Source organism: Mesorhizobium sp. B3-1-9 (assembly GCF_006439595.1).
In the GTDB taxonomy this organism is placed as follows: Bacteria; Pseudomonadota; Alphaproteobacteria; order Rhizobiales; family Rhizobiaceae; genus Mesorhizobium.
In genome coordinates, this window is the sequence record NZ_VFTJ01000004.1 from 56,253 (window position 1) to 171,595 (window position 115,343).

Annotated in this window: 96 protein-coding genes (1 of these 96 only partly in view); 39 read left to right on the forward strand and 57 right to left on the reverse strand. The window is 64.5% G+C overall.

Annotated features, from left to right (window positions below; all coding sequences use genetic code 11):
* Window positions 1-95: 95 nt before the first annotated feature.
* Both FJW07_RS08855 and FJW07_RS08860 read right to left on the reverse strand, forming a co-directional pair.
* Window positions 96-1,085 (reverse strand): substrate-binding domain-containing protein, encoded by a 990-nt coding sequence (locus FJW07_RS08855; protein ID WP_140855844.1) that lies wholly within the window; start codon window positions 1,083-1,085, stop codon window positions 96-98.
* Between the two features lie 60 nt (window positions 1,086-1,145).
* Window positions 1,146-2,222, reverse strand: a complete 1,077-nt coding sequence (locus FJW07_RS08860; protein ID WP_140855845.1) for a LacI family DNA-binding transcriptional regulator — start codon at window positions 2,220-2,222, stop codon at window positions 1,146-1,148.
* Window positions 2,223-2,367: 145 nt separating this feature from the next.
* Between FJW07_RS08860 and FJW07_RS08865 the strand changes: the two genes are divergently transcribed.
* The 10 genes from FJW07_RS08865 (at window position 2,368) to FJW07_RS08915 (ending at window position 16,088) form a co-directional block, all read left to right on the forward strand.
* On the forward strand, window positions 2,368-3,399 hold the full coding sequence (locus FJW07_RS08865) for a hydroxyacid dehydrogenase (protein ID WP_140855847.1): 1,032 nt from the start codon (window positions 2,368-2,370) through the stop codon (window positions 3,397-3,399).
* Between the two features lie 520 nt (window positions 3,400-3,919).
* On the forward strand, window positions 3,920-5,080 hold the full coding sequence (locus FJW07_RS08875) for an efflux RND transporter periplasmic adaptor subunit (protein WP_246680711.1): 1,161 nt from the start codon (window positions 3,920-3,922) through the stop codon (window positions 5,078-5,080).
* Complete coding sequence (locus tag FJW07_RS08880; protein ID WP_140855851.1) at window positions 5,080-8,238, forward strand: efflux RND transporter permease subunit; 3,159 nt, start codon at window positions 5,080-5,082, stop codon at window positions 8,236-8,238. The genes FJW07_RS08875 and FJW07_RS08880 overlap by 1 nt, the downstream gene beginning before the upstream one ends.
* 187 nt (window positions 8,239-8,425) lie before the next feature.
* Complete coding sequence (locus FJW07_RS08885; protein ID WP_140855853.1) at window positions 8,426-9,640, forward strand: ROK family transcriptional regulator; 1,215 nt, start codon at window positions 8,426-8,428, stop codon at window positions 9,638-9,640.
* Window positions 9,637-10,890, forward strand: coding sequence for a M20/M25/M40 family metallo-hydrolase (locus tag FJW07_RS08890; protein WP_140855855.1), 1,254 nt, complete (start codon window positions 9,637-9,639; stop codon window positions 10,888-10,890). Before FJW07_RS08885 ends, FJW07_RS08890 begins: the two co-directional genes overlap by 4 nt.
* Window positions 10,891-10,925: 35 nt before the next feature.
* Entirely contained in the window at window positions 10,926-11,987 is a 1,062-nt protein-coding gene (locus FJW07_RS08895; protein ID WP_140640126.1) for a substrate-binding domain-containing protein, read from the forward strand.
* Window positions 11,988-12,072: 85 nt separating this feature from the next.
* Window positions 12,073-13,113: a substrate-binding domain-containing protein gene (locus FJW07_RS08900; protein ID WP_246680712.1), complete on the forward strand. Its 1,041-nt coding sequence runs from the start codon at window positions 12,073-12,075 to the stop codon at window positions 13,111-13,113.
* Window positions 13,114-13,156: 43 nt separating this feature from the next.
* Window positions 13,157-14,128, forward strand: a complete 972-nt coding sequence (locus FJW07_RS08905; protein ID WP_140656577.1) for an ABC transporter permease — start codon at window positions 13,157-13,159, stop codon at window positions 14,126-14,128.
* Window positions 14,129-14,141: 13 nt separating this feature from the next.
* The gene (locus FJW07_RS08910; protein ID WP_140855858.1) at window positions 14,142-15,341 is read left to right on the forward strand and encodes an alanine racemase; all 1,200 of its coding nucleotides are present in this window, start codon (window positions 14,142-14,144) and stop codon (window positions 15,339-15,341) included.
* Window positions 15,342-15,350: 9 nt separating this feature from the next.
* Entirely contained in the window at window positions 15,351-16,088 is a 738-nt protein-coding gene (locus tag FJW07_RS08915) for an ATP-binding cassette domain-containing protein (RefSeq protein WP_181182599.1), read from the forward strand.
* 12 nt (window positions 16,089-16,100) lie between these two features.
* Here FJW07_RS08915 and otsB read toward each other — a convergent pair whose 3' ends face one another.
* The 4 genes from otsB to FJW07_RS08935 all read right to left on the reverse strand — a co-directional run bounded on the left by otsB (window position 16,101) and on the right by FJW07_RS08935 (window position 22,182).
* Window positions 16,101-16,883, reverse strand: a complete 783-nt coding sequence (gene otsB / locus FJW07_RS08920; RefSeq protein WP_140855862.1) for a trehalose-phosphatase — start codon at window positions 16,881-16,883, stop codon at window positions 16,101-16,103.
* Entirely contained in the window at window positions 16,880-18,670 is a 1,791-nt protein-coding gene (locus FJW07_RS08925) for a trehalose-6-phosphate synthase (RefSeq protein WP_140656565.1), read from the reverse strand. The genes otsB and FJW07_RS08925 overlap by 4 nt, the downstream gene beginning before the upstream one ends.
* 150 nt (window positions 18,671-18,820) lie before the next feature.
* On the reverse strand, window positions 18,821-20,983 hold the full coding sequence (locus FJW07_RS08930; RefSeq protein WP_140855864.1) for an amylo-alpha-1,6-glucosidase: 2,163 nt from the start codon (window positions 20,981-20,983) through the stop codon (window positions 18,821-18,823).
* 140 nt (window positions 20,984-21,123) lie between these two features.
* Entirely contained in the window at window positions 21,124-22,182 is a 1,059-nt protein-coding gene (locus tag FJW07_RS08935; RefSeq protein WP_140855865.1) for a glycosyltransferase family 4 protein, read from the reverse strand.
* Between the two features lie 312 nt (window positions 22,183-22,494).
* On the opposite strand from FJW07_RS08935, the gene FJW07_RS08940 reads away from it, so the two are divergent.
* The gene (locus FJW07_RS08940; RefSeq protein ID WP_140706630.1) at window positions 22,495-23,700 is read left to right on the forward strand and encodes an ROK family transcriptional regulator; all 1,206 of its coding nucleotides are present in this window, start codon (window positions 22,495-22,497) and stop codon (window positions 23,698-23,700) included.
* A gap of 84 nt (window positions 23,701-23,784) precedes the next feature.
* Here the strand turns inward: FJW07_RS08940 and FJW07_RS08945 are convergent, their stop codons facing one another.
* The 10 genes from FJW07_RS08945 to FJW07_RS08990 form a co-directional block, all read right to left on the reverse strand.
* The gene (locus FJW07_RS08945; RefSeq protein ID WP_140783614.1) at window positions 23,785-24,579 is read right to left on the reverse strand and encodes an ABC transporter permease subunit; all 795 of its coding nucleotides are present in this window, start codon (window positions 24,577-24,579) and stop codon (window positions 23,785-23,787) included.
* Window positions 24,580-24,581: 2 nt separating this feature from the next.
* A complete protein-coding gene (locus FJW07_RS08950) occupies window positions 24,582-25,439 on the reverse strand; it encodes a 2-aminoethylphosphonate ABC transporter permease subunit (protein WP_140855867.1) in 858 nt (285 codons plus the stop codon).
* Window positions 25,432-26,577: an ATP-binding cassette domain-containing protein gene (locus tag FJW07_RS08955; protein ID WP_140855869.1), complete on the reverse strand. Its 1,146-nt coding sequence runs from the start codon at window positions 26,575-26,577 to the stop codon at window positions 25,432-25,434. Before FJW07_RS08955 ends, FJW07_RS08950 begins: the two co-directional genes overlap by 8 nt.
* Before the next feature lie 31 nt (window positions 26,578-26,608).
* The gene (locus FJW07_RS08960; RefSeq protein ID WP_140855871.1) at window positions 26,609-27,640 is read right to left on the reverse strand and encodes a 2-aminoethylphosphonate ABC transporter substrate-binding protein; all 1,032 of its coding nucleotides are present in this window, start codon (window positions 27,638-27,640) and stop codon (window positions 26,609-26,611) included.
* A 256-nt stretch (window positions 27,641-27,896) separates the two neighbouring features.
* On the reverse strand, window positions 27,897-28,907 hold the full coding sequence (locus FJW07_RS08965) for an NAD(P)-dependent oxidoreductase (RefSeq protein WP_140855873.1): 1,011 nt from the start codon (window positions 28,905-28,907) through the stop codon (window positions 27,897-27,899).
* Between the two features lie 5 nt (window positions 28,908-28,912).
* Complete coding sequence (locus FJW07_RS08970; RefSeq protein ID WP_140855875.1) at window positions 28,913-30,259, reverse strand: aspartate aminotransferase family protein; 1,347 nt, start codon at window positions 30,257-30,259, stop codon at window positions 28,913-28,915.
* Complete coding sequence (locus FJW07_RS08975) at window positions 30,256-31,374, reverse strand: TIGR03364 family FAD-dependent oxidoreductase (RefSeq protein ID WP_140855876.1); 1,119 nt, start codon at window positions 31,372-31,374, stop codon at window positions 30,256-30,258. Before FJW07_RS08975 ends, FJW07_RS08970 begins: the two co-directional genes overlap by 4 nt.
* A 5-nt stretch (window positions 31,375-31,379) precedes the next feature.
* The gene (gene phnY, locus FJW07_RS08980) at window positions 31,380-32,834 is read right to left on the reverse strand and encodes a phosphonoacetaldehyde dehydrogenase (RefSeq protein WP_140855878.1); all 1,455 of its coding nucleotides are present in this window, start codon (window positions 32,832-32,834) and stop codon (window positions 31,380-31,382) included.
* A 218-nt stretch (window positions 32,835-33,052) separates the two neighbouring features.
* The gene (gene phnA / locus FJW07_RS08985) at window positions 33,053-34,309 is read right to left on the reverse strand and encodes a phosphonoacetate hydrolase (protein ID WP_140855880.1); all 1,257 of its coding nucleotides are present in this window, start codon (window positions 34,307-34,309) and stop codon (window positions 33,053-33,055) included.
* A 20-nt stretch (window positions 34,310-34,329) separates the two neighbouring features.
* Window positions 34,330-35,532, reverse strand: a complete 1,203-nt coding sequence (locus FJW07_RS08990; protein ID WP_140855882.1) for a 2-aminoethylphosphonate--pyruvate transaminase — start codon at window positions 35,530-35,532, stop codon at window positions 34,330-34,332.
* A gap of 150 nt (window positions 35,533-35,682) precedes the next feature.
* Here FJW07_RS08990 and FJW07_RS08995 point away from each other — a divergent pair, with 150 nt between their 5' ends.
* A complete protein-coding gene (locus tag FJW07_RS08995; RefSeq protein WP_140651273.1) occupies window positions 35,683-36,552 on the forward strand; it encodes a LysR substrate-binding domain-containing protein in 870 nt (289 codons plus the stop codon).
* Between the two features lie 9 nt (window positions 36,553-36,561).
* Here the strand turns inward: FJW07_RS08995 and FJW07_RS09000 are convergent, their stop codons facing one another.
* From FJW07_RS09000 to fghA, 3 genes are all read right to left on the reverse strand, one after another.
* Window positions 36,562-37,854 carry a sorbosone dehydrogenase family protein gene (locus tag FJW07_RS09000; RefSeq protein WP_246680729.1) on the reverse strand — a complete coding sequence of 431 codons (1,293 nt, stop codon included), beginning with the start codon at window positions 37,852-37,854 and terminating at the stop codon, window positions 36,562-36,564.
* A 40-nt stretch (window positions 37,855-37,894) separates the two neighbouring features.
* Complete coding sequence (locus FJW07_RS09005) at window positions 37,895-38,347, reverse strand: DUF2231 domain-containing protein (protein ID WP_140640197.1); 453 nt, start codon at window positions 38,345-38,347, stop codon at window positions 37,895-37,897.
* A gap of 167 nt (window positions 38,348-38,514) precedes the next feature.
* Window positions 38,515-39,348, reverse strand: coding sequence for an S-formylglutathione hydrolase (gene fghA, locus FJW07_RS09010; protein ID WP_140855885.1), 834 nt, complete (start codon window positions 39,346-39,348; stop codon window positions 38,515-38,517).
* Window positions 39,349-39,671: 323 nt separating this feature from the next.
* On the opposite strand from fghA, the gene FJW07_RS09015 reads away from it, so the two are divergent.
* From FJW07_RS09015 to FJW07_RS09050, 8 genes are all read left to right on the forward strand, one after another.
* Window positions 39,672-41,168: an aldehyde dehydrogenase family protein gene (locus tag FJW07_RS09015; protein WP_140855887.1), complete on the forward strand. Its 1,497-nt coding sequence runs from the start codon at window positions 39,672-39,674 to the stop codon at window positions 41,166-41,168.
* Window positions 41,169-41,389: 221 nt separating this feature from the next.
* Complete coding sequence (locus tag FJW07_RS09020) at window positions 41,390-42,892, forward strand: sugar ABC transporter ATP-binding protein (RefSeq protein ID WP_140855889.1); 1,503 nt, start codon at window positions 41,390-41,392, stop codon at window positions 42,890-42,892.
* A 35-nt stretch (window positions 42,893-42,927) separates the two neighbouring features.
* Window positions 42,928-43,893, forward strand: a complete 966-nt coding sequence (locus tag FJW07_RS09025) for an ABC transporter permease (protein ID WP_246680713.1) — start codon at window positions 42,928-42,930, stop codon at window positions 43,891-43,893.
* A gap of 4 nt (window positions 43,894-43,897) precedes the next feature.
* On the forward strand, window positions 43,898-44,881 hold the full coding sequence (locus FJW07_RS09030; RefSeq protein WP_140651263.1) for an ABC transporter permease: 984 nt from the start codon (window positions 43,898-43,900) through the stop codon (window positions 44,879-44,881).
* Between the two features lie 89 nt (window positions 44,882-44,970).
* Window positions 44,971-45,948, forward strand: coding sequence for a sugar ABC transporter substrate-binding protein (locus tag FJW07_RS09035; RefSeq protein WP_140651261.1), 978 nt, complete (start codon window positions 44,971-44,973; stop codon window positions 45,946-45,948).
* A 73-nt stretch (window positions 45,949-46,021) separates the two neighbouring features.
* A complete protein-coding gene (locus tag FJW07_RS09040) occupies window positions 46,022-46,819 on the forward strand; it encodes an SDR family oxidoreductase (RefSeq protein WP_181182600.1) in 798 nt (265 codons plus the stop codon).
* A gap of 10 nt (window positions 46,820-46,829) precedes the next feature.
* Window positions 46,830-47,687 carry a sugar phosphate isomerase/epimerase family protein gene (locus FJW07_RS09045; RefSeq protein ID WP_210239863.1) on the forward strand — a complete coding sequence of 286 codons (858 nt, stop codon included), beginning with the start codon at window positions 46,830-46,832 and terminating at the stop codon, window positions 47,685-47,687.
* Between the two features lie 11 nt (window positions 47,688-47,698).
* Entirely contained in the window at window positions 47,699-48,505 is an 807-nt protein-coding gene (locus FJW07_RS09050; protein WP_140855892.1) for an SDR family oxidoreductase, read from the forward strand.
* A 171-nt stretch (window positions 48,506-48,676) separates the two neighbouring features.
* Here FJW07_RS09050 and FJW07_RS09055 read toward each other — a convergent pair whose 3' ends face one another.
* From FJW07_RS09055 to FJW07_RS09135, 17 genes are all read right to left on the reverse strand, one after another.
* Window positions 48,677-50,368: an extracellular solute-binding protein gene (locus FJW07_RS09055; RefSeq protein ID WP_140855893.1), complete on the reverse strand. Its 1,692-nt coding sequence runs from the start codon at window positions 50,366-50,368 to the stop codon at window positions 48,677-48,679.
* Between the two features lie 88 nt (window positions 50,369-50,456).
* A complete protein-coding gene (locus FJW07_RS09060) occupies window positions 50,457-51,365 on the reverse strand; it encodes an intradiol ring-cleavage dioxygenase (protein ID WP_140855894.1) in 909 nt (302 codons plus the stop codon).
* 31 nt (window positions 51,366-51,396) lie between these two features.
* The gene (locus tag FJW07_RS09065; RefSeq protein WP_140855896.1) at window positions 51,397-52,458 is read right to left on the reverse strand and encodes a maleylacetate reductase; all 1,062 of its coding nucleotides are present in this window, start codon (window positions 52,456-52,458) and stop codon (window positions 51,397-51,399) included.
* 14 nt (window positions 52,459-52,472) lie between these two features.
* Window positions 52,473-52,760 (reverse strand): YciI family protein, encoded by a 288-nt coding sequence (locus FJW07_RS09070; protein ID WP_140651249.1) that lies wholly within the window; start codon window positions 52,758-52,760, stop codon window positions 52,473-52,475.
* A gap of 219 nt (window positions 52,761-52,979) precedes the next feature.
* The gene (gene ftsZ / locus FJW07_RS09075) at window positions 52,980-53,972 is read right to left on the reverse strand and encodes a cell division protein FtsZ (protein ID WP_140855898.1); all 993 of its coding nucleotides are present in this window, start codon (window positions 53,970-53,972) and stop codon (window positions 52,980-52,982) included.
* Between the two features lie 217 nt (window positions 53,973-54,189).
* Window positions 54,190-55,230 (reverse strand): proline racemase family protein, encoded by a 1,041-nt coding sequence (locus FJW07_RS09080; protein WP_140855900.1) that lies wholly within the window; start codon window positions 55,228-55,230, stop codon window positions 54,190-54,192.
* A gap of 265 nt (window positions 55,231-55,495) precedes the next feature.
* Window positions 55,496-56,377, reverse strand: coding sequence for an SMP-30/gluconolactonase/LRE family protein (locus FJW07_RS09085; protein ID WP_140855902.1), 882 nt, complete (start codon window positions 56,375-56,377; stop codon window positions 55,496-55,498).
* 2 nt (window positions 56,378-56,379) lie between these two features.
* Window positions 56,380-57,348, reverse strand: coding sequence for an ABC transporter permease (locus FJW07_RS09090; protein WP_140855904.1), 969 nt, complete (start codon window positions 57,346-57,348; stop codon window positions 56,380-56,382).
* A complete protein-coding gene (locus tag FJW07_RS09095; protein ID WP_246680714.1) occupies window positions 57,345-58,334 on the reverse strand; it encodes an ABC transporter permease in 990 nt (329 codons plus the stop codon). The genes FJW07_RS09090 and FJW07_RS09095 overlap by 4 nt, the downstream gene beginning before the upstream one ends.
* Before the next feature lie 42 nt (window positions 58,335-58,376).
* Window positions 58,377-59,879, reverse strand: a complete 1,503-nt coding sequence (locus tag FJW07_RS09100; protein ID WP_140855908.1) for a sugar ABC transporter ATP-binding protein — start codon at window positions 59,877-59,879, stop codon at window positions 58,377-58,379.
* Window positions 59,880-60,046: 167 nt separating this feature from the next.
* A complete protein-coding gene (locus tag FJW07_RS09105) occupies window positions 60,047-61,114 on the reverse strand; it encodes a substrate-binding domain-containing protein (protein ID WP_140783588.1) in 1,068 nt (355 codons plus the stop codon).
* Window positions 61,115-61,182: 68 nt separating this feature from the next.
* Window positions 61,183-62,247 (reverse strand): substrate-binding domain-containing protein, encoded by a 1,065-nt coding sequence (locus tag FJW07_RS09110; RefSeq protein WP_246680715.1) that lies wholly within the window; start codon window positions 62,245-62,247, stop codon window positions 61,183-61,185.
* Window positions 62,248-62,447: 200 nt separating this feature from the next.
* Entirely contained in the window at window positions 62,448-63,218 is a 771-nt protein-coding gene (locus FJW07_RS09115) for a GntR family transcriptional regulator (protein WP_140640235.1), read from the reverse strand.
* A 93-nt stretch (window positions 63,219-63,311) separates the two neighbouring features.
* Window positions 63,312-64,025: an E3 binding domain-containing protein gene (locus FJW07_RS09120; RefSeq protein WP_140855910.1), complete on the reverse strand. Its 714-nt coding sequence runs from the start codon at window positions 64,023-64,025 to the stop codon at window positions 63,312-63,314.
* Window positions 64,022-65,032: a C-terminal binding protein gene (locus tag FJW07_RS09125; protein ID WP_140855912.1), complete on the reverse strand. Its 1,011-nt coding sequence runs from the start codon at window positions 65,030-65,032 to the stop codon at window positions 64,022-64,024. The genes FJW07_RS09120 and FJW07_RS09125 overlap by 4 nt, the downstream gene beginning before the upstream one ends.
* Before the next feature lie 23 nt (window positions 65,033-65,055).
* Window positions 65,056-67,452 carry a thiamine pyrophosphate-dependent enzyme gene (locus FJW07_RS09130; RefSeq protein ID WP_140855914.1) on the reverse strand — a complete coding sequence of 799 codons (2,397 nt, stop codon included), beginning with the start codon at window positions 67,450-67,452 and terminating at the stop codon, window positions 65,056-65,058.
* A 215-nt stretch (window positions 67,453-67,667) separates the two neighbouring features.
* Window positions 67,668-68,888 (reverse strand): mandelate racemase/muconate lactonizing enzyme family protein, encoded by a 1,221-nt coding sequence (locus FJW07_RS09135; RefSeq protein WP_140855916.1) that lies wholly within the window; start codon window positions 68,886-68,888, stop codon window positions 67,668-67,670.
* Window positions 68,889-68,997: 109 nt separating this feature from the next.
* Between FJW07_RS09135 and FJW07_RS09140 the strand changes: the two genes are divergently transcribed.
* Genes FJW07_RS09140 through FJW07_RS09155 form a run of 4 tightly spaced genes read left to right on the forward strand, consistent with a single transcriptional unit; the run spans window position 68,998 to window position 72,823 of the window.
* Window positions 68,998-69,792, forward strand: a complete 795-nt coding sequence (locus FJW07_RS09140) for an SDR family oxidoreductase (RefSeq protein WP_140855918.1) — start codon at window positions 68,998-69,000, stop codon at window positions 69,790-69,792.
* A 7-nt stretch (window positions 69,793-69,799) separates the two neighbouring features.
* Complete coding sequence (locus FJW07_RS09145; protein ID WP_140855920.1) at window positions 69,800-70,648, forward strand: transketolase; 849 nt, start codon at window positions 69,800-69,802, stop codon at window positions 70,646-70,648.
* The gene (locus tag FJW07_RS09150; RefSeq protein WP_140855922.1) at window positions 70,645-71,634 is read left to right on the forward strand and encodes a transketolase C-terminal domain-containing protein; all 990 of its coding nucleotides are present in this window, start codon (window positions 70,645-70,647) and stop codon (window positions 71,632-71,634) included. Before FJW07_RS09145 ends, FJW07_RS09150 begins: the two co-directional genes overlap by 4 nt.
* 7 nt (window positions 71,635-71,641) lie before the next feature.
* On the forward strand, window positions 71,642-72,823 hold the full coding sequence (locus FJW07_RS09155) for a mandelate racemase/muconate lactonizing enzyme family protein (RefSeq protein WP_140855924.1): 1,182 nt from the start codon (window positions 71,642-71,644) through the stop codon (window positions 72,821-72,823).
* A 62-nt stretch (window positions 72,824-72,885) separates the two neighbouring features.
* On the opposite strand, the gene FJW07_RS09160 is transcribed toward FJW07_RS09155, so the two are convergent.
* Entirely contained in the window at window positions 72,886-73,926 is a 1,041-nt protein-coding gene (locus tag FJW07_RS09160; protein WP_140855926.1) for a LacI family DNA-binding transcriptional regulator, read from the reverse strand.
* Between the two features lie 380 nt (window positions 73,927-74,306).
* On the opposite strand from FJW07_RS09160, the gene FJW07_RS09165 reads away from it, so the two are divergent.
* The 4 genes from FJW07_RS09165 (at window position 74,307) to FJW07_RS09180 (ending at window position 78,764) form a co-directional block, all read left to right on the forward strand.
* Window positions 74,307-75,299: an ABC transporter permease gene (locus FJW07_RS09165; RefSeq protein ID WP_246680716.1), complete on the forward strand. Its 993-nt coding sequence runs from the start codon at window positions 74,307-74,309 to the stop codon at window positions 75,297-75,299.
* Between the two features lie 113 nt (window positions 75,300-75,412).
* Window positions 75,413-76,387: a substrate-binding domain-containing protein gene (locus tag FJW07_RS09170; protein ID WP_140855930.1), complete on the forward strand. Its 975-nt coding sequence runs from the start codon at window positions 75,413-75,415 to the stop codon at window positions 76,385-76,387.
* Window positions 76,388-76,470: 83 nt separating this feature from the next.
* The gene (locus tag FJW07_RS09175; protein WP_246680717.1) at window positions 76,471-78,006 is read left to right on the forward strand and encodes a sugar ABC transporter ATP-binding protein; all 1,536 of its coding nucleotides are present in this window, start codon (window positions 76,471-76,473) and stop codon (window positions 78,004-78,006) included.
* Entirely contained in the window at window positions 78,003-78,764 is a 762-nt protein-coding gene (locus FJW07_RS09180) for an SDR family NAD(P)-dependent oxidoreductase (RefSeq protein WP_140855934.1), read from the forward strand. The genes FJW07_RS09175 and FJW07_RS09180 overlap by 4 nt, the downstream gene beginning before the upstream one ends.
* Here FJW07_RS09180 and FJW07_RS09185 read toward each other — a convergent pair.
* The 4 genes from FJW07_RS09185 to FJW07_RS09200 all read right to left on the reverse strand — a co-directional run bounded on the left by FJW07_RS09185 (window position 78,761) and on the right by FJW07_RS09200 (window position 83,304).
* Window positions 78,761-79,669 carry an aldose 1-epimerase gene (locus tag FJW07_RS09185; RefSeq protein WP_140855936.1) on the reverse strand — a complete coding sequence of 303 codons (909 nt, stop codon included), beginning with the start codon at window positions 79,667-79,669 and terminating at the stop codon, window positions 78,761-78,763. The two genes, FJW07_RS09180 and FJW07_RS09185, sit on opposite strands and share 4 nt — an antisense overlap.
* Window positions 79,653-80,249: an SDR family oxidoreductase gene (locus FJW07_RS09190; RefSeq protein ID WP_246680718.1), complete on the reverse strand. Its 597-nt coding sequence runs from the start codon at window positions 80,247-80,249 to the stop codon at window positions 79,653-79,655. Before FJW07_RS09190 ends, FJW07_RS09185 begins: the two co-directional genes overlap by 17 nt.
* Window positions 80,246-81,025 (reverse strand): SDR family NAD(P)-dependent oxidoreductase, encoded by a 780-nt coding sequence (locus FJW07_RS09195; protein ID WP_140855938.1) that lies wholly within the window; start codon window positions 81,023-81,025, stop codon window positions 80,246-80,248. Before FJW07_RS09195 ends, FJW07_RS09190 begins: the two co-directional genes overlap by 4 nt.
* 209 nt (window positions 81,026-81,234) lie before the next feature.
* Window positions 81,235-83,304, reverse strand: coding sequence for an NAD(P)-binding protein (locus FJW07_RS09200; protein ID WP_140855940.1), 2,070 nt, complete (start codon window positions 83,302-83,304; stop codon window positions 81,235-81,237).
* A gap of 220 nt (window positions 83,305-83,524) precedes the next feature.
* On the opposite strand from FJW07_RS09200, the gene argE reads away from it, so the two are divergent.
* Window positions 83,525-84,682, forward strand: coding sequence for an acetylornithine deacetylase (argE, locus tag FJW07_RS09205; RefSeq protein ID WP_140855942.1), 1,158 nt, complete (start codon window positions 83,525-83,527; stop codon window positions 84,680-84,682).
* Window positions 84,683-84,688: 6 nt separating this feature from the next.
* Here the strand turns inward: argE and FJW07_RS09210 are convergent, their stop codons facing one another.
* From FJW07_RS09210 to FJW07_RS09230, 5 genes are read right to left on the reverse strand one after another with little or no spacing between them, the layout of a single operon-like run.
* Window positions 84,689-85,618: a LysR family transcriptional regulator gene (locus tag FJW07_RS09210; RefSeq protein WP_140677000.1), complete on the reverse strand. Its 930-nt coding sequence runs from the start codon at window positions 85,616-85,618 to the stop codon at window positions 84,689-84,691.
* Window positions 85,619-85,663: 45 nt separating this feature from the next.
* Window positions 85,664-87,154, reverse strand: a complete 1,491-nt coding sequence (locus FJW07_RS09215) for an aldehyde dehydrogenase (protein WP_140855943.1) — start codon at window positions 87,152-87,154, stop codon at window positions 85,664-85,666.
* Window positions 87,155-87,176: 22 nt separating this feature from the next.
* On the reverse strand, window positions 87,177-87,851 hold the full coding sequence (locus FJW07_RS09220; protein ID WP_140855945.1) for a DUF1028 domain-containing protein: 675 nt from the start codon (window positions 87,849-87,851) through the stop codon (window positions 87,177-87,179).
* A gap of 5 nt (window positions 87,852-87,856) precedes the next feature.
* Window positions 87,857-88,273 (reverse strand): RidA family protein, encoded by a 417-nt coding sequence (locus FJW07_RS09225; protein WP_140640275.1) that lies wholly within the window; start codon window positions 88,271-88,273, stop codon window positions 87,857-87,859.
* A 35-nt stretch (window positions 88,274-88,308) separates the two neighbouring features.
* Window positions 88,309-89,583, reverse strand: coding sequence for an NAD(P)/FAD-dependent oxidoreductase (locus FJW07_RS09230; protein WP_140651205.1), 1,275 nt, complete (start codon window positions 89,581-89,583; stop codon window positions 88,309-88,311).
* A 281-nt stretch (window positions 89,584-89,864) separates the two neighbouring features.
* On the opposite strand from FJW07_RS09230, the gene FJW07_RS09235 reads away from it, so the two are divergent.
* Together FJW07_RS09235 and FJW07_RS09240 are read left to right on the forward strand one after the other, a co-directional pair.
* On the forward strand, window positions 89,865-91,496 hold the full coding sequence (locus tag FJW07_RS09235; RefSeq protein ID WP_140855947.1) for an amidohydrolase: 1,632 nt from the start codon (window positions 89,865-89,867) through the stop codon (window positions 91,494-91,496).
* Between the two features lie 20 nt (window positions 91,497-91,516).
* Window positions 91,517-93,136 (forward strand): GMC family oxidoreductase N-terminal domain-containing protein, encoded by a 1,620-nt coding sequence (locus FJW07_RS09240; protein WP_140855949.1) that lies wholly within the window; start codon window positions 91,517-91,519, stop codon window positions 93,134-93,136.
* A 169-nt stretch (window positions 93,137-93,305) separates the two neighbouring features.
* Here FJW07_RS09240 and FJW07_RS09245 read toward each other — a convergent pair whose 3' ends face one another.
* The 3 genes from FJW07_RS09245 to FJW07_RS09255 form a co-directional block, all read right to left on the reverse strand.
* Complete coding sequence (locus FJW07_RS09245; protein ID WP_206519473.1) at window positions 93,306-94,064, reverse strand: ABC transporter ATP-binding protein; 759 nt, start codon at window positions 94,062-94,064, stop codon at window positions 93,306-93,308.
* A gap of 122 nt (window positions 94,065-94,186) precedes the next feature.
* A complete protein-coding gene (locus tag FJW07_RS09250; protein ID WP_140640285.1) occupies window positions 94,187-94,990 on the reverse strand; it encodes an ABC transporter permease in 804 nt (267 codons plus the stop codon).
* A 190-nt stretch (window positions 94,991-95,180) separates the two neighbouring features.
* Entirely contained in the window at window positions 95,181-96,164 is a 984-nt protein-coding gene (locus FJW07_RS09255; protein WP_140640287.1) for an ABC transporter substrate-binding protein, read from the reverse strand.
* A gap of 208 nt (window positions 96,165-96,372) precedes the next feature.
* Here FJW07_RS09255 and FJW07_RS31685 point away from each other — a divergent pair, with 208 nt between their 5' ends.
* Entirely contained in the window at window positions 96,373-96,543 is a 171-nt protein-coding gene (locus FJW07_RS31685) for a hypothetical protein (RefSeq protein ID WP_181182601.1), read from the forward strand.
* A gap of 107 nt (window positions 96,544-96,650) precedes the next feature.
* Here FJW07_RS31685 and gfa read toward each other — a convergent pair whose 3' ends face one another.
* The 6 genes from gfa to FJW07_RS09285 all read right to left on the reverse strand — a co-directional run bounded on the left by gfa (window position 96,651) and on the right by FJW07_RS09285 (window position 102,701).
* Window positions 96,651-97,220 carry an S-(hydroxymethyl)glutathione synthase gene (gfa, locus tag FJW07_RS09260; RefSeq protein WP_140855953.1) on the reverse strand — a complete coding sequence of 190 codons (570 nt, stop codon included), beginning with the start codon at window positions 97,218-97,220 and terminating at the stop codon, window positions 96,651-96,653.
* A 66-nt stretch (window positions 97,221-97,286) separates the two neighbouring features.
* Entirely contained in the window at window positions 97,287-98,414 is a 1,128-nt protein-coding gene (locus tag FJW07_RS09265; protein WP_140855955.1) for an S-(hydroxymethyl)glutathione dehydrogenase/class III alcohol dehydrogenase, read from the reverse strand.
* A 54-nt stretch (window positions 98,415-98,468) separates the two neighbouring features.
* A complete protein-coding gene (locus FJW07_RS09270; RefSeq protein ID WP_140855957.1) occupies window positions 98,469-99,119 on the reverse strand; it encodes a glutathione S-transferase in 651 nt (216 codons plus the stop codon).
* 9 nt (window positions 99,120-99,128) lie between these two features.
* A complete protein-coding gene (locus FJW07_RS09275; RefSeq protein ID WP_140855959.1) occupies window positions 99,129-100,895 on the reverse strand; it encodes a Rieske 2Fe-2S domain-containing protein in 1,767 nt (588 codons plus the stop codon).
* Between the two features lie 23 nt (window positions 100,896-100,918).
* Window positions 100,919-101,809, reverse strand: coding sequence for an aromatic ring-hydroxylating dioxygenase subunit alpha (locus FJW07_RS09280; protein ID WP_226891953.1), 891 nt, complete (start codon window positions 101,807-101,809; stop codon window positions 100,919-100,921).
* 34 nt (window positions 101,810-101,843) lie between these two features.
* The gene (locus FJW07_RS09285) at window positions 101,844-102,701 is read right to left on the reverse strand and encodes an aromatic ring-hydroxylating dioxygenase subunit alpha (protein WP_140855961.1); all 858 of its coding nucleotides are present in this window, start codon (window positions 102,699-102,701) and stop codon (window positions 101,844-101,846) included.
* A 251-nt stretch (window positions 102,702-102,952) separates the two neighbouring features.
* Here FJW07_RS09285 and FJW07_RS09290 point away from each other — a divergent pair, with 251 nt between their 5' ends.
* The 5 genes from FJW07_RS09290 to FJW07_RS09310 all read left to right on the forward strand — a co-directional run bounded on the left by FJW07_RS09290 (window position 102,953) and on the right by FJW07_RS09310 (window position 108,529).
* A complete protein-coding gene (locus tag FJW07_RS09290; RefSeq protein WP_140643972.1) occupies window positions 102,953-103,789 on the forward strand; it encodes a GntR family transcriptional regulator in 837 nt (278 codons plus the stop codon).
* Window positions 103,786-104,880, forward strand: coding sequence for a BMP family ABC transporter substrate-binding protein (locus FJW07_RS09295; RefSeq protein WP_140643970.1), 1,095 nt, complete (start codon window positions 103,786-103,788; stop codon window positions 104,878-104,880). Before FJW07_RS09290 ends, FJW07_RS09295 begins: the two co-directional genes overlap by 4 nt.
* A gap of 95 nt (window positions 104,881-104,975) precedes the next feature.
* Window positions 104,976-106,517, forward strand: a complete 1,542-nt coding sequence (locus FJW07_RS09300; RefSeq protein WP_140643967.1) for an ABC transporter ATP-binding protein — start codon at window positions 104,976-104,978, stop codon at window positions 106,515-106,517.
* Window positions 106,501-107,595: an ABC transporter permease gene (locus FJW07_RS09305; protein ID WP_140709154.1), complete on the forward strand. Its 1,095-nt coding sequence runs from the start codon at window positions 106,501-106,503 to the stop codon at window positions 107,593-107,595. The genes FJW07_RS09300 and FJW07_RS09305 overlap by 17 nt, the downstream gene beginning before the upstream one ends.
* 13 nt (window positions 107,596-107,608) lie before the next feature.
* Window positions 107,609-108,529, forward strand: a complete 921-nt coding sequence (locus tag FJW07_RS09310) for an ABC transporter permease (protein WP_140643963.1) — start codon at window positions 107,609-107,611, stop codon at window positions 108,527-108,529.
* 173 nt (window positions 108,530-108,702) lie between these two features.
* On the opposite strand, the gene FJW07_RS09315 is transcribed toward FJW07_RS09310, so the two are convergent.
* The gene (locus tag FJW07_RS09315; RefSeq protein ID WP_140855962.1) at window positions 108,703-110,034 is read right to left on the reverse strand and encodes an aspartate aminotransferase family protein; all 1,332 of its coding nucleotides are present in this window, start codon (window positions 110,032-110,034) and stop codon (window positions 108,703-108,705) included.
* 98 nt (window positions 110,035-110,132) lie between these two features.
* Window positions 110,133-111,110: a LysR family transcriptional regulator gene (locus FJW07_RS09320; RefSeq protein ID WP_181182602.1), complete on the reverse strand. Its 978-nt coding sequence runs from the start codon at window positions 111,108-111,110 to the stop codon at window positions 110,133-110,135.
* 117 nt (window positions 111,111-111,227) lie between these two features.
* Between FJW07_RS09320 and FJW07_RS09325 the strand changes: the two genes are divergently transcribed.
* Together FJW07_RS09325 and FJW07_RS09330 are read left to right on the forward strand one after the other, a co-directional pair.
* Window positions 111,228-113,675: an FAD-dependent oxidoreductase gene (locus tag FJW07_RS09325; RefSeq protein WP_210239865.1), complete on the forward strand. Its 2,448-nt coding sequence runs from the start codon at window positions 111,228-111,230 to the stop codon at window positions 113,673-113,675.
* Window positions 113,672-115,343, forward strand: the 5' portion of a protein-coding gene (locus FJW07_RS09330) for an FAD-dependent oxidoreductase (protein WP_140855968.1). Its footprint extends 794 nt past the window's final position; only the first 1,672 of its 2,466 coding nucleotides appear in the window; it begins with the start codon at window positions 113,672-113,674; its stop codon lies beyond the right edge, outside the window. Before FJW07_RS09325 ends, FJW07_RS09330 begins: the two co-directional genes overlap by 4 nt.

Genomic DNA, 115,343 nt, shown 5'->3' on the forward strand with positions numbered 1-115,343 from the left:
AGTAGGCAGTAGGGCTTAGGCAGTAGGGAAAATAGGAGAGCGATCCGAGCGGCACGAACCGCTTACTTGCCTACTGCCTACTGCCTATTTCCTACTCACTTCACATATTGCAGCATCGGCTCCTTGCCGGCGTCGATCACGTCCTTGGTCAGCACCAGCGTGGGCACGGCGATGCTGTCCTCGACCTTCTCGCCGGCCAGCGCCTTCTTGACGTTCTCGACCGCCTGCTTGCCGACCAGATAGGGAAGCTGCGCAACCGAGGCGTTGAGGCGGCCTTCCTTGATCGACTTCACCGCGTCCGAATTGCCGTCGACGCCGATGATCGTCACCTGCGGACCCTTGCCGGCGGCGTAGACGGATTCCACGGCGCCCAGCGCCATGCCGTCATTGGCGCAGAAGATGGCGACGAGATCCGGATGCGCCGTCAGCGTGTCGGTGGCGATCGAGGCGGCCTTGCCGCGATCCCAGTCGCCCGGCAGCGAGGCGACGATTTCGAGCCCTGGCGCCAGTTCCTTGAGCTTGTCGGCAAAGCCCTTGGCGCGTTTTTCGCCGGTGATGTTGCCGGAAAGGCCTTCGATCACCAGCACCGGACCTTTGGCGTCCTTGCCCAGCTTGTTGGCGAGGTATTCGGCGCCCTGCGCGCCGGCGGCGATGTTGTCGGAGCCGATATGGAAGGTCACCTTGACGCCTTCCTTGTCCAGCACCGCCTGGTCGAGATTGTTGTCGAGGTCGACGATCTTGATGCCGGCGTCCTGCGCCGACTTCAGGCAAGGCAGAAGGTTGGTCGAGTTGATCGCGGCGGTGATCATCGCCACCGGCTTGCGCTCGAGCATCGTGTTGCAAAGGTTGAGCTGCGGCTCGGCCGCCTGGTCGCTCTCGGCCGCCTGCTGGAAATATTTCACGCCGGCTTCCTTGGCGCCGTCAGCGACGCCCTGCGCCATCGCGCCCCAGAACGGATTGGCCAGTGTCTTCATCAGCACGCCATATTCGCCGTCCTCGGCTTTGGCGGTACCGGCGGCGGAAAACGCAAGCGCGATACCCATGGCAAGGGTAAATCGATTTATCCTCAAGAAATGCGATGTCATTCGATCCTCCGTTGATCCTTGGCGCCGGATGCCTCGGCCAGGGCCGGCGCTAGCTTCCGTTCACGACAATGGGGGCTGTTGTCGGTCTCCTCCCCCGGAATGCGGACCGCTGCCTGGCGAGCCAACGGATTCCCGCATCAACACCTGGCAGGGCTCGAGCCGCGCCGTGGGTGGTCCCACGGCGCCCTCGACCCTGCGAAACAAAAGGTTCATCGCCTCGCTGGCGATCTGGCGCACCGGCTGCACCACTGCGGCGATCGCCGGCCATGTCACCTGCATCCATTCCGCATCGTCGAAGCCGACCAGCGAGATGTCGTTCGGGCAATGCCAGTCACGCCGGCGGAACTCGGACAGCGCGACGAGCGTGCCCTTCAAGAGCAGCGAATAGACGGCGGTCGGCCGCTCGCCCCTGGCAAAGTAATCGCGAAGCGAGGACCTCAGCGGCTCGACGCTGACTTCCGAGGTGATGACGTCGATGCGCACCGATGGGTTGAGCGCCAGCGCTTGTGCGCGAAAACCCTCGAGGCGGGCGCGCACGGTCGCCGCCTGCTCGGCAAGGCCGATGACGAGGATATGGCTGTGGCCCTTGCCGACCAGCATCCGCGCCACCTCGGCGCTGGCGGAGGCGCTGTCGGCCGATACCGTATCGAAGGCGTCGTCGGATAAGACGCGGTCGATCAGCACGCCGGTCATGCCGTGGGCTTTCATGAAGGCGGCCGCCGGCCCATGCTCGTTGCGCACCGGCGCCAGCACCACGCCGGCAACGCGCCAGTCATGCATGCGGGCGAGGATCTCTTTCTCGCGCGCTTCGGATTCTCGACTGGAGGCGGCCACGAGCGTGTAGCCGCGCTGTTCTGCAAGCCCTTCGAGCTCGGTGACCATCTGGCCGAAGAACTCGCTCTCGAACTCGGGCATGATGGCGCCGATGATGCGGCGCTTGGCGCGACGCATGTCGGAGGCTAAAGGGTCGACGCGATAGCCCAGACGCTCGACGGCGTCGAACACACGCTGCGCGTTTTCCGGCTTGACCGTGGTGACGCCGGCCAGCACCTTGGAGACAGTGGCCGCGGACACGCCGGCATGACTTGCCACGTCGTGGATCGACGGACGCCGCTGCCGGATTTGGTGTTGTGCCATTGACCTCCTCCCGAGGGCAGGCAGCCGATTTTCTGCCTCGCTATTGTAATCGATAAATCGATTTTTCGTTCTTGTAAATCGTTTCATCGGGAGTAAGACTTGAATGCGTGATTGACGCGATCCAATCGCGCCCGGAGGAAAAAACATGCCCGACAAAGCCTTGCCGCTGGTCATCAGCGCGCCCGAACCGCGCACATTGGAGCTCATCTTCACGCCGCCACAGCTGGCGCGCCTGCGCAAACACTATCGCATTGTCGAGACCACCCCGGAAGGCGTTGCCGCCTTGCCCGCCGATACTCTGGCCGAGGCGCGTTTTATCATCGGCCAGCCGCCGATTTCAGCTGAGACGCTGGAGAAGCTGAAGACGCTGCGCTGCATCTTCAATGTCGAGACGAACCTGCTCAACAACATGCCCTATGAGACGCTGTTTGCGCGCGGCATCCATGTCGTCACCACGGGCCTGGTCTTTGCCGAGCCGGTCGCGGAGCTCGGCCTTGCCATGGCGCTGAATCTCGCCAGAAACATCGTCGACGCCGATCTCGCCTTCCGGCAAGGCAAGGAGCTCTGGGGCGGCGACGGCAACCAGACCGCGCGGCTTCTCTCCGGCGCCGATGTCGGCATCATCGGCTTCGGCGATCTCGGCCGCGCGCTCAACCGGTTGCTGACCGGCTTCCGCACCCGCACCAAGGTCTACGATCCGTGGCTGCCGCCGTCGATCCTGATCGACAATGGCGTCGAGCCGGCCTCGCTGGGTGAGGTGTTGTCGCAAAGCGACTTCGTCTTCGTCGTCGCTTCGGTCACCAGCGAGAACCAGGGTTTCCTCGGCGCGGACGCATTTGCCAAAATGCGCAAGGGCGCGGCCTTCATCCTGCTCAGCCGCGCCGGCGTCGTCGATTTCGCGGCACTCATGGCGGCGGTGAAGAGCGGCCATATCATTGCCGCAAGCGACGTCTTCCCGGAGGAGCCGCTGGCGCAGGACCATCCTGTCCGCGCCCTCCCCGGCTTCCTGCGCTCGGCGCACCGCGCCGGCGCGCTCGACATCGCCTTCAAGCGGATGGGCGACATGGTGCTTGAGGACATGGACCTCATCGACCGCGGCTTGCCGCCACTGCGCTCCAAGCGCGCCGAGCGCGAGACGGTTTCGCGCATGCGCTCCAAGCCCGTCGACCGGAATTGAGCTGAAACAAGCCGCCTAAAGCGTGCAGAGCCGAAGCGCGTCGCGGGCGATTTGCCAAGCCGTCTCCACACGCCGCCGGGCCGCGGCCTCCGCCGCTTCCGGCTTGCGTAAGCGGATCGCATCCATGATCGCGTGCATTTCGGCGAACGCCGGCTCGCGGCGGTTTGCATCGTCTCGTCGCCCGGTGTTTTTCGATCCGGGTGCGGCTTTCCTGTTTCCCGCTTGAGCAGTTGATTGTCGCTCCGGACCGAGCCCCGGCTATGAACAAAATTTGATTTTGCCGCGATGGTCCGGTCAAGGCGGCCTCACGCATCGTTGAATGCCGCAGCGCAACATGACCGATCTGTAAGCTGACAGCGCAGCGTCGACAGGGCTACTGTCCCGCCGATCGACGAGGTCGATCCCAACCTCCAACCATCCTGAAAAGGCTAGGTATTCTGGCCCGCAGGTGGACGGCATCATGAGCATTTCATCAACGCAGCAAGCCAGTCGCAAACGGCAGCATCGCTCTCGGAGCATCGTGCTTTTGGCCGTACTCATTCTGCTTGGCGGCGGCTATGGCCTATGGCGCAACCACGCCCAGGCAAAGGCTGCCGCGAGCGCGGCGTCGGCGCAGCCCGCGCCCAAGGTTCCGGTCATTGTCGCCACGGTGCGGAAGGCCGATTTCCCACTTTATCTATACGGGCTCGGCACGGTGACGCCGCTGAACAGCGTCAGCATCTCGAGCCGTGTCGCCGGTGTCGTCGACCAGGTCCCGGTCGAGCAGGGGCAGATGGTCAAGCAAGGCGACTTGCTTGCCGAGATCGACCCTCGCCCCTATCAGGCCGCACTCGACCAGGCAAAGGCCAAGGAGGCGGAGGACGAAGCGACGCTCAAGAATGCGCAAGTGGTCCTCAAACGCCTCTCCACGCTCCTGCAAAAGACCTTCGAAACCCAGCAGGATGTCGACAACCAGCAGGCGGTGGTCACGACCACCGCCGCCACGATCGAGGGCGACAAGGCGGCTATCGAGGCGGCGCAGCTCAACCTCGACTTCACCAGGATCACGGCGCCGCTGTCCGGTAAGACGAGCTTCCGCACCATCGATCCGGGCAACATCGTGCAGGCCGGCCAGAGTCCCGGGCTTTTCACTCTCGTGCAGCTTCAGCCCATCTACGTGTCGTTCACGCAGCCGCAGGACGAGGTCGCGACCATCAACAAGGTTTTCACGGCCGGCCCCATGCCGATCGACACGCTTGGCGCGGATATGAAGACGGTGCTGGCCAGCGGTAAGCTGGAAGCGGTCCAGAACCAGGTCGACCAGGCCTCCGGCACGATTTCGCTCAAGGCGACATTCGCCAACCAGGACAATGCTTTGTGGCCGGGTCTTTCGGTCAACACGCGCATGCGCATCGGCACGATGTCAGACGCGATCGTGGTGCCGGACGAAGCCGTCCAGCATGGCCCTGACGGGCTCTTCGCCTATGTCGTCGGCGACGAAGGCAAGGTCCATCGGCAGACCGTCAAGACAGGTCCTTCGGATGGCGGCAAGACGGTCGTGACCGATGGTCTGAGCCAAGGGCAGCGTGTCGTGATCGCCGGCCAATACCGTGTGGTTGACGGCGCAAGTGTCGACGCCACGCCCCCACCCGGTGCCGGCCAGACGCAGGCTGGCACCGCGCAGCCCGGAGGTGCAAGCTGATGGCTGCGATCGGTGTTTCCACGCCTTTCATCCGCTACCCGGTCGCTACCTCGCTCCTGATGATCGGCGTGCTGTTCGTCGGCGTCGTCGCCTATCTCAACCTGCCGGTCGCGCCGATGCCCAACGTCGACTTCCCGACGATCCAGGTGTCAACCAGCCTGCCGGGCGCCGACCCGATCACCATGGCGTCGTCGGTGACCCAGCCGCTCGAGACGCAATTCGCGCAGATCCCCGGCATTGCCGAAATGACGTCGAGCAGCCTGTCAGGCTCCAGCCAGGTCACGCTGCAATTCGCTCTCAACGTCGACATCGCATCGGCCGCCGGGCTGGTGCAGTCGGCCATCAACGCCGCCGGCGGACAATTGCCGAAGAACCTCCCCAATCCGCCCACCTATAGGGAGGTCAATCCGACCGATTCGCCGATCATGCTGATCGGGGCGAGCTCGACGGACTTGCCGCTGACGACGTTGAGCGACGACGTCTACACCAAGCTTGCGCAGGTGATCAGCCATGTCGACGGCGTCGGCCAGGTGCTGGTCGGCGGCCAGCAGACGCCGTCGATCCGGGTCCAGCTCGATCCGGCCAAGCTGGCGGCAAGGGGCCTGTCGCTCGAAGCGGTGCGCACCCCGCTCTCGATCGGCACCGTGGACCTCCCCAAAGGCAACATCCAGGGCGAGGTGCGCTCCTTCACCATCTTCTCCAACGACCAGATGACCGCTGCCGGCGACTGGAACAAGGCCATCATCGCCTATCGCAACGGCGCGCCGGTGCGGGTCAAGGATGTCGGCCGGGCGATGCTCGACGCACAGGACTACACCCAGGCCGGCTGGGCCGACACGACGCGCGGCGTCGTCCTCGTCATCTTCAAGGAGCCGGGCGCCAACATCATCGACACGGTCGACAAGATCAAGGCGGAGCTGCCGATGCTGACCGCCTCGATGCCGGCCTCGCTCAAATTGCAGGTGCTTTCGGATCGCACCCAGACCATCCGCGCTTCGGTGGCGGACGTGCAGTTCACGCTGATGCTCACCATCGGGCTGGTCGTGATGGTGATCTTCCTGTTCCTGCGCAATGTCTGGGCGACGGCCATCCCAGCCTTCACCGTCCCGCTGGCGCTGCTCGGCGCCTGCGGCCTGATGTGGTCCGCCGGCTATTCGATCGACAATCTGTCGCTGATGGCCTTGACCATCTCCATAGGCTTCGTCGTCGACGACGCCATCGTGATGCTGGAGAACATCGTCCGCTACATCGAGCATGGCGAGAAGCCGATGCAGGCAGCGATCCGCGGCGCCAGCGAGATCGGCTTCACCATCATGTCGATCTCGATTTCGCTGGTGGCGGTGCTGATCCCATTGCTCCTGATGAGCGGCATCATCGGCCGCCTGTTCAAGGAGTTCGCGGTGACGCTGGCCATGACCATCCTGGTTTCGGCCTGCGTTTCGCTGACGCTTACCCCGATGCTCGCCTCACGCTTCATCAAGCCGGCGGCCGAGGAACACCACGGCAGGCTCTACCGCTGGAGCGAAAGCGTCTTCGACGGCATGCTGCGCGCCTATGAGCGCGGCCTCGACCGGGCGCTTGCGCATCGTTTCATCACCCTTCTGGTGTTCCTGGGCTGCGTGGCGCTGACCGGCTATTTCTTCACCCTTGTCCCGAGCGGCTTCTTTCCGCAGCAGGATACCGGCCTGATTTTCGGCCAGGTGATCGCCGGCCAGGATGTCTCCGCCGGCCAGATGCAGTCCTATATGGCGCAATTTGCCGGGATCGTCTCCAAGGATCCGGCGGTGGCGCATTTCGCGGCATCGACGGGGGGCAGCGGCAACACGCAGAACACCGGCCGCATGTTCATCCAGTTGAAGCCGCGCGACGAGCGCGACGCTTCGGCCGACCAGATCATCCGCCGGTTGCAGCCGAAGCTCGCGGTGGTTCAAGGCGCGCGCCTGTTCATGCAGGCCTCGCAGGACGTGCGTGTCGGCGGCAAGCTGTCCGCGTCGCAATACCAGTATGTGCTGGAAAGCAGCGACCTCGACACGCTGGACAGCTGGGCGCCCAAGCTGTTGACGGCCTTGCAGCGCCTGCCCGAATTGCGGGACGTCTCGACCGACCAGATGAGTTCCGGCACCACGCTCACGCTGCAGGTCGATCGCGACCAGGCTGCCCGCTACGGCCTGACGGCCAACGACGTCGACAACACGCTCAACGACGCTTTCGGCCAGCGCCAGATCGCCCAATATTTCACCCAGCTTTCGACCTATGACGTGATCATGGAGGTGCTGCCGTCGCTGCGCGGCAACCTCAAGGCGCTCGACCAGATCTATCTGACGACATCGAGCGGTTCGCAGGTGCCGCTCTCGGCCATCGCCAAGTGGACGACGAAGCCGGTGCAGCCGCTGGTCATCAACCATGAAGGCCAGTTCCCGTCGGTGACGATCAGCTTCAACCTGGCGCCCAATGTAGCGCTGGGACAGGCCACCGCCGCGATCGACAGGACCGCCGCCGAGATGCGGCTGCCCGCCACCATCCAGACCAGCTACACGGGTACGGCCCAAGCCTTCCAGCAGTCGCTGTCATCCGTGCCGGTGCTCATCCTCGGCGCATTGGTCGTGGTCTATTTGATCCTCGGCATCCTCTACGAAAGCTACATCCACCCGCTGACCATTCTCTCCACCCTGCCCTCGGCCGGGCTTGGCGCGCTGGGAACGCTGCTCGTCTTCCACATGGAGTTCAACCTGATCGGCCTGATCGGCGTCATCCTGCTCATCGGCATCGTGAAGAAGAACGGCATCATGATGGTCGACTTCGCCATCGCGGCGGAACGGGACCAGCATCTCAGTTCGCTGGAGTCGATCCGCCAGGCCTGCCTGCTCAGGTTCCGCCCCATCATGATGACCACCATGGTCTCGATGCTCGGCGCACTGCCGCTGATGCTGGAGAACGGCACCGGGGCGGAGATCCGCCAGCCCCTCGGCTACACGATGTTCGGCGGACTGCTCGTCAGTCAGGCGCTGACGCTCTTCACCACACCGGTGATCTATCTCTACCTCGACGATCTTTCGCATTGGCTGAGTTCGTTCCGCGGTCACGAAGAAAGCCATGACGAGCCGGAACTCCCGCTGGACGAGATCAGCCTTGCCCGACGCAAGCTGGCGGCCGAGTAGCGGCAGGCATCCCCAGAAGCCAGCAACGTTCTTTCGTAAACCATTGATCGCGACAGCGGTTGTCCGGCTGAATTGTCGGCGGAGCTCCGTCAGCATCCACCGTTCACGGGCGACGCAACAAGGTCGTTGACAAGCAAATGCTTGAATAATAAGTTCGGTGACAGAACGAATTAATCCGAGGCCCGCCGTGAGCGATCTGCCGCGTATTTCCCGCCAGTTCTCGCAACGCTCCGTCATGGAGGCGATCGTCCAAGGCGGGCCGATATCGCGGGCCTCGATTTCCAAGCTCACCGGCCTTTCGAAGCAGACGATCTCGGAAATCGTACGTGGCCTCGAGCAGGAAGGCTGGGTACAGGAGACCGGACGCACCAGCGGCCATGTCGGGCGCTCCGCCGTCACCTATGAGCTCGTCCACGACGCCGCCTACATCATCGCTGTCGACCTGGGCGGCACCAAGGTGCGCGTGGCGCTGACCGACCTCGCCTGCCAGATCTTCGCCGAAGCGGCGACGCCGACCGATCCGCGCGGCGGCCAGTTCATCATCGACCAGATCGCGGCGCTCGCCTTCCAGGCCGCGGCCAGGGAGCGGATTCCCCGCAAGAAAATCCGCCTTGCCGTCATCGGCGCGCCGGGCGCGCCGGACCCCGCGACCGGCCGCATCCTGCTCGCGCCGAACATCGCCGGCTTCGACGCCATGAATGTGCTTGACGCTTTCGAGAAGGCGCTCGGCGTCGCGGTGATGATCGAGAACGACGTCAATCTCGCCGTGCTTGGCGAGAATTGGCTGGGCCAAGGCCAGGGTATCGACAATCTCGCCTATATCGCGCTTGGCACCGGCGTCGGCAGCGGCCTGATGCTGGGCGGCCATCTGGTGCGCGGCGCCACCCATGCGGCGGGCGAAATCGGTTTCATGCCGATCGGCGTCGATCCGTTCGCCTCCGAATCGCTGCGCACCGGCGCTTTCGAGCGGGCGGTGGCGACGCACGCAATGACCGAGCGCTACAGATCCCTGACCGGCACCCAGGTCGCGGTCCCCGCGATCTTCGAGAATGCCGCAACAGGCGACAAGGCAGCGCTCACAGTGCTCGACGAGACGGCGCGCTATCTGGCGCAAGGCATCGCCGCGATCGCCGCCGTCGCCAATCCGGAAAAGGTAATACTGGGCGGCTCGATCGGCCTCAGGCCGGAAATCCTCTCACGCGTCAAAGCCTTGATACCGCTCTGCTTCCCCTACCCTATCACCGTCGAGGCGGGCGAGTTGGGCGCGCGGGCGGCGCTGATCGGCGCCGCCGCGATCGGCCTTGGCCAGCTGCACAACACGCTCTTCGGCGTCGACGCGCCGGACGGCCGGATTTCACTTCCCACCGCCCAGGCGGCTGCCCTGAAGGAGGTCGTGCTGTGACCAGCGACATCACAACCCGGCTGCGCGCCGCTCTCGATTCCGACCAGGCGCTGGCGCTGTTCAGGGGCGCGATCGGCCGCGACAGCATCACCGGCAATGAAGCGAATTTCGTCGACTTCCTCGAAGCGAAAATGCGCGAGCTGGGACTGAGCGGCTTGAGCCGCGCGGATTTCCTGCCCGGCAGGCCGAACATCTGGGGCGAGCGCAAGGGAACTGGCCACGGCAAGCGCCTGCTGTTCATCGGCCATACCGACACCGTCCATGTCGACGGCTGGCGCGAGCATTGGGCCGGCACCGAGCGCGAGGACCCGTTCGGCGCGCCCATCGTCGACAACGCGGTCTGGGGCCGCGGCTCGGGCGATCTCAAGGCCGGCATCACCGCCTCGCTGGCGGCGCTCTCGCTGCTCGACAAGGCCGGCATTCGCCTCAAGGGCGATGTCGCCTTCGCCTTCGTCGGCGATGAGGAAAGCGGCCAGCCCGGCACCGGCGTCTCCGCCGGCATCAAGCATTTCGTCGAGCGCATCGAGGCCGGCGAGGTCGCGGCGCCCGACTTCACCGTCTATGTCGAGCCGACGCGGCTTGCCGTCTACGCCGCGCAGATCGGCTTCTTCATCACCGATATCACGATCACCGGCAAGTCGGCCTATTTCGGCGTGCCGGAGCTCGGCAAGGATGCGCTGCGCGCCGCGCATGCCGCAATGACGGCGCTCTGGAAGCATTCGGATGCGGTGGCTGCCCGCGCCGAGCACAAGCTCACCGGGCGCGGCTTCCTGCTGATCACCGGCCTCACCGGCGGCGGCTATATCGCCGTGCCCGAGCGATGCACGCTGTCGCTGATCCGCAAGCTCCTGCCGGGCGAGGACCTCGACACGGCCGCCGCCGAGATCGAGGCCGCGGTGCGCGGCGCGATCACCGATCCGGAGATCACCGTGGAGTTCGCCTATCCGGCCGGTCGCGACCACAGGCTGGGCGGCACCGCCGCCGAGATCGACGAGACGCGCGCCGAAGTCGCCCTGCTTTCCGACTCGATGGCAGGCGCCATGGGCGGACGCGGCGTAATCGAGGGCGCGCCCTTCTGGTCGGAATCCTCGTTCTTCGTCAATCGGCTGGGCATTCCCGCCGTCTATTGCGCGCCGGGCGACATCCGCAACTGCCACACTTTCGAGGAGCACGTCGATGTCGAGGAATACCTCGCCGGCATCGTCGGCTTCGCAGCCTTCATGGCCCGCTATTGTGGCGTGGCCGACTGAAAGACCAACGAAACAGAAAATGGGAGACTAAAAACATGCTGATGAAGAAATGGATTGCCGCCGCCCTGGCCGGCGGGTTGATGCTCGCCGCCGGCGCGGCTCACGCGCAGACGGTCGGACCGCAGGGCGAGACCGCCACCCCGAGTTCCAGCCTGACGCTGAGCGATGCCGACATCGCGGCGCTGAAGGACAAGGGCTACAAGGCAGCCCTTCTGTGGCACACCTCTTCCGACTTCACCAACGCGGTGACCGCGGGCGCCACGGACGAGTTCGCCCGGGCCGGCATCTCGATCGCGGTCAAGACGGACGCGCAGTTCGACGCCGCCCGCCAGCGCAGCGACATCGAGACCGCGCTCGCCGCCAAGCCGAACGTCATCCTGGCGTTGCCGCTGGACCCTGTCACTTCCGCCGAAGCCTTCCGCCAGGCGGTCAAGGATGGCGTCAAGCTGGTGTTCCTGTCCAACCTGCCCAAGGATTACAAGCAAGGCACCGACTACGCCTCGATCGTCACCGACGATCTCTACCAGATGGGCAAGCAGGCGGCCGATGCCATGGCCAAGGCCATCGGCGGCAAGGGCAAGGTCGGCTATATCTTCCACGATGCCAATTATTACGTCACCAACCAGCGCGACCAGTCCTTCAAGAAGACCATCGAGAAGGATTATCCCGACATCAAGATCGTCGCCGAACAGGGCATTTCCGACCCGGCCCGTGCCGAGGAACTGGCCAATGCAATGCTGCTGCAGCATCCCGATCTCGACGGCATCTATGTAACCTGGGCCGAGCCCGCCGACGGCGTGCTTTCGGCGCTGCGCGGCGCCGGCAACACGCACACCAAGATCGTCACGCTCGATCTTGCCGAGCCGGTCGCCCTCGACATGGTCAAGGGCGGCAATGTCGCGGCACTCGTCGCCGATAAGGCCTATGAACTCGGCCGCGCCATGGCCGCCTCCGGCATGAAGTCCCTGCTCGGCCAGCAGACGCCCGCCTTCGTCGTGGCGCCGGCGCTGACCGTAACCAAGGAAAATGTCTCCCAGGGCTGGAAGGATTCGCTGAACCGCGATGCACCGCAGTCGGTGCTCGACGCGGCCAAGTGAAGCCCACGCTCCGGCTCGGCTTACCGGGCCGGAGCTCTCTTCCTGAACAAAAAGGGGAACCGATATGCGCAAAGCATTGAGTATCATGACTGTATTGGCGAGCCTATTCGCCGCTCACGCCTTCGCCGCCGAAGGCGTCACCACCGGCCCGAACGGCGAGAAGCCGGTTCCGGCGGCCTCGCTGACGCTGACAGAGGCGCAGGAGCAGCAGATCAAGGACGGCAAGTTCACCGCGGCTCTCGTCTGGCACGAGATGAGCGAGTACACCAACGCCGTCAACGCCGGCGCGCGCGACGAGTTCAAGCGTCTCGGCGTCGAAGTGGTGGCGCAGACCGACGCCGGCTTCGACGCCGCGCGCCAGAAAGCCGATGTCGAGACGGTGATGGCCAAGAAACCGTCGATCATCCTGTCGCTGCCGGTCGATCCGGCGACCGCCGCCTCGGTCTACGACCCGGCCCGACAGGCCGGCGTCAAGCTCGGCTTCGTCGACAATTGCCCGGCCGGCTACAAGCAGGGCACGGATTATGTCGCCATCGTTTCGGACGACCTCTTCCAGATGGGCAACAAGGCCGGCATCGCCATGGCCGAGGCGCTCGGCAAGAAGGGCAAGGTTGGCTACATCTTCCATGACGCCGACTTCTACGTCACCAACCAGCGCGACGGCGCCTTCAAGAAGACGATCGAACAGGATTATCCCGACATGAAGATCGCCGCCGAGGCCGGGATGGCCGACCCGGCGCGCAGCGAGGACATCGCGCAGGCGATGATCACCCAGCATCCGGACCTCGACGGCATCTATGTCACCTGGGCCGAGCCGGCTCTCAGCGTGCTCTCCGCATTGCGCGCCGCCGGCAACAAGCACACCAAGATCGTCACGCTCGACCTCAACGAACCGGCCGCGCTCGATATGGTCAAAGGCGGCAACATCGCGGCCCTTGTCGCCGACGAGGCCTACTCGATCGGCGTGACGCTGGCGCGTGCCTCGGCTGGTTCCCTGGTCGGCCTGAAGGCCGAGCCTTTCTATGCCGTCGATTCCATTGCCGTCACCAAGGAGACGGTGAAGGAAGGCTGGAAGAAGTCGCTCAACAAGGATGTGCCCGCGACCATCGCGGACGCCATGAAGTAAACGCGGTGGCAGGCTGCGAAGCACGCATCATCGGAGATCGAACATGTCCAGTGCCAACACCAGTACCGAGGTGGGCAGCCTCGCTAGCCGCTTCAATCTGCAGCAATATGTCGTCTATCTCGGCTTCCTGGCGATCTTCCTGTTCTTCGCTATCATGCTGCGGGACAGCGGCTTCCTCACCGTCCGCAACCTCTCCAACATCGTGCTGCAGACGGCGCCGGTGACGATCATGGCGATAGGCCTCGTCTTCGTCATGTCGGCCGGCGAGATCGACCTTTCGATCGGCTCGATCGTCGCGGTGGCGGCGCTCGCCGCCGCCGTCACCATCGCCTCCTATGGGATGGCGGCGGGCATCGTCGCCGGCCTGGGTGCCGGAATCCTGATCGGCCTCATCAACGGCGCGCTGGTCGCCTATGTAAGGCTGCCGTCCTTCCTGGTGACGCTGGCGACGATGGGCCTTTTCGCCGGTGTCTCGCGCTCGATGACCGATCTGCGTTCGATCTCGGTCACCAACGAGACCTTCACCGGTTTCTTCGGCTCGGGGTCGCTGCTCGGCGTGCCGTCGCTGATCTGGTGGACGGTCATTGCCATCGCCATCGGCCACCTCGTCTACCGTGAGACGCGTTTCGGCGCGCATGTGCTGGCGACCGGCGACAACGCCCGCGCGGCGAGCGTCTCGGGCATCAGCGTGCCCAAGATCAGGCTCGCCGTACTCACCATCAGCGGCGGGCTCGCGGGGCTTGCCGGACTGCTCTACGCCGGGCGCCTGCAAGCGGCGAAATACACGCTCGGCGAGACCGATCTGATGACGGTGATCGCTGCCGTCATCGTCGGCGGCACGCTGCTCAACGGCGGCAAGGGCTCGATCGTCGGCGCTCTCGTCGGCTCGCTGATGATGGGCATGCTGAACAACGGGCTGATCCTGATGGGCCTTTCGGTCTCCGACCAGATGATCGTGCGCGGCCTGATCATCCTCACCGCCGTCGCTGTGTCGCTGCGCGACAAATCCCGCTGAAGGAACCTTTTCCATGTTTCTCGACGTTCTGCGCCGCCGCAATCCCGCTTTCATCGAGGCTGCGATAAGCCTTCATCAGCAAGGCAAGCTGCCGGCCAATGCCTATGTGCTCGATCTCGACACGATCGAGCACAATGCGGCGGTCCTCAAGCAGGAGGCCGACCGGCTCGGCCTGAAGATTTTCGCCATGACCAAGCAGGTCGGGCGTTCGAGCTCATTCTGCAAGGCGGTGATGCGCGGCGGCATCGAACGCGCCGTGGCGGTCGACATGGGCTGCGCGCGCGCCACGCACAAGGCCGGGATGAAGCTCGGCCATCTCGGCCATTTGCAACAGATCGCGAAATTCGAAGCGGAGGCGGCGGCGAGCGCCTTCCAGCCGGATTACTGGACCGTCTTCAACGACACCAAGGCCGAGGAAGCAGGCAGGGGCGCCAAGGCCGCCGGCCATGTTCAGGACCTGCTGGCCCGCATCGCGGCCGAAGGCGACATTTTCTACCGCGGCCATGAAGGCGGCTTCGACGCCGGCGAGGTTGTCGGCGTCGCCGACCGGCTCGATGCCGTTCCGGGCGGCCGGTTTGCCGGTATCACCACCTTCCCTGCCCTGCTCTTCGATCATGCCGCGCGAAAAGTGTTGCCGACGCCCAATCTTGCAACGCTGAGCAAGGCCGCCGAGGCGCTCGCCAAGGCAGGGCGCAGGGAGATCGAAATCAATGCGCCTGGCACGACGTCGAGCATCATGCTGGCCGCGCTGGCCGAAGCCGGCGCCACGCAGTGCGAACCCGGCAACGGCCTGCATGGCACCACGGCGCTGCATGTCATGGAAGACCTGCCGGAATTGCCTGCGGTGCTCTACCTCACCGAGGTCTCGCATCTGTCGGGCGGCAAGGCCTACTGCTTCGGCGGCGGCTTCTATATCGACCCGATCTTCCCGGACTATGACGTCAAGGCGATCGTCTCGGCCGAGCCAACCACCACAGCCTCGGCGCTCAAAAGCGTCGAGGTGCCGCCGCCCTCGGCGATCGACTACTATGCCATGATCGACGCCTCCGGCGTGAACGCCCCCAAACCCGGCGACAGCGCCATCTTCGGCTTCCGCGGCCAGGCCTTCGTCACCCGCGCCTATGTCGTCGGCGTCTCAGGTATCTCGAAGGGCGATCCGAAGGTCGAAACCATCGAGAACGGCTTTGGCGAACCCTATGCCTGGCCTGTCTAGGAGATGACGATGAACGCGCCCATTCTGCAGCTTCAGGATATCCGCAAGAATTTCGGCGGCATCACCGCGATCGAGAACTTCTCGCTCGAAGTCTTTCCGGGCGACATCGTGGCGCTTGTCGGCGACAACGGAGCCGGCAAGTCGACGCTGGTCAAGATCGTCTCGGGCGTGCATCCGCCTTCCTCCGGCACGATAGCCATCGAGGGCAAGCCGGTGACGATGTCGAACGCCACCATGGGGCGCGCGCACGGCATCGAGGTGGTCTATCAGGATCTCGCTTTAGCCGACCAGCAGACCGTTTACATGAACATGTTCCTCGGCCGCGAGCCGCTGAACCGCTTCGGCCTGCTCGACCGCCGCCGCATGATCGCCGAGACGGAAAAGCTGGTGAAGGAGCTCGACGTACGCATCCCTTCCGCGCATGCCACCATCCGCGACCTCTCCGGCGGCCAGCGCCAGGGCGTCGCGATCGCCAGGGCGACGCACTGGGCAAGCAAGCTGATCCTGCTCGACGAGCCGACAGCCGCGCTCGGCGTCGCTGAGACCGCCAAGGTGGAAGAAATCGTTCTGTCGCTGAAGCAGCGCAATGTCGGCATCCTGATCATCAGCCACAGCCTCGACCAGGTGTTCAAGCTGTCGGACCGCGTCTGCGTCTTGAGGCGCGGCAAGCAGATCGGCGTGCGCGAGACGAAGAAGACCGACAAGAACGAGATCATCGCCATGATCACCGGCCTGCAGCAGCAATAGCGCTTGGCCGGCTTAGGCGACGAGATTGCGGCTGGCCGCTGGCGTGGCCGGCTTCCCGAAACTGGCTTCGAGCCAGGCAATGGCGCTCGCGACATCTTCGATGGCGAAGCGCGCCGCGGTCTCGCCTTGCGGCTTGACGCGGATCGAGATCCCACCCGCGGCGTTGACCGTGTCGAAGCCGTTCTCGTCGGACGTATCGTCGCCGAGGAACACCGGGCGCCTGCTGGTGAACGGATCGAGCTGCATGAAGCGCCGGATCGCGGCGCCCTTGGCCGCTTCCAGCGGCATCAGCTCGACGCCGGCATTGCCGGCGATCACGCGGTAGCCTTGCGGCAAGCGCGCAAGTGCTGCCTCGACCAATTCCGTCGCCCGCGCCAGAAGCTGGGGGGCAGCTCTCGTGTGGATGGCGAGCACCGGCCCCTTGCGCTCGACATAGACGGCCTTGCTTGCCAGCTCGAGTTCGATCTCGTCGGCGAGCGCCGCCATATCCGCCGGCTCGTCGGCGGCTTCGATCTTTCCGTCCGGCGCGAGCCTGTGTTCCAGCCCGTAGAGGCCGGCGATTCGCAGTTTCAACGGGTCGAACAGATGGTCGACGGCTGCTATCGAGCGCCCTGTGATGAAGGCGAGCGCACCGTCGAGCCGCCGCTCGATCATCTCCAGGAGAATGCGCAACTCCTCGCTGACCGAGACGGCGTCGGGATGCGCCGCATGCTCCAGCAAGGTGCCGTCGATATCGAGGAAAAGCGCCCACCGGCCTTCGGGCAGCGGCGGGGTAAGGTCTGCTTGAATGGTCATCGGAATCCGACTGCCTGTTTGCGTTCGAACATGGAGACGACATTGTCCCCGGTGGGGCCGGTCGGCCGGTCGTATAAGGCGGTGACCCGGTCGAGGTCGCCACGCTTTCTCAGTCGCGCCGCGTCGAGCAGCATGCTGCCGGCCCAGCGGTAGACATTGTTATCGCGCACGATGTCGCGCATGCGCCGCATGCGCTCGTGCTGCTCGTCCGTTCCCATGGTCAGCGCCTGCAGCATCGTCTCGCTCATCATCGCCGCGTCGTAGGGATTGACGATCAGCGCCTCCAGCAATTCGCGCGAGGCGCCGGCGAAGGTGCTGAGCAGTAGCACGCCCTGCTCGTCGTCGCGCGACGCCACGAACTCCTTGGCGACGAGATTCATGCCGTCATGCAGACTGGTGACGAGGCAGATGTCGGCGGCGCGATAAAGCTCATAGACCGAGGCTTGCGCATGGTGCTCGGCCACCATGACGACCGGCTGATAGGATTTGCTGCCGTAGCGCTGGTTGAGCTCGTCGGCATAGCGCAGGCATTCGTCGTGAAGCTGCTTGTAGGCAGGCAGCGTGCCCCGGCTTGGTGCAGCGATCTGCAGGAATACCACGTTGCCGACCGTTTCTGGATGACGGATGAACAGTTCCTCAAGCGCATGGAAGCGATCGAGGATGCCTTTGGTGTAATCGAGACGCTCGACGCCGACGCAGAGCTTGGCGCCCGCTGGAATTCTGAACCGCTTGCGCACGCGCGCCCTGCACTCCTCGACGGTCGGAAGAGTTTTCAGCAGCTCGACCGGCCACTCGATCGAGATCGGATAGGAATGCACCAGCGTCACCTGGCCGCCATAGGAAATGGCAGCGTCGGCTCGCTCGATCCGGCTTTCCATGAAACGGTCGACGCTTTCGGTGAAGTTGTTGGCGTGGAACTGGGTGTGGAAGCCCACGATCGAGCTGCCGAGCAGGCCGTCGAGGATGCGCTCGCGCCACGGGCAGATGCTGAACACTTCCGAGTTCGGCCATGGTATGTGCCAGAAGGTGATGACGATCGCCTCCGGCAGGCGCTCGCGGATCATGCGCGGCAGAAGCGCGAAGTGATAGTCCTGGACCAGCACGATCGGCCGCTCGTTGCGCGCCTCGGCAACCACCGTCTCGGCGAATTTGCGGTTGACGGCCTCATAGGCCTCCCAGTCCGATTCGCGGAAGATCGGACGCGTGAACGCGATGTGGCAGAGCGGCCACAGCCCCTCATTGGCGAAGCCAAGATAATAGCCTTGATATTCGTCGTCGCTCAGCCAGACGCGGCGCAGCGTGTAGGAAGGATTGCCGGGCGGCACTTGCATACGGTCGTTCCTGTCCACCACCGTCCGGTCCGCGCTGCCGCCGCCATAGGCGATCCAGGTGCCGGCGCAAGCGCGCGTGATCGGTTCCAGCGCCGAGACCAGCCCGCTCGCCGGCACGACAAGCTCGACGTCGCCGTCCCTGGTTTCGTTGTGGATATAAGGCTCGCGATTGGAGACGATGATGACCTGCGCATCCGGCAACTCGTCCGCGAGGATCTTGCGCAACGTCTCCGGCGACCATGTGACCAGCGCCGCGTCGACCGACTGCCCGTTCTTCTCGAACTCGCGCAGCACCTTGCGCGCGGCCTCGGTGGCAAAGTCGTCGCCGGAAGCCGGCGAAGCCGCGGCCCTCGGGTGATTGCGGCGGTATCGGGATATCGAAATGAAAATCGCGAATGCGGAAAGTCCAAGGCTTGCCAGAATGAGGACCAGTAACAGAACGCTATATTGTGTCATTGAAATGCCAGGCTGCCTCCGGCTGTCCGCTCTTTTGTTTTTCGTTCTTGCCGGCTGCGGACGGCAGACCGGTCCAGCTGTGCAACGCACGAACCGGCCAGGGGTTCCGACATTTTTCGATTGTTGAACGCGGGCTTGCGACGCCTTCTTCTAAGTCCGCACGATAAGCGGCACCTGGCCTTCATGACGATCGGAAAGGAAGGCGGCGACACGGTCGCCTACCCGCTGGAAGGTCAAGTCGACGACCTTGTCCCCGACGCTCAGATGCCGGAGCATGAGAGTATCGATACCGATCGGCAGCCTTGGGCGCGTGACATGCAATTCGCCTTCCCAGCCATCGATTTCCAGGCCCAGACAGGCCTGCATCAGCATGAAGGTGGAGCCTGCCGACCAGGCCTGCGGCAGGCAGGCCACCGGATAGGCGATTGGCGCTTCGCCCGGCGCCCGGGCGAAGCCGCAGAACAATTCAGGCAGCCGCATATTGAAATGCACGGCCGATTCGAAAGTACCGCTCATCAGCCGCACCACGCTGTCGCGTTCGCCGTAGCGGGCGAGGCCCACGCCGCAAAGCGCGGTATCGTGCGGCCAGATCGAGCCGTTGTGGTAGGACATCGGGTTGAAGAACACCGCGTCGTCGGCGAGCGTCCGCAGTCCCCAGCCGGAATGGAAGGCGGCCGACAGCAACTGGTCGGCGACCAGCCTGGCGCGCTCGGGCTGCGGCAGCCCGACGAAAAGCAGGTGCCCGGCATTTGTCGTTCGAACCTTGCAGGGCTGGCCTTCGCCATCGATGGCCAAGGCGTAGAAATTCAGGTCGTCCAGCCAGAAATCGCGTTCCACGGCGACCCGCATTTCCTCGGCGCGGTTTTCCCAGTGCTCGGCATCCGCGAATTCGCCGCGGCGGCGCGCGAGCGCCGCCAGGCCGCGAAAGGCGGCAAAGACATAGCCTTGCACCTCGACCAGTGCGATCGGCCCCTTGGGGATGCGGCCGTCGGCGTGGAAGACCGAATCGAAGCTGTCCTTCCACCCCTGGTTGGCGAGGCCGGACTCGGCGGCGCGCTGGTAGGTGACGAAGCCGGTGGCGCGGCTCGCCTCCTCTGTCCATTCGGCGGCAGCCTTCAGCGAGGGCCAAAGCTTGTCGATGAAGGCCATGTCGCCGGTGCGGTCGGCATAGGCGGAAGCCAGATGGATATAGAGCGGCGTGGTGTCGACACCGCCGTAATAGCGGCCGAAGGGAAGCTCGCGCAGCGCCGCCATCTCGCCCTTGCGTGTCTCGTGCATGATCTTGCCGGGCTGGGAATCGCTGAAGGGCGAAGTCTCCGTCGCCTGGTGCTCGGCCAGAAAAGCCAGCACGCCGCGCGCCAGTCCGGGATTGAGCCAAAGCATCTGCAGGCTCGAGATCACGCCGTCGCGGCCGAACGCGGTCGAAAACCACGGGATGCCGGCATAGGGATAAGGCCCGGTCGAAAGCTCGGTGGTGAGCAGCGCCACATCGGCGCGGGCGCGCTCGACCCAATCGTTGAACACGCGCCCCGAGCTGTGCACCGTGGCGCCGTGCCTGCGCTTGGCGCGCATGCCGAACCGCGCGCGCGCCGCCGCGGCGCGGAAGCGGTCGCGATCGGGCGCGTCGGCGACCGCGGGGCCGACCTCGACGTAAAGCACCTTTTGACTGCGCTTGGTCACGGCGATGAGGAAATCGGCGCGATTGTCGCTCAACTGGTCTGGCGCCTGCGAAAAGGAGATTGCCGAAAGTCGCGGCAAACCGTCCAGGCCATCATAGCCGAGCAGGACCGAGGTCTTGTCGGTCTTGGCGATATGCGTGGTGCCCCGCTTCATCCGGGTGGAGCCGCGCACCTCGAACATGTCGCGAAAGTCGGCGGCGAAATGCAGCGAGGCGGTGATGGTGGAATGCTCGCGGCTGTAGTTGGAAAGCGTGATGCGCTCGAACAGCCTGTCCTGCCAGATCAGCCTGACGCGCTCGATATGGATCGCGCCCTGCGGCATATCGCGGCCGGCAGCGCTTTGAATAGGCAGGTTGGTCAGGTTGGACGTGAACAGCACATTGTCCTGGCTGAGCGATGCGCCGAGCAGCGACATCGGCCTGCCGCCGATGGTCAGCCGGAATTCGGACAGCACGCGCGTGTCATCGCGGAAGAAGCCGTCGCCGGCGCCCCTGATGTCGCCATAGGCGTCGGCGACGGCGAAGCAGTCGCCCTGCTTGAGAGCAAAAAGCCGGTGCGGTTCTCGCGGCGCCGTCTCGTCGAGCGAGGAAAGGGCCACGGCAGGATCGAGCTTGCGCTCGTCGAGCTCCGTCATTCGTCACCTCTTTCGGTTGCCCCACCCTAGAGCATGATGCCGAAAAGTGTGAAGCGGTTTTCGGACGACATCATGCTCTATCTCTTTGATTTAGTGCCGGATTCAGATTTCAGGTCGAACAGACCTGAAATCATCCAAGGTCAGGAGGCCTTGGCCTCCGGCATGCCGGTCAGACGCATATAGGCAGAAAGGTAGTCGCGCGCCATTCTTGTCGCCGAGAACCTTTTCTCGAAGACTGCCCTCACCTGCCGTCGGTCGAGTTCGAGAAGCGCGGGCATAGATGCGACCGCATCCTCGACATTGGCCACGACGAAGCCGGTGACGCCATTGTCGACGATCTCCGGCAGGGCGCCGTTGTTCCAGGCGATCACCGGCGTGCCGCAGGCCATGGCCTCGATCGCGACGAGGCCGAACGGTTCCGGCCAGTCGATGGGGAACAGCAGGCCTGCCGCGTTGCCCAGGAATTCGGCCTTCTCGTCTTCCGTGATCTCACCGACATAGTCGATGCGGTCGCCATCGATGAGCGCCTCGATGTTGTCACGGAAATAAGCGCGGTCGTCGTCGCCGATCTTGGCCGCCAGCTTCAACTTCAACCCGGACCGCCGCGCGATCTCGATGGCGCGGTCCGGCCGCTTGTCGCGGGACAGGCGTCCGAGGAAGGCCAGATACGGCTCTTCCGCTTGCGGCTGATAAGTCGGCTGATAGGCATCGAGCGGCAATCCGTGATGGATCGTGGCGAGCCAATTCGCATCCGGCAAACCGCGCTTCTGGCTTTGTGAAATCGAGATCATCGGGAAACGCGGGAAACGTTGGTAGGCCGGCGCCAGGTCGACATAGTCGAGCCGGCCATGCGGCGTCGTCACCGTGCGACCCGCGGTCTCTTCGAAAAACGGAAAATGCAGGAAGTGGCTGAGATGGAAATGGATGACGTCGAACTCGCCGGCGCGCTCACGAACATCGGCGAGCATCGCCAGATGCGCGGCGATTTCCGATTTCTTCGGCCGCCGGTCGAGGCGGATCGCCTGGTCGCGACCTGGCACCAGTCGCGCCGATGTCTCGCTGTCGCCGCTCGCGAACAGCGTGACGTCATGCCCGAGCTCGACGAGTGCTTCGGTGATGTAGAAGACGATCCGCTCGGTGCCGCCATAAAGTTTCGGCGGCACGGATTCGTAGAGCGGCGCGACATGGGCTATGCGCATCGGGTCCCTCGACTGCTGACGCGAAGCAAAATGCGTCAGCCGCGAGATCGTTCCTGCCCAATTGGTCGCGGGTCAAAGCAATTCCAGGAAAAGTGCGAAGCGGTTTTCCGTCCGGAATTGCGTAAAACAATCTAGGCTCAGGACTTACGACCACGCCGCGCCAGCATGTTCATCACCACCAAATTCCGATATTTCGGCTGCGAGCCTGCGGGTTGGCTGAGGCTTTTGGCCAATTACTCAGCGTCGATATAATTAAATCAACTTGATTTTCTAAAGTAGCAATCTACAGTTTCCGTGACTGGTAACGACCGCATGACCCTCAAAAAAGCCATCTCCGGCACAAATCTCGAGCAGGCGAAATCGCACAATCGGCGCGTTGTGATCGAAGCGATCCGCGTCAACGGCGCGCTGTCGCGGGCCGCGATCGCCAGGCTGACAGCGCTGTCGTCGCAGACCATCTCCAACATCGTCGAGGAATTGGAAGCGGCCGGGCTGCTGCGTCCTGAAGCAACGCTGAAAGGCGCGCGCGGCCAGCCCGCCGTTCCCTACTCCATCAACCCGGATGGCGGTTATTCGATCGGCCTGCAGCTCGACCACCAGCTAGCCGTTGGCGTCGTCACAGATCTTTCCGGCGCCGTGCGCGCGCGCATCGAGAGACATGTCGACCGGCCGACTCCCACTGAGGCCATGCCCCTGCTTGCCGCGATCTCAAGCGACCTGATCGCAACCTGCCGACTGGACCGGACAAGACTGCTTGGCGCCGGCATGGCGATGCCCGGGCCGTTCGGCGTCGAAGGCATGACTTCGGTCGGCCCGACGGCCCTTCCCGGCTGGCACGACTTTCCGGTCGCCGACGAACTGGAACGGCTCACAGGCATCACCGTCACCGTCGAGAATGACGCCACGGCGGCAGCCATCGGCGAGCGGCTTTATGGCGTTGCACGCAAGCTCGGCAGCTTTGTCTATCTCTTCATCGGGACGGGCCTCGGCGCCGGCCTTTTCCTCGACGGCCATCTCTACAAGGGCTCTCGCCACAATGCCGGCGAGATCGGCCACATCATCGTCAAGCCAGGCGGCCTGCCCTGCGATTGCGGCAAGCGCGGCTGCCTCGAGCGCTACGTCTCGCTGCGCGCTGCCTATGACAAGCTCGACCTGCCGGATCCCGACCATGCTTCTCCCGACCTGCTGGAAGAGCTTTTGGCAAAGGGCGACAGCCGGTTCGAAGCCTGGCTCGCCGAGGCGGTCGATCCGCTGCGGCAGGCGATCGATATCCTGGAAATGGCGCTCGATCCCGAGACCGTCGTGCTCGGCGGCTTCATGCCGCTGCCTGTGATCGAGGCGCTGGCCGGCCGGCTCGAACCGCTCCATCTCTCGGTGAGCTCGACCAGAGCCCGCGTCGCGCCACGCGTCGTGGTGGGCGCCGCGGGAAAGGACACGTCCGTCCTCGGCGCCGCGGCCTTGCCGATCTTTTCGGAAACCAATCCGCAGTTCGACGTGCTGCAGAAGCCGGTGGGCTAAAGGCAATTCCAAGAAAAGTGTGACGCGGTCAGGCTCGGCGGCTTCGCCGTAGCCTTCCGTCCGGAATTGCGTCGAAACAAGGCGCTATCGCGTCTGGCGTCCGGTCAGCCGCTCCAGCCCGAGCAGCAGCAACAGCGTCACGGCGACGAGCACCATGGTCAGCGCCGCGCCCGCGAAGACGTCGCCGCGATCGGTCAGGCTGAAGATCGATACCGGCAGCGTCACCCAGCCCGGCGGATAAACCATCACCGTCGCGCCGAGCTCGCCCATCGACAGCGCGAAGCTCAAGCCGAAGGCGGCGACCAGGTAAGGCGTGAGCAATGGCAGCGTGACATGCCAGAGTCGGTACGCAGGACGCGCCCCGAGGCTCGACGCCACTTGCTCGAAGTCCGGCGAAAGCCGCGCCAGCCCGGCCGAGACATTGCCGAAGGTGAAGGCCGAGATCAGCACGAAATGCGCGACCATGACGATGGCGATCGTACCGTTGAGCAGCAGCGGCGGATGGCTGAAGGCAACCAGCAAGCCGAGACCCACGGACACCGAAGGCACCGCGCTTGGGATGAAGAACAAAAGCCCGAGCACTCTCGCCAGCGTGGCGTCCTGGACACGCAGCGCGAGCGCCGCCCAGGTGCCGCTGACCAGGGCCAGCGCGCTGGCAAGACAGCCGGTGATCAGACTGGCCTGCACCGCTTTCCACGCGGCGCCCTGCATGACATCGCTGTAGTGCTCGACCGTCAGTCCGCTCGGCAGCACGCCGTTCCACTGGTCGGCCAGGCTGGAGAGCAGGATGACGGCGAGCGGAGCCAGGAACAAGACGCCGAACAACAGCGCGAAGACTGTCCAGATCAGCATGCGACCGGGGCGCGACCAGACCAGCATCTTTATGCTCCCAGCCGGCCGGCGGCGAACCGGTAGAGGCCGAACAGCCCGAGCGACAGCGCGATGTTGATGACGGCGATGATGCAGGCGATCTGATAGGCCGATTCCTGGATGGCCTTGCTGTAGATGAGCAGCGGCAAAGTGATGACGCCCTTGGCGCCGATGAACAGCACGATGCCGAATTCGTTGACCGTCAACAAAAGGCAGAGGCTGCCGCCGGCAATCAGCGCCGGAACGGCGGCGGGCAGAATGACCTGGCGAACGATGCGGAACGGCCGCGCGCCAAGCACGCTCGCCGCTTCGATCTGGCCGCGATCGACCAGCGAAAACGCGGCGAGCAGCGGACGCAGCACGAAGGGCGAGTAGACGGTGACCTCGGCCAGGACCACGCCCCAGGTCGAGTAGAGGAAGTTGACGGGCGACGCCTGCAGCGAGAACACTTCCATCAGCCCGGCGTTGAGCATACCGGCCGAGCCGTAGAGGAAGGTGAAGGCAAGCGTCACCAGGAAGGTCGGCAAGGCGATGAAGGTGTCGATCAGCCGGGCGATCACGCCGCTGCCGGGAAACGGCACGAAGGCGAGGATCAGTCCCAACACCAGCCCGACGATAAGGCATCCGGCGGTCGCGGCGACCGAAATGGTGATGGTGTTGATGAGCGCGTTGAGGAAGAAGCGCGCATGCAGCACACGCACGAATTCGGCGACATTGGCCATGCCGCTGTCGTCGGTAAAAGCCTGCTGGACGATCAGCACCAACGGATAGAAGAACAGCAGCGCCAGCAGCGCCGCCGGCGGCACGATCCAGAGCCGGCCGGGCACCTTTCTGGTTATCTGCGCGGGAATGACGGCCGCGTCAGCCACGGACGTCTTCCGGAACGAGCGAGGTGTCGCCGGGCGTGAAGAACAGCGGCATCGCCGAGCCGCGCTCCGGCAGGCTCACCGGCAGCCTGGTCGCCGAGACGCGCACCGGCGTGCCGTCGACATCGAGCACCAGATGGGTGAGTTCGCCCTGCCAGTGCACTTCCTTCAGCGTGCCGACGATCCGGTTGGTGTGTTCCTCGTCGCCGGTGAGGCTCAGATGCTGTGGCCTGATGCAGAGCAAGGTCTTGTCGCCGGGCTTTTCGCCGCGCGCGGCGCCCGCAAGCACGGCATCGCCGAGCTTCGCCTTGGCCAGTCCCTTCGGCCCGGCGCCTTCCGCGACGGTCACCGGCAAAAGATTCGCGCGGCCGAGGAACTCGGCCGTGAAGCGGTTCGGCGGTCGGCGGTAAAGTTCCCCCGTCGGCCCGTGCGAGGACACCCGGCCGTCGCGCATGATGGCGATCTTGTCGGCAAGCGTCAGCGCTTCGGTCTGGTCGTGGGTGACATAGAGAATCGTCAGTCCAGGCAGGTCGCGATGCAGCTTGGCGATCTCCTCGACCATGTTGCGCCTGATCTGCGCGTCCAGCGCCGAAAGCGGCTCGTCGAGCAGGAGCACGCGCGGCCTGACCGCAAGCGCCCGCGCGATGGCGACACGCTGCTGCTGGCCGCCGGAAAGCTCGCGCGGATAGCGTTTGGCAAAGCCCGACATGCCGACGGTCGCAAGCGAGTCCTTGACGCGCTCGGCAACCAGCGCCTTGTCGGCGCCTTGGGCTCTCAGACCAAAGGCGACGTTGTCTTCGACCCGCATATGCGGAAACAACGCGTAATTCTGCACCACCATGCCGAGCCCGCGCTCATAGGGCGGGAGATCGGTCACGTCGGTGGCGCCGATGCGGATGCGGCCGCTGGCCGGCCGGACGAAGCCGGCGACGGCCCGGAGCGCCGTCGTCTTGCCGGAGCCGGAGGGCCCGATCATCGCCAGGATCTCGCCAGGCGCGATGTCGAGCGTCAGCGGATGCAGCACGACATGCCCGCCATAGGCGACACTGACCTTGTCGAAGTGGACATTGGAGCCGGCGCCGCGAATTTTCGCGGCGTCGACGTCCATGACATTGCTTCCCGTGAAAGCGGGCACCGACATGGCTGCTCCTCCGGATTTGCCCACCAGAAGATCAACTTCCCGTCGCTTCGTTCCACTTCTTGACGTAGTCGGGCAGCTTGGTGAGCGCATCGTCCCAGTTCGGCGCCCAGATGGTCACGCCCTTCATCGCCTCCTGCGCCTTGGCGAAATTGGTGTCGTCCGGCTTCACGTCCTTGCGGGCCGGCATGCCGAGCGCGACCGAGCTTACCGTCGACTGCGCTTCCTTGGAGAGCAGGAACTCAATCAGCTTCTTGCCGTTGTCGCTGTTGGGCGCGCCGGTGACCAGGCCGATCTCATAGGGCAGCGCGAAGGTGGAGTGGGTGCCGTCCGGGCCCGCGGGCCAGAACACCTTGATGTTCGGGTTGTCGGCCATCTGCGACATGTTCATCTGCAGGTCGCCATTGGCGACATGCAACTCGCCCTTGTTGACCAACGCGGTCAGCTTGCCGGTCGAGGCGGACGGGCCGACATTGTTGTCCTGCAGCTTCTTCATGAATTCGAAGCCGGCGTCCTCGCCGCCGAAGGCGTGGATGATCTCAAGCATGACAGCGGTGCCGTCGCCGGCCTGGCCGGGCGTCGAATACTGGATCTTGCCCTTGAATTTCGGATCGAGCAGGTCGTTGTAGCTCTTCGGCGCTTCCGACAGCACGGCGCTGTTGTAGATGAAGTTCATGTAGTTGTTGACCAGCGGCCGGTACTTGTCGGTGCCGCCATCGATCTGGTCGGAGCCTTCGGGCTTGAAATCCTGCAGCAAGCCGTCGGCTGCGGCACGCTGGATGAAGGGCGGCAGCGTGACGAGAACGTCGGCCTGCGGGTTCGACTTCTCCTTGGCCACGCGTTCGACGACGCCGCCCGAACCGCCCTCGATATACTGCACGGTGATGCCGGTGGCCTTGGTGAAGGCGGCGAACTCGGTCTCGTACCAGCTGCCATTGCCGTCATGCAGGCCATCGGCCGAGTAGATGGTGACGACGCCGTCGGCGAAGGCCGGCGCGATGAGCGCCGACGAGCCCAACAGTGCCGCGGTAAAGGCCAGAGCTACGGTGAGATTTCGCGATTTCATGGTCAGTTCCCCTTTGATTGAAAGGCACAATCTGCGACGCACTCGTGATGGCGTTGGTCGGCCCGCCAAGGGCTCAGTAGCGCTGGTGCATGTCGTCGTTGTGTCAACTTTGAGGGTCGCCGATCGATAAGTAAAATCTATTTATTTTATGACTGGCAAGTCTCTGCTGATATTTGTCACGGAACTGTCGCATGGCCGTTGCAGGCGTGTTCTCCTGCACTCCTGGTTGCGATACCTCACGGAAATGACGGATTCTTCAGCGAAATTCGACGCCCGTCGTCTGCGCGCGCAAGCGCGGGTCGCGCGAGCGGATCGTTACCGGCCGACCTTCGAGCACCTCGAAACAGCGGGCCAAAGTGTCATCCTCAAGCCGGCGCATCGCCTCATGCGTGAAGAAGGTGAGGTGCGGAAACAGGATCACATTGTCGCGATCGAAAAGCGCGCTCATCGGATGGCCGGACCTGGCCAGCGGCTCCAGCGAGTAGACGTCGAGCCCGGCTGCGGCGATGCGTCCGGCAACGATCGCTTCGACAAGCGCTGCCTCGTCGATCAGCGCCCCGCGCGAGACGTTGATGAGGATGGCCGAAGGCTTCATACAGGCGAGTTCTCGGCCGCCGATCAGGCCGCGTGTCTGCTCGTTCAGGACGCAGTGGATCGACACGAAATCGCAGGCGCCGAGCATGGCATGCAAATCGTCGATCTTCTCGATCCCTGCATCTTGCATCGTCGCAGCGTCGATGCCCGGATCGAAGCCGAGCACCCGCGCCCGAAACCCCTGCCCCGCCATGCGCGCCATGCTGCGGCCGATCTTGCCGCAGCCCACCAGGCCTAGCGTCGATCCGGCAATGTCGCGTCCGAGCCAGCGCTGCTCGGGCCAGATCCAGCCGTCGCGCGAGACAGCGGCCGTAATCGCCGGCAGCCGTTTCGCCAGCGCGATCATCAACGCGAAGGCGCCCTCGGCCACCGTCTCCTCGGCATATTCGGGAACATTGACGACCGGAATGCCGCGCCGCGTCGCCGCCTGGATATCGATGGCGTCGATGCCGACGCCGTATTTGACGATGCCCTTGAGTCTGGGCGCCGCCTCGATGACCCGCGCGGTGATCGGCGTGTAGCACATCAGGATAAGGTCGACGTCGGCGACCGCCGCCATCAGCTCGGCTTCCGGAATTCCGTCCGGCAACGTCACCAGCTCGACACCGCGCGCCCTCAGGCCCGCGTCGATCCCCGGGCATTCGAGCTCCCTGTCGGTGCGGACAGCCTTCATCGGGTTCACGCCGCCAGCACGGCGGCCTCGACGATGTCGAGCGCCCGGTCGAGATCGGCGCGCGCAATCACCAGCGGCGGCGACAGCGTCAGCACATTGCCCTGGCTGATCTTGAAGCTCAGCCCCTGGTCGAGGCAGCGATAATAGATCCGCTCGGCAAGAGCCCGCGCCGGGGCACGGCTTGCCTTGTCCTCGACCATCTCGACGCCGAACATCAGCCCCCTGCCCCTGACGTCGCCGACGAATGGCGAGCGCCGCATGAGGTCGTTCATACGCGCCAGCGCATGGGCGCCAAGTTCGGCCGAGCGCTCGACCAGGCCTTCCTCGCGGACAATGGCGATGGTGGTCAGCGCGGCGCGCGCCGTCACCGGGTTCTTCTCATGCGTGTAGTGGCCGATCGCATAGTCGCCGGCGACGTCGAGATCGCGCCGCGCGATCACCGAGGCGATCGGCAGGATGCCGCCGCCGAGCGACTTGCCGAGCACGATGATGTCGGGCGTCACGCCGTCATGCTCGGAGGCGAAGAATTTTCCGGTCTTGCCGAGGCCGGTCGGGATTTCGTCGAAGATCAACAGCGTGCCGTGCCGGTCGCAGGCCTCGCGCACTGCCTTCCAGAAGCCAGGCGCCGGCACCAGCGGCGTCGCGCGCATCGGCTCGGCGATGAAGGCGGCGAAATCGCCCTCGCGCCCCAGCACGTAAGCGATCATGTTGGCGCACGCGCGCGCCGAGTCCTCCAGCGAATTGGTGCCGTACGGGCAATTATTGGGCGCCCAGGGCGCAACATGCTCGGCGCCGGGCAAAAGCGGCCCGGCGATGCCGGAGCGGAAGGTCGCCTCGCCGCCGACGCTGGAAGCGCCGAAACCGGCGCCATGAAACGCGTCCCAGAACGACAGCGTCTTGAACCGGCCGGTGGCGGCGCGCGCCAGCTTCAGCGAGACCTCGATCGCGTCGGAGCCGCCCGTCGTGAACAGCACCTTGCCGAGGTCCCCCGGCGCCAGCTTGCCGAGCGTCTCGGCAAGCTCGACCGCCGGCTCGCAAGTGAAGCGGCGCGGAGAGAACGGCAATTCATCCATCTGCTTGGCGATCGCTTCCTTGAGCCGCGGATGGCCGTAGCCGATATGGTGGACGCTGTTGCCGTGGAAATCCATGTAACGGCGTCCGGCCGTGTCCTCGATCCAGATGCCTTCCGCCTTGGCGATGGCAGAGACGCAGGGGCTGGAAAGGCTCTGGTGCAGGAAGGCGTCGGCGTCGCGGCGCAAAAGCTCCTGCGAAGGCGCGTGGCTCTGCCTCGCGCTCCATTCCTGTCGGGCGGCGGCCTTGTTGGATTCGCCTTCGGTATGGATGAGCGTCATTGGCCGAACAACTCCGTTATGGTCTCCTCGCCAAGCCCGAAGCCGGTGCTGGCGCCGGTGCCGCTGGTGACGATCACCAGCCGCACGTCTTCATGCGGGGTGTCGCGCAGCACGGCATTCTTCGCTGAAGCGTAATATCCCGTCCAGCGCGCAAGCACGTTCGGCACCATGCCGAACAATGTCTTGAATTCATCGAGGATCAATTGGTCGACGGCTTCCGATCCGAATGGATCGAGCGTGAGCCCATAATGATGGGAGTCGCCAACGACCAGCGAACCGTCAGCGCTCTGCACGACGATCAGGTGAACGCCGTTGGCCAGCGCGGCCCCGCGCTGCTCGCCCAGCTTGCTTCGCAATACGGCGGCTTCAGGAAGGCCGGCGAAACCGCCATAGCGCAACAGGCTGAGATCGGACATCAGCGCCGACTGGAGCCGGAAACCGGGGGCGGCCAGCCGCAGCATCTGCAGCTTGCAGCGCTGCACGCCGTGCTTGCCGATCAGTTCCGGATAAAGCGAGCTGAAATCGTCGCCGGGACAGACGACGACCTTTTGCGCATGGACACGTCCCGCGCTGGTTTCGACGAAGGGCGGCGCGATCTCGGTCACCGATACGCCGGTGCGGAACACGACGCGGAACTTCTCAGCCAGGAACGACGCCAGCCGCGGCAGCACCTCGCGGGACTCCACGCGCAACTCGAACGGGCTGTAGAGCCCGCCGATGATTGCTTTCTCGTCAAGGCCGGCCTGCTGCGCGACCGCCTCACGCGCGGTCAGAAGCTTGCATTCGCCGCCATGCTCGCCGGACTTGAAGGTTTCGAGCAGCGCGAGCGCTTCCGGCCGCTGCGCCGCGATCAGCTTGCCGCGATGCAGGATCTCGATCCCCGCCTCGTTCGCGAGCTCGAGCCAGATCGCACGGCTGCGCTCGGCTAGCCGGCGCGACGGCCCTGGCTCCTGCCCGGTCACGACGACGAGGCCGAAATTGCGGATCGAGGCACCATTCGCCTTCTGGTCGCGATCGATAACGACGACACGCAAACCACGCCGGGCGGCGGCAAGCGCATGGGCGAGCCCTATGATGCCGGAGCCGACAACCGCGAGATCGAAGGTATCAGCCACGGCACTTACCAAGGCAAGGAGAAGGTCTTGACGTTGGTGTAGCTCTTCATCGCCTCGATGACGCCTTCCTTGTAGCCGTTGCCCGAATCCTTGATGCCGCCGAACGGGCTCATCTCGATGCGGTATCCCGGCACTTCCCAGATGTTGACGGTGCCGACCTTGAGGCCGGTTATGTATTTCTGCATGCGGCGGAAGTCGTTGGTGCAGACGCCCGACGACAGGCCGAAAGCAGTCGAATTCGATAGCGCGATCAGCGCTTCGTCATCGTCCGGCGCGCGCACGATCGGCACGATCGGCCCAAAAGTTTCCTCCATCACCAGCTCGGACTGGTGCGGCACGCGGTCGACGACGATCGGCGGCAGCAGCGCGCCCTTGCGGCCTGGATTGTAGAGCACTTCGGCGCCTTGCTCGGCCGCCATGTGGACACGGCTTTCGAACAGCGCCGCAGCCTTCTCGTGCACCACCGTGCCGAGCTGCGTTGCCGGGTCGCGCGGATCGCCGAAGCGGATCGCCTTGGCACGATCCAACACCATCGGCACGAAACGGTCGGCCACCTTTTCCTGCACCAGGATGCGCTTCACTGCCGTGCAGCGCTGGCCGGAATTCTTGGTGGCGCCCGCGACAGCCAGATCGGCGGCCTTCGCCAGATCCTCGTCCGAAAGATCGTTGAGGATGATCAGCGGATCGTTGCCGCCGAGCTCCAGCACTTGGCGCTTGTAGCCGGCCTTCGACGCGATCATCTTGCCGACCGGCACGCCGCCGGTGAAGGTGATGAGGTCGATATTGGGGTTGACGATCATCTCGTCGCCGATATCGGCGGGCCAGCCGGTGACGACCGAAAGCATTTCGGGCGGCAGACCGGCCTCGTAGAGGATGTCGGCCAGCATCAGCGCGGTGATCGGCGTCAGCTCGGTCGGCTTGACCACCACGCAATTGTTGGTGGCGATCGCCGGCGCCACCTTGTGCGACACCATGTTGAGCGGATGGTTGAACGGGGTGATCGCCGAGATCGCGTTGAGCGGCTCGCGGATGGTGAAGATCTTGCGCTGCTTGCCATGCGGTGTGAGATCGCAGGAAAATATCTGCCCGTCGTCCTGGATGGCCAACTGACCGCTGAGCGTAAAAACGTCGAACGCACGTCCGACTTCGTAGAGCGAATCCTGCTTGGAGATGCCGAGCTCCAGCGTGATGAGATCCGACAGCTCGTCCTTGCGGGCATTGAGCAGCTCGGCGGTCCTGAGCAGGATCTTCTGCCGCTCGTAGCGCGTCAGCTTCGGCTGGTAGGCAGCCGCGATCTCGAAGGCGCGCCTGGCATGCTCCGCCCCGCCCGCGGGCACCGTGCCGATGACGGTATCGTTCCAGGGGAAGCGCACTTCCAGCCTCTGCTCGGCGTCGACCTTCTCGCCGGCGATGCGCATCGGTTCGTGGCGGACTTTGATGGCGGGATCGAGTTGGGTCATGGGTTGGTTCCAGTCTTGGATACGTCGCGGGGTCGACCCCCGCTCCGGCCCTTCGGGCCACCTCTCCCCCGATCGACGGGGGAGAGGAAATCTTGCGAAGTCAGCGCCCCGACGTTTGCAGGCTAAGCCGCAGACAGCCCTGGCGCCCTTCCTCTCCCCCGTCGATCGGGGAGAGGTGCCGGGCGAAGCCCGGCGGAGTGGGGGTCGACAGCGCCCACCTATGCCAGCGCGGCCGCCATCGTCGCGTAGTAGAAGGCGTCGAAGTTGCGCAGGACCGGCTCGTTCGGCAGGTCCGGCAGCACGCGGTTGACGATGAAGGGCACCTCCTGCTCGGTCAGCCCGCCATGCGAGCGCAGCGGCTCGTCGAGCGCGGCCAGATTGTGCCGGTGTTCGGACGTGCCGATCGTCTTGTTCTCGCCCGAGATCAGGATGATGTCGCCCATGCGGTCCTCGGGCAGTTCGAAGCGGGCGCAGCCTTCCTCGCGGCCGAGCACCAGGATGATGTCCTCAACCTTGCGCAGCTTTTCCATCACCGCCTCGCGGTCCGCGCCTTTGGGAAGGTAGGCGGTGGCGAAGGAGCCCAGCGCCCCATGATGCACGACATAGGGGTCGGTGATCGGCAGGATGACACGGGCGGCGTCCCTGCCCAGCCATTCGTCGAGAAGGTCCTGCACATAGACCACGTTGGGCGAGCCGTCGGCATGGTGCTTCGGCTTCATGCCGTGGTCGGCGGTGACGACGATCGCCGCGCCCAGCGCATCCAGCTGCGCCAGATATTTGTCGAACATCTCGTAGAAGGCGTTGGCCTGGGACACGCCCGGCGCGTATTTGTGCTGCACGTAGTCGGTGGTGGTAAGATACATCACGTCCGGCCGGAATTCCTTCAGGAGTTGCACGCCGGCGGCGAAGACGAATTCCGAAAGTTCCGCGGAATAGACCTCGGGCACGGGCAGGCCGAAATGCTTCGACGCGTTGTCGATGCCGTGCTCGGCTTTTGTCGTGGTGTCGGACCTCTCGGCCGAGAAGCACATCGCCCGGCCGTCGTCGAACTTCAGTCCCTTGCCGAGCAGTGCCCTGAGCTTGTCCTTGGCTGTCACCACCGCCACCTTGGCGCCTGCATCGTAGAAGGCCTGGAACACCGTCGGCGCGCGCAGGAACTTCGGGTCGTTCATCATCACCTCCTCGCCCGTCTCCGGGTTGTAGAGGTAGTTGCCGCAGATGCCGTGCACAGCTGGCGGCCGGCCGGTGGCGATCGACAGATTGTTGGGGTTGGTGAAGCTCGGGATCACCGAATGAGCAAAGCGTACCGTGCCCTTCTTCTTGATCTTTTCGAGCGCTGGCATCAGTCCGGCATGAATAGCTTCATCGAGATAGGCCGGCTCGCAGCCGTCGAGGCAGATGGCGATGGCCGGCACGCGCGGCCAGGCATAGGAACGGCCGTTGGCCATGACGTTGACGGGAGACATCTGGTTCATCGGAAATCCTCAAAAGACCTTCAGGCGGCGAGCTTGGCGCGCTCGGCGATAGCGGCGGGGGACGGGGCGGCGGTGTCGACGCCCATTTCGTTCAGCGACTGGGAGGCTGCTTCGACCACGCGGCGCATGACATGCTCGTCCATCTGGCCGATGCAGCCGATGCGGAAGGAGTCCACGACCGTGAGCTTGCCCGGATAGATGATGAAGCCCTTGTCCTTCATCAGTTCGTAGAACCTGTCGAAGGCGAAGTTCGGATGCGCAGGGCTGAAGAAGGTGACGATGATCGGCGACAGCCAGCGATCCTTGAGCAACGTCTCGAAACCGAGCGCGCGCATGCCGGCCACCACGACGTCGCGGTTCAGCGTATAGCGCGCGCCGCGGCCGGCGACGCCGCCTTCCGCCTCGTGCAGGCGCAGCGCCTCGAGGAAGGCCGCGACGACATGCGTCGGCGGCGTGTAGCGCCACTGCCCGGTCTTGTTCATGTTCGCCCATTGCGCATGGACGTCGAGCGACAGCGAATGGCTGCGTCCCTTCGCGGCCTCGAGCTCGCCCTTGCGGGCGATGACGAAGCCGAAACCCGGCACGCCCTCGATGCATTTGTTGGCCGACGACACCATCGCCTCATATCGGATCTCGTTGACGTCGAGCGGGATGGCGCCGAACGCGCTCATTGAATCGACCAGCAGCTTGCGGCCGTTGGCATAGACAGCCTCCGAGATCTCGGCGACCGGGTTGAGGATGCCGGAACTGGTTTCGCAATGGATGGCGATGACATGGGTGATGGCGGGGTCGGCCTCGAGAGCCGCCGCGACCTCTTCGCCGCGCGGCGGCAGATAGTCGCCCTTATCGATCAGCGTGTAGGCGCGGCCGATATACTGCATGGTTTGCGCCGCGCGCAGACCGTAGGCGCCGTTGGCCAAAACCAGCACCTTGCCATCCCTGGGAACGAACGAACCGAGCATGGCTTCGACGCAAAACGATCCGCTGCCCTGCATCGGCACACAATCGAACTCGTCACGGCTGTCGCCGATGAGCGCCAGCAGGCGGCGGCGAAGCTCGGCGGTCATGGCGCGGAAATCGCCGTCCCAGGAGCCCCAGTCGCGCAGCATCGCCTGCTTGACCGCGTAAGCCGTGGTGAGCGGGCCGGGCGTCAGCAGATAAGGTTCGCCGAGTGCCGGCCCATCCAGCGGCTTGGCCGCCGCAAGTTTCATCTCAGCGAGCATGCTGCCCTCCCACTTCGATCCTGTCATCGGAATATGACAGTCATTCTCGGCGGGTAGGACATATTTGTAAAATCGTTATTTTGTATTGATGTATCGATCTGATTGATGATAACAGCCTGACGCTCAGGCGCCAATACGGGAACCACGCGGATGCGTTATGTCCAACTCAGAGCATTTCATCAGGTGGCCATTTCCGGCGGCTTCTCGCGTGCGGCGGAGGCGCTTTTCCTGACCCAGCCGGCGATTTCGGACCAGGTGCGCAAGCTGGAGGAAGAATATGACGTGCTCCTGTTCAACCGGAACAAGAAGCAGGTCACGCTGACCACTCAGGGCCAGAGGCTGCTCGAGATCACCCACCGCATGTTCGAGACCGAGCAGCAGGCGCTCGAACTTTTGACCGAATCGCGCGCGTTGCGCTCCGGCACGTTGCGCATCGTTGCCGACGCCGCGCACCATCTGCTGCATATCCTTGGCGCCTTTCGCGCCCGCTACCCCGGCGTCCAGGTGTCCGTGCGCTCCGGTAACACGGAAACCGTGATCAGCAGCCTTTACAGCTATGAAGCCGATATAGGCGTTCTCGGCGAAATGCCGGCGGGACGCGATTTCGAGATGCTCAAACTCAACTCGACGCCGATCACCGCCTTCGTCTCCGCCGAACACCCGTTGTCGGACAGGAAATCGCTGACACTCGGACAGCTCGCGCAGGAACCGCTCGTGATGCGCGAGCGCGGCTCGAAAACGCGCAAGAAGCTGGAAGATCTCGCCGCGGCTTCGAATGTCGAGCTGAAGCCCGCCATCGAAGCGGAAGGCCGTGAGGCCGTGCGCGAGATCGTCGCCTCCGGAGCCGGCGTCGGTTTCGTGTCGGCGGCCGAGTTCGGCCACGACTCGCGGCTGGTGCCGATCACAATCGACGCGCCGGAGACGCTGATGGACGAAGCGCTGATCTGCCTGCGCGAGCGCAGCGGCGGCAAGCTCGTGCGCGCCTTCCTCGACATGGCCCGCTCGATGTCCGGGGATTGAGCCAGGTTCCTACGTGGATCCCGGCGCCGCGGCGGTGACCCGCCACACCGTGTTGCCGACATCGTCGGCAATCACCAGGGCGCCGGATTTGTCGACGGCAACGCCGACCGGGCGGCCCCTCGCCTCGCCCTTGTCGTTGAGGAAGCCGGTGACGACGTCCTGCGCCATGCCGTTCGGATGCCCGCCGCTGAACGGCACGAAGACGACCTTGTAGCCGTTGAAGCGGGAGCGGTCCCAACTGCCATGCTCGCCGACAAAAGCGCCGCCGCGATAGGATTGCGGCAGGTTGCTTGCGGTGTAGAAGGCAAGCCCGAGCGGCGCGACATGCGAGCTCAGCGCGTAATCCGGCGGGATGGCCTTCGCCACCATGTCCGGCCGCTGCGGCATCACGCGCGGATCGACATGCTGGCCGTAGTAGCTGTAGGGCCAGCCATAGAAAGCGCCGTCCTTGACCGAGGTCATGTAGTCCGGCACGAGGTTGGGCCCGAGTTCGTCGCGCTCGTTGACCACCGTCCAAAGCGCGTTGCTTTCAGGTTCGAACGACAGCCCGTTGGGGTTGCGCAAACCGCTGGCGAAAATGCGCCAGCGGCCGGTGGCGCGGTCGATCTCCCAGATCGCGGCGCGGTCCTTCTCGGCCTGGATGCCGTTCTCGGTAACGTTGGAGTTCGAGCCGACGCCGACATAGAGCAGCGAACCGTCGGGACTCGCCACCAGACTCTTCGTCCAGTGGTGATCGATCGGCCCGCCCGGCAGTTGCGTCAGCACCTTGCCCGGCGCCGTGATCTTGGTGTCGCCCGGCTGATAGGGATAGCGCACGATCGCGTCCGTATCGGCGACATAAAGGTCGTTGCCGACCAGCGCCACGCCGAAGGGCGAGTTGAGATGGTCAAGGAACACGCCCTGGTAGTCCGGCTTGCCGTCGCCATTGGTGTCGCGCAACAGCGTGATGCGGTTGCTCGGCCCGGTGTCGCCGCCGGAAGTGACCCAGTTCTCGACCCAGCCCATGACGATGTCCTTGGGCCGCTTGACCGATGCTTCGGTCGGCGCCGTCGATTCCACCACCAATATGTCGCCATTGGGCAGCACGTAAAGCGAGCGCGGATGCTGAAGCCCCTTAGCCATCGCCTCGATCTGCAGGCCCTGCGCGACGGTCGGCTTTTCGTCGTTTTTCCACCCGACCACCGAGGCCAGATGCATCGGCGGGAACAGGTACTGGTTTATCTCCGGCAGTTTCGGATTCGGGCCGATCTGCGTGTTCGGGTCGGTGTTGTCGTCGCTGCAGCCGGCAACGCCCACGGCCATTGCGCAGCAAAGCGCCGCGGTCGTCCATTTGATCGCGCTGTCAGACCGTCTCATCGGCCACTCCTACATGATGGCGATAGACCAGCCCCCAGCCGAGCCAGCCGGTGAAGATCAGGATGATCACCACCAGCGCCGACAGGATCAGCCCGGTTGGCACGACGGACGTCCAGGCATCGCGGGTGTGGATGAGCATGTTGAAGAAGGACAAAACAAGCGCGACGAGATTGCCGGCCATATGCAGCCATGCCGTCGGCTGAGCGCGTATCTTGCGGTCGCCAAGAAAGTCGGTAAGCCCCGCGATGGCGGCCAGAATACCGACGATGACACCGACGGTTACAAGCCAGGCCGAAAAATTGGCCCAGGTCATTTCGGCTGTCTGCCAATAGACGATATCGGTGAGCAAGGTCCCGACGAAACAGGCGATCGGGATGGTGACGAGCATGGGGTGGATGGGATGACCGGCTATGCTTGCCGTGGATCGCGGGTTGTCCATAGCGGAAGCTCCTTTCCGCGCTGCTGCTTGGATGTAACAGCGCGAAAAGACGAATGTTCCACCGGAAATTCTTGCGCTCACCAGAAGGTGAATGCCCGATTGTCAGCCATGGCTGACGCGGAATAGACCGTTCCAGGGCGGCCGGGCGCGCATTTTACGGACGACAATCACGCAAGCCGCGCGGCATGCCACTTCAGGTGATCGTCCATGAAGGTCGAGATGAAATTGTAGGAATGGTCGTAGCCGTCCTGCATGCGCAGGGTGAGGTCGATCCCTGCCTTCTTGCATGCCTCTTCGAGCAGCCATGGCCGAAGACCATCCTCAAGGAAGCCGTCGGCCGTGCCCTGGTCGACGAGAAACTCAGGATAGCGCTTGCCGTCCTCGATCAGAAGCGTCGTGTCGTAGGCGCGCCAGCTCTTCTCGCCCGGCCCGAGATATTTTTCGAAGGCCGGCCGCGACCAGCCGGCCGTCGACGGTTGCACGATCGGCGCGAAAGCCGAGCAGCTCCGGTAGCGTTGCGGATTCTTGAGCGCGATCGTCAGCGCGCCATGTCCGCCCATCGAATGGCCGAAGATGGCCTGGCGTGCCATGTCGACCGGGAAGTTGGCGGCAATCAGCGCCGGCAGTTCCTCGGTGATGTAGGAATACATGCGATAGTTTTTCGCATAAGGTTCCCGCGTCGCATCGAGGTAGAAGCCGGCGCCGCAGCCGAACTGCCAATTGTCCTTCTCGTCGGGAACATCAGGTCCACGCGGGCTGGTGTCGGGACACACGATGACGAGCCCAAGCTCGGATGCCAGACGCCGGTACTCGCCCTTGTCCATGACGTTGGCATGCGTGCAGGTGAGGCCCGACAGGTACCACAGGACCGGGAGCGGCCCGTCCTTGGCCTGGGGCGGCACGAAGACGGCGAAGGTCATGTCGCAGGCGCAGACCTCGGAAGCGTGGGAATAGACACCCTGGATACCGCCATGCGATTTGGAGGTGGAAACGACCTTCATCGGTTCTGCCTTTCGTCTGGAAATATCGACCGGCATAACCGCCGGCCGGGCCTGGCGCAACCTTGCACCTTGCAAAACTGTCGGGCGATGGAAGAGGCCGGCGCCGGTTAGCCTGCCGGACCGACACAGGTCTGTGCCACCGGCAGCCGCCCAATACCGACTGGGACCAGATCGGGCTTCGCTGCAAAGCTCTCCATTGTCGATGCATTGCCGACGGAGAAGACGCGCGTTGTCCGATTATCTGAACGCCCTTTTAGCTTTCCTTGTTTGAGGTCGCCGGCAGCCGGAGTAATAGTCGCGTCGGAATTCGTGAGGAGGAGACGATGACGCTGAACTTCGACCCGAGGGCGAAGGCCACCACGCTCTACCATGGCGAATTCCGGCCGATGTTCATTGGCGGCAAATGGGTCGCGGCGCAATCCGGTGAGGAGATGCAGGCGCTGAACCCGGCGACGGGCGAAGTGCTGGCAACCGTGCCGCGCGGGTCGGCCGCCGACATCGACGCGGCGGTGGCCGCGGCGCGTGCGGCCTTCGAAGGCCCCTGGTCGAAATTCTCGCCTTACGAGCGGCAATGCGTGCTTTTGCGGATCGCCGACCTGTTCGAGAAACATTGGGAAGAGCTCAGCGTCTCCGACACGCTCGACATGGGGTTGCCGATCACCCGCACGCTGGCCAACCGGCGCCGGGTCATCGGCATGCTGCGCTTCTATGGCGGCATGGCGACCGCCCTGCATGGCGAAGCGATCGACAATTCGATCCCCGGCGAGATCGTCACCTTCACCCGGCGCGAGCCGGTCGGCGTCGTGGGCGCGATCATCCCCTGGAATGCCCCGACCGCCGCCTCGATCTGGAAGATCGCGCCGGCCCTGGCGACCGGCTGCACCATCGTGCTGAAGCCGTCGGAGGATGCATCGCTGACGCCGCTCCTGATCGCGAAGCTGATGCAGGAAGCCGGCGTGCCTGACGGTGTCGTCAACATCGTCACCGGAACCGGCGCCGAGGCCGGCGCGCGGCTTGCCGAGCATCCCGACGTCAACAAGATCGTCTTCACCGGCTCGACGCTGACCGGGCAGGCCATCGCCCGCGCCGGCGTCGCCAACCTCAAGCGCGTCTCGCTGGAGCTTGGCGGCAAGTCGCCGATCATCGTCTGCCGCGACGCCGATATCGACAAGGCCGTGCCGGTCGCGGCGATGGCGGTGTTCGTGCATTCCGGCCAGATCTGCATTGCCGGCTCACGCCTGTTCGTGGCGCGCGAGATCCATGACGAATTCGTGCGCCGGGTCGCCGAGTTCGCCGGCAAGCTGCGCATCGGCCACGGCATCGAGGCGGAAACCGAGATCGGGCCGCTGATCAATGCGAGACAGGCCGGCAAGGTGGAAGGCTACATCAAGGCCGGCAACGACGAAGGCGCCAGGCTGGTCGCCGGCGGCTCAAGGCTGACGGGCGAGCTCTATGACGGCGGCAACTTCATCGCGCCGACCGTCTTCGGCGCGGTGTCGGACAAGATGACCATCGCGCGGGAAGAGATCTTCGGGCCGGTCATCTCGGCCATGCCCTTCGACACGCTGGATGAGGTCGTCGCGCGCGCCAACGCTACGCCTTACGGTCTCGCGGCCGGCATATTCACCACCAATCTCGGCACCGCGCACAAGCTCGCGCGCCGCGTCAAGGCCGGCTCGGTCTGGGTCAACATGTATCACGCCATCGACCCGGCCGTGCCGTTCGGCGGCATGAAGATGTCCGGCTACGGGCGCGAGGGCGGCGTCGAGCATCTGCACGAGTATCTGGAGACCAAGGCGGTCTGGATCCAGACCGACTAAAGAAGACGCTCCGTAGACCTGCTCGCCAGCTCGCGCAGATCGGCGCGGATCAGATTCATCGGTTGCTCCGAGAAGGAGTGCTGCACATAGCCCGCGCGGTAACGATGCGCCGGCAGGACAGAAAGTCCAATATGGACCATTTACCCGCGACCCCCGGCGAACTTGTCGTTTAAGCCTTTTGGCACCGCTCGGAGGCGCGGTGTTGGGAGGTTTCACGAGCTATGCAAGCCGTTCTCACGGTCACGAACTTGCGCAAGTCGTTCGGCGGGGTCCATGCGCTGAAGGGCATCGACTTCGATCTTCACGCCGGCGAGATCCATGCTCTTTGCGGCGAGAACGGCGCCGGCAAGAGCACGTTGGTGCGTATCATCGCCGGCCTCATGCCTGCGGACGAAGGCGAGGTCCGCGTCGGCGGGCATTTGCTGCGGCCCGGTGAGCTCACCAATCCGAAACTTGTTTCCGTCGTCTATCAGGAACTGTCGATCATTCCGCATCTGTCCGTGCTGGACAATGTGCTTCTGGGCGACCCCGATATCTCCCAGCTTTATATCCGCGCCCGCTACAGGGCGCGTGCACGCGAGACCCTGGATCAGCTCGGGCTGTCGGATGTGCCGCTCAACCTCGAGGCCGGAAACCTGTCGATCGCCGAGCAGCAGCTCCTCGAAATCTGCCGCGCCGTGATGCGCGGAGCGCGCGTGCTCATCCTCGACGAACCGACCGCGAGCCTTTCCGACGCCGAGATCCAGCGGGTCTTCGCCACGGTGCGCTGGCTGCGCGCCAAGGGAACGGCCGTCGTCTATATCAGCCATCGCCTGCCGGAGATCTTCGCCCTCACCGATCGCACGACCGTGTTCCGGAACGGACAGCGCATCCTGACGAAACCGACCGCGCAATGGACCAATGACGAGCTCGTCACCGAGATGATCGGTCGCGAGGTAACCTCGGCGCATGCAACGCGCGACCGGGCCGGGCCCGAGGCGGCGACGGTGATCGAGCTGGCGGGACTTGGCGTCGCGGGAAAATACCGCCCCGTCGATCTTGCCTTCCGCGCCGGCGAGATCGTCGGCGTCATCGGTCAGTTGGGCTCCGGCGCCAATGCGCTGGTCGAAACGCTGGCAGGCCTGGAGCGGCGTTATGCCGGCACGATCAGGGTCGACGGCTCTTCGGTCGAGGTCACTTCGATTGCGGCGGCGAGCCGTGCCGGTATCGCCTATGTCTCGGAGGACCGCGCCGGCAAGAGCCTCTTCCTCGGAGCCCCCATCGAGGTCAACCTCACAGCGGCGATCCTTGACCGCCTCAACCGCTTCGGCGTGCTGACGCTTGCCGATGCGCGCAGGCAGGCGGGCGAGCTTGCCCGCCGGTTCCAGATCGACGTCCGCCGGCTGCCGGCTGCGGCGTCGACGCTTTCGGGCGGCAACCAGCAGAAAGTGGCTATCGCCAAGTCGGTCGCGCTCTCGCCCAGGATCCTGGTGCTCAACGAGCCGACACGCGGTGTCGATGTCGGCGCCCGCACCGAAATCTACCGCGAAATCCAGGCGCTCGCCCGTGAGGGGTTGGTCGTCCTGTTCTTTTCGACGGACCTGGAAGAGATCCGGGAGCTGTCGCAGCGCGTGATCACAGTCTTCCGCGGCGAGATCGTTCGCGACCTGCCGGTCGAGGAGACGACCATGGATTCCATCCTGGGCGACGTCGTCCGCGGTCCGGACATCGGGAGGGCGGCATGAGCATCAACGGCAATATAAGGAGCGGAGGCAGGGTCTTGGTCGGATTCGACGCGGCGGCGCTCGGCGCCAGCCTGATGCGGCCGGAGCGCATCCAGTCCACCGCGGTGTGGGCAGCCACGGTGCTGTTCGCCTTGTGGGCAACATTCACCATTCCCGGCTTTTCCACGGGCGCCAATGTGTCGGCGATCATGTACTCCACGGCCGCGGTCGGCATCGCCGCGGTCGGCATGGCTCTGATCACGCTTTCCGGCAGTCTCTTCATGCTGTCGATGGGCGCGACGGCCGCCGTCTCCACCATTCTTTTTGCATCCTTCCTGCATTTCGGCCTGTTCGCGAGCGTGATCCTGGTGGTCCTGATCGGCGGGCTGTTCGGGTTGGCCCAGGGTATCGCCGTCGGCCTGTTCCGCACCAATCCGATCATCACCACGATAGCGATGGCTTCGATCATCACCGGCGCCGGCTCGTTCTATTCCGGCGGCCTGACGGTCGTGGGCCAGGGAGACGCGAGCTGGCTCGGGGTCGGACGGACCCTCGGCCTGCCCAATCAGATCCTGCTCTTCCTGTTGGCGGCGATCGTGCTGAGCTTCATCGTCGAGCGGACCCGCTTCGGTCGGGAGCTTCGCCTGATCGGGCTGAACCCGAAGGCCGCCAGCTTCACCGGCCTGCGCGTCGGGCGTACTTTGGTGCTCGCCTACATGTTTGCAGCCATGGCTGCGGCCTTTGCCGGCGCGCTCTATGGCTCGCAGGCGGCGCAGGGCAACCTCAAGCTCGGCGCGGGGCTGGACTTCGACGCGATCGCCGCCGTGCTGGTCGGTGGCGTGGCGATCAAGGGCGGCCAGGGCCGGATCCTCGACGCGGCGATCGGCGCCGTGTTCCTGGCGATGATCTCCAACATCCTTTTGCTCAAGGGCCTGTCGCTGGAGATCCAGCTCATCGTCAAGGGCCTGGTGGTGATCGGCTCGGTGATCCTCGGCGCGCTGGCGCTCGGCTTCAGGAGGTAAGACCATGGCCGCGATCCGCAAGTCGAAGATGATCTCCGGCGCGACGCTGCTGCGCCTTGTCCTTCTCGCCGCTCTCGTCGCCGCCTTCGCGATCTGGAATCCGGCTTTTATCAGCGGCCGCAATCTCTATGCCCTCATGCAATCCTTCGCGCTGCTCGGCATGGTCGCGCTTGGCCTGTCGTTGACGATGATTGCCGGCGAGTTCGATCTGAGCGTCGGCTCGATGGTCGCCGTGGGCGGCCTCATCACGCTCGTCATCGGCGCCGGCAATCTCGTCCACGGCATGGTCGCCGCGCTGGCGTTCGCCGTGCTTGTCGGCTTGGTCAATGCCTTCGTGATCAGCCGCTTCAAGGTGTCGTCGCTCGTCGTCTCGGTCGGCTCGATGATGGCGCTCTCCGGCTTCGCCTTCTGGCTCGCCGGCGGCAAGGTCATCAGCACCGACAATTTCGACCTCGGCATGGCCCTGGACGATCCGCTGCTGACCGTCCTTTCCTGGCGCAGCGTCGTGACGCTTGCCGCTTTCCTGCTCGTCGGTCTGTTCATGCACTACACGCTGATGGGACGCGACATCCGCGTCGTCGGCAGCAAGCCCCAGGTCGCGGCGGCGAGCGGCGCCAGGGTCGGCCGCTCGCTGGTGATCGTCTTCGTGCTTTCCGCCGCCACGGCCGCGCTCGCGGGAAGCCTGCTGTCGATGAGCCTCGCCAGCGCCGCGGCGACCACCGGCAGCACGCTGATGCTGCAGGCCGTCTCGGCCGCGATCGTCGGCGGCGTCGCCCTCAGCGGCGGCTCCGGCACACCCGCGCATGTCCTGCTCGGATCGCTGATCCTGACGGTGATGAACAATGGACTGAGTCTGATCGGCATGGGGGCGACGGGGATTCTCTTCGCCAACGGCCTCGTGCTGATGGGGATCGTGCTGCTCGACGGTCAGTTGGGCGCATGGATGAGCGAACGGCTCGCAATGTCGCGGGCTGTGCATTCCGCCTAGCGGAAACAACCGACGGATCCTTGCAACGCCGCCGAGCCGATCGGCGGTGCGGGGGAACGTGCAACCTTGAAACGGGAGGAGTAACCAAAATGAACTTCGCAAAACTCACCAAACTTTTGCTGGCGACCACGGTCGTCGGAGGGCTGATGGCGCCGGGAATGGCCTTCGCCGCGGCCAAGGGCGCGAAGGTGATCCTGCTGACGGTCACGGAAGAATGCGAATATTGCGCGCTCCACCAGCGCGCCTTCAAGGAGGTCGCGGCCGCCGCGGGCATCGATCTCGAGGTCAAGATCAACAACTACGACGCCGCCGAGCAGGCCTCGCAGGTCGACCAGGCGATTGCCCAGAAGCCGGACGCGATAGTGCTTTGGCCCGCGGATGCGAGCGCCATCGTGCCGTCGCTGCGCAAGATCAAGCAGGCCGGCATCCCGCTGGTGATCACCAACTCGCGGCCGGACGAGAAATATTCGCAATTCTGGGACGTCTTCACCGGCCCGTCGGACATCGGCAACGGCGAGTCCGCCGGCGAGGCCATGATCAAGGGTTTCGCCGACAAGAAGCTCGGCAGCGACGGCAAGGTCTTCATCGTCGAGGGCGTTCCCGGAACACCGCCTCAGATCCAGCGCTCGCAGGGCTTCGAGGATGTCCTGGGCAAGAAGGCGAGCGGCATTCAGGTGGCCGGCAAGCAGAACGGCAACTGGGACCAGACCAAGGCGACGGATGCCGCCGCCGCCCTCTTTACCCAGCTCGGCTCAAGCGTGAAGGGCGTCTATGCGCAGGCCGACAACATGATGTCAGGCGTGATCGTCGCCGCCAAGCGCGCCGGCATCGATCCGGCAAGCCTGGTCCTGGTCGGCTCCAACTGCTCGATCGAGGGTGTCAACCAGATCAAGGACGGTACGCAATACGCCACCGTCCTGCAGTCGCCGATCGACGACGGCAAATATGCCGCGCAGGCTGTCGCCGATCTCCTCGACGGCAAGAAGGTGGAGAAGCAGATCTTCCTGCCGCACGAGATCATCACCAAGGCCAACGTCGCCGACTGCAACGCCGCGCTCGGCCGCTGATTATCCGCATCCGAGGCACGGCGGCCCGCCGCCGTGCCTCACCCTTCCCGACGTCAGAAAAGAGGAATACCCCATGGCCACGGAGCCAGTCTTTAGCAACGCCTTGCCGGACCTTGTCGTGGTCTCCGGAACGGCTTCTGGTCTTGGTACCAACATTGCCCGGCTGCTGACCGACAGCGGCGTGCGCACGATCGGCGTCGATCTCGCGCCGGCGCCCGAGAGCCTTGCAAGCGAACGCTATTCGCATGTCCGGGGCGACGTTACCGACGAGGCGACCTGGGCCGGCATCACGGACATGATCGCCAGGGAAAATCCTGGAACGCTTGGCCTCGTGACGTCGGCGGCCATGCTGAATGTCGGCACCATCCTCGAATTCGACAAAGCGGCGATGGAAAGGACCATGTCGGTCAATTTCATCGGCACGGCGCTCGCCTTTCGCGCCATGCTGCCGTTGATGACCGCGCGCGGCGGCGGCCCGATCGTGGCGGTCGCCAGCATCGACGCGACCTTCGCCGAGCAGCAGCTTGCCGTCTACGCCGCCTCGAAGGGCGCGGTCCGCCAGCTTACCCGCACCGTTGCGATGGACCATGCGCGCCAGGGCATACGCGCGAACGTGCTGAGCCCCGGGCCGATGCTCGCCGGCCTCTTCGAGCGGCACATGAAATCCGCCAACGATCCGGACCGCTTCCTCGCCGCGCGCGCCAACCGCCAGCCGGCCGGCCGTATCCTCGATCCGGCCGAGGTCGCCCGCGCCGGCCTCTTCCTGCTTTCCGATGCCTCCACTGCGCTCAATGGCGCCGAGCTCATCGCCGACGGCGGCCTGACGACCAGCTTCGATTTCCGCACCGGGTCGGAAGGCGCTTCGGTCTGAGGAGAAGATGATGAGCAAACCCATTGAACTCGTCGCCGCCTATTGGACCATCTCCGGCGACGTCTATCCGTTCGCGCCGAACGAGATCAGCCCCTTTCCGTTCGCCCGGCGTGTCGAGGCGGCGGCCAGGGCCGGATACAAGGGCGTCGGCCTGATCCACGCCGATCTGCAGGCGACGCGCGAGAAGATCGGCCTGAAGGAGATGCGCCGCATCCTCGACGCCAATGGTATGCCGCATGTCGAGCTGGAGTTCATCACCCACTGGTTCGCGTCCGGCGCCCTGCGCGCCGCATCGGACAAGGTTCGGCGCGAGCTCTTCGAGGCGGCGGAGGCGCTCGGCGCCCGCGACGTCAAGATCGCGCCGGAATTCGATGCCGACACGATCGACCTTGGGCAGGTCACGGACAGCTTCGCCGCCATCTGCGACGACGCCGCCCGTTACGGAACCAGGATCGCGCTGGAGGTGATGCCGTTCTCCAACGTGCGCACCCTGGAAACCGCGCGCGCCATCGTCGAAGGCGCGGCGAAGGCCAATGGCGGCCTGTTGCTCGACATCTGGCATGTCGGCCGCGGCGGCATCCCTTACGAAGCCGTCGCCGCCGTGCCGAAACAATATGTCGTCTCGGTCGAGCTCGACGACGCGGATGAGAAGGTCGTCGGCACGCTTTGGGAAGACACGATCTACGAACGCCGGCTCTGTGGCGAGGGCGTGCTCAATCCCCCCGCCTTCATCGACGCGATCCGCAAGACCGGCTTCGACGGCTTCTACTCGGTCGAAGTGATTTCAAAGAGGCATCGCGTGCTGCCGCTCGAAGAGGCGGCGCGACGCTCGTTCGAAACAACCATGGCGCAGTTCGCCGCAAGATAGGGAGGATCAAAATGGAAACCAATCTCAAGGGCAAGGTGGTGCTGATCACCGGGGCGGCGAAGGGCATCGGCCGCGAAACGGCGATAGCGTTCGGCCGCGAGGCAAGCCGCGTGGCGCTTTTCGACATCGACGAAGCGGCCCTCGCCGAGACGTCGGCCGCGGTCACGGCTGCCGGCGGCACGGCCGCGACGTTCAAGGCCGATCTTTCCTCGGCAGATGATATCGAGAAGAAGGTGACGGCCGCCATCGCCCATTTCGGCGGCACGGTCGACGTCCTCGTCAACAATGTCGGCGCCGGCGCGGTGCGGACGTTCGACCAACTGACCGACGCCGAGTGGGACAAGACCTTCTCGCTCAACTTCATGAGCTATGTCCGCACGACGCGCGTCGTCCTGCCGGTCATGCGCAAGCACGGACACGGCGCGATCGTCAACAACGGCTCGGATCTTGCGCGCCAACCGGAAGGCGTTCCGATCGATTACTCGGCGTCCAAGGCGGCGGTGCTCGCCCTGACCAAGGGGCTGGCGCGCACCGAAGGCGCCAACAACATCCGCATCAACGCCGTGGCTCCCGGCCCGATCTGGACGCCGTTCTGGACCCAGCCCGGCGGCTTTGCCGAAACCATGGGCAAGTTCCACAATATGGAGCCGCAGAAGGCCGTCGAGCACGAGATGTCGCTGCGCCAGCTGCCGCTCGGCCGCCTCGGCAAGCCGGAGGAAGTGGCCAACGTCATCGTCTTCCTGGCCTCCGATCTCGCCTCCTTCGTCACCTCCTCCGTCTGGGGCGTGGATGGCGGCTCGATACGGGCGATCGCCTAAAGCAATTCCCGGAAAAGTGTGAGCGGTTTTCCGTCCGGAGCGTCAAAACAAAGAGATTTCAGGAGAACCGCACTGCGGTTCTCCTTTGGAATTGCGCAAAAAACAAGGAGTTGCAGCACGCGATTTCATCAAACGCTGAACTGCTTCAGGGCGCGTCGCAAGGAAACGGATTCAGCCGACGCGGTCGACGATCCGCTCGATGCGGTCCTGGGCGTCTTTCAGGGCCGCTCGGTCGGATTTGCGGCCGGAAAGCGCGTCGTGAACCTCCTCGCCGATGATGCGCTCCATGCCGGTGTAGAACGGCACCGGCGGGCGCTGCCAGTTGCGCAGCAGATTGCGGTTGGCGAGACTGCCGACAAAGCGCACGAGCTGCGAGCTGCCGATCGCCTCCGGATCCGCGCTGACCGAGAAACGCGGCGCGACGGGAAAGCCGTTCTTCACATGCTCCTTCATGGCCTCGCGCGATGCCATCCAGGCCAGCGCTTCGGCCGCCAGCGGCAGACGCTTCGGGTCGATGTTGGAAGGAATGCACAACAGGAACCCGCCGATCGGCGAGGTGTTGGTGCCGCCCGGTCCTGAAGGCTGTGGAACGTAGGCCACGCGGCGCTTGACGGCGGAGCGGACTTCGGCCTCGAACTGCGCGGCGCGCATCGTCCAGACATAGCCCATCGCGCTCTGGCCGCGCAGGAAGACCGCGCAGGAATCGTCCCAATGCGCCTCGAGCGCGCCGGGCTGGGCGATCTCCAGCATGCGATGCATGTAGTCGAGCGCCAGCAGGCCGGCTTCGCTGTCGATCTGCGGCCGCATATGCTGCGCATCGAGATTTTCGGTGGAATAGCCCGTCGGCGTGCGGCGGATCGACAGCACGGTCTGGCCGCAGCAGCCGAGGAAGAACATGAAGCTCGATGCCAGCGGCCGGTGCGCCGCGTTCCAGGCGATGCCGTAGCGTTCCGCGGCCGGATTGTGGAATGCGCGCCCGGCGCTGATGACGTCGTCGAAGGTGCGCGGCAGCGCCAGCCCCTCGCTTTCGAAGAGATCCGACCGGCAGGCCAGCACCTCTATCGTGCAATAGATCGGCACACCGTATTCGACGCGCTGCCAGGTCGTCGTCGACCAGATCGACGGATGGAAATCCATCGGGTTGATGCCGGATTCGCGGATCGTCTCGCCGATCGGCAGGACAAGTCCCTTGCTCGCGAATTCTCCGAGCCAAGGCATGTCGATCGCGATCATGTCGTAGGCCGAGATGGTGCGCGCGCCGTTCGCCAGGCCCTCCCGGTAAAGATCGTTCTGATGCACCAGCTTGAAGCTCTTGGCGCTCGCCAGATTGTTGCGGAAGTCCGACCACGTGTTGCGCATGGCGGCGAAGTAATTGTCGTCGTTCAGCAGGAACTGCAGCTCGACGCCTTTCGTGACCCTGTTGGTCAAAAGGTTGATCGGTGGAATGATCGGACTGCCGCGCTGCGGCGCGCCGAAATAATAGTCGGCCTCATGCTCCTCATTGTTGCGGCCGCCGACGATCTCGGCGATCAGGGCTTTTGTCTCCGCCGCATAATTGATGGCGAGGTTCGAGAGGCGTGCCGTCGGGTGAAGCGTGAAGCGCTTGGCCGTTTCGGAAGCCGCCCGCCTTTCGATCAATCCGCCGTCGATCATGCCCTGGATGCGCCGGATCGCGGTGCCGTGAGGGAGATTGGAGACCAGCGCGAGCTTGCTGATCGTCACCGGATAGCCCTCGAGCTCCGAGCGCATGAGGTAGTGGATGATGCGCCAGGCGGCCTCGTCCTCGACATCCGTGACGCCGAGGAAAGGTCTGCGCAGGCGATCCACGAAATCATAGACGCGCAGGAACTCGTGATCGTTCATCCGAACATTCTCCTTCCAGCGCGGAAGGATAAGCCGATCAGGCGGCTCGACGCCAGCTTTTGTCCAATTTGGACGAAACTGCCCAGCCTTAAGTTCCGGCGGTCTTGGGAGCCAGGACGAAATCCCATTCGACGGACCAGAACGGAGCGTCGAAACCGAGCTCGCGCGCCTTTTCCGGGTTGGTGACTTTGGTGAAACCCGCGATCAGCGAATCCTTCACGCCGAAGACGGCGTCCTCGGCGAGGTAGCGGCAATCGGGCGCGAAGATGTGGGTGATGACGGGATCGTAACCCGGCGCGCTGACGATGTAGTGCACATGCGCCGCGCGGTTCGGATGACGCCCGAGCGCGGCGAGCATCTTTCCGACCGGTCCGTCGTCGGGGATCGGATAGTAGCGCGGCTTGACCGAACGATACCAGTACTCGCCCTTGTCGTTGGCGGTGAAGACCCCGCGCAGGTTCCAGTCGGGCTGAACGTCCTTCTGCTGGACGTCGTAGAAGCCGTCGTCATTGGTCTGCCAGACGTCGATCAGCGCGCCGGCGATCGGCTTGCCTTGCGTGTCGCGCACGCGACCGCGCACCACCATCGGCTCGCCTTTGCCGTCGAGGCAGATGTTAGCGCCGTGCTCGTAGCGCGGGGCCTCCGGCACATAGAACGGTCCGAGGATGGTGTTTTCCGTGGCGCCGTTCGGACGCCGGTGATTGATCGCGTCGACAAGCATCGAAACGCCGAGCGTATCGGAAAGAAGGATGAATTCCTGCCGCCAGTCGGAGCACATCCTGCCGACATCGGTGAGGAACTTGATGCCTTGCAGCCACTCCTCATGCGTCGGCTCGATCTCCTTGATGGCGGCGTGCAGGTGCTTCACCAGCACGCCCATCACCTGCCGCAGGCGCGGGTCGACATCCGGCCCCATGCGCGCGTTGACCACGTCGACCGAGGTCTCTTCCTCGAAATAGGGATATTTCGGTCGAGCGGCGTCTGCGGTGCCTGTCATGGCGATAACTCCTCGAGGGACGTTCGGGTTCTCAGGCCTGCGGCGGCTCGCCGGCATAGGCGCGCGCGATAAGAGCCCGGATCGGTTCCCGCTCCAGCGCCCGCGGGTTCCAGTAGGGATTGGCCAGCGCGCGGTCCGTCGCGGTGTCGATCCCGTCGGACGGCATGCCTATCTCAGACAGGGCGCGCTTTGCGCCGATCCTGCCCGCAAGATCGTAGAGAGCCGTCGCCGGGTCGTTCGTCTTCAGCACGGCCCGCAGGGTTTCCATGACCGCCGGAATGGCGGGGGCGTTATAGGCCAGCGCATGCGGGAGCACGATCGTATGGGTCTCCGCATGCGGCAGATCGAAACTGCCGCCCAGCGTGTGGCAAAGTTTGTGGTGCAGCGCCATGCCGACCGAGCCGAGGCAGATGCCGCAGAGCCAGGCGCCGTAAAGCGCCTTGGAGCGTGCATCGCGGTCATGCGGCTTCTCGGCGATAACCGGCAAGGCGCTCGCCAATGCGCCGATGGCCTCGGCGGCCATCAGGTTTATAACCGGGTTGCTTTCCCTCGCGTAGAGCGCCTCGACCGCATGGGCGATGGCGTTCATGCCGCTTGTCCCCGACAACGCGGCGGGAAGCGTCATCGTCAGGTCGACGTCGTAGATGACCACTTCCGGCAGCACGCGCGGGCTCGATTGGGTGACCTTCACGCCATCCTTCGTCTCGCCGAGGATGGGTGTCATTTCCGAGCCGGCATAGGTCGTCGGCATTACGATCTGCGGCAGGTCGGTGCGCAACGCGATCGCCTTGGCGAGGCCCGTCGTGGAGCCGCCGCCGACCGCGACCAGCCCGTCGGCCTCGAGTTCCGCCACGACCCGCAGCGCGTCCTCGGTCACGGACACGGGCGTATGCATCGTCGCCCCGGCATAGACCCCGGCCGCGGTGCCGCCAAGCGATCCGGCCAGACGCCGCGCGTCCGCCTCCTGCGGCGGCGTTGCCAACACGAGCACACGCTTCAGCCCCAGACGGTCGATCTCCTCCGGCAGCCTTGCAATGGTGCCAGATCCGAAGACGACGCGCGCCGGCTGGCCATTATAGATGAAGCTTTTCATCGAGCCTCTCCCCGTCAGCCGCGATTGTCGACACGCAGCAGGAAGGGATTGATGCTGACGCTTTGCCAGACATTGGCGGCATTGAACGGGTCGGCGGCGTTGAACGCCTTCACATCTTCGATGCTGTCCGCGGAAAACACGAAGAGCGAGCCGATCATGGTCGCACCGTCCGCAGCGACCAGCGGCCCGGAGATTACGGTCGCGACCGATCCGGCGGCAAGATAGGCCTTGTGGGCATCGTAATTGGCAAGCCGGCGCGCAAGCGCATCGGCATGGTCGAGACAGTGGACGGCAAAGAGCAAGATAGTCCTCCCCGGGGGGCGCGACGCTTCATCGATCGTCGCTAAGTTCTACTCCTCCCTGCCGGAACTTAAATCGACTCCTGTCGAACGGACCGATGAATTTGTCCAAACTGGACAGATATGGGTCCATGCGGTCGTGATTGTTCGCCGCCGGAAACGGATATCGGCCGATTGCATCGTGCCGTCGGGGGCTAGCGCAGCCGCGAGGTCGCCGTGGTCTCAGGCGATCCTCTGCTCGAATTGCGCGACGTCGGCGCTCTTGCGCAGTCCGGTCGCGACGACGGACACGCGGAACTTTCCCGCCAATGCCTGGTCGAAGATGGCGCCGACGATGATGTCGGCATCGGCGTCGACCTCTTCACGTATCCGCGTCGCGGCTTCGTCGACCTCGAACAGCGTCATATCCATGCCGCCGCAGATCGACACGAGCAGCCCCCTGGCGCCGGACATGGAAGCTTCATCGAGGAGCGGATTGGCGATCGCCGCCTCGGCCGCGATCTTGGCGCGCCCCTCCCCGGAGGCCTCGCCGGTCCCCATCATCGCCCGGCCCATGTCCCGCATCACCGACTTCACGTCGGCGAAATCGAGATTGATCAGGCCTTCCTTGACGATGAGATCGGTGATGCAGCCGACACCCGCGTAGAGAACGCGGTCCGCCATGGCGAAGGCGTCGGCGAACGTGGTCCTGGCGTCGGCGACCCTGAAGAGGTTCTGGTTCGGGATGACGATCACGGTATCGGCGCTCTCGCGAAGCCGTTCGATGCCTTCCTCGGCCGCCTGCGTCCTGCGCTTGCCTTCGAACACGAAAGGCTTGGTGACGACGGCCACCGTCAGGATGCCGGCATCGCGCGCGGCACGCGCGATCACGGGCGCCGCGCCCGTCCCCGTGCCGCCGCCCATGCCGGCGGTGATGAAGCACATATGCGTTCCCGCAAGGTGATCCATGATCTCGTCGATGGATTCTTCCGCGGCAGCGCTCCCGACCTGGGGCAAGGACCCGGCGCCCAGGCCCTCGGTCACATGCGCACCCAGTTGGATCAGCCGCGACGACTTCGACATGGTGAGCGCCTGGGCATCGGTGTTGGCGACGACGAACTCGACGCCCTGCAGCCCTTCGGCGATCATGTTGTTGACGGCGTTGCCGCCGGCGCCCCCGACCCCGACAACGGTGATCTTGGGCCTCATCTCCAGGATTTCCGGCTTGGCGGTCATTTCCTCATCTTTCTACCGAAGGCACCTGCGGCTCCGCCGCACGATCATGCGGAACCGAAGCAAGCACACGAATCAGGCGACCCCCACCAACCGCAGGGAATCAGAGCAGGCGCCTCCCTGCAAGGTCCGCTGACATTCTGCAAGCGCAAACGCCCCGGCCAAGAGCTGGAAGCGTCTGGGCGCTCGAGTTATCCGAGCCGGCGCACTGCAGGAAATTCTATTGCGTCACCGAAGTCGAGGTGCCCCAGGTATCCGACAGCACATAGCCTTGCGGATAGGGATCCGTCGGATCGAGATAGTAGTTGTGCTCTCCTGTGATCCAGGCTCTGCCGGTTATCTGCGGCACGATCGCCTTGCGCCCTCCGACTTCGGTGAGTTCGAGGATCTTGCCGGTGAAGCGCGAGCCGATGATCGATTCATGGATCAGCACCTCGCCGGTCTTCATCTGGCCTCGCGCCTGCAGCACGGCCATGCGGGCCGAGGTGCCGGTTCCTGTCGGGCTGCGGTCTGAGCGTCCTGGCGAGACGATGCAGGTGTTGCGCGTGACGTTGCCCGGCCCCTGGAACGGCATGGCGAACTGCACGATCGACACACCGCGCACATTGTCGAACTGCGGATGCACGACATCGAGCTGCTCGCGCGCCGCGCGGCGGACCTTCTCGCCGGCCACGGCCAATTCGCGGGCCTCGTCGGGGGTGACCGAGAAGCCGAGCGCGGGCGCATCGACAATCGCGTAGAACATGCCGCCATAGGCAATATCGACCTTGATCGTGCCGAGCCCTTCCACCTCGATATTGGCATCGAGGCGCTCGGCGAAGGCGGGGGCATTGCGCAGCGTGATCGACAGGCATTTGCCGTCGCTGCATTCGGCGCGCACCTCGATGACGCCGCCGGGCATATCCAGCTTGAAGCGCGTCTCGGGCTCCTGCATCGGCACCATGCCGGTCTCGAGCAACACCGTGGCGACGCAGATCGTGTTGGAGCCGGACATCGGCGGATATTCGGTCGGCTCCATGATGATGGCGCCGGCGGCGCAATCCTCGCGCGTCGAGGGCACCAGGAGATTGACATGCCGGGCAACGCTGCCGCGCGGCTCGCAGATCAGCATGCGCCTGATATGGTCGTGATCGCGTTCCATCGTGATCATCTTCTCCATCATCGTGCGGCCGGCAGGCGGCAGCACGCCGCCCACGATGACATCGCCGATCTCGCCCTCGGCGTGGCAGCCGACGACGCGGATGCTGGTTTTGGTGCGCATTGCTTTTCTCTCCCTGTCCGCAGCGATTATCCGCCTGGCAAGTGGTCCTGCTTGGGGACAAACTGATCAATCCGCGCGCCAGCCTCAAGGAGATTCCGCGAATGACCGCCAACGTTTTTCCAGCTGCACGCCGAAATCGCGGAAAATTCCTCTGGTGGCTGGCACGCACCCCGCGCTGTGAATGCCAACCCGCCCATGGCGACGGGACGATCTCGGCGCGCAAGGTCGAGGCGCCGCCCGCGATGTCGCGCCTTGATTGCCGGCGCTATCCCTTGAATGCCGGCAGCGTCAGACCCTTGACGCCGACATCGAGCGCAAACAGGCCGCCCGGATGCTTCTGGCCGACGAAGTGGCTGGCAGGACGCTTGAGCACGGCAGAGGTGACATAGAGGATATCGAGGTCCTTGCCGCCGAACTCGCAGCAGGTCGGCAGGTCGGTCGGCAAGAGCACAGTCTGCATCAGTTTGCCGGTCGGATCGTAGCGGCAGACCTTGCTGGTCACCGGAATGGTCACCCAGTAGCAGCCTTCGGCATCGACCGTAGCTCCGTCGGCGACGCCGCCGGTGACCGTCATGTCGACGAAGGTACGGCGGTTCTCGATGTCGCCGGTGGCGGGGTCGAAATCATAGGCCCACACCGCGCCGGCATGGCTGTCGGAGAAATACATGGTCTTCGAATCCGGGCTCCAGGCGAGCCCATTGGAGCAGCCGATGCCGTCGATGATCTTGTGCACCGAAAGATCGGGATCGAGCCGGTATAGCGCGCCGATGAATTCGATCGGCTTGCCGGGCACCTCGAACATCGAGCCTGACCAGAACCGTCCCTGCCGGTCCGTCTTGCCGTCGTTGAAGCGGGTCTTTGGCATATGCGCTTCCGGGTCGACGATCGCTTCGAACACACCCGTCGCAGGGTCGAAGAAATGAAAACCGTCGGTCATGGTCAGCACCAAGCCGCCTTTTTCGCGCAGGCCGAGGCAGCCGAGATATTCCGGCGTCTCGAACACCTCGTCCTTGCCGGTCGACGGGTCGTAGCGGTGGATCAGTTTCTTCCAGATGTCGATCCACCAGAGCACGCCGGCCTTAGGGTCCCAGAGCGTGCCCTCGCCCAGCTCTGCTTCGGCATCGACGACGCAAGTGATTTCGACCATGCTCAAGCCCTTCTGCCGCGAATTCTGCCGCCGAGCCCGGCGAAGGTCTCGCTGCCGATCGACACGGTGATCAGGATCACCGCGCCGTAGACGACGAGCAGCGCGCCGCTCGACAGGTTGAGCGCCGGTAAGAGCCCGGTGAGGATGGTCAGCACCATGGCGCCAGCGACGGTGCCGAGATAGTGCCCACTGCCGCCGAGGATCGAAGCGCCGCCGATGGCGACCGCCGCGATCGAGGTGAACAGATAGGCATCGCCCATGCCGAGATAGGCCTGGCCGGAATAGCCGGTCAAAAGCATGCCGGCGAAAGCGGCGGTGAGGCCGGAGATGACGTAGGTCAGAATGGTGGTGCGCGCGGTCGGCACGCCGGAGAATTCGGCGACGGTCGCGCTGGTTCCCAGCGCATAGAGATGACGTCCGAACGCGGCCTTGGAGAGCAGCAGCGTGGCGACCAGCGTCAGCGCGAGCCAGATCAGCGCTATGACCGGTAAGCCGCCGATGCGCCCGACCGACAGGAACTGGATCAGCGCCGGCGCGGACGGCGTCGGCGAACCGCCGGTCAGCACCAGGATCAGGCCCTGCAGGATGACATTGGTGGCCAAGGTCATGATAATCGGCGGCACTCCGAACTGGGCGACGCCGACGCCGTTGATGAGCCCGATGAAGGCGCCGCCGGCAAGCAGCAGCGGCACGACCCAGATAAGCGGCAGATCCTGCCCGCCGCAGAGCAGCGCCATCACGATCGCCACGGAATTCAGCACCCAGGGCACCGACAGGTCGATGCCGCCGCCGATGATGACGAAGGTCTGGCCGAGCGCGACGATGCCGACGAAGGCCGCCAGCACCACGGTCGAGCGCATGTTGGAGACCGAGAGGAAGCCAGGCGAGAAAATCGCCGTGACCAAGAGCAGCACGATCATGCCGGCATAGGCAAGCACGATGAGGCGGTTGCGGGCGAGGAAAGCGCTCATTGGACGCGGTTCCTCGCGGCCTTTTCGGCGATCGAGCTTGCGAGCACCGAGAGCAGCAGGATGATGCCGGACGCGACCGGCTGCCAATAGCTCGACACGTGCAGGACGAAGACCAGATTGCCGATCAGGGTAAGCACGAAAGCGCCGATCAGCGTGCCGGCGAGATGGCCGCGACCGCCGAACAGGCTGACGCCGCCGATGACCGCGGCCGCCACGGAAGGCAGGATGTAGTCCTTGCCGATGGTCGGCGAACCGGCGCCGGTCTGTGTTATCAGAAACAGCGCCGCGCCCGCGGCGAACAGACCTGACAGGCCGTAGGTGACGATGTTGACGCGGGTGATGGAAACCCCCGACAGAAACGCCGATTTCTCGTTGGAGCCGGAGGCCTGGATGGTAATGCCGACGCGCGTCGCACGGAACCACCACCAGAACACGAGCAGCGCCAGCAACATCCAGACCGGGCTGGTCAGGCCGAGGAGTTGCACCGAGGCGAAACCAACCCACCAACCGGGAACGCTGCCGCCATCGGTCGGCAGGATGATCATGGCGACGCCACTGAGGATCGACCAGGTGGCAAGCGTCACCAGGAAAGGCTGCAGCTTGAGCAGCGAGATCAGCAGGCCATTGAGCGCGCCGATGAGGAAACCGAGCGCCAGTATGGCCAGCGCCCAGAACGCCGTGGTCGAAGGATCGTCGGTGAAACGCGTCGCCGCGATCACCGTGCCGAGGCTGATCATGCCGCCGATCGACAGATCGATGCCGCCGCGCACCAGAACGATGGTCTGTCCGGTTGCCGCCAGCATCAGCGTCATCGCCGCCGCCGTATCGAGATTGAGCTCATCCAGGCTGAAGACGCCGGACTGCAGGCTGCCATAGATGGCGACGATCAAGGCCAGCATCAGGCAGGCGACGAGGAACGGCGCGCGGTCGAGCGCGCGGCCGCGCCAATCCATGCGTGGCCTGCTGTCCTTGGTTCGCGCCGGCATTCGCGCCCTTTCCACAGTTTGCTCCGCGGACATCACCATGCCTCAGGCCGCCCTGGTTTCAAGCATGGCGGCGCGCAGGATTTCCTCCTCCGAAATATGCCCGCCCTCCAGCGTCGCGGCGATACGGCCGTTGCGCATGACCAGCACGCGGTCGGCGACATGGACGAGCTCTGGCATGTCGCTCGAATGGAACAGGATCGCGTAGCCCTTGGCGGCGAGATCGCGCATCAGCTGGAAGATCTCGCCCTTGGTGCCGACATCGACGCCGCGTGTAGGATCGTAGAGCAGGAGCACGCGCGCTTGCGTCAGAAGCATCTTGCCGAAGATCACCTTCTGCTGGTTGCCGCCGGACAGCGTTCCGGCAAGCTGCTCCGGCGTGCCCGCCTTGATGCGCAGGAAATCGACCATCTCCTTGACCAGGGCCGCTTCCTTCTGCCGGCTGAGCAGGCCATTTTCGGTGAAGCGCTTGATGACCGACAGCGTCAGGTTCTCGCGTACGCTCTTGGTCAAGAGCAGGCCCTGGCCGCGCCGGTCTTCCGGCACCAGCGCGATGCCATCCTTGCCGGTCAGCGCCTGGCGCGGATTGCCGATCGCCGCGGGCTTGCCCCAGAGCTCGATCGTGCCGCTCGCCTTTGTGGCGCCGAACAGCGCCTGGAACAGCTCGCGCTGGCCGTGGCCCTGCAAGCCGCCGACGCCGAGCACCTCGCCCTCGCGAAGCGAAAAGTCGACCCCTGAGAGACGGCTGCCGCTGGCGAGGTTTGCGACCTTGAGCGCGACGCGATCCGTCATCGTCGGCACGCGCTCGGGATAGAGCCGATCGAGATGCCGGCCGATCATCTGGGTGACGATCTCGTCGTCGGAAACGGCAGCGGCCTCATGCGCGGCGACAGTGCTGCCATTGCGGAAGATCGTCAGCCGGTCTGCGATGGCGCGCACCTCGGCCATACGATGCGAGATGAAGATGACCAGCCTGCCTTCGGCGGCCAGTTGCCGCGTGAGCTTCAACAGCCATTCAGCCTCCCGCGCCGGCAGCGCCGAAGTCGCCTCGTCGAGGATGAGGATGCGCGGGTCCTTGGCCAGGCCCTTGGCGATCTCGACGATCTGCCGTTCGGCCAGCGTCAGCCGCCGCAATTCCTGTTCGGGACGCGGCGCCGGGAAATCGTATTTTTCGAGAAGCGCCAGCGTCCTGCGGCGCATTTCCGCGCGGTTGACGGTACCAAGCCATGTCCTTGGCTCGTGCCGGAACCAGATGTTTTGCTCGACGCTGAGATCGGGGATGAGCGACAGTTCCTGGAAGACGGCGGCAATGCCGCGCGCCTGCGCGGCATCCGGGTTTGCGGGCCGATAGTCCTGGCCATCGACGAGGATGGAGCCGCCGTCATGCTGCACCGCTCCCGACAGGATCTGGATGAAGGTGCTTTTGCCCGCTCCGTTCTCCCCGAGCAGCGCGTGCACCTCGCCGGCGCGGGCGCTGAATGCGGCTTCGCTCAGCGCGACGATGCCGCCATAGCGTTTTGACAGACCGTTGACGGTAACGAGATCCATGGGCCGCTTTCCAGAGCGGTTCACCGTTTCAAGGAAACGGCGAACCGCTCTATCTCTTTCTTTTTACGCAATTCCGGACAGAAAACCGCTCACACTTTTCCTGGAATTGCTCGAAAAGGTCTCCCGGCATCGCTCGATGCCGGGAGACAGGATCGTGGAACCGGATGTTACTTGCTGCCGGCGGCTTCCGCGGCGGTGATCTCGACCCAATCGGGCGTGATCGGCAGCGTCAGGCCAGGCGCCTGGTCGGGGAAGGCATTTTCGCCGACCGCGATCTTGATCATCTTGGTGCCCGGATAAAGCTTCGACTCGAAAGGATCGGTCGTCACGAAATCACCCTTGACCGACACCGAGCGTTCGGCCGGCTTCTTGCCGGTGTCCAGCATATCGACCGCCAGCTTGATCGCTTCGGAGGAAAGATAGGCCGGATTCGAGCCGAGGATGCATTTGGCGCCTTGCGTCTGCGCGCAGGTGACGGCCGCGACATTGTAGGAGAAGCCGACGACCGGGACGATCGGCCGGCCGGCGTCCTTCAGCGCCTGGATGGCGCCCGAACCGTAGCCTTGCGTCATGATGCCGTCGATTTTCGGATTGGCGGCAAGCAGTGCCGCCACGCCGGACTGTTCCGGACCGAGCGCGTAATTGCCGTTGTAATAGCCGACAACCTTGATGTCGGGATATTTGGCCAGCACCTTTTCGTACCCACCCTGCAATTGCGCCGAGATCGGTGCGCCGGCGAGGCCGCGATCGAGGATGATGTTGCCCTTGCCGCCAAGCTGGGTGGCCATCCACTCGGCCATGACGGCGGGAATGCGGTCCCAATCGGAAGCGACGGCATAGGCGCAAGGCTCGGTGACCACCTGGTCGAAGCTGATGACGACGATGCCGGCGTCGCAGGCCTTCTTGATGGTGGGGTTGAGCGCCGAATCCGAACCGGCATCGACCAGGATCGCGTCCGGCTTCTGGCGGATGATGTTGTTCAGCGAGTTGATCTGCGCCTGTACAGTGTTCTCGACATTCTCGATCTTGAGGTCGACGCGGCCTTTCAGCGGCCCCTTGTTGACCGACACGGTGGCGACGCGCTCCATCTGCTGGCGCCAGTCATTGCCGACGAAATTGTTGGAGAGATAGATGGTGTAGGGTTTCTTGTCTTCGGCATGGCCGGCCTGCATGCCAACCGCCATCATGGTGGCTGCAAGCGCTGCAAGGCCGGTGTAACGGCTCAATAATTTCATGATTTTCTCCTCCCGTTTTTCGGTTCGAAATCGTGGCGCCACGATGCGGTGCCCCTGCCCTCATCAAATCAGCTTCCCGAGGCCTCCTTGGGTGTGATCTCCACCCAGCTTGGCGATACCGGCAGCGAAAGGCCCGGCGCCAGATCGGGGAATACGGTCTTGCCGAGTTCGATCTTCACGGCCGAGGAATTCGGCGCGTATTTGGCATCGACCATATCCGTGGTCAGGCCGGGCGAATTGAACAGCACGGTCGTGTCGGCCGGCTTCCTGCCGGTATCGAGAATGTCGACGGCGAGCTTGATCGCTTCGGCGGACAGGGATGGCGGATTGGCGCCGAGCCAGCATTTCGCTCCCTTGGTCTCGGCGCAGCTGACGCCGGTGCCGTTGAAGGCGGCGGCGACGACCGGCACCATCGGCCGGTCGGCATTCTGCAGCGCCTTGATGGCGCCGGTGCCGTAGCCTTGCGAGAAGATGCCGTCGACCTCCGGGTGCGCGGCGAGCAAGCTCGCCACGCCTTCCTGTTCAGGCCCGGCGGCGTAGTTGCCGTTGAAATAGCCGACGATCTCGATGCCGGGATATTTCTTGAGCACGGCGCCGAAATTCTTTTCGAACTGCTCGGAGATCGGCGCGCCGGCGAGGCCCCGATCCATGAAGACCTTGCCCTTGCCGCCGAGCATGGAGGCCATCCATTCAGCCTGGTTGTTGGCCATGATGTCGAAGTCGGAATGCAGCTTGTAGGCGCATTCGGCCGACACGGTCTGGTCGAAGCTGACGACGATTATGCCGGCGTCGCAGGCTTTCTTGATCGTTGGATTGAGAGCCTCGGCCGACGACGCGTCGATCAGGATCGCGTCGGGCTTCTGGCGAATGATGTTGTTCAGGGAATTGATCTGCGCCTGGACCGTGTTTTCGGTATTTTCGATCTTGAGGTCGACGCGGCCTTTCAGCAGCCCCTTGTTGACCGCGACATTGGCGACGCGCTCCATTTGCTGGCGCCAGTCATTGCCGACGAAATTGTTGGAAAGGTAGATGGCGTAGGTCTTCTTGGCTTCGGCATGGCCGGATGTCGCTCCAGCGCAGGCTGCGAATCCGGCAAGCGCGACCAAGCCGGCGCACAGGCTCCACGACTGCATTGTCTCCTCCCTATGTTCCTCCCGGCTTGCGATGGACTGCGCCATCTTGATCAGACACCGGGCCTCTCGACAGCTGCGGTCGTGGGCGGAATTCGCGCACTATCTCGCCTACCGCCGGCACCTCAGCTTAGCTATCATGCTATTATAATTTTATAGGCCTGTCCATGCACCCGACGGCAGAAATCGCACTTTCGAGGGTCTCAGGAGAGGTCGTTCGGCGCGTCGTAGGTGATGCTGAAAATATCGGCGGGATGGCGGGCGACGGAGAACTCGATGCTGCGCTGGTCGGCCGACTGATAGAGCATCTCCACCGTCAGCACCGCGCTGCCCAGTGCGATGCCGAGATCGGCGGCAACCGCCTCGTCGGCGATTTCGGCGCGCACGGTGACATGCGCCACGTCGAGGCGCAGCCCGAGATGCTTTTGCACCGAGCGGAAGATCAGCACATCGGAGAAGTCTTCGCGCTTCAGCCTGGCGCCGATGTCGGGAGGGAAATAGGTGGTGATCTGCGCCTTCCTCTGTTCACCGATCGACAGCACGCTGCGCAGGCAATAGCCCGCCTCCTCCTTGCCCATGCCGAAATGGCGCTGGAGCACAGGTGAGACCTCCTTGCGATAGGATTTCACCGTAAGCTGCGCGTCCTTGGTGAAGGCCGCCATGTCGGCGAAGTTCTTGAACTTCCAGCTCAGATTGACCGACGGGCTGCGCGCCGCGACCACCGCCGGTTTCGCCGAGCGCTTCTTGATCAGTCCGTCGGCTTCGAGATCGCGCAGCGCCTGGCGCACGGTGATCAGACTGACCCCGAAGTGCTCGGCGATCGCCGCTTCCTTCGGCAATTCCCCGCCGACGGGAAAGGTGCCGTCACCGATCGGCACGCGCAAGATGTCGGCGAGTTGGCGATAGAGCGGCCCGTTGGAGCGTCCAAGCGAGCGCCTGGGAAGACTGTCGATGGTGGGAACGGTGTTGTCCATGAGCCTCGTCGCGCCTGTATCGAAGCTTTTATAATAGCTTCCGCCGCCCGAGGCTATCGCATGACGCGCAAAACTGCGGTTTTGCAGCAATGCTTAGACAAAGAGCCGAAGCGGATGTTCGACCGCCGATTTCAACGCGGCGAGCCAGACCGTCGAGGTTGCCTCGTCGACACGCGCGGCGTCCACCGTCAGCAGGCATTCGGCGTTGTCGCCGGCGGAGCCGGCCGAGACTGTCAAGCGCATGGCCCGGCCCGGCAACAGCGGCATCGTCACCGGCCGGATATCGCTCGGCGGCAGCAGCCGCACCGACAGGACGGCCGGTTTTTGCGCATCGTCGCGATTGTCCGCCTGCGCCGCAAGCCGCGCCGCGCGCAGCGCCGTCAGCGGCATTCCCGATGTGGTCGCAAACACGACTTGCCTGTTGCCGAGTTCGAGCGCCACAGGCGCTTCCTTGACCTTGGCTACTTCTGAAATCTCGCCGAACGCGCGACCAGTGGCACGCAACACGATGTCGTCGATGTCGAACACCTTCCCCGAGCTCCCCAGCGCGCTCAGCAACTCGTGCCACGCGTCCAGCGCGATCGATGTCGCGAAGGCGGCGATGCGGGACGCGACAGGCGAAGACGCCGGGGCCGCGGCCAGAAGCTCTGCCGGCGCATCGACCGGGGTAAAGTCAAGCACGTCGGCGGCCAGGATGCGGCCGCCCGGACCGCTGCCGTGGAGCGCTTCGAGCAGGAAACCACGCTCGCGGGCAAGCCGGCGCGCATAGGGCGAAACAGCCAGCCGCGATGCCACCGCCATGTTCATTTCAGATACTCGGCGTTGACGCAGTTGGTCAGCCGGCCCTCGGCGAGATAGGCATGCACGACTTCGATCGATTTCAGCCTGAGGTCGCGCATCGCCGCCGGGCTGTAGAAAGCCGCGTGCGGCGTCACGATCAGCCGGTTGGCGATCCACGGCTCGCGGCGCCGCCACGCCGCCAGAAGCGGATGCTCGAGATCGCCGGGCTCGTTCGGCAGGACGTCCAGCCCGGCGCCGGCGACGACGCCATTGCGCAGCGCTGCTTCCAGCGCGTCGAGATCGACGATCGGACCCCGAGCCGTGTTGACAAGGACAAGGCCAGGCTTGGCGGCCGCGAAGGCATCCGCGCCGATGAGCTTGCGCGTTTCCTCGCTCAACGGCGTATGCACGCTCACCACATCGGCCCGCCTCATAAGCTCGGCCAGCGAATGCACCCTCTCATAGCCGGTCGACAGGTCGACACCGGACAGAAGATGCGGATCATAAAACACCACCTTCATGTCGAAGGCGGCGGCGCGACGGGCCGCCGCAAGTCCGATGCGGCCCAGCCCGACGACGCCGAAGGTCGCCCCCTTGTGACGGCGCACCAGCGGTGCTTTTGAGAAATGCCAGCCCTCGGCGCCATTGGCCGAAAGCTCGGCGCCATAGGCCGACGTGCCGCGCGTCAGCGCCAGCATCAGGCCGATGGCGTGATCGGCGACTTCGGTGGTGCCATAGTCGGGCACGTTGCAGGCGGGAATCTTGCGCGCGCCCCAGCCGGACGTATCGATGTTGTCGAAGCCGACGCCGGAGCGCACCGCGATCCTGGCCTTGGGAAAGGCGGCTGGCGCGGCGGCGACATTATGGGTCGGCGAATAGTTGATGACCGCGTCGACCGCCTGGCAAACCGCCGGATCGAGCGCGGCGGCTTTGTCATTTGTCGAGCGGGCCAGGATGAACTCGATGTCGGGATAGTGCTCGCGTTCGAGCTCGGCCTCGTCGGCGGCTTGCCAATTGGCGCACAGGATCTTCATGCTTGCCCTTCGGATATGGATGATTATCTCTTGATGCCGCCGATGCGCCCGCCCATCGGCACCACGGCGCCGACCGGCTGATCGATGGCGTTGAGCGTTCCGCTGACCGGCGCCTCGATCTCGACCACGGCCTTGTCGGTCTCGATCTCCGCGATCAGCTCGCCTTCTTTCACCGCGTCGCCCACCGCCCTCAGCCATTTGACGACCGTGCCTTCGCTGACGGTGAGATCGCCGAACGGCATCGTGATCGGCTCGTCGTCGCCGGCGGTGGCGATGGAAGCGGCTGGTGCCGTAGGCTGCGGCTTGGCTGAAACAGGTGCTGGCTTTGCCGGCGCGGCGCTTTTCAGGCCGACGGTGTACCAGTGATCCGGCACCGGCGGCTCGCCGGCGACGACGTCGCGAATGCCTTGGGCGATGCGTGCCGTGTCGACCAGCATGGCTCGCTCCAGCACCGGCGCGAAGGGATGCGACGTTGGTGCTGTATGCAGCCTTCCGGGTGGGGCGTCGAGCTCGTCGAAGGCGAGCTCGTTGATCGCCTGAGCGATCTCGCCGCCAAGGCCGCACATTGCCCACGCCTCGTCGACGACGAGCAGGCGATGCGTCTTCCTGACGCTGGCCACGATCGTGTCGATGTCGAGCGGCATGATGGTGCGCGGGTCGATCACCTCGGCCTCGATGCCATCGGCGGCCAATGCCTCCGCGGCTTCCAACGCGCGCTGCATCATCTGCCCGGCCGCGACGATGGTGATGTCGCGGCCCACCCTCGCGATCCGCGCGACGCCGAACGGCACATAATGCTCGCCGACCGGCACCTCGCCCTTGGAGGCGAACAGCGCCTTGGGTTCGAGCATGATGACCGGATCGCCGGCCCGGAGCGCGGTCTTCATCAGGCCCTTGGCGTCCGCCGGGTTCGACGGCACGCAGACGATCAAGCCCGGCATATGGGCGAAGACCGGGTGGTAGATGCCGCTGTGATGCGGGCCGGAACTGCGCAGCGCGCCGGCGCCGACGCGCACCACCATCGGCGCGCTCATGACGCCGCTGGTCATGTAACGCAGCTTCGCCGCCTGCAGAAAAATCTGCCCTGCGGTTTCGAAGGCGAAGTCGGCGAACATCAGGTCGGAAACGGTGCGCGCGCCGGTAGCCGAAGCACCGACGGCGGCTGCGGTAAAACCCTGCTCCGAAATCGGCGTGTCGACCATCCGCTCGGCACCGAACTCCTGCCACAGGTTCCTCGTGTGGGCAAAGCTGCCGCCGCGCTCGCCGGTGCCCTCGCCGAAGTAAAGGATCGCTGGATTGGCGCGCATCTCTTCGGCAATGCCGTCGCGCACCGCCTCGAGCCAGCCTTGCGTTCGCGTCTCGCCGACGGCGCGCGGCTGCAGGGCAGCCGGCGGATTGATCGGATCGGCAAAGACGTGCAGGCGCACCGTTGCTGGATCTGGCTCGGGCGAATTGCGGGCGAAGGCGAGCGCCTCCTCGACCACCTTCTCGATCCGCGCCTCAATTGCCGCGAGCGCCTCGGCATTGGCGACGCCGTACTCTTCGATCAGCCGCTTGCGGAACATGTCGATCGGATCGCGCTTGATCCAGGCGTCGAGCTCTTCCTGCGTCCTATAGGTGCCGATGACCGGGTCGCCCTCGTGGTGGCCGACGGTGCGATAGGTCTTGGCTTCGATCAGCGTCGGGCCCTTGCCGGCGCGGGCACGTTCGGTCGCTTCCTTCATGGCCAGCCAGACGGCGAAGACGTCGTTGCCGTCGACGGCGACGCCGGGCATGCCGTAGGACGCGGCCTTGGTGGCGATCTCGGGATTGAGCGTGATCGATTTGAGCGGCGTGGCGGTGGCGTAGAGATTGTTCTCGCAGATGAAAACCGCAGGCGCCCGCTGCACCGCCGCGAAATTGAGCGCCTCGTGGAAGCCGCCATGGTTGGCGGCGCCGTCGCCGAAGAAAGCGACACCGATGTCGTCGCGGCCCTGCTGGCGGGCGCTCATGCCGATGCCGACGGCATGGCCGATCCCGGCGGCGACGATACCGTTGGTGCCGAACAAGCCGACCGAGCGGTCGTAGAGATGCATGGTGCCGCCGCGGCCGCCGCAAATGCCGTCGGCCTTGCCGAACAGCTCGGCCATCACGCGCCCAGGGTTCGCGCCCTTGGCCAGGGCATGGCCGTGGCCGCGATGGGTCGACGTGACCCAGTCGGTCGGCCGCAAATGCGCACAGACCCCGACGCCGGTCGCTTCCTCGCCGATATAGAGATGAAGGAAGCCGGGCGTCTCACCCTTGCGGCAAGCGATCTGGGCAATGCTTTCGAAGCGGCGCAGCAACACCATGCGCTCGAACAGGTCGAGCAGGATTTTTCGGTCGGGCAGATTTGGCGCACCGTTGAAATCCTCGCGTGCGCGCGCCGCAGAAATTGCCACCAAAACCTCCCGTGAATCCGTCTGGCGCCGGACAGAAACGCGCCGGCGGCGAGCTTGTGGCTGCTCGCTTCGGGCTCATCATAGATTATAATAGCATAATGTCTACAGGCTCTGAGCAGAGCCTGCGAGGTGCAAGCGCGTTCACCGTTTCACCGAGCCGGCGAAACGCTCCATCACTTTGTTTTGACAAAGGTCCTGGCGAAAAAAGCCGTGCGCTAGATCCTGGTCATACACACCGTGGCATCAGGCCGCTGGAACAGCTCCGGCCGAAGGCTGAGACCTAGCCCCGCCCCCTCGAGCGGCGCGACACGGCCGTCACTCACCGGTGGAATGTCGGCCACGATCTCGGTGTACCATCCAGTGAAATAGGCGCGCACAGCCTCCTGGTAGTTGACGTTCGGCAAGGTGGCCGACAGCGCGCAACTGGCGGCATAGACGATCGGCCCCGTGCAGTCGTGCAGCGTCACCGGCAATTCGCTGGCCTCGGCCATGTTGGCGATCTTGCGCGCTTCGGAAAGGCCGCCACACCAGGCGAGGTCGATCATGATCACGCTAGCGGCGCGCTTGTCGATAAGCTGCTTGAACATCTGCCGCGTGGCCAGCCGCTCGCTGGCGGCGATCGGGATCGATGTGTGGCGCGCCAACTCGGCCATGGCGTCGAGTTCGTTGTAGCGGATCGGCTCCTCCAGCCAGGCGACGTCATAGGCTTTCAGCGCTTCGGCGATGCGCAGCGCCGGCGGCAGGCTCCAGAGGCCATGCAATTCGACCATGATCTCCATGTCGCGGCCGACGGCGTCGCGGATCTTCTGGAACGGCTCCAGTGCCTTGTCGAGGTCGGCAAGCGAAATGCGGGCGCCGTTCGATGCCTCGGCCGCGATATCGAACGGCCATATCTTCATGGCGCCGATGCCTTCGGATTTCAGGCCTCTGGCGAGGTCGCCGGCGTTGTAGCGCCACGCGAGCAGATCCTCATACGGGCCTTCGTTGGAATCGCCCGATTTGAGCGACCAGTCCTCGCCGCGCTCGAACAGCGCGTTCTTCTTGCTGGCGCGCACATGCTTGTAGCCGGCGCAGGTGTTGTAGATCGGCACGTTTCTGTGCGTGCGGCCGCCCAGCAGCCGCCAGACCGGCTCGCCAAGCGCCTGGCCGTAAATATCCCACAACGCGATGTTGACCGCGGAATTGCCGCGCACCTCGGCGCCGGAATCGCGCGCGCCGACATAGACGCTGCCCAGCGTGCGGTCGTGCAGCTCGATATCGCGGGGATCCTTGCCGATGAGGTAGGGCGCGACATTGTCGTGGATGTAGGAGGCGACAGGCCCCGGCGCCCAGAAGGTTTCGCCGGTGCCGATGAGGCCGGCATCGGTGTGGACGCGAAGCCAGAACAGGAATGGGAACTCCGCTAGCTGCAGCGTTTCAAGCGCGACGATCTTCAATTTTTCCTCCCGGCTCCAACGGCCCGCGAACAGTAGCACAAGCCCGTTGACAGCCATCTATGGATACCGGTATCCATCGCGTCAAGATGACCTTGAGAGGAGGTTTGGCTTGCCTGCTGAAATTCCAGACACGATGACGCAACGGGCGCTTGTCACCGGCGCCGCCGGGGGGCTTGGCCGCGAGGTGGCGCTGCAATTGGCCAGGCGCGGATGCGCCGTGGCCGTTACGGATATCAATGGCGAAGGCGTGACCGAGACGGCCCGGCAGATCGGCCGGACCGGAACGGAAGCCGAGATCATCATCGGCGACTTCACGCTCGAAGGCGCTCCGGAAGCGGCGGTCGAAAAAGTGGTCGCGCGCTGGCGCGGCATCGACATCCTCGTCAACAATGCCGGCTATGGCGTGATCGAGCCCTTCCTCGATGCCACCTTCAAGACCTGGACGCGCACGCTGGCGCTCAACGTCACTGCGCTTGCCATGGCCTGCAAGGCGGCCGGCCGGGTGATGCGCGAACAGCGCTCGGGACGCATCGTCAACATCACCTCGCCCGGCTCGCGCATGGCGCTGCCCGACTACACCGCCTATACGGCGAGCAAGGCTGGCGTCGATTCCATCACCCGCGCCGCGGCGGTCGCACTTGCGCCCTATGGCGTGCTGGTCAACAGCCTGGCGCCGGGCATGATGGACACCGAGATGCAGCGTTCGACCGAGCTCGATCTCGCCCGCGCCAATGGCCGCTCCGATCTGCAGGCCTTCCTCGACGAGCGGACGCGCCGCATCCCGCTCGGCCGCCGCGCCGAGATTTCCGAGGTGGCCGAGGCCGTCGTCTGGCTCTGCCTCGATGCGCCCAAATACATGACCGCCGAGCGGCTCAACATGTCGGGCGGGCTGGACAAGGACTAGGCATCCCATGCTGCGAAACTCTCCTCCCGGCAGCGCCGATGTCGCGGCGCTTCAACGCAAGGCGACGCTGCTGCGTCGCCACATGCTGACCATGGCGCGCGGCCAGGGCCAGGGCTATATCGGCCAGGGCCTCGGCATCGCCGACGTTCTGGCGGCGCTGTATTTCCACGAACTGCGCTACGACCCGCACAATCTGGCATGGCCGGATCGCGACCGTTTCCTGCTGTCGACCGGGCATTACTCGATCGCGCTTTGGGCGGCCCTGGCCGAGGCCGGCATCATCCCTGTCGAGGAACTTGTCACCTATGGCGCCGACGACAGCCGGCTGGAGATGTCGACGCTCGACACCACGCCCGGCGTCGAGGTTATCGGCGGCTCGCTCGGCCACGGCCTCGGCCAAGGTGTCGGCCAGGCGCTCGGGCTGCGCCTCGATCGCTCGGACGCGCGCGTCTTCGTCGAGCTCTCCGACGGCGAGATGCAGGAAGGCTCGACTTGGGAAGCGGCGATGTCGGCCAGCCATTTCGAGCTGGACGGGCTGGTGGCGCTGATCGACTGCAACGGCATCCAGGCCGATGGGCCCGTGGTGCTGGACATGGAGCCGGTGGCCGACAAATGGCGCGCCTTCGGCTGGGAGACGGCAGAGATCGACGGCAACGACATGAAGGCCCTCGTCGACGCGCTGGCCGGCGCGCGCCAGCGCAACCGCAAGCCGAAGGCGATCGTGCTGCGCACCCTGCCCGGCAAGGGCGTGCCGCGCATCGAGACCAGCGAGAAATCGCACTTCTTCCGCATCGACGTGGCGCAATGGGACGGCATCATCGCCGAGTTCGACAAAAGCGTGGGGATGGAGCAATGAGCAGCGGCGGCACGAAAGCCGGACGGACGCTGGCCATGGGCCAGGACGAGGCTGTCGGCGGCGGCCGGCAAAGTGTCGAAGCGCCGTTCGGCCGGGCCCTGGCCAGGCTTGGGCAGAGCCGTAACGACATCGTCGGGCTGACCGCCGACCTTGGCAAATACACCGACATCCTGCCGTTCCGGGATGCTTTTCCCGAGCGCTTCTTCAATGTCGGCATGGCCGAGCAGAATCTGGTTGCCGTCGCCGCCGGGCTGGCCCGCACCGGCAAGGTGCCATTTGCCACCACCTATGGGGTGTTCGCGACACGCCGCGCGTATGATTTCGTCGCCATCGCGCTTGCCCACTCCAACCTCAATGTGAAGATCATCGCCGGCCTGCCGGGATTGACGACCGGCTATGGCGGCACGCATCAGGCGATCGAGGATCTGGCGCTGATGCGCATGATCCCCGGCCTGACCGTCATCGACCCCTGCGATGCGACCGAGATCGAAGCGGCGACGATCACGATCGCCGAACATCAAGGTCCTGTCTACATGCGCCTGCTGCGCGGCAGCGTTCCCGTCGTGTTCGAGCCTGGCTACAAATTCGAGATCGGCAAGGCGCGGCGGCTTCGCGAAGGCTCCGATGTCGGCATCATCTCGACCGGCTTCATGACCGAGCGGGCGCTGGATGCGGCGGAGACCCTGCAGAAACAGGGCATTTCGACTGGCGTCCTGCACGTGCCGACGATCAAGCCGTTCGACGCCGGCGCGGTGGCTGAGTTCGCGTCGGGCGTCGAGCGGATCGTCACGGCGGAAAACCATGTCGCCACCGGCGGCCTTGCGAGCCTTGTCGTCGAGAGCCTGTTCGAGGCCGGCATCGCGAAGAAAGTGACGCGCATCGGCCTGCCCGACCGCTATATCGAATGCGGCGCGGTGCCGACCTTGCAGGCAAAATACGGCCTGACGACCGAGGCCGTCGTCGCGACGATCACTGGTTTGGGTTAGATTCCGCATGAAGATCACCGACATCGAGACCTTTGCCGTCGGCGCCGGCTGGAAGAACTGGCTGTTCGTCAAGGTCCATACCGACAAGGGCATTCACGGCGTCGGCGAAGGCACGCTGAACGGCTTCATCAAGACCACCGAAGCCGGCGTGCATGAGCTCAAGCATCTCGCCATCGGCCAGGATCCGCGCCGCATCAACGCTTTGGCCAAGCGCATGCTGGACAGTGTTTCGCTCGACGGCGGCCACATCCACCGCACGGTGATCGCGGCGATCGAGGTCGCCTGCTGGGACATTCTGGGCAAAGGCCTGGGCGTGCCGATCCACCAGCTTCTCGGCGGGCAGGTGCGCGACAGCGTGCTTGGCTATGCCAATGGCTGGTATCGCACCGAGCGCACGCCGGAGGCCTTTCTCGAAGCCGCGAGGGCCGTTCTGGCGAAAGGCTTCAAGGCGTTCAAGCTCGACCCGTTCGGCACGGCGCAAGGTTTCATTTCACGCGAGGAGCTTGATCTTTCCTACGCGATCTGCCGCAAACTGCGCGACGAGCTGCCACGCGACACGCTGATCCTGATCGACGTACATGCGCGCTTCACCGAGATCGCAGCACTTCAGGCGGCACAGAAATTCGCCGACCTCGACATCTACTGGTGGGAGGAGCCGACCTCGCGCGACCGTCAGGAGACCGTGCATGAGGTGGCGCACCGCTCGCCCCTTCCCGTGGCGACCGGCGAGATGTACGACACGGTCGGCCAGTTCTACACGCTGGCGGCCGGCGGCGGCGTCAACATCTTCCAGCCCGAGCCGATGTCCCTTGGCGGCATCGCGCCATCGATGCAGGTCGCCAATCTGGCTTTAGCCCATGGCAGCCATATCGCGCCACATCAGAGCGGCGGACCGGTGGCGACGGCGGTATGCCTGCAGTTGGCGGCGGCGGTGCCGAATTTCCTGATCCAGGAGCATTTCGACGCCTTCAACGATCCGTGGACCCGCGAGCTGGTGACCTGGCACCCGACCGTCAACCCGGACAATGGTCACCTGTCGCTGCCGCAAGCGCCGGGGCTCGGCATCGATCTCAACCTCGATGCGATCAAGGACCACCCTTACGACCCCAACGCCTATCTCAACGTCCATGCCGAAGGCTGGGAGAAGCGCCTGGGGCGACGGGAAGAAGCGGGGAAACCTGGCCTCTAAACTGGCAAGGCCTCCGTGAGCGACGCCGCTTCGCGGCTGCTCCGCCGGTGCATGACGAAAAACTAGGCGCTTTCACGGTCGATGATCTCGAAGCCTAGGCTGGTGACGGCCGGCACCTCGCCGTCGCCGCCCAGTCTCGCCAGCAATTGCCGCACGGCGCGACGGCCCATGTCGTAGCGATTGACCTTCACCGTGGTCAGCCGCGGATAGAGCTGCGCGGCGAGGTCCATGTCGCCATAACCGGCGATGGCGATCCTGCCGGGCACCGCCCAACCCCGCCGGTGGCATTCCTGCACGGCGCCGACGGCCAGCGTGTCGCTGGAAAAGAAGATGGCATCGATGTCCTTGTGCCGTGACGTGAGCGTGATCAGCGCCTCGGCGCCGCCCTGCGCGGTGATCGGCACCTCGACCTCCATAGCGTCATGGTTCTTGATGCCGAGCTCGGTCAGCGCCGCGTGATAACCGGTGCGGCGCTGTTGCAGGCGGTCATTGCCGTGGATCGGCGTCGAGACGAAGCCGATCCGCCTGTAGCCCTTGGCGGCCAGATGCATGGTCATGGCGTAGGCGGTTTCGAAATTGGAGACGCCGACCACCATGTCGATCGGATCGCGGCCCTTGACCTCGGAGATCTCGACCACCGGCGCGCCGCTGCCCTTCAGCAAGGCGCGCGCCGTTTCGCTTTGCACGAAGCTCTGAAGGATCATGCCGACCGGGCGCCAGCCGAGCAGCGTGCGGATCGCTTTCTCCTCGGCTTCCCGCGTGAATTCGCCCTGCACCAGGAGCATCGAATAGCCGCCCTCATGGCATTCGTCGGACATGCCTTGCACCTGCTCTGCGATGCCCGAATTGATCAGCGGCGGCACAACCGTCCCGATCATGCGACCGTTGCCGCGCATGCTGGAAGCAAGCTGGTTGGGCACGAAGCCGATCTGCTCTATGGCTTCCAGAACTTTGGCACGCGTCTCCGCTGAGACCCTGCCGGGATTGGACAGGGAGCGCGACACGGTTATGGGCGCGACGCCGATGCGTCTCGCGATCTCGCGAACCCCGAGGCGCTGCGACGGTGTGTTTCCGCCAGGGTCGTCCCGTGACCCATCCGTCATCGCCAAGCTCCAACAAAGCACGATGCGCCAAGGGAAAAACCCAGCTCCGGGTCGCACGACCAGAGCATGATGCCGAAAAGGATGAAGCGGTTTTCGGACGACATCATGCTCTATTCTTTGCTTCAGAGACGCATTCAGATTTCAGGTCGAAACGACCTGAAATCATCCGGCTCTGAGCCATTCATAGCGGCTGTGGCGGGCGCTTTCCAGCGACGTGGCCAGCATCGCGCAATCTGTGAAATTTCGTCGTTGACAAGTTATAATATTATAATCTTAATGACGTAGAGGAGTGCGCCGGGATCGGCGTGGGCGCGACAGTGCCGGTTGCGGGGCCGGTGGCGTGCGCCGCCAGGGAGGTCAGGATGGAAAGCGCGGCTGACGTGAGATCGCCGCCCCGGGATGGGCAATCGTTCCGGCGGCGGCTGATCGGCTTCATTGCCATCGGCGAAGTGGGCGTGCTGGCGGCGATGGCTCTGCTGATCGTCTTCTTCTGGCTGCTCGAACCGGCTTTCCTGTCGGAGCGCAACATCCGCGCCATTCTCAACGTCGTGTCGTTTGTCGGCATCATCGCCATCGGCCAGACCATCCTTCTGGTCGCCGGCGAGTTCGACCTGTCCGTCGGCTCGGTGGCCGGGCTGTCCGCGGTCGTCGCCGCCAAGCTGATGACGGCGGCCGCGCTGCCGGTGACCGTCGCCATTCTAGGCGGTGTGGGCGTTGGTGCGCTGATCGGCCTGGTCAACGGCCTTATCGTCGTCAGGCTCGGCATCCCCGCCTTCATCCAGACGCTCGGCATGCTGTTCATCGGCCAGGGCCTGATCCAGGTGGTGACGGGCGGCTACCCCGTCTATCCGCTGCCGGAGGCGATCAGTGCGATCGGCGGCACCGACCTCGCCTTCGGCCTCGGCTGGAGCTTTGCCTTCTTCATCGTCGCGGCGATCGCCGCCGATTTCGTCCTGCGGCGCACCGTGCTTGGACGCAACATCTACGCCACCGGCGGCAACCAGGAAGTGGCGCGCCTCGTCGGCATCGACACCAGCGCCTACAAGATCGGCGCCTTCATCGTCGTCGGCGCGCTGGCGGCGATTGCCGGCATGTTCGTCATGGCCGATCTCGGCAGCGGCGGCACCTCGATCGGCAGCGGCTGGGAACTGACGGTCATCGCCGGAGTCGTGGTCGGCGGCGTCAGCCTGTTCGGCGGCGCCGGCACGGTCGCCGGCGGCGTTGTCGGCATCCTGATGCTGAAGGTTGTGCAGAGCGGCCTCGTCGTCATCGGCGTCAACTCCAACTGGCAGCAGATCGCGGTGGGCGTGATCATGGTCATGGCCGTTGGGCTCGACATTGTGCGCCGCCGCTACTTCATCGCCGGCGCATAGCCGGCCACGAGGAGCAACGAACTCACGCACGGACCATTTCCAAACGCCGGAAGATGACGCGAACAGCAGATCTTACGCCGGCAAGAACGCCGGTGAAGCAAGGGAGGTAGGACATGAAAATCGATTTGAGAAAAGGACTGATCCGCACTGCTTTCGCGGCCGTGGCGGCTGCCACGTCGCTGGGTTCGGCGAGCCTCGCCCAGGCGGCCGACATCCACCTGCTCTGGGTGCAGGCGATGAAGGATCACCCTGTGCACCGGCTGATGCAGGCGGGTTTCCTCAACAAATGCAAGGAGCTCGGCTACATCTGCGAAGTCGTCGGCGACCCGAGCGCGACGAATTGGGACATTCCAGCAACGCTGCCGCTGGCCGAAGCCGCCCTGGCCCGCACCAAATACGACGCGATCGGCGTCTATGGTCCCGATCCGGCGATCTACTCCTACATTTCCAAGCTGGCCAAGGAGGGATTCCCGATCGTGACCTGGCATGTGCTGCCGCCGGAAGGCACGGTCCAGGGGCTGAAGGCAGCGACAGGCGAGGATATTGCCGGCGCCGGCCAGAACGCCGCCGTCGCAATCGGCGAAAAGCTCGGCGGCAAGGGCACAGTGGCGCTCACCCAGGGTGCGTCCAACGATACCGAGAACGCCATGTCGGCCGCTTTCCGCAAGACCATCGCCGAGAAGTACCCCAACATCAAGGTGCTTGACACCCAGATGGAAGGCTTCGAACCATCGGCGGCCGAGGCCAAGGCGGTGGCGATCCTGCAAGGCAATCCGGACGTGACCGCGGCCTTCGGCACCACCGGCAACAGCATCCAGACCTGGTCGGGCGCGGCCCGCAAGGCTGGACGCGACGTCGTCATCATCGGCATGGACTATATCAGGCAGAATCTCGACCTGGTGAAATCGGGCGCCGCCTACGGCATCGTCGCGCAGCCGCTCTATGAAGAGAGCGCCAAGGTTGCCGAACTGCTCGGCGATCTCGCCCAGGGCAAGGCCGTCCCCTACAGCAACCCGCTGCCGGCCAAGGTGATCACCGCCGCCGACCTCGACCCCTATTACAAGATGCTGGACAACGCCGGCCAGTAACGCCCACCGCCGGGTCCGCGGCTTGCCCGGACCCGGCATCCGCCGAGAGGATCGCCTTGCCCAACGCCGCCCAAGAACCGCTATTGTCGGCCACCGCAATCGCCAAGAGCTTCGGCGGCGTGCAGGCGCTGCGCGGCGTGGATTTCGACGTGATTCCGGGCGAGATTCACGCTCTGCTTGGCCAGAACGGCGCCGGCAAGTCGACGCTCGTCAAGATCCTCAACGGCGTGCATCCGGCCGGCTCTTATGCTGGCACCATCAAGCTCGACGGCAGGCCCGTCAGCTTCGCTTCGCCCGCCGACGCGCGGTCGAACGGTGTCGGCTATGTGCCGCAGGAGATCGAAGTGCTCGAGCAGCTCTCGGTCGCCGAGAATGTCTTTGCCGGCCGCACGGGGCTGGGCGACGGCTTCATGGTCCACCAGCGGAAACTGGAACAGAAGGCGGGCGAGATTTTTGCCGAGCTTGGCATCGGCATCGATCCCAGGGCCTATGTCGCATCGCTGACTTCGGCGCAGCGACATCTGGTGATGATTGCCCGCGCCATCGTCATGAAGCCGCGCGTGCTCATGCTGGACGAGCCGACCGCCTCGCTTTCCGGCACCGAGGTCGATGCGCTCTTCAGCGTGCTGCGACGCCTCAAGGCGCAAGGTGTGGCGATGATCTACATCACCCATCGGCTGCCGGAAGTGCTGGCCATCTGTGACCGCGCCACGGTGCTGCGCGACGGACAGGTGGCGGTGCGCATCGCGAGGGAGGATTTCGACGCCGAGACCTTCATCTTCTCGATGTCGGGACAACGATTGCAGCGGCTGTTTCCCGAGCATGCGGCCCCTGCCGGAGCCCCAACCGCGCTGGAGGTTCGCGATCTGACCGTCGCCGGCCACAGCGGCGCCGTCCACGGCGCCAAGGACATCAATCTGTCGGTGGCCGCTGGCGAGATCGTCGGGCTTGCAGGCCTGCTTGGCTCCGGCCGCAGCGAGATACTGCACGGCATCTACGGCCGCGTCCCGGCCACGGGCGAAATCCGCGTCGCCGGCGAGTCCCTGCCGATCAGATCGCCAGGCGACGCCCGTGCCGCCGGCATTGCGCTTCTGACCGAGGACCGCAAGCGCGACGGCCTGCTGTTCAATCTGCCGGTCGGCGCCAACATCACCATCGGCAATCTCGCCCCCTTGTCGCGGCGCGGCGTCGTGCGCGGCGGGCTTGAACGAAGCTCCATCCTGGCCGCCATGCGCGCGCTCAACGTCAAGGCATCGTCGCCGCAGGCTTCGGTCAGCCATCTTTCGGGCGGCAACCAGCAAAAACTTCTGTTCGCCCGCGTGCTGATGCGCGCACCGAAAGTGCTGCTGCTCGACGAGCCGACCAAGGGCGTCGACGCGGCAACCCGGCACGAAATCTACCGGCTCGTGGTCGATCTTGCCGAAAAGGGCGTGGGCCTGCTGATCGTGGCCTCCGAGCTCGAGGAGCTGATCGGTCTTTGCGACCGTTGCCTCGTCGTTGCCGATGGCCGCATCGTCGACGAATTCAGGCGCGGCGAAGGCGGCGAGGATCGCGTGCTGCGTTCGGTGACCACGGCGCAAGCAGAACGCCACGCTTCGCAGGTGCAGGTATTGCCATGATGTTCGCCGGCAAACGCGTTCTGGTTACCGGCGCGGCCACCGGCATCGGCAGGGCGACGGCCGAGCATCTCGTCGCTCAGGGCGCGGCCGTGTTCGGCGCCGGGCTGGATGCCGAGGAGGGCAAGGCGCTTGCCGGCCGTTACGCCGGCGACAAATTGATCTTTCGCAAGACGGATCTCGCCCGCGAAATCGAGGTGCGAGCGGCCGTGGCGGAGGCGACGGAGCGGTTCGGCGGGCTTGACGCCGTTGTCAACTGCGCCGGCATCTATCCGACCGGCAAGCGGCTCGAGGAGCTTTCCGACGAAGACTGGGACAGGACCATTGCCGTCAACCTGACCGCCATCTTCCGTGTCTGCCGCGCGACCTTGCCGCTGCTGCGCGCGGCTGGCGGCGGCTCGATCGTCAACATCGCCTCGGTGCACGCCGATGCCACGGTTCCCGGCGTGCCAGCCTATGCGGCGACAAAGGCGGCGGTCGTTGGATTGTCGCGACAGATGGCGCTCGACTATGCCGTCGACCGCATCCGCGTCAACGCGGTGCTTGTCGGCTCGGTCGCCACCCGAATGACACTGGACGGGCTGGAGGCGGCCGGCGGCGCGGAAGCGCTGGGCCTCTCTTTCGAACCCAACAGGATCGCCCGCATCGCCAACCCCTCCGAGATCGCCAGCGCCATCGGCTTCCTGATCTCGGACGCCTCGTCCTTCGTCACCGGCAGCGCTATGCAGGTGGATGGCGGTCTCCTGGCCCGGCTGCTCTAAGCTGCCCCGGGTGGAAGCGCGAACGGCATGAACGAGACGGCGCCCGCCGCGCTTTCGCCGCGCCCAAGCACGATCACGCCTTCATCCGGATCGCTCCATCGGCCACGGCCGAAAGCGCCTGAGGCATTCGTCTGCGGTTCCAGGCAGAAATAGGGCTTGGTCGGGTTGGCATAGAGCATCAGATGCTTGAAGACGGGATCGGCGGCGATCCGCAATCCGGCGCCGCGCGACGGAAAGCGGATGATCGCTTCGCCGGTCCAGCCGCCGTAGTCATTGTTGCGCCAACCGTCGGGCAGCGGCCCGCCCTTCGCGAAATCCAGTTCGGGCGGCAGCGTGATCGGATCGCCCGAAATGCCTTCGGGCTCTTCGAGATGGAAGCGCCCGGCGCTGAATTGCAGCGTCACGCCGCGATCTCGATCGAACCAGGGATGCAGGCCAAAGCCGAACGGCATGGGAACCGGCCCGGTGTTGGTCAGCGTCATGGTCACGCCGAGACCCTCCTCCGAGACGACGAAGGCCTGCTCGGCGCGATAGGAATAGGGTTCCGCGCCGGCGGCGACCTCAAGCACCAGCGTGGCCGCGGCGGCACCGCTTCCGGTGACGGTCCACGGCTGTTTCCAGCCGCTGCCATGCACGTTGAATGTCTCAGGCGGATTGTTGGGCAGAACCCGCCAGCGCCTTGCCCCGAAGTCGAATTCGTTCCCGGCGATGCGGTTGGCGTAGGGCACCATCGGGAACATGGCGACGCCCAGCACGTTGCCCGCATCGCGATCGTCATCCGAAAGCCGGCGCATGAGATCAACGCCGCGCCAGCGCATCGCGCTGACGCTGCCGCCGATTGCCGGTGCCAGTTCGACATCCAGCGCCCCTGCCCTCAGTGTCAGCGCCTCAGAAGTTGCGCCCATAGCCCGCCGCCCAGCCGCCGTCGACGCCCAGCATCTGCCCGGTGGTGTAGCTGTTCAACGGATCGCAGAAGAACAGCACCGCGACGACCGCTTCCTCGATGCTGCCGGCGCGGCCGACCGGCGTGTGGCTGAGCATCGCCTTGTCGCCCGAAACGAAGGCGTGGTCCTCGACCGCGCCGAAGCCAACCGCATTGACCAGGATTTTCGGCCCGAATTCCATGGCCAGGGCACGCATCCCGGCAAGGATCGACGCGTTCTCCATGGAAAAGCGCGGATGGCGACGCATCGGCATGCCGGCGACCGCCGAGATCAGGAAGACGATGCGGCCGCCGCGCTCGGTCATCGCCATGGCGGCCTTGCGCGCGTCGGCATACCAGGAGCGCGGATCTTCGGCTTTCGTTCCCGGGCGTAGCGCACACGAGATCAGCAGGATATCGGCGGCGGCGCGCGTCGGGACGCCCTCGACGATACGACCGCCATTGGCGCGCAATGCGGCGAGCACCGCGTCGACGATCGCATTGGTTTCGCCGTCCAGCGCGATCGTGGCGCCGGCAAGATCGATTTCCATGGCGGCGCTCACATCATGTATCCCGCGGTCCAGCCGCCATCGACGGCCAGCACCTGGCCGTTGATGTAGCTGGCGGCCGGAGAAGCCAGGAACAGCACCGCCTCGGCGATCTCCCCCGGCTGCGCCGGCCGGCCGAGCGGCACATGGGCGAGGAACTCCTGGGTGCGACCGGCGAACTTGCCGTCGTCGCCGTAGAACAGCTTGGCGGTCAGCGCAGTCATCACCGAGCCGGGCGCGACCGCATTGGTAAGGATCCCCTTGGCGCCCAGTTCGATCGCCATCGACCGCGTCAGATGCACGATGGCGGCCTTGGCGGCGACGAACGGGCTTTGCAGGCGCATCGCGGCAAGGCCGACGACCGAAGCGATGTTGACGATACGTCCACCCCTCCCGGCCGCAAGCATCGGCGCCAATGCGGCGCGGCTCATGATGTAGAGGCCGTCGAGGTCGATGCCGGTGATGCGATCCCACTCCTCGGCAGGAAATTCGTCTATGGTGACGCGGTGCGCCAAGGTATTGACGCCGGCATTGTTGACCAGGATGTCGAGCCGTCCGTACTGCTCGCAAACCCTGGCAATCGCGGCATCGACCGATTGGCCGTCGCGAATATCGAGCGCGCAGGCCCTCGCATTGCACAGTCCGGCCGCGACGCGCTCGGCGCCTGCCATGTCGATGTCCGCGACGACAACCGCGGCCCCGTTATCCGAAAGCCGTTTGGCGATGGCACTTCCGATTGCGCCCGCCGCCCCGGTAACCAAGGCGACCCGATCCGATAAGTTACACCGCATTGCTCGCCGTCATCATCACCCTTCGATATGAAGCTATTATAATAATATCAAAGGTCAAGGAAGTCCCAAAACGGAGCCGATGATATCGGATTTCCTTGGATGACCAGAGCCATTTCAGCCTCGGCACGATCTGCCGACGGAAGCCGCGCGGATCTAGCAAAGCGCTACCGCGCCGGTCGATCGCCTCGAAGGGTCCCAATTGAGCGGCGCTAGCCGTCCGCCAGCGCCGTCACCTCACGCCGGAAAGGCAGCGCGTCACCGATATCGGCTTCGTCCAGCTCGCGGGCGAAGCGATGGCCGGCATAGGTAGCCCAGGCGATCGGTCCCGGCGCTTCCGCATCGCCGATGACCTTGACCGAACGGATGCCATTGTTGGCCCACTCGTTTTCCCGGGCTTTCAGCGCGTGCCAGACGGCGTCGTCCTGATTGCGCGACGTCACCAGGACGACGGCATCGGCGGCCATGTCCTGTTTCGCGCCGGTATAGACGCAGGCCGTCGCGAGGCCGCCCGAAACGATGCTCGTGACGGTCCTGTTGAGGACGATATCGACCCCCAACTCCGCCAGGCGGCGGTGGATGGCCCCCTGCTCCAGCGTGTTGCGGGTCCAGTCCGAGACATAGGCCGAAGGGGTCACCAAGGTCACCTTCGCGCCCTGGCGCGCCATCAGCTCGGCCAGCACGCCGCCCATGTAATAGTGGTCGTCGTCGAACAGCACGACGTTGCCGGAGGGCACCTTGCCGCCCATCAGATCGTCGGGCGTGTAGACCGGCATTGCGGCGTCGATCGGCATCGGCACGACATGGGCGCGTGCCACGCCGTCGCGACGCCAGATCGATCCGGTGGCGATGGCTACGTTCTGGAAGCCGAAGGACAGGATGTCGTCCGCCGACAGCCGGCTCTCGAAATAGATGTCGACATTCGGCATCTGGCTGAGCTGGTACTGCCGGTAGTCGCGCACCCGGCCCCAGGCCGACAGGCCCGGCAGCAGGCACTCGCGCGCCACGCGGCCACCGAGCTCGGTGCCGGCTTCGGCAATGGCCACCTGGTAGCCGCGCAGGCCGAGCGCGCGGGCGGCCTCCAACCCGGCGGGCCCGGCGCCGACGATCAGCACGCTGTCGCTGTCACCCTTGGCCTGCATGCGCTCCGGATGCCAGCCCTTGCGCCATTCCTCCATGAAGGTCGGGTTCTGGGTGCAGCGCGAGATCGACATCGTCATGTCGCCGGTGATGCAGATGTTGCAGCCGATGCATTCGCGGATATCCTCGATGCGGCCTTCCTCGACCTTCCTCGGCAGGAAGGGATCGGCGATCGACGGGCGGGCGCAGCCGATGAAGTCGAGCGTGCCCGACTTGATCATCCTGACCATGACATCCGGCGAGGTGAAGCGGCCGACACCGACGACCGGCTTCGAGGTCAGCTTCTTGACGCCGGAGACGAGGCTTTCCTGCGCCGCCTCTTCCTTGAAGCGCGACGGTCCCGAGCAATCCTCCCAGGCGCCGTGAGCGAGATCCCAGAGATCAGGCAGCTCGGCATGCATCTCGATCATGTCGCGGACTTCCGAATTGGCAAAGCCAAGCTCGCCGATCATCTCGTCCAGCGACAGCCTGAGCGTCAGGCCGCACGTGTCGCCGATCGCGTCGCGCCCTTCCTCGATCAGCTCGCGCATCAGCCGCGAGCGGTTCTCCAGCGAGCCGCCATATTCGTCGCTGCGCTGGTTGGTGGCGGTGGACAGGAAGTGCTGGATGATGCCGAAGCCGTGCGCGCCGTATAGGCAGACCAGGTCGAAGCCCGCCTGCTTCGCACGCTTGAAGGCGTTGCGATGCCAGCGGCGCAAATCGCGAATATCCTCTCTGTCCATAGCGCGGGCTTGCACCGGATCGTTGGTGAAGGTGCGGATCGGCAGGGGCGACGGGCCGCGCGGGACTTCCTTGGTATAGAGGTTGGGACCATTGATGCCGGAATAGGCGAGCTGGACGCCGGCCAGCGCGCCGTGCTCGTGCATGGCCTTGGCCATCTTGGCCAAGGCCGGGATATCGGCGTCATCCCACAGCCTGAGCTCGATGAAGGGCGTGATCTCGGAGGTGTGGTGCATCTCCGTCTGCTCGGTGAAGATGACGCCCCAGCCACCTTCGGATTTCATCCGGCGCATCTCGGCCGCGGCCGACGGATCGCGATAACCGCCGCCATTGCAATGGGGGACCTGGTAGAAGCGGTTCTTGGCCGTCACCGGACCGATCTTCATCGGCTCGAACAGAATGTCGTAGCGTGGGTCGCGCATGGTGCTTCCTTCCTGTCGGCTTGGCGCTGCCGCAGTTGCCGAGACTACTCATAAGTTGGCGCCGGCGCGGGAAAACTATGGATTTCTTCTGTGCGGATTAGGACGCGCCTAATCGCCCTTGCATGGATTAGCCTGCGATGAATCGGGGCTGAGCCAAATGCGACTTCAGGACCGCTACGGCGCGATGTAAACAGCCGGCTGCGGCAACGGAACAAGAGATATGGATAGCACCAGGATCCTCGAAAAGCTGATCGCCTTCCCGACGGTGAGCCGCGACTCGAACCTCGACCTCATCGGCTATGCGGCGGAGCTGCTCGGAGAGAGCGGCATCGCCAGCCAGATCATCCACAGCGCGGACGGCCACAAGGCCAATCTCTTTGCCACCATCGGACCGGCCGACAAGCCCGGCATCATGCTGTCCGGCCATACCGACGTCGTTCCCGTCGACGGCCAGAACTGGACCCTGCCGCCATTCGCGATGACCGAGCGCGACGGCAAGCTTTTCGGGCGCGGCGCGGCGGACATGAAGGGTTTCGTGGCCTCAGCTCTCGCGGCCTGTCTCAAGGCCCGGAAGATGGCGCTGCGCACACCCTTGCATCTGGCGCTCTCCTACGACGAGGAAGTCGGATGTCTCGGCGTGCGCGACCTGATCGAAATGCTGAGTGCAGCGCCCCAACGGCCGCTGCTGTGCATCGTCGGCGAGCCGACCAACATGCAGGTGGCGACCGGGCACAAGGGCAAGCTTTCGGCGCGCGCTCTCTGCCAGGGACGCGAAGGCCATTCGGCGCTCGCCCCGCTGGCGCTCAACGCCATCCATCTCGGTTGTGATTTCGTGCGGGCTTTGCGCGACGAACAGGATCGGCTGGCCCGCGACGGCGCTCGCGACGGCGACTACGACATTCCCTACACGACCGTGCATGTCGGCAAGATCAATGCCGGCGTGGCGCTCAACATCGTGCCCAACCTTTGCCAGGTCGATTTCGAGATCCGCAACGTCGCCGCCGACGATGCCGCCGGCATTCTCGATAGGCTGCGCAGTGCTGCGGCGCGCATTGCCGCCGACGCCGCTTCGATCGCGCCCGAAGCGGCGATCGACATCGAGATCACCAACACCTATCCGGGTCTCGACACGCCGGCCGCTTCGGAAGCCGTCGCCTTCGTCAAATCGCTGACCGGCGCCAATAGCACCATGAAGGTCGCTTTCGGCACGGAAGGCGGCTTGTTCAGCCGCGATCTCGGCACGCCCGCCGTCGTCTGCGGACCGGGCTCGATGGCGCAGGGGCACAAGCCGGACGAGTTCGTCAGCGTCGAACAGCTGCGGCGTTGCGACGAGATGCTGGAGAGGCTGCTGTCACGGCTCGCCGACGGCTGGCCGTGATATCGCTCACTTGACGATGCGTTCGGTGCCGAAGACGCCCTGCTCGACCACGAAGCGGCGGCAGTGGTCGATGAAGGCCTGCACCGTCAGCGTGCGGTGCTCGGCGTTCGGCAGCGCGATTCCCATGGTCAGCGGCCGCAGGTCCCCCAGCAAGGGCACGAAGACCAGCAGCTTGCCGTCCGGCGACATGGTGTTGAGCGGCCGCATATTGGCGATGCCGTAGCCGAAGCCATTGGCCACCATCGAACGCATCACGGCGATGTCGCCGGTGCGCTCGGCGATCCTGGGCCTCAGGCCCTGGAAAGCCGAGAGGAAATATTCGCGGCTATAGGGCAGATCGAGCAGCACCATCGGCTCGTCGACCAATTCCTCGGGCGTGATGCCCGCCCTCGCGGCCAGGCGATGCGCGGCCGGCAGCATGACATAGGCCGGCAGCTGCATCAGCGGCTCGAACGTCATGTCCTGCGACAATTCGAGATCGTAGGTCAGTGCTGCGTCTATTTCGCCACGCTGTAGCATCTCGAACAATTGCCCCTGGTTGCGCTCGAACTGCCTGACGCGCACATCCGGATAGGCGTCCTCGAATTTCCGGCGCAGCGCCGGCAGCACGATCTGCGCGAAGGTCAGCAGGCAGCCGATCGCCAGCGGTCCGCGCACTTTTTCCGCGATATCGCCGGCAATGTCATGCAGCGCATCCGCATCGTTGAGCAGGCGCGCGGCTTCCTTGAGGAACAGGCGCCCGCCCGCCGTCAGCGCCAGGGCATGCGAGTGCTTGCGCACGAAGAGCTGGACGCCGAACTCCGCTTCGAGCTGGGCGATCGAGGCCGAGATCGAGGGCGGCGAGACATTGACCTGCTCGGCTGCCTTGGCAATCGAACCAGCCTCGCCGACGGCGACGAAGTACTCGAGTTGTCTGAGTGTGAAGCGGAGCGGCATGGTCCTATGTTGCCGGTTTGCACCCGGTGATCAAGGTCACGGTCCTCAGTACTTGATCCAGGTGGTCTTCAGCGCCGTGTATTTGTCGAGCGCGTGCAGCGACAGGTCGCGGCCGAAGCCGGACTGCTTGAAGCCGCCGAAGGGCGTCATCGGGCTCAGCGCATCGACGGTGTTCACGGAAACCGTGCCCGCCCGCAGTCTTTCCGCGATGCGGTGCGCCCGCGACAGGCTGTCGGTCCAAAGCGATGCCGCCAGCCCGTAGACGCTGTCATTGGCAATCCGGAGCGCCTCGTCTTCGGTGTCGAAGGCGATGACCGACAGCACCGGGCCGAATATCTCGTCGCGGGCAAGCGGATCCTCGGGCGCAACATTGTCGAAGATGGTGGGCTGCACGAAGCTGCCGCGCCCGTCGACCGAGATCCGGCCGCCGCCCGTAACCAACCGGGCCGACTTCCTGCCGCCATCGATGAAGCGCATGACGGTCGCGGCGTGCCGCGCGTCGACCATCGCCCCCATCCTGGATGCCGGATCGAGCGGGTCGCCGGGTTGCGTTGCCGCCGCACGCTCGGCCAGCTTCTCGACCAACGCATCCTTGATGCCGCGTTCCACCAGAAGCCGGGAATTGGCCGAGCACACCTGGCCCTGGTTGAAGAAGATGCCGAAGGCGGCCATATCGGCCGCCGCGTCCAGGTCCGCGCAATCCGCGAACACCAGATTGGGGCTCTTGCCGCCGGTCTCCAGCCAGATCTGCTTCATGTTCGACTGGCCGGAATATTGCAGGAACAGCTTGCCCACGGCGGTCGACCCGGTGAAGGCGAGGCAATCGACGTCCATGTGCCGGCCAAGCGCCTGGCCGGCCGTCTCGCCGAGGCCGGGCACCACGTTGAGCACGCCGGCGGGCAGGCCCGCCTGCATGGCAAGCTCCGCCAGCCTGAGCGCCGAGAAAGGCGATTGCTCGGCCGGCTTCAGCACCACCGAATTGCCCGCCGCCAGCGCCGGCGCGCATTTCCAGGTCGCCATGTCGAGGGGGAAATTCCACGGCACCACGGTACCCACGACGCCAAGCGGCTCGCGTCGTACCAGTGCCAAGTCGCCATGGCCGGTCGGCGCCACCTCGTCATAGACCTTGTCGATCGCCTCGGCATACCACTGGAAGATCGCCGCCGAGCCCGGCACGTCGATGGTGGCCGCGTCCTTGACCAGCTTGCCCATATCCAGCGATTCCAGCAGCGCCAGCTCCGGCAGGTTCTCGCGCAGCAGCTCCGCCAGCCTGAGCAGCACCTGCTTGCGATGCGCGGGGGCCGTTCGCGACCACATGCCGGCCTCGAAACTGCGCCGGGCCGCGGCGACGGCCAGATCGATGTCTTCTTCTCCGCAGGAGGCGACCTCGGCGAGCGTCGCTCCCGTGGCCGGATTGATGCTGGCAAAGGTTCGGCCGGAGCGCGCCGGCACGGCCTTGCCGTCGATGAAGGCTTTGTCGCGAAAACGGATCGCCGACGCCTTGCCGACCCACTCCTTGTGGCTGAGTTCGCTCATGCTGACTCCAGAACTGGCCGGACTATTCGTCACCGGGGACGCCGTAGCTCGGCGCGCCGGACGGGTTGAGGGCGCGGGTCACGTAGGCATCGAGCTGGGGCTTGTAGATGTCCCACAACGTTGCCAGCTGCTCGATCGGGCAGTCCTCGGTCCAGTCACAACGCAGGTCGGCAACGGGCCAGGAGACATCGCGAACCAGCTTCATGCCGGCGGAGCGGACTGGCCCCGCCTCGCCGCCTGCTTTGAGCGCGGCGCGCATCGTGGCGATCAGCCGATCGCCGAGATCGCCTTCGGAGGCAAGGAAGGCGTCGACCATGGCACGCGGGATGCCGTCGTTTGCAAGCAGGTTGCCGCCGCAGGCCACGTCCTCGCCGCGCGCCTCGGCCCAGATGCCGAGCGCTTTCGGCCCGGAGTGGATCGCGCTGACCCCCGCGGCGTCGACAGCCAGTATCTGCCGGTATTCGATAAAAGCGTCCGTGCGCTTCAGGATCGCGACGGCCTCCGTGGCCGAGGCGCTGCGCGCCATCAACTCAAGCGCCCGTGGCCCGAGAGTCGGGTCGGTGACGTTCTGGCTGGCGACCGCGCCGACGCCGGCCTGCGCGTAGGCGCAACGCGCCGCGACCGCGGGAGACGACGATGACACCGCGACGCCGAACATGCCTGTGCGCCGGCACCGTGCAACGATGGAAAAGGTCATGGCGTTCAGTCCGGGATGACGGCGGTGCCGTCGATCTCGACCAGCCATTCCGGCCGCGCCAAGGCCGATACGACCAGCCCGGTGGAAACCGGATGGACGCCCTTGATGTACTCGCCCATCGTCCGGTAGACGGCTTCGCGATGGCGGACGTCGGTGATGTAGATAACCACCTTCACCAGATGCTCCATCGTGCCGCCGCATTCCTCGATGAGCTGCCTGATGTTCTGCATGACCTTGTGGGTCTGTTCGACCGGATCGTGGCTGTCGATGTTCTTCGCCGTATCGAGGTCCTGCGGGCACTGCCCACGCAGATAGACGGTCCGGCCGCCACGCGTGACGACCGCCTGGCAGAGATCATTGTCGAGCTTCTGCTCGGGATAGGTGTCCTTGGTGTTGAATTTGCGAATTCGCGTATGCGCCATCTTGGTCTCCATAAGGGTCGGGCTCGCAGCTTTGGTTAGGCGTCCACGGGCTCGCGGGTCGCGGCGGCGTGATAGGCCAGATATTTGCGCTGCGTCGAAATACGGTCGGCCACATGCTTGGCATCGTGCCAGACGCCCCATATGAAGCTCGACCCTCTTCGCGACTGCCAGGGCAGTCCCAGGAAGTAGATCCCGGGCTCGACCGAGACGCCGCGCTGATGCCTTGGCCGGCCCTTCTCGTCGAAAGCGTCGACCTTCAGCCAGCTGTAATCGACGGCAAAGCCCGTTGCCCAGATGATCGTCGCGACCCCGGCCTCGGCCAGGTCGAGTTCGCGAATCGGATTGGTCACGCAGTCCGGATCAGGGTCGATCTTGCGCAGAGCGGGTTCTTCCGGAAGGTCGAGACCGTTGCGGGCAACATAGGCGTCGGCTTCGTCCAGCAGCGACATCAGATTGGCGTCGCCGCGGGCAATGTTCTTTGCAAGGTCCGGCGCGAAAGTCATCACGCCGTCCTGGTATGTCTTTGTCATGCCGACAAGCGTAAGCCCCTGCGCGGCCAGGCGGCGGAAATCAATCGTCTCGCCGCCGCGAGCGCCGCTGACCGCGATCGTGACATGTTCCGTGCCGGGTCCCGGGGTCTCCAGGTCCCATTTGCCGAGAACGCCCAGCCACCAGCAGAAGTCGCGGCCGCGATAGGCGCGCGGCGGGCGATCGTGCGGACCGACCGAGAGATAGACGCGCCTGCCTGAGCGCTGCAGCTCGTCGGCAATCTGCACGCCTGAGGATCCCGCGCCGACCACCAGCACCGCACCCTTTGGCAGCTGCGCCGGGTTGCGGTAGGCGCTGGAGTGGATTTGCAGGATGCCGGCATCCGCAGGAACGACGGGCGGGATGACGGGGACCTGGAAAGGTCCGGTCGCGGCAACAATGCTGTTGGCTTCGATCACGCCATCCGACGTCTCGACGCGAAATCCCGGACGGCCGACATTTCTCTGCACGAGCTTGACCTCCACGCCACAGCGAATCGGCGCGTTGATCTGCTTTGCATAGGCGACGAAATAGTCGGCGACCTCCTCCTTGGAAGGAAAGCCATCGGGGCCAGTCACGGGAAACTCCATGCCCGGAAACCGGTCATGCCAGGCCGGACCGTTGGCGACCAGGGAGTCCCACCGCTGCGAGCGCCAGCGTTCGGCGATCCGGCCGCGTTCGAGGACAAGATGAGGCACCCCGCATTTGCTCAGGTGCTCGCTCATCGCCACCCCGGCCTGGCCGCCACCGACGACGAGCGTGTCTACCTTCTCAACCGACATATCCACGTCTCTTTCGATAGGGCTTTCGCCGCTGCGATGGAGGTCCGGTTTGCTTTTAGTGACGGGCTGGCGGAGCGAAAATTATGATTTCATGTGTCAGTGCTTAGCTTATCCCTAAACGCTGGAAGGGGATCACCGAGGGGCATCCAATTCCCGGCTCCGGACATCGGGAAAAGCTTAGGCGGACCCTAAGCAAGGGTGCTGGAAAAAATAATTCTTGCGCCTTGGATTTGGTGGTTCCCTGCGTCACCCGCATCAGAGCGACGACCGCTGAGAGTGAAATGGCGCGAGAGACCCTTTATACAAACGGCGCGCTATACACGGTCGATGCGGCGAATCCCACCGCTGAGGCGATGCTGGTTCGCGGCGACCGCGTCGTTGCTGTCGGCTCTTGGTCCTCCGTCAGGGCGCAGGCCTCCGCGAATGCCGAAATCATTGATCTCCAGGGTCGGTTCGCAATGCCGGCCTTCATCGACTCCCATGTCCATTTTGCCTGGGGGAGCAAATATCTCGATGAAGTACGGTTGCGCGAGGCAAACACCTTTGGCGACGTCCTCGCCCGGTTGAAGGCCTATTCGCAAACCCATCCCGACCGCGCATGGATCGTGGGCAGCGAATTCAGTTACGGCTACCCCGATCTCCCCGAAGGCGGCTTCCACAAATCGCTTCTCGATCAGGTTGTTGCCGATCGCCCCGTTTTCTTCCGCTCCGGCATGGCGCACGCGGCCTGGGTGAACAGCAAGGCGCTGGAACTTGCCGGCATCACACGGGACACGCCCGACCCCGAAGGTGGCAAGATCGTGAGAGACGCGAGCGGCGAGCCGACCGGGTGGTTGAAGGAGAAAGCGTGGTCCCAGTTTGAAACTTTGGTCCCCCAATCTTCGAAATCCGATATGCGAGCGGCGCTGCTCTCCGCCATCAAAGAAGCAAGCCGTTTGGGACTGTCGCGGGTTCAAAGCGCCGGGATGGACGACGAAGCGGTCCCCTTGCTGGCAGAGATATTCGCGAATGGCGAGCTAAGCCTGCGGTTCACGCTTTCGAGCATTGCAAACCCGGATTCGAACCTCGACGAGGTGATTGCGCGCGTGTCCGGATGGAGGGGTGACCTCGACCCAGACTTTCTCGATGGGCGTGTCATCAAATTCTTCCTGGACGGCGTGCTGGAATCCCACACCGGCTTCATGCCCCAGGGCTATGCCGACAAACCGGGCGAAACCGGAACATGCCTGTGGAAAGCGACCGCCTACAACGCGGCCGTCAGCCATGCGCAGCAGGAAGGATTTCAGGTCTGGACACACGCGATCGGGACGGGGGCCATCGAAATGGCCCTCGACGCATACGCCGCGGACGGGGAACGCTCGCGGCAGCGCCGGCCGCGGGTAGAGCATTGCGAAATACCCACCGCGCGCGACATCGAGCGTTTTGGTGAGATAGGAGCGATAGCCAGCTTCCAGCCCGCCATGATCTATCCACGAGACCAATGGCTCGGGATGGAAGGACTTTGGGAAATGCGTGTCGGCCCGGGATCTCTTCCGCGGGCCTTTCCTGTTCGCTCCATCATCGAGGCCGCGGGCGCCGTCGCGTTCGGAACTGACTGGCCCATCGTCGACCTCAATCCACTCGTCGGCATTCGCAATGCGGTGTTGCGCCAGAGCCGGGATCACCAGCCGGAAGCCGGCTGGGTCCCTGAGCAGAGGATCACCGTCGCGCAGGCGGTTCATGCCTATACGCTGGGGGCGGCCTTTGCCTGCCACCGGGAAAACGACGAGGGCAGCTTGGCGGCGGGAAAGCTCGCCGACTTCATCGTCCTTTCCGATGATCCGCTGCAGGTCGAGCCGGACAGAATCGCGGACATCAAGGTGCTGAAAACGATCGTCGGCGGCAGATCGGTCTGGGACGAACCGGCGGCTTGAGGCCGCGTCTTGGGGGTTGGATGGAAGCGGCTGAATTTGACTACATCGTAGTCGGCGCGGGTTCGGCCGGTTGCGTGGTCGCCAATCGGCTGAGCGCCGATCCGTCGGTCAAAGTGTGCCTGATCGAGGCCGGCGGCAGCGACAACAGCCTGCGGGTCAAGGTGCCGGCGGGCATCCTCTCGCTCTACGGCAACCCGGCCTACGACTATTGTTTCGTCGGGGTGCCGCAGCCTGAGCTCAACAACCGCCGCATTCCGGTCAATCGCGGCAAGGCGCTGGGCGGATCGAGCTCGATCAACTCGATGGTCTATATTCGCGGCGCCGCCGAGGACTATGACGAGTGGGCCGCGCTCGGCTGCGCCGGCTGGGCCTATCGCGACGTGCTGCCGGTGTTCAGGAAACTGGAACGCAATCTGCTCGGACAGGACCCGCGCTATCATGGCGGCGACGGCGAATTGCTGGTCGACAATCCGCGTGATCCGAACGTGCTTTCCAGCATGTTCGTCAAGGCCGGCAGGAACGCCGGCCTGCCCGCCAACGCGGACTTCAATGCCGAAAGCCAGCTCGGCCTCGGCATCTACAACGTCACGCAAGATAGGGGTCAGCGCTTCAGCAGCTTCAGTGCCTTCATGCGCCCAGTGCTCGACCGCAGGAACCTGACGCTGCTCAGCCAATGCGAGGTGATCGACCTCGTCATTGCCGAAGGCCGCGCCACGGCAATGCGCGTGCGGCACGAGGGCCAGCAGAAGACGCTCTCCGCAAACCGCGAGATCGTGCTCTCGGCCGGCGCCATCAATTCGCCCAAGATCCTGATGGCGTCCGGCATCGGCCCCGCAGCCGAGCTCCGGCAGATCGGCATCACGCCGGTTCTTGATCTGCCGGGTGTCGGCAAGAACCTGCAGGACCATGTCGACGGCATGATCACGGTGCGCTCCAGGAGCACCAGGACGCTCGGCTTGTCGATCGCCAACCTGCCCCGTATCGCGGCGGCACCCTTCCAGTATTTCGCGCGCCGCAAGGGTATGCTCACCACCAACTATGTCGAAGCCGGCGGCTTCGCGAAGACCAGGCACGCGAACGGCTTTCCCGACATCCAGTTCCACTTCGTGCCCGGCTATCGCAGCCATCGCGGCAGGCTGATCGAATACGGCCACGGCTACGCCATTCACACCTGCGTGCTTCGGCCGAAAAGCGTGGGCGAGATCAAATTGTCGCGCGACAGTTCCCGCCGGGACGTCCTGATCGACCACCGCTTCTTCACGCATGACGACGACGCCATGGTGCTGGTCGAAGGCATCAAGATCGCGCGCCAGATTTTTGCCTCGCCCGAGTTCGACGCGGTGCGCGGCAAGGAGATGCTGCCGGGCAAGGATGTCCGCAGCGACGACGAGATCCTCGCCTATCTGCGCGCCGAGGCGCTGACGGTTTATCACCCCGTCGGAACCTGCAAGATGGGAACCGACGATATGACTGTCGTCGATCCGGCGACGCTCAAGGTGCGCGGCGTGGACGGGCTCCGGATCGCCGATGCCTCGGTCATGCCGAAGCTGATCGGCGGCAACACCAATGCGCCAAGCATGATGATCGGGCAGAAGGCTTCGGAGATGATCCTCGGCTCGGCGCATCGCGGCCAAAGGTAGAAGATCGCCTCGGCCTTTGACGTTTGAGGGCAGTTCAGCGTTTGCACGCAGGACTGCCCCCAACTGTTTGTGATTGCTTGAGATTGCTCTTAAAGCGCGTCACGCGCTTAAGTCTCTGTCTATGGATGTCATTCGCCCAAAACCGCCGCGCGCTTTTGGGCGACATGCATTAGTGATCCTCGTCGATCTCGTCGTGCAGGAGGCCGAGGATGCGGCGCTTGAGCGCGATGAAGTCGGGTTCGAGGATCACGTCCATCGAGCGCGGCCGCGGGATGTCGACCTTGATCTCGGCCTTGATCTTGCCGGGCCTAGCCGTCATCACCAGAACGCGATCGCCGAGCACCAGCGCCTCGTCGATGTCGTGGGTGACGAACAGCACCGTTTTCTGCTGCCGCTCCCAGACTCGCAACAGCAGTTTCTGCATGGTGCCGCGCGTCTGGCTGTCGAGCGCGCCGAACGGCTCGTCCATCAAGAGGACCGCCGGATCATTGGCGAGCGCGCGGGCGATCGCCACGCGCTGCTTCATGCCGCCCGAGAGCTGCGCCGGATAATGGTCGGCAAAGGGTGCCAGGCCGACCTCGTTGAGATACTGGTCGACGATCTGCTTGCGCTGCTCCGCCGGCAGGCCCTTGCGCTTGGGTCCATATTCGATGTTGGCGCGCACCGTAAGCCAGGGAAACAGGGTGTAGCTCTGGAACACCATCCCTCTGTCGGGGCCGGGTTCGATCACTTCCCTGCCGTCCACCTTGATGGTGCCGGAGGTCGCGTCATTGAGGCCGGCGGCGAGATAAAGCAGGCTGGATTTGCCGCATCCCGAAGGGCCGACGATGACGCAGAATTCGTTCCTGGCCACCTTCAGCGACACATCGTCCAGCGCCAGAACGCCGTTGGCGTCGCCATAGCGCAGCGTCACGTCCTCGATGGCCATCGTGGTGCCGGTTGAATGCGGATCGCCGGCCGCATGGGCCGTGCCGGCCGGAATGTTCGCCTTGACGATTTCGGTCATCACTACCCTTGATCCGGCTGCGGTTTGCGAGGATGCGTTCAACATCAAGGTGCCCATGGCGCGACCCTTGCCCGGAGAATGCGGAATGCGGTGTCGGTGATCAGGCCGAGAAGCCCGATCGCGGCGATCGCCATGAAGATCACATCGACCTGGAAGCCGCGCATCGCCTTGAGGCTGATATAGCCGAGGCCGCTCGACGCCGCGACGAGCTCCGCCACGACGAGATATGTCCAAGCCCAGCCCATGGTGACGCGAAGCGTATCGAGTATCGAGGGAAGCGCGGCAGGGAAAATGACGTGCCACACCGCCTCCGAGCGCTTGGTGCCCAGAGTGTAGGAGGCATTGACCAGGTCCCTGGATACGCTGCGCGCGCAGTCGGAGATCATCACGAGTTGCTGGAAGAAGGTGCCGAAGAAGATGACCGCGATGCGCTGCTCGATGCCGATGCCGATCCAAAGGATGAACAACGGCACGAAGGAGGTCACCGGCAGGTACCGGATGAAATTGACCAGCGGCTCCAGCGGTGCCTGCACCGCCCGGTAGGTCCCCATCCACAGTCCCAGCGGCACCGCGATCACCGAGGACACGATGAAGCCCAGGATGACCACCTTGGCGCTGGTAAGCGTGTGGTAGAAAAGGCTGCCGTCCAGCGACATGCGATAGGTCGTTTGCAGCACGGTTCCAGGCGTCGGCAGGAACATGTTCGGCACGACGCGGCCATAGGACAGCAAGGCCCAGCCGCCGATCACGACCACCCACATCGCCAGCGCGAGTGTCGTTGCCGTGCTGGCGGGGATGTTGGCGAATGGGGTCGTCAGGCGTGTCCACGCCGTCCGCCTTTGTGCCATAAGATGGCCTCCGTTGATTTAGAGCAATTCCACCAAAAGCGAGGGCGGCTTTCCGTTCGGAATTGCGTCAAAACAAGTAATAGAGATGTTCGCCGTTTCGGTGAAACGGTGAACCGACCCAGGCGCGAAGCTCAGGCGTTCGAGAAACCGGGATCGGCCCGGGCGGGCCGACTCCGGCTATCCCGAAGGCTCACTGTTCCTTGATGAAATCGGTGTCGAGGATGGTCTTCGAGTCGATCGTCATCTTGAGCTTGCCGGCCTTGCCCCAGATGTCCTGCGCGAAGTTCACCAGGTCGGACGCTTCGCTTTTCTCCGGCGTGCCGAAGAATTCCAGGTTGCGGGCGCGGTCGTAGTAGCGCACGCCCTGGGCGCCGGCCGCGAAATCCTCGGGCTTCTCGAGATAGCCGCCAATGCCCTTGGCCATGATCTCATAGGCCTTTTCCGGGTTGGTCTTGATGTAGTCGACCGCCTTGTAATAGCCCTTGATGAGGGCCTTCACATCCTCGGGGTGCTTCTCGATCAGGTCGCATTTGAGCGCGATCACATCGACGATCAGGCCAGGCGTGGTCGTGGAATCGATCAGCACCTTGCCCTTTCCGCCCTTGCGGACTTCGGTGAGGTGCGGCTCCCAGGTCACGGCGGCGGGAACCTGGCCGGCGATGAAGGCGGTCGCCGCATCGTCGGCGGTCATGTTGGTGACGCTGACATCGTCCTCGGTCATGCCTTCCTTTTTCAGGAGCACGTTGAACCAGAATTCGGAAACAGAGCCCTCGTTCAAGGCGACGGGCTGGCCTTTCAAATCCTTGAGCGATTTGACGTCGGCCTGCGTGACGACACCGTCGCCGCCATGGCTGTCGTCAAGCGCCACCACGTATTTGAAGCAGAGCTCGTCCGAGCGGTACTTCATCAGTTCGTCGACGGTGGAGGCGGCGCCGTCGAGATCGCCGCCGGCCACCGCCGCCATGTAAAGCGCTGATTCTTCGATGACTTTCAGGTCGACATCGACGCCGGCTTCCTTGAAGTAGCCAAGGTCGCGAGCAAGAAACAGCGGCCCGTAGCCCACCCAGGTGGTCATGCCGAGGCGAATGGCGCCGGCGTTGGCGGGAGCGGCAAGCCCCAGGCCCAGCAGGCCCGCGCTGACCGCGGTCATCAGGCAATTTCGAAATGTCTTCATTGTCGTGGTTCCCCTATGGCTGTTACCGGCATCGACCTCGTTCGAGTGGCGTATGCCAGGCTGTCGTTTCGGCAGCCGCTCTCTTGTTATGCGTCGCCCTCCCAGGCGGGCCTTGTTCTAGGTCCCGCAAGAGAGCATCCGGGCCGGATCGCAAAAAGAAGTCTTTTTCTGTCCTTTGCTTCGCCGAAACCGAAGCAGCGGACCCTGCATGGTTGACGCGCTTGAATTGACGGCGCCGGCGACCGCGGTTCCGATGGCGCCGGCAGATGCGCCAATGACCGTGGACGGCTTGCTGACCAAAGAGATTGTAGCGGTAGGGACGCTCGCCCGATCGAAGGCGCTCTCGACCATCGGGAAATCGACGGCGGCGCCAGGATGAGTGGCAAATTCAGGCGCTTTGGGGCACTGTCGAGGGGTGCGGCCTCGTCGGCCGCAACCCGGAGATTTTCGGCGCGATCGCCACGCCTCTCGACGTGGCAACGCGGACTATGCCGCCAAGGCGCCCGACTTCTTGGCGGTCCAGGTGGCGATATAGTCCATCAGGCCGGGGCTGAGGCAGTCATAGGGCTCCAGCCCGATCGACTTCAGCTGGCCACGGATGCCGTCCATGCGGCTTGGATCGACACCGGATTCGATGATCGAGGAGACGAAGGCGGTGAAGCCCGGCGGCGACCAGCCGTCCTCCTCGAAGCGCTCGGGATGGATGAAGGACAGGCCCTTGAAGGGATGGTCGCGCTCGACCGGGCCGTACATGTGGACGCCGCAGCTTGTGCAGGCATGGCGCTGGATGAGGGCCGAGGGATCGACCACCTTCAGCTTGTCGCCGTTCTCGGTGACGGTGACGTCGCCGCTGCCGGCAACGGCCACGACCGAGAAGATGGCGCCGTCCGGCTTCCAGCATTTGGTGCAGCCGCAGGCATGGTTGTGGGCGATCTGGCCCTTGACCTTCACCTTCACCGGATTGCTGGTGCACAGGCAGACCAGCGTGCCGCCGGCAAAGCTCGCGCTCTCCCTCGGCAGGCCATTGTCGATCTTCGGATGCAGTTTTTCAGGCATGAGTTCCTCCCTTGTTGAACCTGTGCAACTTCAGTCGCTGGCCATAGGTCGGCGGCTTGTTTTTCCTCAGTAAACCACGACGCTGCGGATCGACTTGCCCTCATGCATGAGGTCGAAGCCCTTGTTGATGTCCTCCAGCTTCAGCGTGTGGGTGATCATCGGATCGATCTGGATCTTCTTTTCCATGTACCAGTCGACGATTTTTGGCACGTCGGTGCGGCCGCGCGCGCCGCCGAAGGCGGTGCCCATCCAGCTGCGCCCGGTGACCAGCTGGAACGGCCTGGTCGAGATCTCCTGGCCGGCGCCGGCAACGCCGATGACGACCGACTTGCCCCAGCCGCGATGCGAGGCCTCCAGCGCCTGGCGCATCACCTTGGTGTTGCCGGTGCAGTCGAACGTGTAGTCGGCGCCGCCGATCTGGTCGGCGCCGCGCTTGGTCAGGTTGACCAGGTAAGGCACGACGTCGCCGTCGATCTCCTTCGGATTGACGAAATGCGTCATGCCGAACTTCTCGCCCCAGGCCTTCTTGTCGTTGTTCAGATCGACGCCGATGATCATGTCGGCGCCGGCAAGGCGAAGCCCCTGGATGACGTTCAAGCCAATGCCGCCGAGGCCGAAGACGACGGCCGTCGCCCCCTGCTCGACCTTGGCGGTGTTGATGACGGCGCCGATGCCGGTCGTCACGCCGCAGCCGATGTAGCAGATCTTGTCGAAGGGGGCGTCGGGATTGACCTTGGCCACCGCGATCTCGGGCAGCACGGTGAAGTTGGAGAAGGTCGAGCAGCCCATGTAATGAAACAGCTTGTCCTTGCCCATCGAGAAGCGCGAGGTGCCGTCGGGCATCAAGCCCTGGCCCTGCGTGGCGCGGATGGCGGTGCACAGATTGGTCTTGCGCGACAGGCAGGACGGGCACTGCCGGCACTCGGGCGTATAGAGCGGGATGACATGGTCGCCCTTCCTGACCGAGGTGACGCCCTTGCCGACATCGACCACGATGCCGGCGCCCTCATGGCCGAGGATCGCCGGAAACAGCCCTTCCGGGTCGGCGCCCGACAGCGTGAACTCGTCGGTATGGCAGATGCCGGTCGCCTTGATCTCGACCAGCACCTCGCCGTCGCGCGGGCCTTCGAGGTCCACCTCCATGATCTCAAGCGGCTTTCCGGCGGCAACGGCAACGGCGGCACGCGTTTTCATTTCTTCCCTCCCGAATTTGCTTGCCGAGGCGAGTGCCCGGCCTGTGACTGAAACTTAGGCCGCGGCCCTGGCGGGCCCGGCGGGGAACACGCCCGACATGACGATAAAACCCTTGATGCGCTTCACGCGATCGCACCAGCGGCGGATCGCCGGATAATCCTGACGTGGAATACCGCCCTCTTCCGACAGCATGATGTAGGGGAAGCAGGCGATGTCGGCGATCGTCGGATGCGCGGCCGAGCAGATCCACTGGCGGCCTTCCTGCTCGCCGAACCAGAGATGTTCGTCGAGAATGCGGAACAGCCTGTGCGCGCCGGCGCGCGCGGCATCGACGTCGAAATCGTAAAACAGCGCATCGTGGAGGCGCGCGGCCGATGCAGTCCCGGTGATGCCGTCGGCAAAGGCCAGCCATTGGCTGATCTCGCCGACCAACGCCGGATTGTCCCTCGGGTACCACGTGCCGGACGGATCGTATTTCGACGCCAGATACACCAGGATCGCCTGGGCGTCGCGCAGGATCAGCCCGTCATCGTCGATGACCGGCAACTGACCGAGCGGATTGAGCTTCAGGAACCATTCCGACTTGTGCTCGCGCCCGGGGTAGAAGTCGACGGGCACCGTCCTATGGGTCATGCCGAGGAAGCTCATCAAGAGCCGCAATTTGTAGCAATTTCCCGACAGCTCGTAGTCGTAAAGCGTGATCATAATTAGCCCCTAGATGTCGAGCACGAGGCGGGCCGACTTGGCGCGCGAGACGCAGGTCATGATCTTCGTTCCGGCTTTGCGCTCGGCGTCGTTCAAATAGACGTCCTGATGGTCGGGCTCGCCTTCGATCACCGTCGCCACGCAGGTGCCGCAGGCGCCCTGCTCGCAAGAGGAGGGCACGTCGATGCCGCTCTCGCGCATGACTTGCAGGATCGTGTTGCCGGCTGGAACCTGCAGCGTGACGCAGGAGCGTGCGAGCGCCACTTCGAAGCTCGAACTGTTGTCGATCTTGTTGGTGTTCTTGAAATACTCGAAATGCACGGCGCTGTCGGGCCAGCCCTGCTCGGCCGCCATCTTGCGCGCGGCCTCCAGCATCGGGCCGGGGCCGCAGATATAGAGGTGCATGCCGTTCCGGTAACCGGCCAGCACGCGGCGGAGTTCGGCGCCGGTCGCGTCCGGCGACAGGCCAAGATGCGGCCTCAGCGTGTCGCCAAGCAGCTTCAGCCGATCGGCGAAGGCGAGGTGCTCCTCGCCTTGCGCGAAATAATGCAGCTCATGCGTCAGCTCCTGGTTCTTGAGCGCCTGCGCCATGGCCAGCAGCGGCGTGATGCCGATGCCGCCGGCGACAAATATCGTCTTGATGGCATCGCGGCGCAGCGGGAAATTGTTGCGCGGCTCCGAGATCGCCAGGACGTCACCTTCGCGCACGGTCTCATGCATGCACTTCGAGCCACCCTTCGAGTCGCGCTCCAGCTTGACGCCGATGGTGAAACTGTCGGTCTCGCCGGGTCCATTGGTGATCGAATACTGGCGGATCTCGCCATTGGGCATGTGGATGTCGATATGCGCGCCCGGTTGGAAGGTCGGCAGGATGCCCTTGACCGGACGCAGCTCGAAACCCGCGATGCCGTCGGCGGCCTGCCACTTCCGGGCCACTGTGACGCGCAGCGCAGCCTTGCGGCCATGCGCAGTCAGTTCCGGCATTTCGGCAAGCTCGGCCGAGACCCTTTCATAGACCGGTTCGATCGGCGCGGGTGCCGGCGCGTTAGCGACGTCGCGCTCGACCTCGTCGCGCAGTTTTGAAAGCCGTTCATTGTGATGCCGCAGCACGGCGATGCGCGCGGCCCCTTCAGCGTCCCGGTCGAGCACGCCGCGAATGACGGAACGGTTGGAATCGACTGGCTGGACGAAGAAGATGCCAACCGTCTCGGCGCCTCCGTCGCGCGAGCGAAGCGCCACGGCAAAATCCTGGCTGGCCTCGACGGTGGTTTCGGCGCCATCGCCATCGATCGCCCCACTGGGCTGGAAGCGATAGGCCTTCAGCGCTTGCGCGATCTTGCCGGCCGGCGCATTGACCGGAATGCCACGCAACGCGAGCAGCTTGCCCTCGGCGAGGCCCGCGACATCCGGCACCTCGCCCAGCGCCTCTTCCGACGACCAGATCAGCCCGTAGCGTTCGACCGCCGGATAGGTGCGGTTGGTGATGGTGCGAGCCGGCGCATCGGCAGGGTGCGCAGGGATGTAGGTGCAGCCGGCGGTACGGTTGGAATAGCGCCAGCCATGATACTGGCACTTCAGCTCGCGACCGTCATTGATGCCGATCGACAGCCTGACGCCGCGATGCAGGCAACGGTTCTCCCAGATGTTGACATAGCCGTCATCGGCGCGCCAGACCGCGAACTCGCGACCGAGCAACTGGCCGTGGAACACATGGCGGAACGGCAGGTCATGGGCAGCGGCGATCGGATGCCACCGGCTTCGGGCTTCTTCCAACATCAATCGTCTCCAAAATGTCCTGGTCAGGCCGCCGCGGGTATGACCCCGTAGGTCACTCCCTTCTGGCTGAGCCAACGCCGGTAGGCGATCGCCGACTTGTCGGCGCGGATCGGGGTTTCGGCGCGCGGATCGAGCGGCAGACGCTTCGGCACCTGGTTTTCCAGGATCGGCTTGTCCTGGCCGAAGATCGTCTGCTGGAAGCGCTTGATCACCTTGTCTTCGCTGTTCTCGTCCAGCACGCAAAGAAGCATGTGGGCGCGTACATGCTCCTGGTCGACTGGCTGCAGGAAGATGGCGATCACATCGCGCCGGCTCTCGTCGACCGGGCTCGATTTATAGAGCACCGAGCAATAGGGATGCGGCACGCGGTAGACATAGTCGACATCGGCGCCGCCGTCCGAGGCGGTCGAGGCCATCGGCTGGAAGAAGCGGCAGCGGGTCGCCAGAATCTCGTCGCGGTCGACCGAAATCTCGACATCGTATTCCTTGACTTCGGTATGCGGTTCGGCGCCGAGGATATCGGTGTGGACATATGGAAAATGGCCCATGTCGAGAAAGTTCTCGATGGCGCGCGGCGCCGAGACGTTGACGCCGAAGGTCGCGGCGTTGAGCCGGCGCCGGTCGGGCTCGGCATATTCGGGAATCGGGAAGAGGTCGGCCGAAGGCTCACCCAGCGAGGTCCAGACATAGCCATAGGCGCTTTTCGCCGGCAGCCTATCGGGCGCCGCTACGTGGTCGGCCCGGCGCAGGTCTGGCCGCGAGCGCCAGACCACCGGCTCACCACTCACGTCGACCGAAAAGCTGAGGCGCTCCTCGAGCAGTACCGTCTGCTGGACGGAGCCGGGGACAGCCTCGGCGATCGCACCAATCGGATGCCAGAGATTGAGCACCACAGGGTCCGTGCATTTCGTCATAATGTCTTTCCTTTGCATGCAGCGGACATCGTGATCAGGCTCGCGCCGGTATGGCGCCGTAAGTGACGGAGCGATCGCGCAGCCACCGCCGGTAGGAGACCGAGACGGCATCGGCGCGGATCGGTGTCTCGGCGCGCGGATCGAGCGGCAGGCGCCTGGGAACCTGGTTCTCGAGGATCGGCTTGTCCTGCGCGAAAATCAATTGCATGAAGCTACGCACGGTCGCCGCCTCCATGCCTTCCTTGAGATAGCAAAGATATGGATGCGCGATGCAGTTCTCTTCGTCCACCGGCTGCACGAAGAGCGTGATGACGTCGAGCCGGTGCTTCTGGATCGGGTTGCTCTTGTAGAGCGCCACCGTATAGGGCCGGATTACCTTGTAGATGTAATCGACGACGAAACCTTCCTTGGCGGTGGGCGAAGCAACGGGCTGATAGAATTTGCACTCGGTCGCCAGAACCTCGTCCTGCGCAGTGATCTCGACATTGTAAGGCGCCACTTCGGTGTGCGGCTCCTCGCCCAGCCATCCGGTGTGAACGAAAGGGAAGTGGCCCATGTCGAGGAAGTTCTCGACGGCACGCAGGCCGGACACCTTGACCGCGATCGATCCACCACTGACGAGGTGACGATCCGCTTCATTGGCCTCTGGAATGTAGACGATCTCGCGCCAGGGCTTGTCGAGGCATGCCCAGATGAAGCCATAACGTTCGGCTGAGTTGACGACGGCGCCATTATCGGCACGGACGACCTCGGCCTTGTTCACGCGCTTACGGACGACCAGGTCGACGCCGAGCAGCCTTGTCGGAAATGGCATATCCGCGGAGAGCGATTCCTGGTCGGCGACGATATGCCAGTCGTTCAGAAGCTCCCGGTCGACGCAGTGGGTAGCCATCGGCATCCCTTCCAACTCGGCTAGCCCTTCACCATGAACCTAGCCCGGCGTTTCGACATAACGAAAACACAAGATTGGATATCAATCAACGATTTTTCGTCAGCCAAAGCGTATTTTTGTGTTGACAGATTTCGATGATTGACTTCCGATGTATGGAATTCTGAATTTGAGATATGTCGCATCGCGACGGGGCATGTCTTCACTACGGAAAGCCTGCTGATCATGTCCTCGAACTCGCGGAGAACCGCGCCTTGAGCAGCCGTTCCCAGACGATAGCGGATATCCTGACGCGCGCCATCATCGACCATCGGCTGGTACCCGGCTGCAAGCTCGGCGAGCGCGAGCTTTCCGAAATTTTCGACGTCAGCCGCATCGTCGTGCGCCAGGCCCTGATCCGGCTCGCCGATGACGGGCTGGCGCAGATCGAGCGCAATCGCGGCGCCTTCGTCGCCAAGCCGAGCATGCAGGAAGCGATGGAGATCTACGACGCGCTGACGCTTGTCGAACAGGGCGTCGCCGCCCAGCTCAGCGATCGCCTCGGCCCCGCTGGATGGGCTGAGCTGCGTCAGCATGTCGAACGCCAGCGCCAGGCTGTCACCGCCGGCAACGATGCGTTGGCCGACGTGCTCGGCCAGGAATTCCATTCGGTCTTCGTGCGCCTGAGCCGCAACAAAGTGATGCAGGAAATCCATGCCCAGCTCGTGCGCCGTACGACGCTGCTACGCTCCTTGATCACGGCCGATTTCGACTATTGCAATCTGCTCGACGACCACTCACGCGTCGTCGACCTTCTCGAAAAGGGCCGGCTGAAGCAGGCCATGGACCTGATCGACACCCATCACCGCGCGGTGGTGCGCGGCTACATCATGGATCGCGAAGTCTATGCGGAAATGACGCCGGCCGAGGCGCTAGCGCCCTATCTCGACGGCAGGGTCGACGGCGCGGCTCCGATCGCGCCGCGAGCGCCGACACACCAATCCGGCAATGGCGACGGCACGGCGCACGTGCATGTCCATCTCCCCAAGCAAGATCCGGCACCGAAAAGCCGGGCGTCAACCAAAAAAGCCAACAGAGGGTTACAATCATGAACGAGCTGACCAGACGTGGATTCCTGAAATACAGTGGCGCGCTGGGTGCGGCACTTGGCACCGGAGGACTGAGCACCATCGCCAGGGCCGATGACGTGCTCAAGATCGGCGTCGTCTATGTCTCGCCGATCGCCGAGATCGGCTGGACCAAGCAGCACAGCCTCGGCGTCGAGGCGATCAAGTCCGAATTCGGCGACAAGGCGAAACTCACCGTCATCGACAATATCTTCATGCCGCAGGATGCGGAGCGCGTCTTCCGCGAGCTTGCCAGCGCCGGCAATCAGTTGATCTTCGGCACCAGTTTCTCGCATGGCACGCCGATGCAGAAGGTGGCACCGCGCTTCCCCAAGATCGCTTTCGAGCATTGCTCGGGCATCGTCCATCTCGCCAATCTCGGCACCTTCGAAGCCAAGTATTATGAAGGCACCTTCGTCGCCGGCGCGGCGGGCGGCTACATGTCGAAGTCGGGCAAGATCGGCTTCATCGGCGGTTTCCCGATCCCCGACATCGTCGGCCCGGCCAACGCGCTGTTGCTCGGCGCCCAGAGCGTCAACCCGAACGCCACCTGCAACGCCATCTTCCTCAATTCCTGGTTCGATCCGGGCAAGGAGAAGGAAGCCGCCAAGACACTGCTTTCCCAGGGCTGCGACGTCATCTGCTCGATGACCGACACGGCGACCGGCGTGCAGGTCGCCGGCGAAGGCGGCGCGTGGTCGATCGGCTACGCCAGCGACATGTCGAAATTCGCTTCCGGCAAGCAGCTCACCTCCTTCGTGCTCGACTGGACCAGCGACTATGTCGGCGCCGCCAAGGCTGTAGCGGCGGGCAGCTGGAAACCGGAAGTGCGCTGGGACGGACTGGCAGCGGGCGTGGTCAAGATGGCGCCCTACAATGAAGGCATACCGGCCGACACCAAGACCAAGCTGAAGCAGCTCGAAGCCGATATCGGCAGCGGCAAGGTGCATCCTTATGGCGGCGAGCTGAAGGATCAGGACGGCGCCGTCAAGGTCGCGGCCGGATCGGTGCTCGACGACGACAGCATCCGTGGCATGAACTGGTTCGTCAAGGGAATGATCGGCAAATTGAGCTGATCGCATTCGAAGAAAAGGGGGGCGTCGAACGGCAATTTCCGGCGTCCCCCGTCTGGTTCCCGTCCAACCCCGCTGCAAGCCCGGCAGGACCCGCCATGCATCCGCGACTAGAATTGCGCAACATCTCAAAGCGCTATCCCGGCGTCGTCGCCAATGACGACGTCTCGCTGTCGATTCAACCCGGCGAGATCCATGCGGTGCTCGGCGAAAACGGCGCCGGCAAATCGACGCTGATGAAGATAATCTACGGAGCGGCGCAAGCCGATTCCGGCGACATCTATTGCGACGGCAAGCTTATCGCGGCGCATAATCCGGCGACGTCGCGCGCGCTCGGCATCGAGATGGTCTATCAGCATTTCGCATTGTTCGAGTCGGTCTCGGTGGTCGAGAACATCGCGCTGTCGGCGAGCAGCGCCTTCCACTTGCCTTCGCTTGCCGAAAAGATCCGCGAGCTTTCGCTGCGCTACGGCATGCCCATCGACCCGTATCGCCAGGTGCATGACCTGTCGGTCGGCGAGCGGCAGCGCGTCGAGATCGTGCGCTGCCTCTTACAGGCGCCAAAACTCCTGATCCTCGACGAGCCGACCTCGGTGCTGACGCCGCAGGCCGTGGTCAAGCTGTTCGACACGCTACGGCAGCTCTCGGCCGAAGGCTGTTCGATCGTCTATATCAGCCACAAGCTCGACGAGGTGCAGGAACTCTGCGACACCGCGACCGTGCTGCGCAACGGCAAGGTCACCGGCACCGCGCGGCCGAAGGAAACGACCTCGCTGGAGCTTGCCCGCATGATGGTGGGTTCCAGGCTGCCGGAAATGCATGTCAGCCCCGCCATTCCCAGCGACAGGCCGGTGCTCGAGGTCAGAAATCTTTCAGCCGACGCACGCGACCATTTCGGCGTCGACCTTAAGGATGTCTCCTTCAACGTGCATGGCGGCGAGATCGTCGGCCTGGCGGGAGTCTCCGGCAACGGCCAGGCCGAGTTGATCGCGCTGCTCAGCGGCGAGCGCCGGCATGGCCAAGGCGACGCGATCAAAATCAACGGAGCGCCGGCCGCCACCTTGCGGCCCGACGAGCGCCGCAAGCTCGGCCTCGCCTTCATTCCCGAGGAACGGCTCGGGCGCGGCGCCGTGCCGTCGCATACGTTGTGGGAAAACGCCGTGCTGACCGCCCATCGCTTCGGCACGGTCCGCAAGGGTCTCGTCGACCGCCGCAAGGCCGCCGCCTTCGCCGCCGGCATCATCGACAGGTTCAAGGTCAAGGCCAATGGCCCCGGCTCGACGGCGCAGAGCCTGTCCGGTGGCAATCTACAGAAATTCATTGTCGGCCGCGAGATCGCGCTGGCGCCAAAATTGCTGCTCGTCTCGCAGCCGACCTGGGGGGTCGATGTCGGGGCAAGCGCCTTCATCCGCCAGACCATCGTCGACCTGAGCCGCGCCGGCGCCGCGGTGTTCGTCGTTTCGGAAGAACTCGATGAACTGTTCGAGATCTGCGACCGGCTGTTCGTCATCTGCCAGGGTCGCGTATCGCCGCCGCTGGCGCGCACCAGCACCGACCGCGAGGAGATCGGGCTGTTGATGACCGGCCGGCCCATGGGCCAGAACAAGACTGGGAGCAGCAGCGTTGCGCATCAGGATTGAACAGAGGCCGGAGCCTTCCGCCACGATGCGCATCGCCGCGCCGGTTCTGGCGTCCGTCCTGACGCTGATCGTCGGCTCGGTCTTCTTCGCCTCGCTCGGGCATGATCCGCTGCCGACGCTCTATGCCTTCTTCATCGAGCCGCTGAGCTCGATGAATGGCCTCTCGGAATGGTTGCTGAAAGCCTCACCGCTGATCCTGATTGCCTGTGGACTGGCGATCGGCTTTCGCGCCAATGTTTGGAACATCGGCGCCGAGGGGCAATTCACGATGGGCGCGATTGCCGCGAGCGGCGTCGGCCTGTTCTGGCCGAACCCGGACAGCGCCCTGCTCTTGCCGCTGATGTTCCTGGCCGGGATGGCCGCCGGGATGGCCTGGGCGGCGATCCCCGCCTTCCTGCGCTCGCGCATGAACACCAACGAGATCCTGGTCACGCTGATGATGACCTATATCGCGACGCTGTTCCTGTCCTATCTGGTGCATGGACCATGGCGCGATCCCGCCGGCTTCAACTATCCGCAGACGGCGCTTCTGCCGGCGGCCGCGATGTTTCAGTCCTTCGATCCGGCCTACCGGGTGAACTCCTCGATCTTCATCACTGTCGTCGCCGTGCTTTTGATGTGGCTGTTCGCCGACCGCAGCTTCCTCGGCTACAAGATGTCGGTCAGCGGCGCGGCCCCGCTCGCCGCTCGCTATGCCGGCTTTCGCGAGTCGGCTGCGGTGTGGATCGGATTGCTGGCTGGCGGCGCCGCGGCAGGCATTGCCGGCATGGCGGAAGCTGCCGGACCGCTCGGACAGCTTTCGCCGCAGATTTCGCCCGGCTACGGCTTTGCCGCCATCATCGTCGCCTTCATCGGACGTCTGAATGCCTTCGGCATCGTGCTCGGCGGGCTGTTGATGTCGCTGCTTTTCCTCGGCGGCGAAGGCGTGCAGATGACGCTTGCCCTGCCCTCGGCCCTGACGCGCATCTTCCAGGGCATCCTGCTGTTATTCCTGCTCGCAGCCGACTTCTTCATTTTCTATCGCATTCGCCTGGTGCGGCCAGCCCCTGATGCGCATGCGCCCGAGACGGCGCGATAGCGGGAGACATCGGATGGAACTCTTCATCGCCATCTTCACCGGCACCATCATCGCCGCCACGCCGCTGATCTTCGCCGCACTCGGCGAGCTCGTGGTCGAGAAATCCGGCGTGCTCAATCTCGGCATCGAAGGCATGATGCTGATGGGTGCGGCGCTTGCTTTCTGGGCGGTCACGGCCGGCTATCCGATGCCCGTTGCAATCCTCGCCGGCGCGCTGGCCGGCGCTGCCGCCTCACTGCTCTTCGGCGTGCTGGCGCTAACTTTTCTCACCAACCAGTATGCCGCCGGCTTGGCGCTGGCGATCTTCGGTTCCGGCGTGTCGGCATTTATCGGCCGCGGCTTCGGCAGCGATCCGATCGAAGCGCTGCATGGCGTCAGCATTCCCATCCTCTCCGAACTGCCGGTGCTCGGCCCGCTGCTCTTCCGCTTCGATCCGCTTGTATACCTGGCACTCTTGATGTTCGTGGCGATCAGTTGGTTCCTTTATCGCACCAAGGCAGGCCTCATCCTGCGCACGATCGGGGAATCGCCGCAGACCTCCCACGCCATCGGCTATCCAGTGATCCGGATCCGCTACATGGCGGTGCTGTTCGGCGGGCTGATGGCAGGCCTCGCCGGCGCCTATCTGTCGGTCGCCTACACGCCGCTCTGGGTCGAGAACATGACCGCGGGCAAAGGCTGGATCGCCTTGGCGCTGGTGGTCTTCGCGACATGGCGGCCGCTGCGCGTTCTGCTCGGCGCCTGGCTATTCGGCGGCATGACGATCCTGCAACTCCAAGGACAGGCTCTAGGTCTTCAGGTCCCATCCGAACTGCTGTCGGCCCTGCCTTATCTGGCGACGATCGTGGTGCTGGTGCTGATCTCGCGTAACCGCCAGATATTGGCGCTGCATTTTCCAGCCTCGCTGGCAAAACCGTTTCGACCGGCCGGTTGAGGCCCGCCCTTCGCACGTTGTTGCCAGCGATTGCCGCACGCAATGTCGGTGAGCTTTTTCGTCATCCGGGGGCCCGCGCTATGTTCAGCAGGTCACGTCAACAAGATCGAGAAAATTGACCAACGGGACCCAAATCATTTCATCCAAATCTCGCTATTGACGCCAAGAGCGGGTCAGCAAGATGTCGCCATGCGGAAGCTGCGCACGAAGCTGTCCACCACATTGTCGAGGTCGGCCATCGACAGGCAGAGCGGCGGGCACATTCTGATGACGTTGCGGTACGGACCCGAGCGGCTGGCGACGAGGCCCTGACGCCGGGTTTCCTCGAAGACCTGCAAGGTTGCTTCGGGCGCCGGCTCCTTCGTTGCGCGGTCCTTCACCAGCTCGATGGCGAGCATCAGGCCTTGTCCCCTGACGTCGCCGATCAGCGGGAAATCTTTCTTTAGCTCCTGAAGCCTTTCCTTCAGCGCGCCGCCGACCTTGGCGGCATTCTCCTGGAGCCGCTCGTCGCGCATCACCTTGAGCACCGCGCGGCCTGCCGCGCAGGCGACGGGATTGGCGCCGTAAGTGTGGAACAGGAACTTGTCGGCCATGGACTCCGCGACGGCGCGCCTGGCAATGACGGCGCCGAGCGGAATGCCGTTACCGACACCCTTGGCGACGACGACGATGTCGGGAACGACGCCATGCGATTCGAACGCCCAGAAGGCATCGCCAGTGCGTCCGACGCCGGACTGCACCTCATCGATGATGCAGACGCCGCCCGCCGCCCGCACGCGTTCGAAAGCGCCGGCGATGTAGCCGGCAGGCATCGGCACGATGCCGCCATAACCCTGCACCGGCTCGATGATCATGCCGGCCAGCCGGCCGCTGGTCGAGCTGGATATGGCGCGCTCGACCTCGTTCAGATATGGCTGCACGCCTTCGCCGTGGACGCCGCGATACTGATTGGGCTCGGCTACGAACGTCACCCCGCCAAGTTGCGGCACCTGATGACGAAAACCGGCTATGCCTGTTACCGACTGGGCGCCGAATGTGGCGCCGTGATAACTTGAGCCGAGCGCCAGCATATCGATGCTGCCGGTGTGCGAGCGCGCCATCAGCAAGGCAAGGTCGATCGCTTCGGCGCCGCTGTTGGTGAAATGCACGACCCAATCGTGACCGGCCGGCATCGTCGCCACCAGTTCCTCGGCGTATTGGGCGGGAACCGGATGGTAGAACATCGTCGTGCAATGCGTCAGCTCGCTCACCTGCTCGGTGGCGGCCTTGACCACCTGCGGATGGGCGTGGCCGACCGAGATGCACAGGTTCATGCCGAGCAGGTCGATGTATTGGCGGTCCTTCTCGTCCCAGACATATTGACCCCTGCCGCGCTTGAGGATCAGCGGTTCCTTATAGGGAACGAATTTGCGCTGCGAGGCCGAATAGAAGCGGTTCCGCCGATCGACAATCGCCTCGGTCGACCAGTCGATGTCCAGACTTGAATGGACGTGCGGAGCGTTCATGCCGTATCTCCAGTGTTGCGAATTCCGGAGATTGAAAACACGGAATGCGTGGCGCGCACACCGGCAAAGCTCGTCATCAGGATAACTGATGAAGCTGATTAGTCGCTTCTCGAGGGGCGGTCGAGCGTGTAGCAGTCGGCCGGAAGGCCGGGCAGGCGCGTGCTGATCGCGTGGGTCAGCACTTCCGCGGTGCGGTCGGCGAAAGCCTCGGGGATATTTCCGAGTTCGCGCTCGCGCGCCACCAGCAGAATGTTGCGTGACAGGCTGGTGAAGGGCAGAGGATGGACGTCGATCTCCATGCCTTCCGCCAGGCCATCGATGAGCAAGGTGGGCGTCAGGATGGCGAAGCCCATGCCAGCGGCCACCGGCGCCATCACCACGCTGGAACGATCGCCTTCCATGGCGCGCGCAATCTCGATGCGCAGCCGGCTGAGATGCTGATCGACGCGCAGGCCGACCGGCGTCTCGCGCGAGAAGCGCACGAAGGCAAGCTTCTTGGACAGCTTGACGATGTCGCCGACATCGCCGGCAAAGCCTTTCGGCGTCACCAGCAGGAATTTCTCGGTCATCACCGGATAACGCGTCAGCCCCTCGATCTCGAACAACTCTCCCGACGTAACCGCAAGGTCGGCGCGGCGAGCGCGCAGCAAGGCGACGTGGTCGGTAGCGAGCCCCGCGAACAGGCTGAGCTCGGGAATGCCGAAGTTCTTGCGGGCCAGCACCGAAAGCGCCGGCGCCAGGGTGGTCGCGATCGACGCCAGAAGCGCGATGCGCAAAAGCGGCAGCGGCGCCGCGTTGACGCGCCGCGCATCCGTGCGCAAGCCCTCGACCTCGCTCAGTATGGCGACCGCGCGGCGATGCAAGGCGATGCCGGCCTTGGTGAGCTCGATCGGTCGCAGATTGCGGTCGATCAGACTGACGCCGAGCGCGCTTTCCAGATTCTTCAGATGCTGGGAAGCGGCCGATTGCGTCATGCCCAGCATCTGCGCCGCCTGCGTTACATGCCTGGTCTCTACGATGGCGACGAACACCTCGATCGACCGGAACAGATTGAAATCGAAACTGCCGCTCTTCACCCGCAACTCCGCCCTCAAGGCTCCATAAGTTTTCCTAATGTTGCGAAATTTAGGTTGAGCGCAAGAGGCTTGGCGGAAAAGATCGCCCGGTTCGATCCAGCAAAGGTAGCTTACAAGGTGAATGACAGCGCACGCATCGTGATCATTGGCGGCGGAGTCATTGGCCTCGGCATAGCCTATCACCTGGCTGAATTGGGTGTGAGCGATGTCGTCCTCCTGGAACGCCACCAGCTGACCAGCGGCACTTCCTGGCATGCAGCCGGAATCGTCGGTCCGTTGCGCGCCAACCTCAACCTGACAAGGCTGGCGCAATATGCGACCGAGCTGTTTCCACGCCTCGAGGAGCTGACCGGCCAGGCGTCCGGCTACAGGCGCACCGGCGGCCTCTGGCTGGCGCGGCGTCCGGAGCGCATGGACGAGTTGAAGCGCATCGCGCATATGGGCGATGTCTGCGGCCTGACGGTGGGGATCGTCGATCAGGCCGGCGTGGCGGAACGCGTGCGCGGCATCGTTGCCGACGGGGTTGAAGGCGCGCTCTGGGTCGAGGAAGACGGTCAGGCCAATCCGGTCGACATCTGTGCCGCCTACGCCAAGCGCGTCCGCGCGGCCGGCATCCGTATCGTGGAAGGGGCGTCTTGTTCAGGCATAGTAATCCGTAACGGCCGGGTCGCCGGCGTCACGTTGGCTACGGGCGTCACCATCGATTGCGAGATCGTCGTCAACTGCGCGGGCGCCTGGGCACGCGATATCGGCGCGCTGGCGGGCGTTCCGGTGCCGCTGCAGGCGGTCGAGCACATGTATGTGGTGACCGAGCCGATCACCGGCCTGCAGGATCCGTTCCCGATCCTGCGCGACCTCGACGAAGGCATCTATATCAAGGGCGATTCCGGCAAGCTGGTGCTGGGCGGGTTCGAGCCGAATGCCAAGATCTTCGACGTTCGCGGACCGGCGGGTGACAGGCCTTTCCTCGAACTGCCGGAGGATTGGGAGCAGTTCGAACCGTTCATGTCTGCCGGGCTGAAGCTTCTGCCGGCGCTTTCGCAAACCGGCATACGGCATTTCATGAACGGGCCGGAGAGCTTTACGCCGGATACACGTCCGCTGATGGGCGAGTCGCCCTATCTGCGCGGCTTCTATGTCGCCGCCGGCTTCAACTCGACCGGCATGATGTCGTCGGCCGGTGCTGGCAAGGCGATGGCCGAGTGGATCGTCGACGGCGAGCCCGGGCTTGATCTCTGGGCGCTCGATATCGCCCGTTTCGACCGCTCGGCTGCGGCGCGTTCCTTTGTCGGCGCCAGGATGGAAGAATCAGTTGCCGATCTGTTCCGCATGCACTGGCCCTACAAGCAGGCAACCGCCGGTCGCGATGTGAGGCGTTCCGCCTTTCATAGGACCTTCGCAGAAGCCGGCGCCGTGTTCGGCGCACCGACCGGCTGGGAGCGGCCGCTGTGGTTCGGCGGAGAGGAGACGCGCGGCTACTCCGTGGGTGCCCAGAAGTGGTGGGGCGCGGCCAAGGCCGAAGCCGAGCGGATGGCGCAAGGCGTCGGACTGTTCGAGCTTTCGCCCTTCACCAAGATCGACGTGCGCGGACGCGACGCGGCCAAGCTGATGCAGAGGCTGTGCACGGCCGATGTCGACCGGTCCGAAGGCCGCGCCGTGTATACACAGATGCTCAATGCGCGCGGCGGCATCGAGGCCGACGTGACGGTCGCGCGGGTCGGAGCGGATGCTTTCCGTGTGATCTCGGGTGCAGCGACAAGGCAGAAAGACCTCGCTTGGATTAACCGCCATGCCGAAGATCTTGGCGTCAATGTTTCGGTCTTCGACGCCACATCCGCTGAGGCCGTTCTCGGCATCATGGGGCCGCGCTCGCGCGACCTGCTGCAAGGCCTGACCGACGCCGATCTTTCCGATGCGGCGTTTCCATTTTCCACCTCACAACGCATAGATATCGGCACCGCCAATGTCCGCGCCATCCGAGTCAGTTTTGTCGGCGAGCTCGGCTTCGAACTTTACGTGCCGGTAGAGCATGCCGAAAGCGTGTTTGCCACGATCATCTCGGCTGGCAGCGGCTATGGCTTGGCGCTTTGCGGGCACTACGCACTCGATGGCTGCCGCTTGGAAAAGGGCTTCCGCCATTGGGGACACGATATCGGTCCGAAGGACACGCCATTGGAGGCGGGCCTCTCTTTTGCGGTATCCTGGAAGAAGAGCGATTTCATCGGCCGCGAGGCGCTGCTTAGGCAGAAGGCCGAGGGCGTACAGCGCCGGCTGATGCATTTCGCCGTTGAAGGAGCTAACCCCCTTCTGCTGCATGACGAGCCGATCTATCGAAACGGCAAGCTGGCCGGATTGACGACCTCGGGCGGGCTCGGCGCGCGCACGGGCCTCAGCCTTTGCCTTGGCTATGTCGCCAGCGATCCGGGCGAGCCGAAAACGCAGCTCTTTCAGTCTGACTACGAAATCGCGGTCGCCGGCACACGCTACAAAATGCGTACGCTCGACAAACCGCCTTACGACCCAACCGGAATGCGCATGCGCGGACATGCGGAGGAGACGCTATGAGACAACATGCCCGCGTGGTCATTATCGGCGGAGGCGCCATGGGCGTGTCGCTGCTCTATCACCTTGCCAAGCGAGGCTGGAGCGATGTCATGCTTGTCGAGAGACAAGAGCTGACGGCAGGCTCAACCTGGCATGCGGCGGGGCTCTGCACGCATTTCGCCCACAATGCAACGATCATGGAGATGCGCGCCCATTCGGTGCGGCTCTATCGCGAGATACTGACCGCCGAGACCGGACTGCCAACCGGCTTCCATGCCAGCGGCGCGCTGCGCATCACCCGCTCGAAAGCGCGCATGGATGAATTCCGCCACGTGCAAGGGCTCGGCCGGTTCGTCGGTCATGACTTCCACATCCTCAGTCCAGCCGAGCTCAAGGATATCTATCCGCTCTGTCACACGGACGAGGTCATCGGCGCAATCTACGAGCCTAATGACGGCCATGTCGATCCGACACTGGCCACCAATGCCATGGCCGCTGGCGCGCGCTCGCGTGGCGCCGAGATCGTGCGGCATAATCCGGTACTGGGGATCGAGCGCAAGCCGTCCGGCGAATGGCTGGTGCGCACGGAGCAGGGCGACATCGTTGCCGAGCATATCGTCAACGCCGCCGGCACATGGTGCCGAGAGATCGGCGCAATGATGGGCATCGACCTGCCTGTCGTGCCGATGCTGCACCAATATGTCGTGACCGACACCGTTCCGGAAATCGCCGAGCGCATCGCCGCCGGCGCCAAGGAACTGCCGATCATCCGCGATCCGGAAGAAAGCTGGTACCTGCGCCAGGAGCGCGACGGCTACATCGTCGGCCCTTATGAGAAGTCGGCCCATCCGTGGGCGATCGACGGGGTGCCGCCGGAGTTCGGCATGGAATTGCTGCCGCCCGATCTCGACCGCGTCGAGCACATCATCGCGCTGGCCATGGACCGGGTGCCAGCGCTCGCCAATGCCGGCATCAAGACAGTGGTCAACGGCCCGATCACTTTCACGCCCGACGCCAACCCGCTGATCGGCCCTGCCTTTGGCCTCGGCAATGCATGGCTGCTCACCGGCTCCAGCATGGGCGTGATGGAAGGCGGCGGCGCCGGCCGTTTCCTTGCCGACTGGATCATCGACGGGGCGCCGCGCAGCGATGCGCTCGCCATCGATCCGCGCCGCTTCGGCAATTATGCCGACCGCGACTATCGCATCGACAAGGCGGTCGAAGGGTTCGGCCTGCAATTCGGGATCCACTATCCCAACGAAGAACGCGACGCCGGCCGGCCGCGTCGCACGACGCCGGCGCTGGACCTTCAAAAAAGCCAGGGCGCCGTGCTGGGCGTCGCCTATGGCTGGGAGCGGCCAAACTGGTTCGCCGTCAAGGGCGCCGACCGCGATCCGCCGCTGACCTTCCGCAAGCCCGGCTGGTTCGACGCCGTGCGTGGCGAGTGCCTTGCCGTGCAGGACAGCGTCGGCGCCATCGACCTCTCCGCCTTTTCCAAATTCGAGATCGGCGGGCCCGGCGCCAGCGCGTTCATGGCGTCGCTCGGCGCCAACCGGCCACCCGAACGCCTCGGCCGCATCGGCCTCATTCACGTGCTGACGGCGAATGGCGGCGTGGCGTCGGAATTTACCGTGACGCGCTTCGGCGATGACGGGTTCTATCTCACCAGCGCCGCCCTCGCGGAAAGGC

What these genes read in the sequence shown, in the direction of transcription:
- FJW07_RS08855 (WP_140855844.1), bottom strand. Translation starts at nt 1,085, where the DNA reads ATGACATCGCATTTCTTGAGGATAAATCGATTTACCCTTGCCATGGGT.
- FJW07_RS08860 (WP_140855845.1), bottom strand. Translation starts at nt 2,222, where the DNA reads ATGGCACAACACCAAATCCGGCAGCGGCGTCCGTCGATCCACGACGTG.
- FJW07_RS08865 (WP_140855847.1), top strand. Translation starts at nt 2,368, where the DNA reads ATGCCCGACAAAGCCTTGCCGCTGGTCATCAGCGCGCCCGAACCGCGC.
- FJW07_RS08880 (WP_140855851.1), top strand. Translation starts at nt 5,080, where the DNA reads ATGGCTGCGATCGGTGTTTCCACGCCTTTCATCCGCTACCCGGTCGCT.
- FJW07_RS08895 (WP_140640126.1), top strand. Translation starts at nt 10,926, where the DNA reads ATGCTGATGAAGAAATGGATTGCCGCCGCCCTGGCCGGCGGGTTGATG.
- FJW07_RS08900 (WP_246680712.1), top strand. Translation starts at nt 12,073, where the DNA reads ATGACTGTATTGGCGAGCCTATTCGCCGCTCACGCCTTCGCCGCCGAA.
- FJW07_RS08905 (WP_140656577.1), top strand. Translation starts at nt 13,157, where the DNA reads ATGTCCAGTGCCAACACCAGTACCGAGGTGGGCAGCCTCGCTAGCCGC.
- FJW07_RS08910 (WP_140855858.1), top strand. Translation starts at nt 14,142, where the DNA reads ATGTTTCTCGACGTTCTGCGCCGCCGCAATCCCGCTTTCATCGAGGCT.
- FJW07_RS08915 (WP_181182599.1), top strand. Translation starts at nt 15,351, where the DNA reads ATGAACGCGCCCATTCTGCAGCTTCAGGATATCCGCAAGAATTTCGGC.
- otsB (WP_140855862.1), bottom strand. Translation starts at nt 16,883, where the DNA reads ATGACCATTCAAGCAGACCTTACCCCGCCGCTGCCCGAAGGCCGGTGG.
- FJW07_RS08925 (WP_140656565.1), bottom strand. Translation starts at nt 18,670, where the DNA reads ATGACACAATATAGCGTTCTGTTACTGGTCCTCATTCTGGCAAGCCTT.
- FJW07_RS08930 (WP_140855864.1), bottom strand. Translation starts at nt 20,983, where the DNA reads ATGACGGAGCTCGACGAGCGCAAGCTCGATCCTGCCGTGGCCCTTTCC.
- FJW07_RS08935 (WP_140855865.1), bottom strand. Translation starts at nt 22,182, where the DNA reads ATGCGCATAGCCCATGTCGCGCCGCTCTACGAATCCGTGCCGCCGAAA.
- FJW07_RS08940 (WP_140706630.1), top strand. Translation starts at nt 22,495, where the DNA reads ATGACCCTCAAAAAAGCCATCTCCGGCACAAATCTCGAGCAGGCGAAA.
- FJW07_RS08945 (WP_140783614.1), bottom strand. Translation starts at nt 24,579, where the DNA reads ATGCTGGTCTGGTCGCGCCCCGGTCGCATGCTGATCTGGACAGTCTTC.
- FJW07_RS08955 (WP_140855869.1), bottom strand. Translation starts at nt 26,577, where the DNA reads ATGTCGGTGCCCGCTTTCACGGGAAGCAATGTCATGGACGTCGACGCC.
- FJW07_RS08960 (WP_140855871.1), bottom strand. Translation starts at nt 27,640, where the DNA reads ATGAAATCGCGAAATCTCACCGTAGCTCTGGCCTTTACCGCGGCACTG.
- FJW07_RS08965 (WP_140855873.1), bottom strand. Translation starts at nt 28,907, where the DNA reads ATGAAGGCTGTCCGCACCGACAGGGAGCTCGAATGCCCGGGGATCGAC.
- FJW07_RS08970 (WP_140855875.1), bottom strand. Translation starts at nt 30,259, where the DNA reads ATGACGCTCATCCATACCGAAGGCGAATCCAACAAGGCCGCCGCCCGA.
- phnY (WP_140855878.1), bottom strand. Translation starts at nt 32,834, where the DNA reads ATGACCCAACTCGATCCCGCCATCAAAGTCCGCCACGAACCGATGCGC.
- phnA (WP_140855880.1), bottom strand. Translation starts at nt 34,309, where the DNA reads ATGAACCAGATGTCTCCCGTCAACGTCATGGCCAACGGCCGTTCCTAT.
- FJW07_RS08990 (WP_140855882.1), bottom strand. Translation starts at nt 35,532, where the DNA reads ATGCTCGCTGAGATGAAACTTGCGGCGGCCAAGCCGCTGGATGGGCCG.
- FJW07_RS08995 (WP_140651273.1), top strand. Translation starts at nt 35,683, where the DNA reads ATGCGTTATGTCCAACTCAGAGCATTTCATCAGGTGGCCATTTCCGGC.
- FJW07_RS09000 (WP_246680729.1), bottom strand. Translation starts at nt 37,854, where the DNA reads ATGGCCGTGGGCGTTGCCGGCTGCAGCGACGACAACACCGACCCGAAC.
- FJW07_RS09005 (WP_140640197.1), bottom strand. Translation starts at nt 38,347, where the DNA reads ATGGACAACCCGCGATCCACGGCAAGCATAGCCGGTCATCCCATCCAC.
- fghA (WP_140855885.1), bottom strand. Translation starts at nt 39,348, where the DNA reads ATGAAGGTCGTTTCCACCTCCAAATCGCATGGCGGTATCCAGGGTGTC.
- FJW07_RS09015 (WP_140855887.1), top strand. Translation starts at nt 39,672, where the DNA reads ATGACGCTGAACTTCGACCCGAGGGCGAAGGCCACCACGCTCTACCAT.
- FJW07_RS09020 (WP_140855889.1), top strand. Translation starts at nt 41,390, where the DNA reads ATGCAAGCCGTTCTCACGGTCACGAACTTGCGCAAGTCGTTCGGCGGG.
- FJW07_RS09030 (WP_140651263.1), top strand. Translation starts at nt 43,898, where the DNA reads ATGGCCGCGATCCGCAAGTCGAAGATGATCTCCGGCGCGACGCTGCTG.
- FJW07_RS09035 (WP_140651261.1), top strand. Translation starts at nt 44,971, where the DNA reads ATGAACTTCGCAAAACTCACCAAACTTTTGCTGGCGACCACGGTCGTC.
- FJW07_RS09040 (WP_181182600.1), top strand. Translation starts at nt 46,022, where the DNA reads ATGGCCACGGAGCCAGTCTTTAGCAACGCCTTGCCGGACCTTGTCGTG.
- FJW07_RS09045 (WP_210239863.1), top strand. Translation starts at nt 46,830, where the DNA reads ATGAGCAAACCCATTGAACTCGTCGCCGCCTATTGGACCATCTCCGGC.
- FJW07_RS09050 (WP_140855892.1), top strand. Translation starts at nt 47,699, where the DNA reads ATGGAAACCAATCTCAAGGGCAAGGTGGTGCTGATCACCGGGGCGGCG.
- FJW07_RS09055 (WP_140855893.1), bottom strand. Translation starts at nt 50,368, where the DNA reads ATGAACGATCACGAGTTCCTGCGCGTCTATGATTTCGTGGATCGCCTG.
- FJW07_RS09060 (WP_140855894.1), bottom strand. Translation starts at nt 51,365, where the DNA reads ATGACAGGCACCGCAGACGCCGCTCGACCGAAATATCCCTATTTCGAG.
- FJW07_RS09065 (WP_140855896.1), bottom strand. Translation starts at nt 52,458, where the DNA reads ATGAAAAGCTTCATCTATAATGGCCAGCCGGCGCGCGTCGTCTTCGGA.
- ftsZ (WP_140855898.1), bottom strand. Translation starts at nt 53,972, where the DNA reads ATGACCGCCAAGCCGGAAATCCTGGAGATGAGGCCCAAGATCACCGTT.
- FJW07_RS09080 (WP_140855900.1), bottom strand. Translation starts at nt 55,230, where the DNA reads ATGCGCACCAAAACCAGCATCCGCGTCGTCGGCTGCCACGCCGAGGGC.
- FJW07_RS09085 (WP_140855902.1), bottom strand. Translation starts at nt 56,377, where the DNA reads ATGGTCGAAATCACTTGCGTCGTCGATGCCGAAGCAGAGCTGGGCGAG.
- FJW07_RS09090 (WP_140855904.1), bottom strand. Translation starts at nt 57,348, where the DNA reads ATGAGCGCTTTCCTCGCCCGCAACCGCCTCATCGTGCTTGCCTATGCC.
- FJW07_RS09095 (WP_246680714.1), bottom strand. Translation starts at nt 58,334, where the DNA reads ATGCCGGCGCGAACCAAGGACAGCAGGCCACGCATGGATTGGCGCGGC.
- FJW07_RS09100 (WP_140855908.1), bottom strand. Translation starts at nt 59,879, where the DNA reads ATGGATCTCGTTACCGTCAACGGTCTGTCAAAACGCTATGGCGGCATC.
- FJW07_RS09105 (WP_140783588.1), bottom strand. Translation starts at nt 61,114, where the DNA reads ATGAAATTATTGAGCCGTTACACCGGCCTTGCAGCGCTTGCAGCCACC.
- FJW07_RS09110 (WP_246680715.1), bottom strand. Translation starts at nt 62,247, where the DNA reads ATGCAGTCGTGGAGCCTGTGCGCCGGCTTGGTCGCGCTTGCCGGATTC.
- FJW07_RS09115 (WP_140640235.1), bottom strand. Translation starts at nt 63,218, where the DNA reads ATGGACAACACCGTTCCCACCATCGACAGTCTTCCCAGGCGCTCGCTT.
- FJW07_RS09120 (WP_140855910.1), bottom strand. Translation starts at nt 64,025, where the DNA reads ATGAACATGGCGGTGGCATCGCGGCTGGCTGTTTCGCCCTATGCGCGC.
- FJW07_RS09125 (WP_140855912.1), bottom strand. Translation starts at nt 65,032, where the DNA reads ATGAAGATCCTGTGCGCCAATTGGCAAGCCGCCGACGAGGCCGAGCTC.
- FJW07_RS09145 (WP_140855920.1), top strand. Translation starts at nt 69,800, where the DNA reads ATGCTGCGAAACTCTCCTCCCGGCAGCGCCGATGTCGCGGCGCTTCAA.
- FJW07_RS09150 (WP_140855922.1), top strand. Translation starts at nt 70,645, where the DNA reads ATGAGCAGCGGCGGCACGAAAGCCGGACGGACGCTGGCCATGGGCCAG.
- FJW07_RS09155 (WP_140855924.1), top strand. Translation starts at nt 71,642, where the DNA reads ATGAAGATCACCGACATCGAGACCTTTGCCGTCGGCGCCGGCTGGAAG.
- FJW07_RS09160 (WP_140855926.1), bottom strand. Translation starts at nt 73,926, where the DNA reads ATGACGGATGGGTCACGGGACGACCCTGGCGGAAACACACCGTCGCAG.
- FJW07_RS09170 (WP_140855930.1), top strand. Translation starts at nt 75,413, where the DNA reads ATGAAAATCGATTTGAGAAAAGGACTGATCCGCACTGCTTTCGCGGCC.
- FJW07_RS09180 (WP_140855934.1), top strand. Translation starts at nt 78,003, where the DNA reads ATGATGTTCGCCGGCAAACGCGTTCTGGTTACCGGCGCGGCCACCGGC.
- FJW07_RS09185 (WP_140855936.1), bottom strand. Translation starts at nt 79,669, where the DNA reads ATGGGCGCAACTTCTGAGGCGCTGACACTGAGGGCAGGGGCGCTGGAT.
- FJW07_RS09195 (WP_140855938.1), bottom strand. Translation starts at nt 81,025, where the DNA reads ATGCGGTGTAACTTATCGGATCGGGTCGCCTTGGTTACCGGGGCGGCG.
- FJW07_RS09200 (WP_140855940.1), bottom strand. Translation starts at nt 83,304, where the DNA reads ATGCGCGACCCACGCTACGACATTCTGTTCGAGCCGATGAAGATCGGT.
- argE (WP_140855942.1), top strand. Translation starts at nt 83,525, where the DNA reads ATGGATAGCACCAGGATCCTCGAAAAGCTGATCGCCTTCCCGACGGTG.
- FJW07_RS09210 (WP_140677000.1), bottom strand. Translation starts at nt 85,618, where the DNA reads ATGCCGCTCCGCTTCACACTCAGACAACTCGAGTACTTCGTCGCCGTC.
- FJW07_RS09215 (WP_140855943.1), bottom strand. Translation starts at nt 87,154, where the DNA reads ATGAGCGAACTCAGCCACAAGGAGTGGGTCGGCAAGGCGTCGGCGATC.
- FJW07_RS09220 (WP_140855945.1), bottom strand. Translation starts at nt 87,851, where the DNA reads ATGACCTTTTCCATCGTTGCACGGTGCCGGCGCACAGGCATGTTCGGC.
- FJW07_RS09225 (WP_140640275.1), bottom strand. Translation starts at nt 88,273, where the DNA reads ATGGCGCATACGCGAATTCGCAAATTCAACACCAAGGACACCTATCCC.
- FJW07_RS09230 (WP_140651205.1), bottom strand. Translation starts at nt 89,583, where the DNA reads ATGTCGGTTGAGAAGGTAGACACGCTCGTCGTCGGTGGCGGCCAGGCC.
- FJW07_RS09235 (WP_140855947.1), top strand. Translation starts at nt 89,865, where the DNA reads ATGGCGCGAGAGACCCTTTATACAAACGGCGCGCTATACACGGTCGAT.
- FJW07_RS09240 (WP_140855949.1), top strand. Translation starts at nt 91,517, where the DNA reads ATGGAAGCGGCTGAATTTGACTACATCGTAGTCGGCGCGGGTTCGGCC.
- FJW07_RS09245 (WP_206519473.1), bottom strand. Translation starts at nt 94,064, where the DNA reads ATGGCCATCGAGGACGTGACGCTGCGCTATGGCGACGCCAACGGCGTT.
- FJW07_RS09250 (WP_140640285.1), bottom strand. Translation starts at nt 94,990, where the DNA reads ATGGCACAAAGGCGGACGGCGTGGACACGCCTGACGACCCCATTCGCC.
- FJW07_RS09255 (WP_140640287.1), bottom strand. Translation starts at nt 96,164, where the DNA reads ATGAAGACATTTCGAAATTGCCTGATGACCGCGGTCAGCGCGGGCCTG.
- FJW07_RS31685 (WP_181182601.1), top strand. Translation starts at nt 96,373, where the DNA reads ATGGTTGACGCGCTTGAATTGACGGCGCCGGCGACCGCGGTTCCGATG.
- gfa (WP_140855953.1), bottom strand. Translation starts at nt 97,220, where the DNA reads ATGCCTGAAAAACTGCATCCGAAGATCGACAATGGCCTGCCGAGGGAG.
- FJW07_RS09265 (WP_140855955.1), bottom strand. Translation starts at nt 98,414, where the DNA reads ATGAAAACGCGTGCCGCCGTTGCCGTTGCCGCCGGAAAGCCGCTTGAG.
- FJW07_RS09270 (WP_140855957.1), bottom strand. Translation starts at nt 99,119, where the DNA reads ATGATCACGCTTTACGACTACGAGCTGTCGGGAAATTGCTACAAATTG.
- FJW07_RS09275 (WP_140855959.1), bottom strand. Translation starts at nt 100,895, where the DNA reads ATGTTGGAAGAAGCCCGAAGCCGGTGGCATCCGATCGCCGCTGCCCAT.
- FJW07_RS09280 (WP_226891953.1), bottom strand. Translation starts at nt 101,809, where the DNA reads ATGACGAAATGCACGGACCCTGTGGTGCTCAATCTCTGGCATCCGATT.
- FJW07_RS09285 (WP_140855961.1), bottom strand. Translation starts at nt 102,701, where the DNA reads ATGGCTACCCACTGCGTCGACCGGGAGCTTCTGAACGACTGGCATATC.
- FJW07_RS09295 (WP_140643970.1), top strand. Translation starts at nt 103,786, where the DNA reads ATGAACGAGCTGACCAGACGTGGATTCCTGAAATACAGTGGCGCGCTG.
- FJW07_RS09300 (WP_140643967.1), top strand. Translation starts at nt 104,976, where the DNA reads ATGCATCCGCGACTAGAATTGCGCAACATCTCAAAGCGCTATCCCGGC.
- FJW07_RS09310 (WP_140643963.1), top strand. Translation starts at nt 107,609, where the DNA reads ATGGAACTCTTCATCGCCATCTTCACCGGCACCATCATCGCCGCCACG.
- FJW07_RS09315 (WP_140855962.1), bottom strand. Translation starts at nt 110,034, where the DNA reads ATGAACGCTCCGCACGTCCATTCAAGTCTGGACATCGACTGGTCGACC.